The following is a 114,340-nucleotide window of genomic DNA, read 5'->3' on the forward strand; positions in this document are numbered from 1 at the left end:
AACACGGTTTTACGTCACTTAAAAAACTCAGGCCGCAGTCGGTAACCTCGCGCATACAACCGGGCAGTGATGTGATTGTCTGCGCTGAAATGGACGAACATTGGGGTTACGTCGGTGCTAAATCACGTCAGCGCTGGCTGTTTTACGCGTATGACAGGATACGGAGGACGGTTGTGGCGCACGTCTTCGGTGAACGCACTCTGGCCGCACTGGAGCGTCTTCTGAGCCTGCTGTCGGCCTTTGAGGTCGTGGTATGGATGACGGATGGCTGGCCGCTGTATGAATCACGCCTGAAGGGAAAGCTGCACGTTATCAGCAAGCGTTACACTCAGCGCATTGAGCGACATAATCTGAATCTGAGACAACATCTGGCAAGGCTGGTACGGAAGTCACTGTCGTTCTCAAAATCGGTGGAGCTGCATGACAAGGTCATCGGGCATTATCTGAACATAAAACACTATCAGTAAGTTGGAGTCATTACCGGATTGTTAGTCTTTGCATGAGCAAGCGGACTGACACATTTCTCTTTGTTCTCATTCAGAAAATCTCATCAGTCGGCGTTCAGACCGGTGTTGTGCTTTATGGATACGTTACGCTCCTGATGACGTCATTTGACGTTCAACAGCATCACGGGGCCGCACGACATTTCACGTCAGTTAGTGCTATAGCTCAGGAACAAATTTTCCCAAATTGGGATATGCTCGCAAATTGCTGGTGATGTGGGGAGAATCTGGTTGAGTTCGGTAGAATTGATTTGGAGGCAGAACGCTTAAATCGTGGCGTCCTGAAACGAAAAACGGACCTCCGTGGAGGTCCGTTGATATGAATTTGGTGCCCGGACTCGGAATCGAACCAAGGACACGGGGATTTTCAATCCCCTGCTCTACCGACTGAGCTATCCGGGCAACGGGGCGCATTAAACCGTAATCTGCACATCTCGTCAACCTAATTTCAGTAAAAGCGATTCAACTGCTTAAGATTGCGGCAAATCGCTTCTTTTCTGTGTTTCTGTCAGGTCAATGCACCACCCTGGCGGCAGCGGGCGAAGCGCAGGATATCTTCCGCCAGCCGATGTGCAGTGTCGACATCCGCCTGGCTACGATTCACCAGCATTCGGCTTAAACAGCCTTCCAGCACCAGTTCCATCTGCTTTGCTACCATCGCCGGATCGTCAACTTCCAGCGTGGTTAACAGTTCGTGGGTGAAATCGTAGGCAGCGCTTTTTTGCTGATCGGCCAGTTGATGAATAGGGTGGCCAGGATCGGGATAAAACGTACAGGCAGCGATAAATAGACAGCCCGGATAGCGGTTGTTTTTAACGCACTCCGATAACGCCTGATAACGTGCCAGCAGCTTTTGTTCGGCGGTTTGCGTTTCGTCCAGCATCAGCTGACGACGCCAGACATCTATCTGTTGGCTAAGATAACGCAGCGCATCGTAGAGGATTGCCTCTTTGTCTGGCCAGAAGCGGCGTAGCTCGTCCAGTGGATAATCCACACGTTCAGCAACCATCTCCAGCGTGGTGTTGGCAATCCCTTGTAATTCTAATAATTTCAGGGCTTCTCCCAGTACATCTTCACGTTGCACGCTATTTTCCTCCGTCTTTCCCACTGCAAGTGTCGTTCACGGTTGGCGATCGCGCAAATGTGCGCTGAAGGTTTCAGCATCCATAAAGCCCGTGACGCGTGCTTGTGGATGCTCCTGGCCTTGTCCGTCAAAAAAGAGAATTGTCGGTAGGCCAAGGACATTAAGATGCTTTAACAGCGCCACATCTTGTGCGTCGTTGGCCGTGACGTTGGCCTGAAGTAAGACCGTGTCTGCTAACGCTTTTTGCACCTGCGGGTCGCTGAAGGTGTATTTCTCAAACTCTTTACAGGCGACGCACCAGTCGGCATAAAGATCTAACATCACCGGTTTGCCTTTGGCTTCAACGAGCGCCTGATTTAACTCATCTACCGTTTTGATTTGTGTAAAGTTGAGATGCGTTTGAGTTTGCGCGGTATGCGTCGCACCAAATGCCCAATCCTGAAGTGGGCGCACGCTAACCAATGCCGCTGCCAGCAGGATTATTTGCACCACGCGCATCCAGCCGCGTTTAGCCTGTAGGCTGGTGATAAAGGCCCAGCCAAAGAATGCGACACCCAGCGCCGACCACAAGCGTAATCCCCATACATCACCAATCACTCGCTCCAGCAGGAAGACCGGCAGTGCGAGGATCACAAAACCAAACGCGGTTTTGACTTGTTCCATCCACGGGCCGCTTTTCGGCAGCAAGCGGTTACCAAAGACGGTAATTAGCATCAGCGGCAGGCCCATGCCCAACGCATAGAGATAAAGCGTGCCGCCGCCCAGCCACATGTTCCCGCTTTGGGCGATATACAGCAGAATCGCGCTAAGCGGTGCGGTGGTGCATGGTGAACAGATCAGTCCGGCAATCGCCCCCATAACAAACACACCGCCAGGTGAGCCGCCCTGTTGGCGATTGCTCATCAACGTGAGACGTGTTTGCAGCGAAGAGGGGAGTTGTAGAGTAAACAAGCCAAACATTGACATCGCCAGCAAGGTAAAGACGATGGCGAGGCCAATGAGCACGTATGGGTGCTGTAGCGCCGCCTGGAACTGTAACCCTGCGGCGGCAACTACCAGACCCAGCGCCGTGTAAGTCAGTGCCATCCCCTGCACATAAATAAAGGTCAGCAACAATGCTCTGGCAGTGGAGAGCCGCTGTTTACCACCCAGCACGATGCCAGAAATCAGTGGGTACATTGGCAGCACGCATGGCGTAAAGGCGATACCAATACCGATCAACAACGCCCAGAGCGCGGAAAAGGGCAATTGCGCGGTGTGCTGCTCTTGCTGCGAAACAGACACAGGCTGTGACGCTGCGTTGTTGGCGACCACTTCGCTTAACGGAACGGTTTTGGTTTCTGGCGGATAACAGAAACCGGCATCAGCACAGCCCTGGTAGGTGACAGTTAACGTCGCTCCCGCACTCGCCTGGTTGATGGTTACGGGAAGCGTCAGCCGATCGCGGTAAATCTCGCTTTTGCCGTAAAACTCATCTTCATGCCAGACGCCTTGCGGCAGCTGCTCGTCGGCAATTTTCGCGTGTTCCGGCGTAATGCGGATCTGTTTACGGTAGAGGTAGTAACCGTCTTTGATCTGCCAGGTCAGATTAAGGTCATGTTGGTTTTGCTGAAAATCAAAAGCAAAGGCTTGATCCGCGGGGACAAATTGTGAACGTCCCGGCGCGTCGAATAATCCGGCAAAAACGGAAGTGCTGCAAAGTAGCAGAATCAGCGTAAAGATGCGTTGAGCCATGAGAGGTAATCTGTGTCTCCGTGTGTAACAGGTAAAACCAGAAGTTCCGGGGTTTGATATGGATGATGAGACTTCAGGCATTCCAGCAGTGCCTGCTGGTGAGATACGGTAGTTTTTAAAATCATCTGCACTTCGTATTCTTGCTCCAGCTTACCTTCCCAGTAATAGAGAGAGGTAGCGCCGGGGATCAAGGTCGCGCAGGCCGCCAGTTTTTCCGCCAGCACTTTGGCGGCTAAATCCTGGGCTGTCGCTTCATCCGGTGCGGTACATAGCACCACGACAGACGTGGTATTCGAACTTTTTTCATCAAGCATAAACACCTCGCAAGAACAGATGGAACCGCAAGAGAGAGGTCACTATACAACGGACGGGGGAAGGATGTTAGTCGGCGGGAAAGAAAGCGGGGCGTGAACGCCCCGCGATTGATCATTACAGCATGAAGCTACCCAGCACGAAGCCGAAGCAAACGGCCAGGGCAACACCCAGAGTACCCGGGATGAAGAACGGATGGTTGAAGACGAATTTACCGATACGGGTAGTACCCGTGTCATCCATCTGTACCGCAGCAACCAGCGTCGGGTAGGTCGGCAGAATGAACAGACCAGACACCGCAGCGAAAGAAGCAACAGCGGTCAGCGGTGAAACGTTCAGTGCCAGAGCCATCGGCATCAGTGCTTTTGCGGTTGCAGCCTGAGAGTACAGCAGAGCAGAAGCAAAGAAGAAGATGACGGCCAGCAGCCACGGATGACCCTGAATCACTTCACCAGCGGTATCTTTGATCCAGTCGATGTTGTTGGAAACGAAAGTATCGCCCAGCCACGCAACACCCAGGATACAAATACAGGCGCTCATACCTGCTTTGAAGGTGCTGGAGTTGAGGATGTTGTCGGTATCGACTTTACAGATAACGGTGGTCAGAGTTGCAACGCTGAGCATGATGATCAGGATTGCGTTGGTGGTGTTCATCAGCGGTTTTTCAACCAGACCCATGCTTGGGCTGTTGATGATTGCATAGATAACCACGCCAACTACGCCCAGCAGGAACAGCCAGACGGACGTTTTTGCACCGGATTTGATTTCAATCTGCTTTTCACCGCGCAGTTCAACCAAGCCCTCTTCCAGACGCTTGCGATAAATCGGATCGTCAGAGAGTTTGGAGTTGAACAGCATAGTGACCAGGAAGGACATCACCAGAACCGCCAGCAGGGTGGACGGGATGACCACGGAGAGCAGATGGAGGTAGCTGATGCCATGACCTTCCATCACGGAAGACATGTAAACCACTGCCGCTGAGATTGGCGATGCGGTGATCGCAATCTGCGCGGATACCACTGCAGTAGAGAGCGGACGGCAAGGTTTAACGCCTTGTTCCTTCGCAACTTCAGCGATAACTGGCAGTGTCGCCAGAGAGATGTTGCCAGTACCAGCAAAGATAGTCAGGAAATAGGTCACGATCGGTGCGAGGATCGTGATGTATTTCGGGTTACGGCGCAGCAGCTTTTCTGTCTGATGAACCAGATAGTCCAGACCGCCAGCAACCTGCATGGCAGAAATAGCGGCGATAACCGCCATGATAATGGAAATGACATCGAACGGGATGTTACCGGGTTTAACGCCAATAGCGGCAAGAACCAGCACCCCCAATCCGCCTGCAAAACCAATACCTATTCCCCCCAATCTGGCGCCCAAGAAGATCGCCAGCAAAACTATGATGAGCTCTACAACTAGCATATTAGCCTTCCTTGTTTTTTAACAAGTTGATATTAGATTGTTATTTTTAAGTTACTGCTCACAAGAAAAAAGGCACGTCATCTGACGTGCCTTTTTTATTTGTACTACCCTGTACGATTACTGTTCGCTTTCATCAGTATAGCGTTTTGCTTTGTAAGCCGGGTGCATCAGATTCTGTACGGAGAAAATATCGTCAAGTTCCGCTTCAGTCAACAGACCGCGTTCCAGAACGACTTCACGTACACTCTTACCGGTTTCGGCACAGATTTTACCCACGATGTCACCGTTGTGGTGACCGATGAACGGGTTCAGGTAAGTAACGATACCGATAGAGTTGTAAACGTAACCTTCGCACACTTCTTTGTTAGCAGTGATGCCGTTAATGCATTTTTCCAGCAGGTTGTAGCAAGCGTTGGTCAGAATGTGAACGGATTCGAACATGGCCTGGCCAATGACCGGTTCCATAACGTTCAACTGCAGCTGACCTGCTTCTGCTGCCATGGTAACAGTGGTGTCGTTACCGATGACTTTGAAGCATACCTGGTTAACCACTTCCGGAACAACCGGGTTTACTTTAGCTGGCATGATGGAAGAGCCCGCCTGCAGTTCCGGCAGGTTGATCTCGTTCAGGCCGGCACGTGGACCAGAAGAGAGCAAGCGCAGGTCGTTACAGATTTTGGACATCTTCACAGCCAGGCGTTTCAGCGCGCCGTGAACCATAACATAAGCGCCGCAGTCAGAGGTCGCTTCGATCAGGTCTTCAGCCGGTACGCATGGGAAGCCAGTGACTTCAGCCAGTTTTTTCACTGCCAGCGGAGAGTACTCTTTCGGCGTGTTCAGACCAGTACCGATTGCTGTTGCGCCAAGGTTAACTTCCAGCAGCAGTTCAGCGGTACGTTGGATGTTTTTCACTTCTTCTTTCAGCAGGATGCTGAAAGCGCGGAATTCCTGACCGAGGGTCATCGGTACTGCGTCCTGCAGCTGGGTACGACCCATTTTCAGGATGTCCTGGAATTCGACAGCTTTACGTTCAAAGCCTTCACGCAGTTGGTTAATCGCATCTACCAGCTTAATCAGGGAAGAGTAAACTGCGATACGGAAACCGGTCGGGTAGGCGTCGTTAGTGGACTGACATTTGTTAACATGGTCGTTCGGGTTCAGGTACTGATATTCACCTTTCTGGTGACCCATCAGTTCCAGACCGATATTGGCCAGCACTTCGTTGGTGTTCATGTTTACGGAAGTACCTGCGCCGCCCTGGTAGACGTCTACCGGGAACTGATCCATGCATTTTCCGTTGTTCAGGACTTCATCACATGCGGCAATGATGGCATTCGCTACACTTTTAGGAATGGTTTGCAGCTCTTTGTTTGCCATAGCTGCGGCTTTTTTAACCATTACCATACCGCGAACAAATTCAGGAATATCACTGATTTTGTTGTTGCTGATATAGAAGTTTTCAATCGCTCTCAGAGTGTGAACACCATAGTAGGCATCAGCTGGAACTTCCCTGGTACCCAACAGATCTTCTTCGATACGAATGTTGTTTGACATGTGAACCTTCTTTTTCAAGCTGCCAATGATTTGCTTTAAACACACAGAATATATGTGGTTTCGAATGTTTTTCGACCGACGATTATCCCCTGCATCGACCGAATACCCGAGATCATATGCTGCTTGAGGATTTCTACCGTAATCTGGATCACTTTAAGTGTCGGTTTTTACCCCTTAATTATTAATTTGTGAAATAGATCACCGCTTTGGGATTACTACCAAAAATAGTTGCGCAAACATCTTGAAATTTTGCTAATGACCACAATATAAGCTGAAGGCGATTCGCAACCCATTCAGGTAGCCGGGTTTAACCGGCTGCTATTACAGGAGAAACCTTTGCGCTGGTTACCTTTTATTGCCATTTTCCTTTATGTCTATATTGAGATTTCAATCTTTATTCAGGTTGCCCATGTATTGGGGGTATTGCTGACCCTCGTGCTGGTTATATTCACGTCAGTTATCGGTATGTCACTGGTACGTAACCAGGGCTTTAAGAATTTCGTGCTGATGCAGCAAAAAATGGCGGCGGGTGAAAACCCTGCGGCGGAGATGATTAAAAGTGTTTCGCTGATCATTGCTGGTTTGCTGCTTTTATTACCGGGCTTTTTCACCGACTTCCTCGGTCTTCTGCTTTTATTGCCGCCGGTGCAAAAGCATCTGACAGTGAAGTTGATGCCACATTTGCGCTTTTCTCGCATGCCAGGCGGCGGTTTTAGCGCCGGGACCGGTGGCGGTAATACTTTTGATGGTGAGTATCAGCGAAAGGATGATGACCGCGACCGCCTTGATCATAAAGACGATCGCCAGGATTAATGTCGAAACGCCGGATTATGTGGTTATGCCATTTTCCGGCGTTTTTCGTTTTGGCAGAAACAGCCATAACCCCACCAGCATGATCAGCGCATAGAGACTTTTCCAGCCGACCATTGCCAGTAACAGAACGCATAACAGCCCGCCAACCACCGCCAGTAGTCGATAACGACCTTGCAATAATTTACAGCCTGCCAGCATGCATAACAGATAAATCATAATAAAGATGCCATTGGCATAAATAATAAGAGCGTCCAGATTGATCTCTAAGGCATGAATTACCAACGTGCTCACCACGCAGCAGCCAAGCACCGCATTGAGGGCATTATTCGGGATATGGCGAGAAGAGAGGCGTGCCAGGTAGTGGTCAGGATTATGTTGCGCCTGCGACCAGACCAGGCGGGCGAAGCTCTGTATATAAATGTTAAGACTGGCAAAGCAGGCCAGATAGCCAATTACGCAGGCAATCCATAACGCTCCTACACCGAACAACTGTACTACAATTTTTGGAAGCGATGCTGCCGCCGCCATTTGTTCACCATAGGCGTCGAAGTGTAAGACGACTACCGTACAGCCCCAGTAGACTAATCCTGCCAGCAGCAGACCAATCATCAAAGCACGAGGAAAATCACGCTCTGGATTTTTAAATTCCGAGGCAAGATGGGCAAATGCTTCCAGACCGACAAAACACCAGAACATCACTGATAACGCAGCAAATAACCCGGTAAGTTCGATATTTCCTGGCGCGGGGAAGGGGATACTCGCAGGTTTGATATCGCCCGCCCACCAGATAGCGACAATCAGTGCGACGATAAGTCCGGCAATAACGGTTTGTAGATTAGCACTGGAACTGGCACCGAGAGTACCGATATACCACACCAACGCCAGCGTACCGAGTTCTGCCAACAACAGTTGCCAGCTATGCCAGCCAAACATTGCTTGGCCGAATCCGGCGGCAATTTGTAGTGCGGCAGGCAAACCCACGGGAATGACCGATAAAAACAGCCAGCCGGTGACTCGCTCAAGCCGCGAACCAAACGCCATACCGACGAAGTGCGCGACGCCGCATGCGCTGGGATAGTGGCGACCCAGAATCGCAAACACAATCGCAATCGGGAACACTAAGATAATCAAAACGGGCCACGCCCACAGGCTGTTATTGCCTGCTACCAGTGCAGCTAACGCAGGAACGGCAAACACGCCAGTGCCTAATAATGACGTCGATAGCAGGCCAATGCCCTGGGCCAGCCCCAGTTCTTGTTTGAGTCCACTCATGGGTTGATATCCGATTGCGCCCAAATTTTGGGCAACTGCGTAGATTTTCGATGGTAGCACAATCAGATTCGCTTATGACGGCGATGAAGAAATTGCGATGAAATGTGAGGTGAATCAGGGTTTTCACCCGATTTTGTGCTGATCAGAATTTTTTTTCTTTTTCCCCCTTGAAGGGGCGAAGCCTCATCCCCATTTCTCTGGTCACCAGCCGGGAAACCACGTAAGCTCCGGCGTCACCCATAACAGATACGGACTTTCTCAAAGGAGAGTTATCAATGAATATTCGTCCATTGCATGATCGCGTGATCGTCAAGCGTAAAGAAGTTGAAACTAAATCTGCTGGCGGCATCGTTCTGACCGGCTCTGCAGCGGCTAAATCCACCCGCGGCGAAGTGCTGGCTGTCGGCAATGGCCGTATCCTTGAAAATGGCGAAGTGAAGCCGCTGGACGTGAAAGTTGGCGACATCGTTATTTTCAACGATGGCTACGGTGTGAAATCCGAGAAGATCGACAATGAAGAAGTGTTGATCATGTCCGAAAGCGACATTCTGGCAATTGTTGAAGCGTAATCCGCGCACGACACTGAACATACGAATTTAAGGAATAAAGATAATGGCAGCTAAAGACGTAAAATTCGGTAACGACGCTCGTGTGAAAATGCTGCGCGGCGTAAACGTACTGGCAGATGCAGTGAAAGTTACCCTCGGTCCAAAAGGCCGTAACGTAGTTCTGGATAAATCTTTCGGTGCACCGACCATCACCAAAGATGGTGTTTCCGTTGCTCGTGAAATCGAACTGGAAGACAAGTTCGAAAATATGGGTGCGCAGATGGTGAAAGAAGTTGCCTCCAAAGCGAACGACGCTGCAGGCGACGGTACCACCACTGCAACCGTACTGGCTCAGGCTATCATCACTGAAGGTCTGAAAGCTGTTGCTGCGGGCATGAACCCGATGGACCTGAAACGTGGTATCGACAAAGCGGTTACCGCTGCAGTTGAAGAACTGAAAGCGCTGTCCGTACCGTGCTCTGATTCTAAAGCGATTGCTCAGGTTGGTACCATCTCCGCTAACTCCGACGAAACCGTAGGTAAACTGATCGCTGAAGCGATGGACAAAGTCGGTAAAGAAGGCGTTATCACCGTTGAAGACGGTACCGGTCTGCAGGACGAACTGGACGTGGTTGAAGGTATGCAGTTCGACCGTGGCTACCTGTCTCCTTACTTCATCAACAAGCCGGAAACTGGCGCAGTAGAACTGGAAAGCCCGTTCATCCTGCTGGCTGACAAGAAAATCTCCAACATCCGCGAAATGCTGCCGGTTCTGGAAGCTGTTGCCAAAGCAGGCAAACCGCTGCTGATCATCGCTGAAGATGTTGAAGGCGAAGCGCTAGCAACTCTGGTTGTTAACACCATGCGTGGCATCGTGAAAGTTGCTGCGGTTAAAGCTCCGGGCTTCGGCGATCGTCGTAAAGCTATGCTGCAGGATATCGCAACCCTGACTGGCGGTACCGTAATCTCTGAAGAGATCGGTATGGAGCTGGAAAAAGCAACCCTGGAAGACCTGGGTCAGGCTAAACGTGTTGTGATCAACAAAGACACCACCACTATCATCGATGGCGTGGGTGAAGAAGCTGCAATCCAGGGCCGTGTTGCTCAGATCCGTCAGCAGATTGAAGAAGCAACTTCTGACTACGACCGTGAAAAACTGCAGGAGCGCGTAGCGAAACTGGCAGGCGGCGTTGCAGTTATCAAAGTAGGTGCTGCTACCGAAGTTGAAATGAAAGAGAAAAAAGCACGCGTTGAAGATGCCCTGCACGCGACCCGTGCTGCGGTAGAAGAAGGCGTGGTTGCTGGTGGTGGTGTTGCGCTGATCCGCGTAGCGTCTAAACTGGCTGACCTGCGTGGTCAGAACGAAGACCAGAACGTGGGTATCAAAGTTGCACTGCGTGCAATGGAAGCTCCGCTGCGTCAGATCGTCCTGAACTGCGGCGAAGAACCGTCTGTTGTTGCTAACACCGTTAAAGGCGGCGACGGCAACTACGGTTACAACGCAGCAACCGAAGAATACGGCAACATGATCGACATGGGTATCCTGGACCCAACCAAAGTAACCCGTTCTGCTCTGCAGTACGCAGCTTCTGTGGCTGGCCTGATGATCACCACCGAATGCATGGTTACCGACCTGCCGAAAAACGATGCAGCTGACTTAGGCGCTGCTGGCGGTATGGGCGGCATGGGTGGCATGGGCGGCATGATGTAATTGCCCTGCACTTCGCAGAAATAAACAAACCCCCGGGCAGAAATGTCTGGGGGTTTTTCTTTTGGTCATCTTTCTAGTATAAGATTCAGACACGGATGACGCGAGTGGCGTCCAGCTCATTGATTATGGGGAATAACATGCACGTAAAATACTTAGCAGGGATTGTCGGTGCCGCGCTACTGATGGCGGGTTGTAGCTCCAGCAACGAATTGAGTGCTGCCGGTCAGAGTGTACGCATTGTGGACGAGCAGCCAGGCGCAGAGTGCCAGCTGATTGGTACTGCGACAGGTAAGCAAAGCAACTGGCTTTCCGGGCAACACGGAGAAGAGGGCGGTTCTATGCGCGGCGCAGCAAACGATCTGCGCAACCAGGCGGCTGCAATGGGCGGTAACGTGATTTATGGCATCAGCAGCCCGTCGCAGGGAATGTTGTCCAGTTTTGTCCCGACGGATAGCCAGATTATCGGTCAGGTTTATAAGTGCCCGAACTGATGTGATCCAGAGGCTGGGTGACAAACGTATTATTGCCTGATGCGCTTCGCTTATCAGGCCTACAGCAGGCATTGCAACTGATTGAATGCTTGAGAATTTGTAGGCCGGATAAGGCGTTTACGCCGCATCCGGCATGACCAACGATCACGTTATCAGTCATTTCAGGCTGGATGGCTCCAGCCTCGCATTAGCAAAGATGAGATTATTTCGCCTGTGGTGCAGTTTTGCTGGTGGATTGTACACGTAAGTGATGCAGCGCGCGTAAGCATTGATCCTGGGTTAGCGGTTGGGCGTTATTCGCCGCTACGGTGCGAACATAGACCTGACATGGCACACCCGCGAGTTTTTTCAGTCGTGGGCTGAAATCAAGCATTCGGCGAGTGATCGCCTCTATTTCTTTACCCGGCGTTGCTTCACGCGTTTTCACCACTGCGCCGCTAAATTGTTCTTTGCCACTTTCATCTTTAAAGCGGTAAAGCACCGCCAGATAATGGTCGAACAAGTTATGTTTCCATTCCGGTTGGGAATAGGTGTCATATTCCAGATTGCCATTGTCCTGGCAGTCAACGTCGTATAACGGCAGGAAATCTAACAGTGAGGTAATACGTAATGCCAGTTCACGCATTTCCGCATTATTAATTGCATGAATGATTGCTCGCGCCAGCATTTCAATCTGCAACTCATTGACGACTAACTCACATTTGCTACCGTCATGTAGCGTTAATACGAAGGTAAGATTTTCGCCTTGATTATCGGTAAGTTCCAGCGTGTTAACCCGACGATTAATATCGGCATTTTTAAGCTCATCAACCAGAATTTCTGGGATGTTTTCTGCCATTTTCTTAATGACTTTATCGCGAGCTTGCTCATACTGAAGGCGTGCAGCAGCATCCAGTTTATGCTTTTGATGCAGACGACTTTCCAGCGCAATCAGCAGGTCGCGCAGTTCCATGACAGACATAAAGAACAACGATTCTTTATTGCGAGGTTCTTTAATTTTCAGCGCCAGTGCAATGAAATTATTACTCTTGCGAATAACACCGGTATTAACACCCTTGATGCTTATGGCCATGTAGGTTCTCCCTAACCATTTCTCAATTAAATAATTAATTTTAATTTATAAGCCAGATAAATGGGCTTGGTAGTAATAGTTGTTAAAATAACATAAATAGCCGTGCTCACTCTATATAAACAGAAAAGAAGGTAATGCTGCCAACTTACTGATTTAGTGTATGATGGTGATTTTAAGGTGCTTGCGTGGCTTCCATTTCCATCAGATGTCCTTCCTGCTCCGCTACTGAAGGCGTGGTGCGTAACGGCAAAAGCACTGCCGGACATCAGCGCTATCTCTGCTCTCATTGCCGTAAAACATGGCAACTACAGTTCACTTACACCGCCTCTCAGCCCGGTACGCACCAGAAAATCATTGATATGGCCATGAATGGCGTCGGATGTCGCGCCAGTGCACGCATTATGGGCGTTGGCCTCAACACGGTTTTACGTCACTTAAAAAACTCAGGCCGCAGTCGGTAACCTCGCGCATACAACCGGGCAGTGATGTGATTGTCTGCGCTGAAATGGACGAACATTGGGGCTACGTCGGTGCTAAATCACGTCAGCGCTGGCTGTTTTACGCGTATGACAGGATACGGAGGACGGTTGTGGCGCACGTCTTCGGTGAACGCACTCTGGCCACACTGGAGCGTCTTCTGAGCCTGCTGTCGGCCTTTGAGGTCGTGGTATGGATGACGGATGGCTGGCCGCTGTATGAATCACGCCTGAAGGGAAAGCTGCACGTTATCAGCAAGCGTTACACTCAGCGCATTGAGCGACATAATCTGAATCTGAGACAACATCTGGCAAGGCTGGGACGGAAGTCACTGTCGTTCTCAAAATCGGTGGAGCTGCATGACAAGGTCATCGGGCATTATCTGAACATAAAACACTATCAGTAAGTTGGAGTCATTACCCAAAAGAAAGGTTAATTATTGGTGTTAGCTATATAAAAAGTAACAACAGCAATGCATATGAATAATTAAAGGTTATGCAACGTGCAAAGATTAAATTTCTCAGTGGTTGCTGTACTTGCGTTTGTTGCTCTTGCCGGATGCGGCGTAAACGCCTTATCCGGCCTACAGTTCATTGCAAATCCATTCAATTTCAATGCACGATGTAGGCCTGATAAGCGTAGCGCATCAGGCAATTTTAATGTTTAACTTCCCTGTTTAATCAGTTACTGCTGGCGTAGCTGGAGATCCAGCGGCGTTTTGCTGGGTTCGCCGCCAATTTCTCGCGCCAGTTTCGGCACCAGATATCCCGACACCAATGTCAGCAACTCACGCATAATCTGCCGTGCTTCGTCATCACTCACCATAAAATGCGCCGCGCCCTGTACTTTATCTAGCACATGCAGGTAATACGGCATCACGCCGGCATCGAACAACGCATTACTCAGGTTTGCCAACGTTTGTGCGTTATCGTTCACACCACGTAACAGAACGCTCTGGTTAAGCAGGGTGACACCGACACGGCGCAATTTAGCCATCGCCTGACGGAACGTTTCATCTACCTCATTGGCATGATTGATGTGATTCACCAGCAAGATTTGCAGCGTAGAACGGGCAAAGCGTTCAACCAGCGCCTCGGTGATACGTGCCGGGATCACAATCGGCAGACGGCTGTGAATCCGCAGACGTTTGATATGCGGGATGGCTTCCAGTTGTGTGAGCAACCAGTCCAGCTCGTGCTCTTTCGCCATCAGCGGATCGCCGCCGGAGAAAATCATCTCGTCCAGTTCCGGATGCGCAGCAACATACTCAAGTGCAGTCTGCCAGTTACGCTTGTTGCCCTGATTTTCGGCATAGGGGAAGTGGCGACGGAAGCAATAGCGGCAATTTACCGCGCAGCCGCCTTTGACCAGCAAAAGCGCCCGGTTGTGGTATTTATGCAACAAACCAGGCACTACGCTGTGCTGTTCTTCCAGTGGGTCGGTGGAGAATCCGGACGCGACGACAAACTCATCTTGCGAGGTAAGTACCTGACGCAAAAGAGGATCGTCCGGATTGCCTTTCTCCATGCGATCGATAAATGAGCGGGGCACACGCAGGGCAAACAGCTTTTTGGCGCTGCGTCCGGCCAACAGTTTTTCGTCCGCGTCTATATTCAAAAGACGCAGAAGTTCATCAGGATCGGTCACAACATCGGCAAGTTGCGTTAACCAATCTTCTCTGTATGGGGTATTTAGGGTTACAATATGCGCCATTTTGTGGCTTAGCTACCAATTAACAAATTTCAGAGGGCCTTATGGCAACGTACTATAGCAACGATTTTCGTGCTGGTCTTAAAATCATGTTAGACGGCGAACCTTACGCGGTTGAAGCGAGTGAATTCGTAAAACCGGGTAAAGGCCAGGCATTTGCTCGCGTTAAACTGCGTCGTCTGCTGACCGGTACTCGCGTAGAAAAAACCTTCAAATCTACTGATTCCGCTGAAGGCGCTGATGTTGTCGATATGAACCTGACTTACCTGTACAACGACGGTGAGTTCTGGCACTTCATGAACAACGAAACTTTCGAGCAGCTGTCTGCTGATGCAAAAGCAATTGGCGACAATGCTAAATGGCTGCTGGATCAGGCAGAGTGTATCGTAACTCTGTGGAATGGTCAGCCGATCTCCGTTACTCCGCCGAACTTCGTTGAACTGGAAATCGTTGATACCGATCCGGGCCTGAAAGGTGATACCGCAGGTACTGGCGGCAAACCGGCTACCCTGTCTACTGGCGCTGTGGTTAAAGTTCCGCTGTTCGTACAAATCGGCGAAGTCATCAAAGTGGATACCCGCTCTGGTGAATACGTCTCTCGCGTGAAGTAATGCGGTTGTGGTGCGGCCTGCAGGCTGCACCATCACTTATTCAGGTCAGAGATGATGAAACGCCTTATCGTTCTTGTTTTGCTTGCCAGCACGCTGCTCACGGGCTGTAACACCGCTTGCGGTTTCGGCGAAGACATCAAACATCTCGGTAACTCCATCTCTCGCGCTGCCAGCTAATTTTTCTTCTCTTCCGAAAAATCATCAGATTTCCATCATTTTTGGCGATGTTGTCTATTATTAATTTGCTATAGGCAAACATAAATAACATTACCTAAAAGGAAGACGTTATGGTGAAGAAGACAATTGCAGCGATCTTTTCTGTTCTGGTGCTTTCAACAGTATTAACTGCCTGCAACACCACGCGTGGCGTTGGTGAAGACATTTCTGATGGCGGTAACGCGATTTCTGGCGCAGCAACGAAAGCGCAGCAATAAGCAATAACGGTACGACAGCAGTGTCGTGCCGTTTGTTTTTTCTGCGATCGTCATAAAGGTAATAGTTGAAATTCCCCTGCCACCTGGCAAAATATCCGTTCAACCATCAGCTTTGCAGGACGACCTGCAAACGCCTCTTTTCACCGGGGACGGCCCCAAATTTCCGGAGCCTGATATGTCCTGGATTATCTTAGTTATTGCTGGTCTGCTGGAAGTGGTATGGGCCGTTGGCCTGAAATATACCCACGGCTTTAGCCGTTTGACGCCGAGTGTTATTACCGTGACGGCGATGATAGTCAGTATGGCGCTACTTGCCTGGGCGATGAAATCGTTACCGGTAGGGACGGCTTATGCCGTGTGGACGGGTATTGGCGCAGTCGGCGCGGCCATCACCGGCATTGTGCTGCTCGGTGAGTCCGCTAACCCGATGCGTCTGGCGAGTCTGGCGTTAATCGTATTGGGGATTATTGGTCTGAAACTCAGCACTCACTAACTACCGGGCTGCTGTACCCAAATAAACTTACTGACATCAAACCCTTCCCGGGTCGCGACTGCCAGCATCTCCTGTTTCACTTCGTCAGAAATGGTTGGCGTGCGGGAGAGTATCCACAGGTAGTCGCGGTCCGGGCCGCAAACCAGCGCATGGCGGTATTCCCGATCGAGTGCAATAACGTTATAACCGCCATAGAAAGGACCAAAGAATGACACTTTCAGCGCAGCGCGAGTTGGTGCGCCGGTAAAGTACGCTTTCCCTTCACTCTGCTGCCACATTCCTCTGTCAGGGTTATAGCCTTTATTAATGACATTCAGGCCGCCGTCATCACGCAGGCTGTATGTTGCGGTGACTTTTTCCAGTCCACGTTCAAAACGGTGATCAAAACGGGCAATCTCATACCAGGTACCGAGATAACGTTTGGCGTCGAAATTATTCACTACGGTCACGCCACGCGGCGGCGTAGGAAAACTACAGGCAACGACCAGAAATGCAGCTGTCGCTGCGGCAACGAGAGGGAGCAGGCGCATAAATGTTTCCTTACTGGTTTTTTTCTAAGTGTAGATGACAGCAAGGAAAAGCGCAGAAAAGGTCCGAAAATTCGGACCCGATGAAATTTTACTGTAGAGCGTTGAGAATCTGACAGGCGGCGGCGACTCTCGCTGGATTGGGATAGTTTTTGTTAGCCAGCATCACGATACCCAGCTCTTTTTCTGGAATAAACGCGACATAGCTACCAAATCCGCCGGTCGCCCCCGTTTTATGTACCCATGATGCGCGTACTGCAGGAGTTGGGGGCTTAATCGCTTTTACCGGGCGTGCTGCCAGTGCAATTTTATTGTCACTGCCGTTAATGATGCTGTCAGGATTGACCGGCCAGTCCAGCATTTCCCAGCCCAGGCCCTGATACATATCGCCGGTTTGCCAGTAGCGAGATTGTGCCAGTTGTATCCCTTGTTGAAGCGTTTTCTCATTGATATCAAGGGGGGGTAAATTGCTTTGCACCCAGCGGGCCATATCTTCAATGGTCGACTTCACACCATAAGCTTCAGCATCTAACGCCCCTGGCGAAACATGCACTGCCTTACCTTCGCGATATCCCCAGGCGTAATTCTTTTCTTCTGGGGGAGGTACATTAATCCACGTATGGTTGAGTTTGAGTGGCTGGAAGACACGAGTTTGCATCGCCTGCTCAAAACTCAAACCAGACGGCTTCACAGCCAGTGCGCCGAACAAACCGATACTGGAGTTGGCATACAGACGTTGTGTTCCTGGAGCCCATGCAGGCTGCCAGTTTTGATAGAAGCGCAGCAAGTCGCTTGAGGATTTCACTTCATCCGGCACCTGCAATGGCAGGCCGCCAGCGGTGTAGGTCGCAAGATGTAATAGTGTGATCCCATTCCACTGTTTAGCGGTAAGTTCAGGCCAGTATTTTGTTGCGGGATCGCTTAACTTGATTTCCCCTCGAGCAATAGCGTCGCCACCAAGCACGCCCGTAAATGTTTTGCTGACCGAACCTAACTCAAACAACGTTTGCTGTGTGACGGGCTGCTTTTTGGCGATGTCCGCATAGCCCCAGGTAAAGTAATAAGGTTTACCCTGATAAATTACCGCCACCGCCATACCGGGGATCTTTTGTTGCTCTATAAGCGGGGTAATTGTGCGATGCACAATATCGTTGATTTGTTGAGGGGCAGCAAATGTGGAGTAAGAGGCGGTAATTAATAAGGCGCAGAGCGTCGTTTTGAACATAAGGTCTGGTTTCCATACAAAACGGCCCGCCATAGGCGGGCCGGATTTACATTGGCGATGCGTTAGATTGTAACGACACCAATCAGCGTGACAACTGTCAGGATAGCAGCCAGACCGTAGAAAACCCATTTGCCCGCAGGCACGTGGATTTTCAGATCGTGCATCGCGTGGTGCATACGGTGTAAACCACACCACAGCGGCAGAACGATCATCAGGAACAGGAATACGCGACCAATGAAGCTCTGCGCGAACGCCAGAACGCGCTCGTAGCTCAGCGCATCACCCGGAAACAGCCCCAGTGGCAGCAGAATACCCACCAGCAGGATCATCACCGGCGCAATAATTGCGCTCCACATACCACCGGCCCCGAAGAGGCCCCAGAATACCGGTTCGTCAGAACGCTTTGGATTTGGATTAATCATCTCAGGCTCCTTACCAGTACAGGGCAACAAACAGGATTACGATGGTGGCAACCACAGTTACCGCCCAGAGACTTTTGATAATTGGCTCTGGTCCCATTTTTTCGTCTTTTACAATGATATTGGCCGCTTTCGGTGCCAGTTCAAACCAGGTTTTGGTGTGCAGCAGAGCTGCCGTCAGAGTGATCAGGTTAATGATCACGATAACCGGGTTTTGTAAAAAGTCGACGAATCCCGCCCAGGCTTCCGGGCCATTTTTCAGGGCAAACAGCGCGAAAATCAGTTCAATGCTGAACCACACAGCCGGAACCGCCGTGCCTTCGCGCAGCATGTAAAAGCGATAAAACGGCAATTTTTTCCACCAGGTGGACGTCATTGGCCGTACATACGGTTTACGTTTAGTCGTCATGTTGCACTCCTTAGCGTGGTTTCAGGGTCGCGATAAGAAAGTCTTTCGAACTTTCTACTTTGCCCTGCTGAATGGCCGCAGCCGGATCGACGTGTTTCGGGCAGACTTCGGAGCAATAGCCCACGAAAGTACAGCTCCATACACCGTTCTGGCTGTTCAACTGCGCCATACGCTCCTTCTTACCGTGGTCGCGGCTATCTTCGTTATAACGATGCGCCAGCGTAATGGCAGCCGGACCGATGAACTCTGGGTTCAGGCCAAACTGCGGGCACGCGGCGTAGCACAGACCACAGTTGATGCAACCGGAGAACTGGTGATACTTTGCCATCTGCGCCGGGGTCTGGATGTTAGTACCCTGATCCGCGGTGCGGGAGTTGCCGATGATGTACGGTTTGATCGCTTCCAGACTTTCGATGAAGTGGGTCATATCGACCACCAGATCGCGTTCAATCGGGAAGTTAGCTAACGCTTCAACCTTCATACCGTCGGTGTAATCACGCAGGAAGGTTTTACATGCCAGTTTTGGCACGTTGTTAACCATCATGCCGCAGGAACCACAAATCGCCATACGGCAGGACCAGCGGTAACTCAGGTCCGGTGCCAGGTTGTCTTTGATGTAGCCCAGCGCATCCAGTAATGAGGTAGTTGCGTCATAAGGCACTTCATAGAATGCGCTATGCGGTGCGGTATCGACTTCCGGGTTATAGCGCACCACCTCAATTTTCAGGTTTTTCATCTCAGCCATTCGCCTTCTCCTTATTATTGGCTGCTTCCGCCTTATCGGCTGCATCCGCTTCGCCACCGTAAACGCGTTTAGCTGGCGGCAGCGTAGTAATCTTCACGTCGCTGTACTCCAGGCGAGTCGTGCCATCAGCATCGCGGAAGGCGAGGGTGTGTTTGAGAAAGTTGACGTCGTCACGCTCGGTGCAACCTTCGTCCAGACGCTGGTGTGCGCCGCGGGACTCTTTACGTGCCATTGCGGAGTGCGCCATACATTCAGCAACGTTCAGACCGTGGCTCAGTTCAATGGTGTAGAGCAGGTCGGTGTTGAACACGCTGGAGGTGTCGGTGATGCGCACGCGCTTGAAGCGTTCCTGCAGCTCTGCCAGCTTGTCGATGGTTTTCTGCATCAGTTCCGGCGTACGGTAGATACCGCAACCTTCTTCCATTGCCAGGCCCATTTCGTCGCGGATCTTCGCCCAGTTTTCGCCGCCATCCTGGTTAACTAGATCTTTCAGACGTTGTTCAACGCCAGCTGCCTGCGCTTCAATTGCCGCTTCGTTGCCATTACCGGCAGTTGCTGCACGCTCTGTCGCTTGTTCACCGGCCAGACGGCCGAAGACCACCAGTTCCGCCAGGGAGTTGGAGCCCAGACGGTTTGCACCGTGCAGACCAACAGAGGAACATTCACCCACGGCGAACAGACCTTTAATGCGGGTTTCACAGTTCTGATCGGTTTCGATACCGCCCATGGTGTAGTGTGCAGTCGGACGTACCGGAATCGGTTCTTTAACCGGATCGACGCCAACGTACGCTTTCGCCAGTTCGCAGATGAACGGCAGACGTTCATGCAGTTTTTTCTCGCCGAGGTGACGCAGGTCGAGATAAACCACATCACCACGCGGCGTGGAGATGGTGTTGCCTTTACGCCATTCGTGCCAGAAGGCCTGAGAAACTTTGTCGCGTGGACCCAGTTCCATATATTTGTTTTTCGGCTCGCCCAGCGGAGTTTCCGGGCCCATGCCGTAATCTTGCAGATAACGGTAGCCATTTTTGTTGACCAGAATACCGCCTTCACCACGGCAGCCTTCGGTCATCAGGATACCGGAACCTGGCAGACCGGTTGGGTGATACTGAACGAATTCCATGTCACGCAGCGGAACGCCGTGGCTTAGCGCCATACCCATACCGTCACCGGTAACGATGCCGCCGTTGGTGTTGTAACGATAAACGCGACCCGCACCGCCGGTAGCCATAACGACCGCGTTAGCACGGATCTGCACCAACGTGCCTTCCATCATGTTTATTGCTACCAGGCCGCGAACATGACCATCATCAACCAGAATATCCAGCACGAAATGTTCGTCAAAACGCTGGATCTGCGGGAATTGCAGAGAGGTCTGGAACAGCGTGTGCAGCATATGGAAGCCGGTCTTATCGGCGGCGAACCAGGTGCGCTCGATTTTCATGCCGCCGAAGCGACGTACGTTGACGCTACCATCCGGGCGACGGCTCCATGGGCATCCCCACAGTTCCAGTTGGGTCATTTCGGTTGGGCAGTGGTGGACGAAATAATCCACGACATCCTGCTCACACAACCAGTCGCCACCCGCTACTGTATCGTGAAAGTGATATTCGAAGCTGTCATGATCCTGCGCGACAGCGGCGGAGCCCCCTTCTGCAGCAACGGTATGGCTACGCATCGGGTATACTTTTGAGATTAGTGCGATTTTTGCATTTGGATTTGCCTGCGCGGCAGCAATTGCAGCACGTAATCCCGCGCCACCGGCGCCTACAATGGCAAGATCGGCTTGAAAGGTTTGCACGACATTCCTCCAGATTGTTTTTATCCCACAGCCCCGTACTTCAGGGTAAGTGCCTGAAAGTTACGGTCTGCGAACGCTATTCCACTGCTCCTTTATAGGTACAACAGTATAGTCTGATGGATAAGTCTGAAATTTGACGAGATCGATTTTTTTAGTGCGCAAGAGGGCTAAATTATCACTGAAGATGATTAATTTAATTACTAAACCATCAGATCGTGCTTTTTTTAGTCACTGCCCACCGCTGTTTGATTCCTGCGTAAAATTTGTCTCGCCGTCGCGTTGCGAGTAGACTTCGTGCCCTTGTCAAAAACTGGAGATTTAACTATGAGCGAAACGGCATCCTGGCAGCCGAGCGCATCCATTCCTAACTTATTAAAACGCGCGGCGATTATGGCGGAGATCCGTCGTTTCTTTGCCGATCGTGGAGTGCTGGAGGTGGAGACGCCTTGTATGAGCCAGGCGACGGTAACCGATATTCATTTGGTCCCGTTTGAGACACGTTTCGTTGGCCCCGGGCATTCGCAGGGGATGAATCTCTGGTTAATGACCAGCCCGGAATACCATATGAAACGCCTGCTGGTTGCTGGTTGTGGGCCGGTATTCCAGCTGTGCCGCAGCTTCCGTAATGAAGAGATGGGGCGTTATCACAACCCTGAGTTCACTATGCTGGAGTGGTATCGACCGCACTATGATATGTACCGGTTGATGAACGAGGTGGACGATCTCTTACAACAGGTGCTGGACTGCCCGGCAGCAGAAAGCCTTTCTTATCAACAAGCTTTCTTGCGTTATCTGGAAATTGACCCGCTCTCTGCCGACAAAACGCAACTGCGGGAAGTCGCAGCGAAACTGGATTTGAGCAATGTTGCTGATACCGAAGAAGACCGCGACACGTTGCTACAATTGCTGTTTACCTTTGGCGTAGAGCCAAATATTGGTAAAGAAAAACCGACCTTTGTGTACCACTTTCCAGCCAGCCAGGCATCACTGGCGCAAATCAGTACCGAAGATCATCGGGTCGCTGAACGCTTTGAGGTTTATTATAAAGGTATTGAGCTGGCGAATGGTTTCCATGAATTAACGGATGCCCGTGAGCAGCAACAACGCTTTGAACAAGATAACCGTAAGCGCGCGGCGCGCGGTTTGCCGCAGCACCCCATTGACCAGAATCTGATTGAAGCCTTGAAAGTCGGTATGCCTGACTGTTCCGGCGTGGCATTAGGTGTTGATCGTCTGGTGATGTTGGCGCTGGGCGCGGAGACACTGGCTGAAGTCATCGCCTTTAGCGTTGACCGGGCATAATTCTGAAAAATTACTGAATTAACAGCGAAGAATGGCGTGATAAGCGCCATTCTGCAGCATATGTTTTCATTTTTCCGTTAAAGGCCACAATTTAAGACTGGATATTTGATATCATCCAAGTATCAATTCTGTATTGGTTTTTACGCTGCCTGCTCAATGTTGCGCAGTGCAGTTCAGTGGGCACGTGTTATACACGCGCTGAAATGAAGGATGGTTTCATGCCTCACACGATAAAAAAGATGAGTCTGATAGGACTCATATTGATGATCTTTACTTCCGTATTTGGATTTGCCAATAGCCCATCGGCTTATTACTTAATGGGTTATAGTGCGATTCCCTTTTATATATTTTCTGCATTGTTATTCTTTATTCCATTCGCCTTAATGGTAATGACTCCAACTTACTGATAGTGTTTTATGTTCAGATAATGCCCGATGACCTTGTCATGCAGCTCCACCGATTTTGAGAACGACAGTGACTTCCGTACCAGCCTTGCCAGATGTTGTCTCAGATTCAGATTATGTCGCTCAATGCGCTGAGTGTAACGCTTGCTGATAACGTGCAGCTTTCCCTTCAGGCGTGATTCATACAGCGGCCAGCCATCCGTCATCCATACCACGACCTCAAAGGCCGACAGCAGGCTCAGAAGACGCTCCAGTGTGGCCAGAGTGCGTTCACCGAAGACGTGCGCCACAACCGTCCTCCGTATCCTGTCATACGCGTAAAACAGCCAGCGCTGACGTGATTTAGCACCGACGTAGCCCCAATGTTCGTCCATTTCAGCGCAGACAATCACATCACTGCCCGGTTGTATGCGCGAGGTTACCGACTGCGGCCTGAGTTTTTTAAGTGACGTAAAACCGTGTTGAGGCCAACGCCCATAATGCGTGCACTGGCGCGACATCCGACGCCATTCATGGCCATATCAATGATTTTCTGGTGCGTACCGGGCTGAGAGGCGGTGTAAGTGAACTGTAGTTGCCATGTTTTACGGCAATGAGAGCAGAGATAGCGCTGATGTCCGGCAGTGCTTTTGCCGTTACGCACCACGCCTTCAGTAGCGGAGCAGGAAGGACATCTGATGGAAATGGAAGCCACGCAAGCACCTTAAAATCACCATCATACACTAAATCAGTAAGTTGGCAGCATTACCCGCCTTAATGATGGCTGAAATGGGAGCTGCTTATCGCAAAGAAGAAGGTGGTATCTATTCCTGGATGAATAATAGTGTCGGACCACGTTTTGCCTTCATTGGTACGTTTATGTGGTTTTCCTCTTATATCATCTGGATGGTGAGTACCTCCGCGAAAGTTTGGGTACCGTTCTCAACATTCCTCTATGGTAGTGACATGACCCAGCACTGGCGTATTGCCGGACTGGAGCCTACGCAGGTGGTTGGTCTGCTGGCAGTAGCATGGATGATTCTGGTCACCGTCGTTGCTTCAAAGGGGATTAATAAAATTGCCCGCATTACTGCGGTGGGCGGTATTGCAGTAATGTGTCTGAATTTAGTATTGCTGTTAGTAAGCATTACTATTTTGTTATTAAATGGTGGGCATTTCGCGCAGGATATTAATTTCCTTGCATCACCGAACCCGGGTTATCAGTCCGGTCTGGCAATGCTATCGTTTGTGGTATTTGCTATTTTTGCCTATGGCGGAATTGAAGCGGTTGGTGGTCTGGTCGATAAAACGGAAAATCCAGAAAAGAACTTTGCCAAAGGTATTGTTTTTGCCGCTATTGTTATTTCAATCGGTTATTCGCTGGCAATATTTTTATGGGGCGTCAGCACAAACTGGCAGCAGGTATTAAGTAATGGTTCCGTTAACCTTGGCAATATTACCTATGTGCTGATGAAGAGCCTCGGGGTGATGCTGGGTAACGCACTGCATTTGTCACCTGAAGCGTCATTGTCGCTGGGCGTATGGTTTGCGCGTATTACCGGACTTTCGATGTTCCTCGCTTATACCGGTGCGTTTGCTATTCACCGCTGAAAGCCATCATCCAGGGGACGCCGAAAGCGTTGTGGCCGGAACCGATGACGCGCCTGAATGCGATGGGGATGCCGTCTATCGCCATGTGGATGCAGTGCGGGTTGGTTACTGTCTTCATTCTGCTGGTTTCGTTTGGTGGCGGTACCGCATCGGCGTTCTTTAACAAGCTGACGCTGATGGCGAACGTGTCTATGACGCTTCCTTACCTGTTCCTCGCGCTGGCTTTCCCGTTTTTTAAAGCACGTCAGGATCTCGACAGACCATTTGTGATTTTCAAAACGCGTATGTCGGCAATGATTGCGACGGTGGTTGTCGTTCTGGTGGTGACATTTGCGAACGTCTTCACCATTATTCAGCCTGTGGTTGAAGCCGGAGACTGGGACAGCACATTGTGGATGATTGGCGGCCCTGTCTTCTTCTCGCTGTTAGCGATGGCGATTTACCAGAACTATTGCAGTCGCATGGCGAATAAACCTGAGTTAGCTCTCGACTGATCATATGAAATCCTGCAACTCATCGTCTCTCCGGCGATGAGTTGTCAGGAAGTAATGCGTATGGATGATACTCTCCAGGGCCGGTGATAACTGAAGATGATGTTAAGCTGCTAAATGAGCCACGTTGACATCATTTGGCAGCTTCATGCATTACAAACTTCCCGCCTGACGACCTTTGCCCGCAGACGTCAGCGTTCTCCCCGTTTGTTTACCGTTGAGGCTTTCCAGACGCATCTGGAAGGGCGGGAATGGCATATCGATACCGTGGGCGTGGAAGCCTGCCAGAATCAGCTGGTGGATCTCATGGCGTAGCGGCATACGGTGACCCATCTCAGCGGCGTAAATACGCAGCTCGAAAATCTGAATCCCCTGTTGCAGATCCACCAGGAAGACTTCCGGTGCCGGGTTGTCGATCACCAGCGAGCAGCGACGCGCTGCGGTGAGCAGGATTTCCGTCACTTCTTCACTGTTGGCATCGGCAGGGGCCGGAATCGTCAACACTACGCGCGTGACCGAGTCAGAGAGCGACCAGTTGATAAACTGCTCGGTAATAAACGCCTTGTTCGGCACGATTATCTCTTTACGGTCCCAGTCGCTGATGGTGGTGGCGCGGGTGTTAATTTTTGTCACGCTACCAGTAAGATCGCGGATCGTTACCGTATCGCCAATGCGAATCGGTTTTTCGAACAGGATGATCAGGCCAGAGATAAAGTTGGCGAAAATTTCCTGCAAACCAAAACCGAGACCAACACCGAGCGCGGCAACCAGCCACTGCAATTTCGACCACTCAATACCAATCATTGAGAAGCCGACCAGCCCGCCAATCAGCATCAGCAGATATTTTGTGATGGTGGTGATGGCGTAACCCGTACCCGGCGTTAAATCCAGGTGCTGCAAAATCGCCAGTTCCAGCAGCGCGGGCAGGTTGCGCACCAGCTGCGTGGTGATGATAAATACCAGAATGGCAATCAGCACCGCACCGAGGGTAATTGGCTCCAGACTTTCTACGCCCTGTACCGTGGAGGTGACATCCCACAGCGAAATATTTTCGAGGAAGCCGAAAGCGGAATGGATTTCTGACCACAGCACAATGACCGAAAGCAGGGCGATCAACATCAAAATTGAGCGCACCAGCCGCAAGGATTGCGCACTGATGGCATCGAGATCGACTTCGCTTTCATCGACTTCAATTGCTCCTTCCGGGCTACTGTGATGATGCGCTTCCTCTTCGCCACGCGCACGTTGCGCTAACATCTCTGCCCGGCGATGCTTCGCCCGGTCAAACGCCAGCCTGCGACGCTGGATCAGCATCCAGCGGCGGATAACGTGATAAACCACCAGTAGCAGGAACCAGATGGCAACCGAGGTTTCAAGCCTCGCTAACAGTGCCTGCGCCGTTGCCAGATAACCCACCGCCGACGCCAGAATGGCAACCAGTGGTGCGCCAATCATCATGTTCCACAGCATATGGTTGGTAATGTTGTCGCCGCTGCCTTCTTTGTTGAGATACAACGGAATACCGGCTTTTTTCAGGCTTAGGGTGACCACCGCCAGCGCACCGCAAATGAGGATAAAGCAAAGCCGTCCCAGCGAACCGGAAAATTCGCGGTCGTCGAGGTTATCGAACATCATCAGCGCCATAATCAGCCCGATGCTCATCAGGTAGTAGCGCATCCCACGGGAAACACGTTCGCGCGGCCAGCCAAAATGAGCGATAAACAAGCCGTTCGGGCGGGCAAAGGTGGCGCAAATCATCACTACCCACAGCAGCGGCACGGTGGCCGTTACACCATCGCCAATCGCGACCGCCAGCGGATAAGGCCACGCCTCGCGCAAGCCGTAACCCAGCGTCATCCACAGCACCGGTAACGGTGACGCGACGAGAATCGACCAGAAAAGAGTGCGCAACGTCAGCCAGAAGTGATCCTGAGTCACTTTGCCGACTTTCGCCGCCGAACGTTCAAGAAAACGGGTGAAATAGCGGCGCGAGTAAATACTGCAACCGACCAGAATCAACGCGCCAAACAGCGGCAAAATTGTCTCTTTGCTGGTCAGCATCATCACACTGGCTTTGCCCAACTGACTGAAGGTGTCCAGCGAAATGAGACGACGCAGATCCTGGGCGATTTCCAGCGGCCAGGCGATGGTCATCGGGCGCACGTCAGAGGCCCAGAACAGATAGCGGTGCGTTGCTTCGTTCACCTCTTTCAGCGCATCCTCCAGTTGCCTGTTGGAGACTTTCAGCTTGGTCAGTTCCAATAGTAGCGTGTCGCCACCCTGCAACAATGAGTTCAGCAACTCACGCTGAGTGCGCAGTTGTGCTTCCAGAATACGGTTTTGCTCGGCGGTCAGCGGCTGACCGTCGGCCTGATGGATTTGCCGTAGCAGCGGCTGTTTATTAAGTAAATCCTCATAACGTAACCGTTGCACACGCAACTGCGCCATTTCGGTATCAAGCTGTTGTGGTTTTGGCATTTCTGGTAGCCGTGCCACCTGCGCCCGCAGCGCTTCGCCGAGCAGGTTGGACGATCCCAGCCATTGCGACTGTTCACGCAGCGTATTCAACGCCTGCCGGACCTGTAACGTCTGGCTGGCAGCCTGACGCTGTTGCGAGGCAACGAGCTCCATCCGCTGCGCCTGTTGATTCAGCGCTGCCGATAGTTCGCGGTTAATTTTGAATTGCGCGACGATATCTTTCGGCAAATCGGCACTGTTTTCTGCCAGTAATTCGGTACTTTCCAGCGCCCGCTCCGCCTCAAGCTGACGTTGGCTATTCAACTGATTACGTAAGGCCTGCAAATACGCATCCAGTTGCTGGCTCTCTTTTTCCGCCAGCTCTGAGCGTAAGCGCGCTAATTCCTGGCGGTTATTGGCAGACAGCTGCGCCAGCTCCAGTTCATCAACGAGCGCCTTAAGACGTGCAGAGTCAGACTGCAACGCGAAATTTTGTGCCTGATTGAGCGGAGTATTGCCGGTAAGCGTTCCCAGGCGGCGCTCGATCTCATTTAACTGACGGCGGGAGTCGGTTTGCTGTTGCGGCAGTTGATTCAGCGAATCGGCAATCTCGCGGGCGCGCTCCTGCTCTTGCTGGGCCTGACGGCTTTTATCCAGCAACTGGCTGCTGACCTGGAGAATTTCCTGATTCAGCGCGTCGGTAGACATTCCCGGCGACACGCTGCGCGGCTCGTCACGAATGTTGTTTAATTGTGCGCGCAGAGTAGCGGAGAGTTTCGGATAATTATCGATAACTTGCTGATATTGTTTGATGCGCTCAAGGGAACCTTTTCGTTCCTCAAGCGCATTTAAGGCAGACTGGAGCGCCTCTACGACTTCCGGCTGTGCGGGTTTCGCCGCTTTTGCCTGCTCCAGTTCCTGAGTGATTTGTTTGCTATCGGGGGCCGTCGCGGCGTACGCCCCCCAACTGAGGCACCAGGCCATCAGAAAAGTGATAATCAGGCGCACGTCAGCGTTTCCTTTGATGGATTAGACCTGGTCTTTTTTATCGTCAACCAATGGGCTGGCGTCGTGTTCTGCTTCGATCTCTTCAGCAGGAAGTGGGGCGGGTTCAGCGTCTGGCGTAACAAAGGTTTCGGTAGATACTGCCAGCGGCTGGCCAATTTTCGTGACAGACAGGCTTTCCAGTTGCTCAACCAGATTCACTTTACCCGGTGCAAACAGGTTGATAACGGTGGAACCGAGTTTAAAGCGACCCATTTCCTGGCCTTTCAGCAGTGCCACAGAACCGTCGTTTTCCCCGGCAGGCCAGGTCCAGCGCTTGATGATACCTTCGCGCGGCGGCGTAATGGTGCCCGCCCAGACCGTCTCAATGCTGCCAACAATCGTCGCTCCGACCAGAATCTGCGCCATTGGGCCAAATTCGGTATCGAAAAGGCAAATCACGCGTTCGTTACGGGCAAACAGATTTGGCACGTTCTGAGCGGTGAGATGGTTAACGGAAAAGAGATCGCCCGGCACGTAGATCATCTCACGCAGAATACCGTTGCACGGCATGTGTACGCGATGGTAGTCACGCGGGGAGAGGTAAGTGGTCACAAACGTACCGTTGCGGAACAGGTCCGCCATCAGATAGTTGCCTGCCAGCAGGGCTTCGAGGCTGTAGTTGTGGCCTTTGGCTTGCAGGATTTTATCTTCTTCGATTTTACCCAACTGGCTGATAACGCCATCGGCAGGCATGACCAGTACATTCGGATCGGTATCGATTGGGCGTACTTCGTCACGCAGCGGACGGACAAAGAATTCGTTAAAGGTGCGGTAGCTGGCGGTGTCCGGCTTTTGCGCCTCTTTCATGTCGACCTTGTAGTATTTAACGAACAGATCGATAACCAGTTTTGTCAGCCATCCTGCCCGCTTGCTTGCGCCCCAACCCGCCAGGCGAGTAAGCCATAGTTTCGGCAGAATGTACTGTAGCGAAAGTTTAAATGAATTTAACAAGGTAGCCTCCAGGCCATTGTTTTGTCGTTCCTGATCCGGCCAACATGCCGGATCCTGAAAAAAAGGGGACGATTCTAACGACGGTTAGCTTAATTGTCAGTCATCCGTATCAGAAAAGTTTTTACGCGTTTTTACCTGCGCCATGCTTTCCAGAATACGGTGATAGTTTTCGAAACGGGTTTCCGCGATTTTCCCTTCCTCAACCGCTTCCCGGATAGCGCAGCCCGGATCGGTATCGTGTTTGCAATCGCGATATTTACACAGACCTAAATAGTCATGGAATTCGACAAAGCCCTGAGTGATTTGTTCCGGCTCCAGGTGCCAGAGGCCGAACTCACGCACACCAGGGGAATCAATCACATCACCGCCGTGCGGGAAGTGATACAGCCGAGCGGCGGTCGTGGTGTGCTGACCGAGCCCCGAGTTGTCAGAGACATCGTTGGTCAGGATCTCTTTTTGCAGCCCCAGCAACGCGTTCAGCAGGCTGGATTTACCGACGCCAGACTGCCCGGCAAAAATGCTGATGCGCCCGGTCAACGCCTCTGCCAGCGGTTTCAGCCCATCCTGAGTATGGCTGGAAACCATCAATACGCGATAACCGATGTTGCGGTAGATATCCATCTGCTCGTTGACGAACGCCATGCCTTCGTCGTCCAGCAGGTCTATCTTGTTGAGCACGATAATCGGCTCAATCTGCAAGGTTTCGCAGGCCACCAGGTAACGGTCGATAATATTGAGCGACAGCTCCGGCAAAATGGCGGAGACAATGACAATCTGGTCGATGTTGGCGGCTATGGGTTTCACGCCGTCGTAGAAATCCGGACGCGTTAACACCGAGGTGCGCTCATGCACCGCTTCCACGATCCCTTTGACATTTACGCCTTCCGCCGCCGGTTTACCCGGACGCCAGACTACGCGGTCGCCGGTTACCAGCGAACGGATGGTACGGCGAATATTGCAGCGGTGAACGTCGCCATCGGCGGATTCCACATCAGCGTGCATACCAAAGCGGCTGATGACGATACCTTCATCAGGCTCGCCAAACAGATTGTCGTCGTAGTCGGGCTTCTCCTTAGACGTTTTAAGACGACGCTGGTGATTGGCGTTCACGCGGCGCTGCTGGCCTTTGGAGAGTTTATTTTTACTCAATCGTACTGACTCCTGGTCGCCCCTGATGGGCAAAACATCTATGATACACGCAATTGTGGATCAATATAGTCACTGTGAATGGGTGGAAAATAGCATGAGTGCCAATGAAAACAACCTGATTTGGATCGATCTTGAGATGACCGGTCTGGATCCCGAGCGCGATCGCATTATTGAGATTGCCACGCTGGTGACCGATGCCAATCTGAATATTCTGGCAGAAGGGCCGACCATTGCAGTACATCAGTCCGATGAACAGCTGGCGCTGATGGATGACTGGAACGTGCGCACCCATACCGCCAGCGGGCTGGTAGAGCGCGTGAAAGCGAGCACGATGGGCGATCGGGAAGCTGAACTGGCAACGCTCGAATTCTTAAAACAGTGGGTGCCTGCGGGAAAATCGCCGATTTGCGGTAACAGCATCGGACAGGACCGTCGTTTCCTGTTTAAATACATGCCGGAGCTGGAAGTCTACTTCCACTACCGTTATCTCGATGTCAGCACCCTGAAAGAGCTGGCGCGCCGCTGGAAGCCGGAAATTCTGGATGGTTTTACCAAGCAGGGGACGCATCAGGCGATGGATGATATCCGTGAATCGGTGGCGGAGCTGGCTTACTACCGCGAGCATTTTATCAAGCTGTAAAATTTTTCCTGGTCACGTAAGCGCCGGAATCCACTTGCGACGGCGTGATTTTGACGCTAAATCGAACGTCTTGCTGATAATTTCAGCACTTGAGATAAAAACGCAAAAAAAACTTTTTTGGGGGGTTGCAGAGGGAAAGATTTCTCGTATAATGCGCCTCCCGTAACGACGCAGAAATGCGAAAATTACGAAAGCAAAATTAAGTAGTACGCGGGAATAGCTCAGTTGGTAGAGCACGACCTTGCCAAGGTCGGGGTCGCGAGTTCGAGTCTCGTTTCCCGCTCCAAAATTTGAAAAGTGCTGCAAAGCACAGACCACCCAATCGCAGTATTTCGAATTGCGACAAGGCGGCAACTGAACGAATCCTTGGGAACTTACAAAAGTATGTGACTAAGGTGAGTGAAGGCAGCCAAGGCAGTAGCGGTTCGAAAGACGAAGATTAAGCGGGAATAGCTCAGTTGGTAGAGCACGACCTTGCCAAGGTCGGGGTCGCGAGTTCGAGTCTCGTTTCCCGCTCCAAAATTTAAAAGTGCTGTAAGGCATAGACCACCCAAGCGGGAATAGCTCAGTTGGTAGAGCACGACCTTGCCAAGGTCGGGGTCGCGAGTTCGAGTCTCGTTTCCCGCTCCAAAATTTGAAAGTGCTGTAAGGCACAGACCACCCAAGCGGGAATAGCTCAGTTGGTAGAGCACGACCTTGCCAAGGTCGGGGTCGCGAGTTCGAGTCTCGTTTCCCGCTCCAAATTCTTCTCTCAATAAAATATCTACAGCGACGCGATGCGTTATTGCTGGTTTTTGTTGTCTCTGACAAACTCTTGTAAACAGAGTTATCCACAGCCTCAGGCTGTAATCTTAATTTCAAAGAAACTTCGCACGGTGAATGGTATTTTTTTAACCTATTGATAAATAAGTTAAAAATCAAGATTCCGTTTTGTCGAGTCGATCACTTGACGATTTTATTCGTCTTGAATTGCAATGCGTTTTTATTTTTATTCACAAGCTGTGGATGAATCAGGCGTCACGCGGTAACCCTTTTTCAATCACCCGAACCAGACGCTGTTTTTTCGGCAATTGCACTTCGACTATGCACGCATTTCGTCTCTCTATTTGCTGCGCAATCGCCCACGCTATGTGCTCATCGAGAAGTGGGTGCTCACCTTTACGACTTTCCAGCGCTGTCAAAATCGTTTCATCCCAAGGGGCATTGCCTAATGCCACGGCGATATTACGCAGCCAGCGCAGGTGACCTATACGGCGAATCGCCGATCCTTCCGTGACTTTTAAAAACTTCTCTTCGCTCCAGGCAAATAACTCAATGAGTTCCGGTGCGTGTAGCGGCTTACGCGGGCTGAAATCGTCTTCTGTAGTGAGTTGCGAATAGCGATTCCACGGGCAGATAAGCTGGCAGTCATCGCAACCGTAAATACGGTTTCCCATTAACGGTCGCAACTCTTCCGGGAGCGCCCCTTCAAGTTCGATGGTGAGATAAGAGATACAGCGGCGAGCATCGACGGTATATGGCTCGACGATGGCACCGGTCGGGCAAATCGTCATACAGGCCACGCATTTGCCGCATCCTTCCTCGACTGGTTGATCCACGGGCAGCGGAATATCGACCAGCAATTCGCCTAAAAAGAAGAACGAACCGGCCTCGCGATTGAGGATAAGTGAGTGCTTACCTGTCCAGCCGAGCCCAGCTTTTTCAGCTAACGGGCGCTCGAGAATAGGCGCAGAATCGACAAACGGTCTAAAATTCAGCGAAACACAATGTTGCTGAATCATCTCGCCCAGCTTTTTGAGTCGGTTGCGCAGAAGTTTGTGATAGTCACGGCCCAGCGCATAACGGCTAACATAGCCGAGTTTGGGGTTTTTCAGCGTGCTGGCAAATGCGGCGTTAGCAGGAAGGTAATTCATCCGCACGCTGATTACACGCAGCGTACCGGGTAATAACTCATGGGGGCGAGCGCGCAGCATACCGTGACGTGCCATCCAGTCCATTTCGCCGTGGTATTGTTTGTCCAGCCATGCTTGCAGTTTGGGCTCGGACTCGCTGAGATCGGTATCGGTAATACCTACCTGCTGAAAGCCCAGTTCCAGCCCCCACTGTTTAATTTTTTGCGCTAACTGATTGAGATCGAGGGGCTCTGACATGACGGACCATACAATGAAGAAAAACCCCGTAAGTATACCACACACCGTCTGGTACGCCGACGATATCCGCCGCGGAGAACGCGAGGCGGCAGATGTGCTGGGGCTCACACTCTATGAGCTGATGCTTCGCGCTGGCGAGGCCGCATTCCAGGTGTGTCGTTCGGCGTATCCTGACGCCCGCCACTGGCTGGTGCTGTGCGGTCATGGTAATAACGGCGGCGATGGCTACGTGGTCGCGCGACTGGCCAAAGCGGTCGGCATTGAGGTCACGTTGTTGGCCCAGGAGAGCGACAAACCGTTGCCGGAAGAGGCCGCGCTGGCACGCGAAGCATGGTTAAACGCGGGTGGCGAGATCCATGCTTCGAATATTGTCTGGCCCGAATCGGTAGATCTGATTGTTGATGCGCTGCTCGGTACCGGCTTGCAGCAAGCGCCCCGCGAATCCATTAGCCAGTTAATCGACCACGCTAATTCCCATCCTGCGCCGATTGTGGCGGTTGATATCCCTTCCGGCCTGCTGGCTGAAACCGGCGCTACGCCAGGCGCAGTGATCAACGCCGATCACACCATCACTTTTATTGCGCTGAAACTAGGCTTGCTCACTGGAAAAGCGCGGGATGTTACAGGACAACTGCATTTTGACTCACTGGGGCTGGATAGCTGGCTGGCAGGTCAGGAGACGAAAATTCAGCGGTTTTCGGCAGAACAACTTTCTCACTGGCTGAAACCGCGTCGCCCGACTTCGCATAAAGGCGATCACGGGCGGCTGGTGATTATCGGTGGCGATCACGGCACGGCGGGGGCTATTCGTATGACGGGGGAAGCGGCGCTACGTGCTGGTGCTGGTTTAGTCCGAGTACTGACCCGCAGTGAGAACATTGCGCCGCTGCTGACTGCACGACCAGAATTGATGGTGCATGAACTGACTATGGACTCTCTTACCGAAAGCCTGGAATGGGCCGATGTGGTGGTGATTGGTCCCGGTCTGGGCCAGCAAGAGTGGGGGAAAAAAGCCCTGCAAAAAGTTGAGAATTTTCGCAAACCGATGTTGTGGGATGCCGATGCATTGAACCTGCTGGCAATCAATCCCGATAAGCGTCACAATCGCGTGATCACGCCGCATCCTAGCGAGGCCGCACGGTTGTTAGGCTGTTCCGTCGCTGAAATTGAAAGTGACCGCTTACATTGCGCCAAACGTCTGGTACAACGTTATGGCGGCGTAGCGGTGCTGAAAGGTGCCGGAACCGTGGTCGCCGCCCATCCTGACGCTTTAGGCATTATTGATGCCGGAAATGCAGGCATGGCGAGCGGCGGCATGGGCGATGTGCTCTCTGGTATTATTGGCGCATTGCTTGGGCAAAAACTGTCGCCGTATGATGCAGCCTGTGCAGGCTGTGTCGCGCACGGTGCGGCAGCTGACGTACTGGCGGCGCGTTTTGGAACGCGCGGGATGCTGGCAACCGATCTCTTTTCCACGCTACAGCGTATTGTTAACCCGGAAGTGACTGATAAAAACCATGATGAATCGAGTAATTCCGCTCCCTGATGAGCAGGCAACATTAGACCTGGGCGAGCGGGTAGCGAAAGCCTGCGATGGCGCAACCGTAATCTATCTGTATGGCGATTTAGGCGCAGGTAAAACCACCTTTAGCCGGGGCTTTTTACAGGCTCTGGGTCATCAGGGTAATGTCAAAAGCCCCACTTATACGCTGGTCGAACCCTATACGCTCGACAACTTAATGGTCTATCACTTTGATTTGTACCGCCTTGCCGATCCCGAGGAGCTGGAGTTTATGGGGATCCGCGATTATTTTGCCAACGATGCCATCTGCCTGGTGGAGTGGCCACAACAAGGTACAGGTGTTCTTCCTGACCCGGATGTCGAAATACACATTGATTATCAGGCACAAGGCCGTGAGGCGCGCGTGAGTGCGGTTTCCTCTGCGGGTGAATTGTTGCTGGCGCGTTTAGCCGGTTAACCTTTGAAAGGTGGCGGGATGATGTATCGCATCAGAAATTGGTTGGTAGCGACGCTGCTGCTGCTGTGCACGCCGGTGGGTGCCGCGACGCTCTCTGATATTCAGGTTTCTAACGGTAATCAACAGGCGCGGATAACGTTGAGTTTTATTGGCGATCCTGATTATGCGTTTAGCCATCAAAGCAAACGCACCGTGGCGCTCGATATCAAACAAACGGGCATGATTCAGGGACTGCCGTTGTTGTTCAGCGGCAATAATCTGGTGAAGGCGATTCGCTCTGGAACGCCTAAAGATGCACAAACGCTACGGCTGGTGGTCGATCTTACCGAAAACGGTAAAACCGAAGCGGTGAAGCGGCAGAATGGCAGCAATTACACTGTCGTCTTTACGATTAACGCCGATGTGCCGCCACCGCCTCCTCCGCCGCCCGTGGTTGCGAAACGCGTTGAAACGCCTGCGGTTGTCGCACCGCGCGTCAGCGAACCGGCGCGCAATCCGTTTAAAACGGAAAGTAACCGCACTACGGGTGTTATCAGCAGTAATACGGTAACGCGTCCGGCAGCGCGCGCGACGGCTAACACTGGCGATAAAATTATCATCGCTATTGATGCCGGACACGGCGGTCAGGACCCTGGCGCTATCGGCCCCGGTGGTACGCGGGAGAAAAATGTCACCATCGCCATCGCGCGTAAATTGCGTACTTTGCTCAATGACGATCCGATGTTTAAAGGCGTTTTAACCCGTGACGGGGATTACTTTATCTCGGTGATGGGGCGCAGTGATGTGGCACATAAGCAAAACGCCAATTTCCTCGTGTCGATTCACGCTGATGCCGCACCGAACCGTAGTGCGACTGGCGCTTCCGTATGGGTGCTCTCTAACCGTCGCGCCAACAGTGAAATGGCCAGCTGGCTGGAGCAGCACGAGAAACTGTCGGAGCTGCTGGGTGGGGCGGGTGATGTGCTGGCGAACAGTCAGTCTGACCCCTATTTAAGCCAGGCGGTGCTGGATTTACAGTTCGGTCATTCCCAGCGGGTAGGGTATGATGTAGCGACCAGTATGATCAGTCAGTTGCAACGCATTGGCGAAATACATAAACGTCGACCAGAACACGCCAGCCTTGGCGTTCTGCGCTCGCCGGATATCCCATCAGTACTGGTCGAAACCGGTTTTATCAGCAACAACAGCGAAGAACGTTTGCTGGCGAGCGACGATTACCAACAACAGCTGGCAGAAGCCATTTACAAAGGCCTGCGCAATTACTTCCTTGCGCATCCGATGCAATCTGCGCCGCAGGGTGCAACGGCACAAACTGCCAGTACGGTGACGACGCCAGATCGCACGCTGCCAAACTAAGGACGATTGATGCCAATTCAGGTCTTACCGCCACAACTGGCGAACCAGATTGCCGCAGGTGAGGTGGTCGAGCGACCTGCGTCGGTAGTCAAAGAACTAGTGGAAAACAGCCTCGATGCAGGTGCGACGCGTATCGATATTGATATCGAACGCGGTGGGGCGAAACTTATCCGCATTCGTGATAACGGCTGCGGTATCAAAAAAGATGAGCTGGCGCTGGCGCTGGCTCGTCATGCCACCAGTAAAATCGCCTCTCTGGACGATCTCGAAGCCATTATCAGCCTGGGCTTTCGCGGTGAGGCGCTGGCGAGTATCAGTTCGGTTTCCCGCCTGACGCTCACTTCACGCACCGCAGAACAGCAGGAAGCCTGGCAGGCCTATGCCGAAGGACGCGACATGGACGTGACGGTTAAACCGGCAGCGCATCCGGTGGGAACGACGCTGGAGGTGCTGGATCTGTTCTACAACACCCCGGCGCGGCGCAAATTCCTGCGCACCGAGAAAACCGAATTTAGCCATATTGATGAAATCATCCGCCGCATTGCGCTGGCGCGTTTCGACGTCACGATCAACCTGTCGCATAACGGTAAAATTGTGCGTCAGTACCGCGCAGTGCCGGAAGGCGGGCAAAAAGAACGGCGCTTAGGCGCGATTTGCGGCACCGCTTTTCTCGAACAAGCGCTGGCGATTGAATGGCAACACGGCGATCTCACCCTGCGCGGCTGGGTGGCCGATCCAAATCACACTACGCCCGCACTGGCGGAAATTCAGTATTGCTACGTGAATGGTCGCATGATGCGCGATCGCCTGATCAATCATGCGATCCGCCAGGCCTGCGAAGACAAACTGGGGGCCGATCAGCAACCGGCATTTGTGTTGTATCTGGAGATCGACCCGCATCAGGTGGACGTCAACGTACACCCCGCCAAACACGAAGTGCGTTTCCATCAGTCGCGTCTGGTGCATGATTTTATCTATCAGGGCGTGCTGAGCGTGCTACAACAGCAACTGGAAACGCCGCTACCGCTGGACGATGAACCACAACCCGCACCGCGTGCCATCCCGGAAAACCGCGTGGCGGCGGGGCGCAATCACTTTGCAGAACCGGCAGCTCGTGAGCCGGTAGCTCCGCGCTACTCTCCTGCGCCCGCCTCAGGCAGTCGTCCGGCTGCCCCCTGGCCGAATGCGCAGCCAGGCTACCAGAAACAGCAAGGTGAAGTGTATCGCCAGCTTTTGCAAACGCCCGCGCCGATGCAAAAACCAAAAGCGCCGGAACCGCAGGAACCTGCACTTGCGGCGAACAGTCAGAGTTTTGGTCGGGTACTGACTATCGTCCATTCCGACTGTGCGTTGCTGGAGCGCGATGGCAACATTTCACTTTTATCCTTGCCAGTGGCAGAACGTTGGCTGCGTCAGGCACAATTGACGCCGGGTGAAGCGCCCGTTTGCGCCCAGCCGCTGCTGATTCCGTTGCGGCTAAAAGTTTCTGGCGAAGAAAAATCGGCATTAGAAAAAGCGCAGTCTGCCCTAGCGGAATTGGGTATTGATTTCCAGTCAGATGCACAGCATGTGACCATCAGGGCCGTGCCTTTACCCTTACGCCAACAAAATTTACAAATCTTGATTCCTGAACTGATAGGCTACCTGGCGAAGCAGTCCGTATTCGAACCTGGCAATATTGCGCAGTGGATTGCACGAAATCTGATGAGCGAACATGCGCAGTGGTCAATGGCACAGGCCATAACCCTGCTGGCGGACGTGGAACGGTTATGTCCGCAACTTGTGAAAACGCCGCCGGGTGGTCTGTTACAATCTGTTGATTTACATCCGGCGATAAAAGCCCTGAAAGATGAGTGATATCAGTAAGGCGAGCCTGCCTAAGGCGATTTTTTTGATGGGGCCGACGGCCTCCGGTAAAACGGCGTTAGCCATTGAGCTGCGTAAAATTTTACCAGTAGAGTTGATAAGCGTTGATTCTGTCCTTATTTACAAAGGGATGGATATCGGGACGGCGAAGCCGAACGCTGAAGAGTTACTCGCCGCGCCGCACCGATTGCTGGATATTCGCGATCCGTCGCAGGCTTACTCGGCTGCTGATTTTCGCCGCGATGCGCTGGCGGAAATGGCCGATATCACCGCGGCGGGGCGGATCCCACTGTTAGTGGGCGGTACGATGTTGTATTTCAAGGCATTGCTGGAAGGGTTGTCGCCGCTACCGTCGGCAGACCCGGAAGTGCGGGCCAGAATTGAGCAACAGGCGGCAGAGCAAGGTTGGGAGTCATTGCATCGTCAACTTCAGGAGGTAGATCCGGTTGCGGCAGCAAGGATTCATCCAAATGATCCACAAAGGCTTTCCCGGGCACTGGAAGTTTTTTTCATTTCGGGTAAAACTTTAACGGAACTGACGCAAACGTCAGGAGACGCTCTACCGTATCAGGTGCATCAGTTCGCCATCGCCCCGGCGAGCCGTGAACTGCTCCATCAACGCATTGAGCAGCGTTTTCATCAGATGTTGGCTTCAGGTTTTGAAGCAGAAGTCCGGGCGCTTTTTGCCCGAGGAGATTTGCATACGGACTTGCCTTCCATTCGTTGCGTGGGTTATCGCCAGATGTGGTCTTACCTTGAAGGCGAAATCTCATACGATGAAATGGTTTATCGAGGTGTTTGCGCCACGAGACAGTTGGCGAAGCGGCAGATAACCTGGCTGCGTGGTTGGGAAGGGGTTCACTGGCTTGACAGTGAAAAACCAGAACAGGCGCGTGACGAAGTATTACAGGTTGTTGGTGCTATCGCAGGCTGAATGTGTACAATTGAGACGTATCGTGCGCAATTTTTTCAGAATCGAAAGGTTCAAAGTACAAATAAGCATATAAGGAAAAGAGAGAATGGCTAAGGGGCAATCTTTACAAGATCCGTTCCTGAACGCACTGCGTCGGGAACGTGTTCCAGTTTCTATTTATTTGGTGAATGGTATTAAGCTGCAAGGGCAAATCGAGTCTTTTGATCAGTTCGTGATCCTGTTGAAAAACACGGTCAGCCAGATGGTTTACAAGCACGCGATTTCTACTGTTGTCCCATCTCGCCCGGTTTCTCATCACAGTAACAACGCCGGTGGCGGTACCAGCAGTAACTACCATCATGGTAGCAGCGCGCAGAATACTTCCGCGCAACAGGACAGCGAAGAAACCGAATAAGGTTTCGGGCTGTTTTTTTACACGGGGAGCCAGCGATCCTGCGTTCCCCGCTGATCTATTTAGAGGGTTATACGCTTGTTTGACCGTTATGATGCTGGTGAGCAGGCGGTACTGGTACACATCTATTTTACGCAAGACAAAGATATGGAAGACCTCCAGGAGTTTGAATCTCTGGTCTCTTCCGCCGGTGTCGAAGCATTGCAGGTGATTACCGGTAGCCGTAAAGCGCCGCACCCAAAGTATTTTGTAGGTGAAGGTAAAGCAGTTGAAATTGCGGAAGCTGTCAAAGCGATGGGTGCTTCGGTCGTTCTTTTTGACCATGCCCTGAGCCCGGCGCAAGAGCGTAACCTGGAGCGTTTGTGCGAGTGTCGTGTTATCGACCGCACCGGCCTTATTTTAGATATTTTCGCCCAACGTGCGCGTACCCATGAGGGTAAGTTGCAGGTTGAGCTGGCGCAGCTGCGCCATCTGGCTACGCGCCTGGTGCGTGGCTGGACCCACCTTGAAAGACAGAAAGGCGGGATAGGTTTGCGTGGTCCGGGTGAAACCCAGCTCGAAACCGACCGTCGTTTGTTGCGTAATCGCATCGTGCAGATACAGTCGCGCCTGGAAAGAGTTGAAAAGCAGCGTGAGCAGGGGCGGCAATCGCGTATCAAAGCCGACGTTCCTACTGTTTCGCTGGTGGGATATACCAACGCCGGTAAATCTACCCTTTTCAATCGCATCACCGAAGCGCGGGTCTACGCGGCAGACCAGTTGTTTGCCACCCTCGACCCGACGTTGCGGCGTATTGACGTTGCAGATGTCGGTGAAACCGTACTTGCAGATACCGTAGGGTTTATTCGCCACCTGCCGCACGATCTGGTGGCGGCATTTAAAGCCACGTTACAAGAGACGCGGCAAGCCACATTACTGCTGCACGTCATTGATGCGGCGGATGTGCGTGTACAAGAAAACATCGAAGCGGTGAATACGGTTCTTGAAGAGATCGACGCTCACGAGATCCCAACCCTGCTGGTGATGAACAAGATCGATATGCTGGAAGATTTCGAACCGCGTATTGATCGGGACGAAGAGAACAAACCGATCCGTGTCTGGCTTTCCGCACAGACCGGAGCGGGGATACCACAGCTTTTTCAGGCTTTGACGGAGCGGCTTTCCGGCGAGGTGGCGCAGCATACATTGCGTCTGCCACCGCAGGAAGGGCGTCTGAGGAGTCGTTTTTATCAGCTTCAGGCAATAGAAAAAGAGTGGATGGAGGAGGACGGCAGCGTAAGTCTGCAAGTTCGTATGCCGATCGTTGACTGGCGTCGCCTCTGTAAACAAGAACCGGCGTTGATCGATTACCTGATCTAACGGCGTAGCGTCTGAAGCGTGGAGTCATATCCTCTGGCGTCGAAAGACAACAGGGATCACCGCATAACAAATATGGAGCACAAACATGGCGTGGAATCAGCCCGGTAATAACGGACAAGACCGCGACCCGTGGGGAAGCAGCAAACCTGGCGGCAACTCTGAGGGAAATGGAAACAAAGGCGGTCGCGATCAAGGGCCACCTGATTTAGATGATATCTTCCGCAAACTGAGCAAAAAGCTCGGTGGTCTGGGCGGCGGTAAAGGCACCGGATCTGGCGGTGGCAGTTCATCGCAAGGCCCGCGCCCGCAGCTTGGCGGTCGTGTCGTTACCATCGCAGCGGCAGCGATTGTCATTATCTGGGCGGCCAGTGGTTTCTATACCATTAAAGAAGCCGAACGCGGCGTGGTAACACGCTTTGGTAAATTCAGCCATCTGGTTGAGCCGGGTCTGAACTGGAAACCGACGTTTATCGACGAAGTCAAACCGGTGAACGTGGAAGCCGTGCGTGAACTGGCCGCTTCTGGTGTGATGCTGACGTCGGACGAGAACGTAGTGCGCGTTGAGATGAACGTGCAGTACCGCGTCACCAATCCGGAAAAATATCTGTATAGCGTGACCAGCCCGGATGACAGCCTGCGTCAGGCTACCGACAGCGCCCTGCGTGGAGTTATCGGTAAATACACCATGGACCGCATTCTGACGGAAGGTCGTACCGTGATTCGTAGCGATACTCAGCGCGAACTGGAAGAGACGATTCGTCCGTATGACATGGGTATCACGCTGCTGGACGTCAACTTCCAGGCTGCTCGTCCGCCGGAAGAAGTAAAAGCGGCGTTTGACGATGCGATTGCCGCGCGTGAAAACGAACAGCAATACATTCGTGAAGCAGAAGCGTATTCCAACGAAGTTCAGCCGCGTGCGAACGGTCAGGCGCAACGTATCCTCGAAGAGGCGCGTGCGTACAAGGCCCAGACCATCCTGGAAGCTCAGGGTGAAGTGGCGCGCTTTGCTAAACTTCTGCCGGAATATAAAGCCGCGCCGGAAATTACTCGCGAGCGTCTGTATATCGAGACGATGGAAAAAGTGTTGGGTAACACCCGCAAAGTGCTGGTTAACGATAAAGGTGGCAACCTGATGGTTCTGCCGTTAGACCAGATGCTGAAAGGTGGTAACGCCCCTGCGGCGAAGAGCGATAACGGTGCCAGCAATCTGCTGCGTCTGCCGCCAGCCTCTTCCTCCACAACCAGTGGAGCAAGCAACACGTCGTCCACCAGTCAGGGCGATATTATGGACCAACGCCGCGCCAACGCGCAGCGTAACGACTACCAGCGTCAGGGGGAATAACGATGCGTAAGTCAGTTATCGCGATTATCATCATCGTGCTGGTAGTGCTTTACATGTCTGTCTTTGTCGTCAAAGAAGGTGAGCGCGGTATTACGCTGCGTTTTGGTAAGGTACTGCGTGACGATGACAACAAACCTTTGGTTTATGAGCCTGGTCTGCATTTCAAGATACCGTTCATTGAAACGGTGAAAATGCTCGACGCACGTATTCAGACCATGGACAACCAGGCCGACCGCTTTGTGACCAAAGAGAAGAAAGACCTGATCGTCGACTCTTACATCAAATGGCGCATCAGCGATTTCAGCCGTTACTACCTGGCAACGGGTGGTGGCGACATTTCGCAAGCGGAAGTGCTGTTGAAACGTAAGTTCTCTGACCGTCTGCGTTCTGAAATTGGTCGCCTGGACGTGAAAGATATCGTCACCGATTCCCGTGGTCGTCTGACCCTCGAAGTACGTGACGCGCTGAACTCCGGTTCTGCGGGTACAGAAGATGAAGTTACTACCCCGGCAGCAGATAACGCCATTGCCGAAGCGGCAGAGCGCGTAACGGCTGAGACGAAGGGCAAAGTTCCGGTCATCAACCCGAACAGTATGGCGGCGCTGGGTATTGAAGTTGTCGATGTGCGTATCAAGCAGATCAACCTGCCGACCGAAGTGTCTGAAGCGATCTACAACCGTATGCGCGCCGAGCGTGAAGCGGTAGCGCGTCGTCACCGTTCACAAGGTCAGGAAGAAGCGGAAAAACTGCGCGCGACTGCCGACTATGAAGTGACCAGAACGCTGGCAGAAGCTGAGCGTCAGGGCCGCATTATGCGTGGTGAAGGCGATGCCGAAGCAGCCAAACTGTTTGCTGATGCATTCAGTAAAGATCCGGACTTCTACGCATTCATCCGTAGCCTGCGTGCTTATGAGAACAGCTTCTCTGGCAATCAGGACGTGATGGTCATGAGCCCGGATAGCGATTTCTTCCGCTACATGAAGACGCCGACTTCCGCAACGCGTTAATATAACGACTGCGGTACAGGTCAATAAAGCCACCGCATCCTCAGGGATGTCGGTGGTTTTCTTTTTCTATAAGGATAATGAATGAATTCGACAATCTGGCTGGCGCTTGCCCTGGTTTTGGTACTGGAAGGTTTAGGGCCGATGCTTTACCCGAAGGCATGGAAGAAGATGATCTCTGCGATGACCAATTTGCCCGATAATATTTTACGTCGTTTTGGCGGTGGACTTGTGGTTGCGGGCGTTGTGGTCTACTACATGTTGAGGAAAACGATTGGCTGAACAAAAAACAGACTGATCGAGGTCATTTTTGAGTGCAAAAAGTGCTGTAACTCTGAAAAAGCGATGGTAGAATCCATTTTTAAGCAAACGGTGATTTTGAAAAATGGGTAACAACGTCGTCGTACTGGGCACCCAATGGGGTGACGAAGGTAAAGGTAAGATCGTCGATCTTCTGACTGAACGGGCTAAATATGTTGTACGCTACCAGGGCGGTCACAACGCAGGCCATACTCTCGTAATCAACGGTGAAAAAACCGTTCTCCATCTTATTCCATCAGGTATTCTCCGCGAGAATGTAACCAGCATCATCGGTAACGGTGTTGTGCTGTCTCCGGCCGCGCTGATGAAAGAGATGAAAGAACTGGAAGACCGTGGCATCCCCGTTCGTGAGCGTCTGCTGCTGTCTGAAGCATGTCCGCTGATCCTTGATTATCACGTTGCTCTGGATAACGCGCGTGAGAAAGCGCGTGGCGCGAAAGCGATCGGCACCACCGGTCGTGGTATCGGGCCTGCTTATGAAGATAAAGTGGCACGTCGCGGTCTGCGTGTTGGCGACCTTTTCGACAAAGAAACCTTCGCTGAAAAACTGAAAGAAGTGATGGAATATCACAACTTCCAGTTGGTTAACTACTACAAAGCTGAAGCGGTTGATTACCAGAAAGTTCTGGATGATACGATGGCTGTTGCCGACATCCTGACTTCTATGGTGGTTGACGTTTCTGACCTGCTCGACCAGGCGCGTCAGCGTGGCGATTTCGTCATGTTCGAAGGTGCGCAGGGTACGCTGCTGGATATCGACCACGGTACTTATCCGTACGTAACTTCTTCCAACACCACTGCTGGTGGCGTGGCGACCGGTTCCGGCCTGGGCCCGCGTTATGTTGATTACGTTCTGGGTATCCTCAAAGCTTACTCAACTCGTGTAGGTGCAGGTCCTTTCCCGGCCGAACTGTTTGATGAAACTGGCGAGTTCCTCTGCAAGCAGGGTAACGAATTCGGTGCAACTACGGGTCGTCGTCGTCGTACCGGCTGGCTGGACACCGTTGCCGTTCGTCGTGCGGTACAGCTGAACTCCCTGTCTGGCTTCTGCCTGACTAAACTGGACGTTCTGGATGGCCTGAAAGAGGTTAAACTCTGCGTGGCTTACCGTATGCCGGATGGTCGCGAAGTGACTACCACTCCGCTGGCAGCTGACGACTGGAAAGGTGTAGAGCCGATTTACGAAACCATGCCGGGCTGGTCTGAATCCACTTTCGGCGTGAAAGATCGTAGCGGCCTGCCGCAGGCGGCGCTGAACTACATCAAGCGTATTGAAGAGCTGACCGGTGTGCCGATCGATATCATCTCTACCGGTCCGGATCGTACTGAAACCATGATTCTGCGCGACCCGTTCGACGCGTAATTCTGGTACGCCTGGCAGATATTTTGCCTGCCGGGCTAACAGTGTGATACATTGCTGTGTCGGTTAAGCCATTACGCTATCCGACACAGTGTTAAATCCTCGCTTTTTTCCTTCCCCGAACTGAAATAAATTAGCGACACAGCTTGTGGCTGGTTTATCATCAATATAAATGTATTTTTTCCCGATTTCCCTTTTGAGGTTGATGTGCAGTTAACGAGTTTCACTGATTACGGATTACGTGCGCTGATCTACATGGCGTCATTGCCAGAAGGGCGGATGACCAGTATTTCTGAAGTGACTGACGTCTACGGCGTCTCCCGTAATCATATGGTCAAAATAATCAATCAACTTAGTCGTGCCGGCTACGTGACTGCTGTTCGTGGAAAAAATGGCGGCATTCGCCTGGGTAAACCGGCGAGTGCGATACGTATTGGTGATGTGGTGCGCGAGCTGGAGCCCTTATCGCTGGTGAATTGCAGCAGTGAGTTTTGCCACATTACACCTGCCTGTCGGTTGAAACAGGCGCTTTCTAAGGCCGTGCAAAGTTTTCTTACGGAACTGGATAACTACACGCTTGCCGATTTGGTTGAAGAGAATCAACCGCTTTATAAATTATTGCTGGTGGAGTGACGAAAATCTTCATCAGAGATGACAACGGAGGAACCGAGATGTCACAAGATCCTTTCCAGGAACGCGAAGCTGAAAAATACGCGAATCCCATCCCTAGTCGGGAATTTATCCTCGAACATTTAACCAAACGTGAAAAACCGGCCAGCCGTGATGAGCTGGCGGTAGAACTGCACATTGAAGGCGAAGAGCAGCTTGAAGGCCTGCGTCGCCGCCTGCGCGCGATGGAGCGCGATGGTCAACTGGTCTTCACTCGTCGTCAGTGCTATGCGCTGCCGGAACGCCTCGACCTGGTGAAAGGTACCGTTATTGGTCACCGTGATGGCTACGGCTTTCTGCGGGTTGAAGGGCGTAAAGATGATTTGTATCTCTCCAGCGAGCAGATGAAAACCTGCATTCATGGCGATCAGGTGCTGGCGCAGCCGCTGGGTGCTGACCGTAAAGGTCGTCGTGAAGCGCGTATTGTCCGCGTACTGGTGCCAAAAACCAGCCAGATTGTTGGTCGCTACTTTACCGAAGCGGGCGTCGGCTTTGTGGTTCCTGACGATAGCCGTCTGAGCTTCGATATCTTAATCCCGCCCGATCAGATCATGGGCGCGCGGATGGGCTTTGTGGTCGTAGTCGAACTGACTCAGCGTCCGACTCGCCGCACCAAAGCGGTGGGTAAAATCGTCGAAGTGCTGGGCGACAATATGGGCACCGGCATGGCGGTTGATATCGCTCTGCGTACCCATGAAATTCCGTATATCTGGCCGCAGGCTGTTGAGCAACAGGTTGCGGGGCTGAAAGAAGAAGTGCCGGAAGAAGCAAAAGCGGGCCGTGTCGATTTGCGCGATTTACCGCTGGTCACCATTGATGGCGAAGACGCCCGTGACTTTGACGATGCAGTTTACTGCGAGAAAAAACGCGGCGGCGGCTGGCGTTTATGGGTCGCGATTGCCGACGTCAGCTACTATGTGCGTCCGCCAACGCCGCTGGACAGAGAAGCGCGTAACCGTGGCACGTCGGTGTACTTCCCTTCGCAGGTTATCCCGATGCTGCCGGAAGTGCTCTCTAACGGCCTGTGTTCGCTCAACCCGCAGGTAGACCGCCTGTGTATGGTGTGCGAGATGACGGTTTCGTCGAAAGGCCGCCTGACGGGCTACAAATTCTACGAAGCGGTGATGAGCTCTCACGCGCGTCTGACCTACACCAAAGTCTGGCATATTCTGCAGGGCGATCAGGATCTGCGCGAGCAGTACGCCCCGCTGGTTAAGCATCTCGAAGAGTTGCATAACCTCTATAAAGTGCTGGATAAAGCCCGTGAAGAACGCGGTGGGATCTCATTTGAGAGCGAAGAAGCGAAGTTCATTTTCAACGCTGAACGCCGTATTGAACGTATCGAACAGACCCAGCGTAACGACGCGCACAAATTAATTGAAGAGTGCATGATTCTGGCGAATATCTCGGCGGCGCGTTTCGTTGAGAAAGCGAAAGAACCGGCACTGTTCCGTATTCACGACAAGCCGAGCACCGAAGCGATTACCTCTTTCCGTTCAGTGCTGGCGGAGCTGGGGCTGGAGCTGCCGGGTGGTAACAAGCCGGAACCGCGTGACTACGCGGAACTGCTGGAGTCGGTTGCCGACCGTCCTGATGCAGAAATGCTGCAAACCATGCTGCTACGCTCGATGAAACAGGCGATTTACGATCCAGAAAACCGTGGTCACTTCGGTCTGGCATTGCAGTCCTATGCGCACTTTACTTCGCCGATTCGTCGTTATCCTGACCTGACGCTGCACCGCGCCATTAAATATCTGCTGGCGAAAGAGCAGGGGCATCAGGGCAACACCACTGAAACCGGCGGCTACCATTATTCGATGGAAGAGATGTTGCAACTGGGTCAGCACTGTTCGATGGCGGAACGTCGTGCCGACGAAGCAACGCGCGATGTCGCTGACTGGCTGAAGTGTGACTTCATGCTCGACCAGGTAGGTAACGTCTTTAAAGGCGTAATTTCCAGCGTCACTGGCTTTGGCTTCTTCGTCCGTCTGGACGACTTGTTCATTGATGGTCTGGTCCATGTCTCTTCGCTGGACAATGACTACTATCGCTTTGACCAGGTAGGGCAACGCCTGATGGGGGAATCCAGCGGCCAGACTTATCGCCTGGGCGATCGCGTGGAAGTTCGCGTCGAAGCGGTTAATATGGACGAGCGCAAAATCGACTTTAGTCTGATCTCCAGTGAACGCGCACCGCGCAACGTCGGTAAAACGGCGCGCGAGAAAGCGAAAAAAGGCGATGCAGGCAAAAAAGGCGGCAAGCGTTGTCAGGTCGGTAAAAAGGTAAACTTTGAGCCAGACAGCGCCTTCCGCGGTGAGAAAAAAACGAAGCCGAAAGCGGCGAAGAAAGACGCGAGAAAAGCGAAAAAGCCATCGGCGAAAACGCAGAAAATAGCCGCAGCGACCAAAGCGAAGCGTGCGGCGAAGAAAAAAGTGGCAGAGTGATCAATACCCTCTTTAAAAGAAGAGGGTTAGATTGCTGACAAAATGCGCTTTGTTCATGCCGGATGCGGCGTGAACGCCTTATCCGGCCTACATAATCACGCAAATTCAATATATTGCAGAGATCATGTAGGCCGGATAAACGTAGTGCATCAGGCAAAACGTAAACAACGAGTACATTAATGAGCGAAATGATTTACGGCATCCACGCAGTGCAGGCCCTGCTGGAGCGCGCCCCTGAACGTTTTCAGGAAGTCTTTATTTTAAAAGGCCGTGAAGATAAACGTCTGTTACCGCTGATTCACGCCCTTGAGTCTCAGGGCGTGGTTATCCAGTTGGCAAACCGCCAATATCTCGACGAGAAAAGCGACGGTGCCGTGCATCAGGGCATTATCGCCCGCGTGAAGCCAGGACGTCAGTATCAGGAAAACGATCTGCCGGATCTGATCGCTTCGCTCGATCAACCGTTCCTGCTGATCCTCGACGGCGTAACCGATCCGCACAACCTCGGCGCGTGCCTGCGTAGTGCGGACGCCGCAGGCGTTCATGCGGTGATTGTGCCGAAAGATCGCTCCGCACAGCTCAACGCTACGGCGAAAAAAGTAGCCTGCGGCGCGGCAGAAAGCGTTCCGCTGATTCGGGTGACTAACCTTGCGCGCACCATGCGTATGTTGCAGGAAGAGAATATCTGGATCGTCGGTACGGCAGGCGAGGCGGATCATACACTCTATCAGAGCAAAATGACCGGACGCCTGGCGCTGGTGATGGGCGCGGAAGGTGAAGGTATGCGTCGCCTGACCCGTGAACATTGCGATGAGTTGATCAGCATCCCAATGGCAGGAAGTGTTTCTTCCCTGAACGTTTCGGTTGCAACCGGAATTTGCTTATTTGAAGCGGTTCGTCAGCGCAGCTAGTTCCTCTGAATTATGAAAAGCCATCCAGATTTGGATGGTTTTTTTGGTAATGCTGCCAACTTACTGATTTAGTGTATGATGGTGATTTTAAGGTGCTTGCGTGGCTTCCATTTCCATCAGATGTCCTTCCTGCTCCGCTACTGAAGGCGTGGTGCGTAACGGCAAAAGCACTGCCGGACATCAGCGCTATCTCTGCTCTCATTGCCGTAAAACATGGCAACTACAGTTCACTTACATCGCCTCTCAGCCCGGTACGCACCAGAAAATCATTGATATGGCCATGAATGGCGTCGGATGTCGCGCCAGTGCACGCATTATGGGCGTTGGCCTCAACACGGTTTTACGTCACTTAAAAAACTCAGGCCGCAGTCGGTAACCTCGCGCATACAACCGGGCAGTGATGTGATTGTCTGCGCTGAAATGGACGAACATTGGGGCTACGTCGGTGCTAAATCACGTCAGCGCTGGCTGTTTTACGCGTATGACAGGATACGGAGGACGGTTGTGGCGCACGTCTTCGGTGAACGCACTCTGGCCACACTGGAGCGTCTTCTGAGCCTGCTGTCGGCCTTTGAGGTCGTGGTATGGATGACGGATGGCTGGCCGCTGTATGAATCACGCCTGAAGGGAAAGCTGCACGTTATCAGCAAGCGTTACACTCAGCGCATTGAGCGACATAATCTGAATCTGAGACAACATCTGGCAAGGCTGGTACGGAAGTCACTGTCGTTCTCAAAATCGGTGGAGCTGCATGACAAGGTCATCGGGCATTATCTGAACATAAAACACTATCAGTAAGTTGGAGTCATTACCTACATTGTTAGGTTACGTTATCCCATTATCCAGTGCGGCAATCAATGCGGTGAGTATTCCAGACTATTTCGCCTGGGGCGGGATTGCACTGGTGATTCAGTTACTCGTTTTTGCTGGTGTCAGACTTTATATGCCCGCATTAAGCGAAAAAATTATTAATCACAATACCGCAGCAGGAATGTTTATGGGAACCGCCGCGCTGGCTGGCGGTATTTTTAACGCAGCTTGTATGACATGGTAATGGACGATCATGGCCAGAAAACGCAAATCAAGAAATAACAGTAAAATTGGTCACGGAGCGATCAGTCGCATTGGTAGACCGAATAATCCTTTTGAACCGCGTCGCAATCGCTACGCACAAAAATACTTAACGTTGGCGCTAATGGGCGGTGCCGCTTTTTTCGTATTGAAAGGTTGTAGCGATAGTAGCGATGTCGATAACGACGGCGACGGAACATTTTACGCGACAGTGCAGGATTGTATTGATGACGGTAATAATGCCGACATTTGCGCGCGTGGCTGGAACAACGCCAAAGCGGCATTTTATGCCGATGTTCCAAAGAATATGACTCAGCAGAACTGTCAGTCTAAGTACGAAAATTGCTACTACGACAATGTTGAACAGAGTTGGATCCCGGTCGTTTCTGGATTTTTGTTAAGCCGGGTTATTCGTAAAGATCGCGATGAGCCGTTCGTCTATAACAGCGGCGGATCCTCATTTGCTTCCCGCCCCGTCTGGCGCAACACTTCCGGTGATTACTCCTGGCGCTTCGGTTCTGGCAAAAAAGAGTCTTACTCTTCAGGCGGCTTTACCACCAGAAAAGCGTCGACCGTTTCGCGCGGCGGCTATGGTCGTTCTTCCAGCGCCCGTGGGCATTGGGGAGGCTAATCATGCTGAGACACAACGTTCCTGTGCGGCGGGATCTGGACCAGATCGCCGCTAACAACGGTTTCGACTTTCATATCATCGACAATGAAATCTATTGGGACGAGAGTCGGGCTTACCGTTTTACTCTGCGCCAGATTGAAGAGCAGATCGAAAAACCGACTGCGGAACTGCATCAGATGTGCCTTGAGGTGGTGGATCGCGCGGTTAAAGACGAAGAGATCCTGACGCAACTGGCGATCCCGCCGTTGTACTGGGATGTGATCGCCGAAAGCTGGCGCGCACGCGATCCTTCGCTGTATGGCCGGATGGATTTTGCCTGGTGTGGCAATGCGCCGGTGAAGCTGCTGGAGTACAACGCCGATACGCCGACCTCGTTGTATGAGTCGGCTTATTTCCAGTGGTTGTGGCTGGAGGATGCCCGGCGCAGCGGCATTATTCCGCGTGATGCCGATCAGTACAACGCCATTCAGGAACGCCTGATTTCGCGCTTTAGTGAGCTTTACAGTCGGGAACTGTTTTATTTTTGCTGCTGTCAGGACACCGATGAAGACAGGAGTACCGTGCTGTACTTGCAGGACTGCGCCCAGCAGGCAGGGCAGGAGTCGCGGTTTATCTACATTGAAGATCTCGGTTTGGGCGTCGGCGGCGTACTGACCGATCTTGATGATAATGTCATCCAGCGTGCATTTAAGCTGTATCCGCTGGAGTGGATGATGCGTGACGATAACGGTCCGCTGCTGCGCAAGCGTCGCGAGCAATGGGTGGAGCCGTTATGGAAAAGTATCTTGAGTAATAAAGGGCTAATGCCGCTGCTTTGGCGCTTCTTCCCTGGTCATCCTAACCTTCTTGCATCCTGGTTTGAGGGTGAAAAATCGCAGATTGCCGCTGGCGAAAGCTATGTGCGTAAACCGATCTACTCGCGCGAAGGCGGAAACGTCACCATTTTCGACGGTCAGAATAACGTCGTTGACCACGCTGATGGTGATTACGCCGATGAACCGATGATCTACCAGGCGTTTCAACCTCTGCCGCGATTTGGCGATAGCTACACACTCATCGGTAGCTGGATTGTCGATGATGAAGCGTGCGGAATGGGGATCCGTGAAGATAACACACTGATCACCAAAGACACCTCACGTTTCGTTCCGCATTACATTGCTGGATAAGAATGTTTTAGCAATCTCTTTCTGTCATGAATCCATGGCAGTGACCATACTAATGGTGACTGCCATTGATGGAGGGAGACACAGTGCACTGGCAAACTCACACCATTTTTAATCAACCTATACCATTAAATAACAGCAACTTATACCTGTCTGATGGCGCGCTTTGCGAAGCGGTAACGCGTGAAGGTGCTGGCTGGGATAGCGATTTTCTAGCCAGTATTGGTCAGCAGTTAGGAACGGCTGAATCCCTTGAACTGGGGCGGCTGGCGAATGTAAACCCGCCTGAACTGTTGCGCTACGATGCCCAGGGGCGGCGTCTGGACGATGTTCGTTTCCATCCCGCATGGCACCTGCTGATGCAGGCGTTATGTACCAATCGGGTGCACAATCTTGCCTGGGAAGAAGACGCTCGCTCCGGCGCATTTGTGGCGCGCGCGGCGCGTTTTATGTTACATGCGCAGGTTGAGGCTGGGTCGTTATGTCCAGTAACGATGACCTTTGCCGCCACGCCATTGTTGTTACAGATGTTACCCACGCCGTTTCAGGACTGGACCACGCCGCTGCTGAGCGATCGCTACGATTCTCACTTATTGCCAGGTGGGCAAAAACGCGGTTTGTTGATTGGCATGGGAATGACGGAAAAGCAGGGCGGTTCCGATGTCATGAGCAACACCACCCGTGCAGAGCGTTTGGAAGATGGCTCTTATCGGCTGGTGGGGCATAAATGGTTTTTCTCGGTGCCGCAAAGCGATGCGCATCTGGTGCTGGCGCAGACCGCGGGCGGTCTGTCCTGCTTTTTTGTGCCGCGCTTTTTGCCTGACGGGCAACGCAACGCGATTCGCCTCGAGCGGCTGAAAGATAAGCTGGGTAATCGCTCTAACGCCAGTTGCGAAGTGGAGTTTCAGGATGCCATTGGCTGGTTATTGGGGCAGGAAGGGGAAGGAATTCGTCTGATCCTGAAAATGGGGGGGATGACGCGTTTTGATTGCGCCCTGGGTAGCCATGCCATGATGCGCCGTGCATTTTCGCTGGCGATTTATCATGCACATCAACGCCATGTTTTTGGTAATCCATTGATCCAACAGCCCCTTATGCGTCATGTCTTAAGTCGCATGGCACTTCAGCTTGAAGGGCAAACGGCGTTGCTGTTTCGTCTTGCGCGAGCGTGGGACCGGCGTGCCGATGCCAAAGAAGCCCTGTGGGCGCGTTTATTTACGCCTGCGGCAAAATTTGTGATCTGCAAACGAGGTATGCCGTTTGTGGCCGAAGCGATGGAGGTGCTGGGCGGCATTGGTTATTGCGAGGAGAGCGAGCTGCCGCGGCTTTACCGGGAGATGCCGGTAAACAGTATTTGGGAAGGTTCCGGCGGTAATGACTCCAACTTACTGATAGTGTTTTATGTTCAGATAATGCCCGATGACCTTGTCATGCAGCTCCACCGATTTTGAGAACGACAGTGACTTCCGTCCCAGCCTTGCCAGATGTTGTCTCAGATTCAGATTATGTCGCTCAATGCGCTGAGTGTAACGCTTGCTGATAACGTGCAGCTTTCCCTTCAGGCGTGATTCATACAGCGGCCAGCCATCCGTCATCCATACCACGACCTCAAAGGCCGACAGCAGGCTCAGAAGACGCTCCAGTGTGGCCAGAGTGCGTTCACCGAAGACGTGCGGCACAACCGTCCTCCGTATCCTGTCATACGCGTAAAACAGCCAGCGCTGACGTGATTTAGCACCGACGTAGCCCCAATGTTCGTCCATTTCAGCGCAGACAATCACATCACTGCCCGGTTGTATGCGCGAGGTTACCGACTGCGGCCTGAGTTTTTTAAGTGACGTAAAACCGTGTTGAGGCCAACGCCCATAATGCGTGCACTGGCGCGACATCCGACGCCATTCATGGCCATATCAATGATTTTCTGGTGCGTACCGGGCTGAGAGGCGGTGTAAGTGAACTGTAGTTGCCATGTTTTACGGCAATGAGAGCAGAGATAGCGCTGATGTCCGGCAGTGCTTTTGCCGTTACGCACCACGCCTTCAGTAGCGGAGCAGGAAGGACATCTGATGGAAATGGAAGCCACGCAAGCACCTTAAAATCACCATCATACACTAAATCAGTAAGTTGGCAGCATTACCGGTTCCGGCAATATTATGTGCCTGGATGTGTTGCGCGTTCTCAATAAGCAAGCGGGCGTATACGACTTATTGTCGGAAGCATTTGTGGAAGTGAAAGGGCAGGATCGCTATTTTGATCGCGCGGTTCGTCGTTTACAGCAGCAGCTGCGTAAGCCAGCTGAAGAACTGGGGCGAGAGATTACTCATCAGCTATTCCTGCTGGGCTGCGGTGCGCAAATGTTGAAATATGCTTCTCCGCCAATGGCGCAGGCGTGGTGTCAGGTGATGTTAGATACGCGCGGCGGCGTACGGTTGTCAGAGCAGATCCAGAATGATTTATTGCTGCGGGCGACGGGGGGAGTGTGTGTGTAAGCGTATACGACTGATGCGACGCTGGTTTCGATTAACTAAATGAAATATGTGAAAATTGTAGGCCGGACAAGGCGCTCGCGCCGCATCCGGCATTGTTCATTTGCTGTAGATGACACTCATGCATACAGTATCGCCTGTACGCGCCAGTTATCAGGCTGCTGGTCTTCGTACATGGTAATAATGCGGTACCATGACGCACCTTGTTCATCGGCCTTTAACGCCACGATACGTTCCACGTCCTGCGGATCCCCTGAAATATTGCTAACTGAGATCTGACCTATTTCATTCAGGCCCGTCACGCAGTCAGCACTGGCGAATTCTGCAGACTGTGCCGTGGCGCTCGCAGGATAAGTCACTAATTGCAGCGAGGGTGAGGCAAGTAATTGTTTCATCGTCAGCTCCATTTTTCGTTTCCCCACATGTTGCAGGGCATTCCATCGCGGTAATAAACGCCCAAGCTTCCAGCCGGTAATTTATTGTGCACAGGTAAACGCATAGGGACGCAAAGCAATGTAAAGCTGACTATGTAAGTTGTCTGATTTATTTACGGTACAAAATGGCTTGTGAATACCACTGTCCTGTCACGATGGTTTCGTCCACCATGACGACAACGTAATAATCAGCTTTTGCAGCGACAGCTTTTGCTCTGATTTCTGCTAATGCGTCATCCGGAGAACCCCGAACCATCGTGCTTACGCTACCTATTCGCTGTAACCCTTGCGTCTGGTCGCGGCGAATCTCTTGCGGATGGTCCGTTACTGGCGGTGCTGGCTGTGGCGTACCTTGCAGTGCGCTACAGGCACTTAACATCAACACCAATAATAAACTGGCAAACCGGTAAATAACGCTATTACGTTTCCTGCTAACCATAGTGTAGTGCCTTATTAATTTAACTTTGGGGGAATGTTCCCGAATTGTTACCTGGTACGCGATTTTCGAATGAAAACGTGACGAAAGCGTAACCCACATCTCAACATTATGAACTAATACCGCCAGCAGAAACTTGTGCTAAGGATTTCTTCATGTCATACCAGACAAAAAGGAGAGACAGATGATTGAAATAGAATCACGCGAGCTGGCAGATATTCCCGTTCTTCATGCTTATCCTGTCGGGCAAAAAGATACCCCGTTACCGTGCGTAATTTTTTATCACGGCTTTACTTCATCCAGCCTGGTGTATAGCTATTTTGCCGTTGCGCTGGCGCAGGCTGGTTTGCGGGTGATCATGCCGGATGCGCCCGATCACGGTAGCCGTTTTAGTGGCGACGAAGCGCGGCGGTTAAATCAATTCTGGCAAATCTTGCTACAAAGTATGCAGGAATTCACTACTTTACGTGCGGCAATAGCCGAAGAAAACTGGCTGCTTGATGACCGTCTGGCAGTCGGTGGCGCGTCGATGGGCGCGATGACGGCACTGGGAATTACCGCTCGCCACCCCACGGTGAAATGTACCGCCAGCATGATGGGATCGGGCTATTTTACATCGCTCGCCCGTTCACTGTTTCCACCGCTGATACCTGAAACGGCAGCACAGCAGAATGAATTCAATAAAATTGTCGCGCCGCTGGCAGAGTGGGAAGCGACAAACCACCTGGAACAACTTGGGGACAGACCTCTACTGCTGTGGCATGGCCTCGACGATGACGTTGTGCCTGCCGACGAATCACTACGTTTGCAGCAGGCCTTAAGCGAGACGGGACGGGATAAACTGCTAACCTGTTCATGGCAGCCAGGCGTGCGTCACCGCATTACGCCTGAGGCGTTAGATGCTGCCGTGACATTTTTCCGCCAGCATCTTTAAACACGCAGAATGCTGACCCCTTGCGCTTCCAGTTGTTGCAGGATTTCCGGGTTAGCATTTTTGCCGGTGATCAGCATATCGATTTGATCGGCACGGCTAAAAAGCATTCCCGCGCGTTCGCCAATCTTACTGCTATCAACCAGTACCACCAGTTTCCCTACCACGCTCAGCATCTTCTGCTCTGCCATTGCTGTCAGCATATCGGTTTTATACAACCCTTCTGCGGTCAGCCCTTTTCCGCTGGTAAACATCCAGTGCCCGGCATAGAGACTGTTTTCGCTGCCCTGCGGGCTTAAAGTGATGGACTGACTTTTGTTGTACTGTCCACCCATAATGATCACGCTGTCATGTTCTTGATCGATCAGGTAATTTGCCAGCGGTAGATAATTAGTGATGATTTGCACTGGCTTGCCACACATTTCCCGCCCAAGCAGAAACGCGGTGGAGCCGCAGTTGATGACTACGCTTTCGCCCGGATTAACCAGCTGCGAGGCCGCTTTAGCAATACGTACTTTTTCATCGTGATTCTGCGCCTGATGCAGATTCATCGGCGTCCAGCGCGGGCGCTGTTGGGTAATAGCTTCTGCGCCATTGCGCACCTTTTTCAGTTTGCCGCTTTCGCCAAGTTTATTGATATCGCGTCGCGCAGTGGCAGGCGAAATTCCCAGACGCTCAACGACTTTCTCAACGGTCACAAAGCCCAATTGTGCGAGCATTTCCAGGAGGATTTGATGTCTTTGTGCTTCAGTCATGAGCTATTCCGATAAAATTTGATTTTTTTAGATGATATTTGAAATAGCCAGGAAATACTACGCCGGATAGCGCGAACTTCTCCACGCTATCCGGTATAAACGACAGATTACAGGAATGACTTGAACGGCAGATCCGGTTCAATAGTGAAGCAATCATCGAAACCGCGCGGATAGTGGTACTCGAAGTTGTCTTTATCCAGCGGCCAGGTAAATTTGCCGCCAACCTGCCAGATAAACGGCTTGAAGCCATACTTCAGACGATCTTTTTTGATCTCCCACAGCACGCGGATCTCTTGCGGATCGGCCTGGAAGTTTGACCAGATGTCGTGGTGGAACGGGATAACCACTTTCGCATTCAGGGCTTCACCCATACGCAGCATATCGGCGCTGGTCATTTTGTCGGTAATACCGCGCGGGTTCTCACCATACGATCCTAACGCCACATCGATCTGATGTTCGTTACCGTGCTTCGCATAATAGTTAGAGTAGTGGGAATCGCCACTGTGATATAGGGAACCGCCAGGGGTTTTGAACAGGTAGTTTACTGCGCGATCGTCCATGCCATCTGGCAGTACGCCAGCCGCTTTTTGATCGGCAGGCAGGGTGATCAGTGCAGTACGGTCGAAAGCGTCAAGCGCATGAATTTCAATGTCTTTCACTTTTACAACATCGCCCGGTTTGACCACGATGCAACGCTCTTTCGGTACGCCCCAGCCAATCCACAAATCAACGCAGGTTTTCGGTCCAATGAATGGTACGTCATCAGCACAGTTCTGCATCACGGCAGCAGCGACGTTAACGTCGATATGATCGTTGTGATCGTGAGTCGCCAGTACCGCGTCGATCTGGCGAATCGCAAACGGATCAAGAACAAACGGGGTGGTGCGTAGGTTTGGCTGCAGTTTTTTCACGCCAGCCATGCGCTGCATCTGGTGACCCTGTTTCATTAACGGGTTACCGTGACTTTGTTTGCCAGTGCCGCACCAGAAATCAACGCAAACGTTGGTGCCACCTTCTGATTTCAACCAGATCCCGGTGCAGCCTAGCCACCACATCGCAAATGTGCCAGGGGCGACCTGCTCTTGTTCAATTTCTTCATTCAGCCAGCTACCCCACTCCGGGAAAGTGCTCAGGATCCAGGATTCTCGGGTGATACTTTTCACTTTACTCATCGCCATTTACCTTCATGATAGTTCAATTCGAATCAACATGTGATTGGTTTTGATTAATCCTGACACTATTCCTTCAGGAAGGTAATGACCATTTTTTGACTTTTTGCCAGGGAAGTTGTTGTTGATTTTGAGTGGGGAAAGATTTAATGGAATGTGTAGTTAAATTAACTAAATGAATTTAAATAAATAATTGTTTCGTTGTGTGAATCCCACTCTATCCGTGTGGAATTATTTGCGGGTCGCGTCACATTTAATCATAAATAATCTTGTTGTGATTACTTTTGAAAATTAGAGTGAGTGCACAACATTCCGGGTGTGCGGAATACCCGGTTACCTCTTCTTCAGGAGATCGTTATGGAGATCCTCTACAACATCTTTACCGTGTTTTTTAACCAGGTCATGACCAATGCCCCGTTGTTGCTGGGTATTGTGACCTGTCTGGGCTACATCCTACTGCGCAAAAGTGTCAGCGTTATTATTAAAGGCACGATTAAAACCATAATTGGTTTCATGTTGTTGCAGGCAGGGTCCGGCATCCTCACCAGCACCTTCAAACCGGTGGTGGCGAAAATGTCCGAAGTCTACGGCATTAACGGCGCAATTTCCGATACTTACGCGTCGATGATGGCAACCATCGACCGCATGGGCGATGCCTATAGCTGGGTAGGTTACGCGGTGTTGTTAGCGCTGGCGCTGAACATCTGTTACGTGCTGCTGCGTCGCATTACCGGTATTCGTACCATCATGCTGACTGGTCATATCATGTTCCAGCAGGCGGGGCTGATTGCCGTTACGTTGTTTATTTTCGGCTACTCCATGTGGACAACCATTATCTGCACGGCGATTCTGGTTTCGCTCTACTGGGGCATTACCTCCAACATGATGTACAAGCCGACTCAGGAAGTGACGGACGGCTGCGGTTTCTCCATCGGTCACCAGCAACAGTTTGCATCATTAATTGCCTATAAAGTTGCGCCGTTCCTCGGCAAAAAAGAGGAAAGCGTTGAAGACCTCAAACTGCCAGGCTGGCTGAATATTTTCCACGACAACATCGTCTCCACGGCGATTGTCATGACCATCTTCTTTGGTGCCATTCTGCTCTCCTTCGGTATCGACACCGTGCAGGCGATGGCAGGCAAAGTGCACTGGACGGTCTATATCCTGCAAACCGGTTTTTCCTTCGCGGTGGCGATCTTCATCATCACTCAGGGTGTGCGCATGTTTGTGGCGGAACTCTCTGAAGCGTTTAACGGTATCTCCCAGCGCCTGATCCCTGGTGCGGTTCTGGCGATTGACTGTGCGGCTATTTATAGCTTCGCTCCGAACGCCGTGGTCTGGGGCTTTATGTGGGGCACCATCGGTCAGCTGATTGCGGTTGGCATCCTGGTCGCCTGCGGTTCCTCGATCCTGATTATCCCAGGCTTTATCCCGATGTTCTTCTCCAACGCCACCATCGGCGTGTTCGCTAACCACTTCGGCGGCTGGCGTGCGGCGCTGAAGATTTGTCTGGTGATGGGGATGATCGAAATCTTTGGTTGCGTCTGGGTGGTGAAACTTACCGGTATGAGTGCCTGGATGGGGATGGCGGACTGGTCGATTCTGGCACCGCCGATGATGCAGGGCTTCTTCTCCATCGGTATCGCCTTTATGGCCGTCATCATTGTAATTGCACTGGCTTATATGTTCTTCGCTGGCCGCGCACTGCGCGCAGAAGAAGATGCAGAAAAACAATTGGCAGAACAGTCTGCTTAATAAGGAGTTTTGATTATGACCGTACGTATTCTGGCTGTGTGTGGCAACGGACAAGGCAGTTCCATGATCATGAAGATGAAAGTGGACCAGTTTTTAACCCAATCAAACATTGACCACACGGTAAATAGCTGCGCGGTTGGCGAATACAAAAGCGAGTTGAGCGGCGCGGATATCATCATCGCTTCTACGCACATTGCGGGCGAAATCACCGTGACCGGCAACAAATACGTGGTTGGCGTGCGCAACATGCTCTCTCCTGCCGACTTTGGCCCGAAACTGCTGGAAGTGATCAAAGCGCATTTCCCGCAGGATGTGAAGTAAGGACGCGCCATGAAATTACATGATTCGCTGGCGGAGAATAAATCCATCCGCCTGCAGGCTGAAGCTGAGACATGGCAGGACGCAGTAAAAATCGGCGTTGACCTGCTGGTGGCGGCGGATGTTGTCGAGCCGCGTTACTACCAGGCGATTCTGGATGCGGTTGAACAGCACGGTCCGTACTTTGTGCTCGCACCAGGCCTGGCAATGCCGCACGGTCGCCCGGAAGAGGGCGTTAAGAAAACCGGTTTTGCGCTGGTGACGCTGAAAAAGCCGCTGGAGTTCAACCACGAAGATAACGACCCGGTGGATATCCTCATCACCATGGCGGCGGTCGATGCCAACACGCACCAGGAAGTGGGCATCATGCAGATCGTCAACCTGTTTGAAGATGAAGAAAATTTCGACCGTTTACGTGCCTGCCGTACCGAGCAGGAAGTACTGGATCTCATTGACCGCACCAACGCGGCAGCTTAAGAAGGAATTGAAGATGTCATTACCGATGTTGCAAGTCGCGCTGGACAACCAGACTATGGATAGCGCCTACGAAACCACTCGCCTGATTGCCGAAGAAGTCGACATTATCGAAGTGGGTACCATTCTGTGCGTGGGCGAAGGCGTGCGTGCGGTTCGCGATCTGAAAGCGCTCTACCCGCACAAAATCGTGCTGGCAGACGCCAAAATTGCCGATGCGGGCAAAATTCTTTCTCGTATGTGCTTCGAAGCCAACGCTGACTGGGTGACCGTGATTTGTTGTGCGGATATCAACACCGCCAAAGGTGCGCTGGACGTAGCAAAAGAGTTTAACGGCGACGTGCAGATCGAACTGACCGGTTACTGGACCTGGGAACAGGCGCAACAGTGGCGCGACGCAGGTATTCAGCAGGTGGTTTATCACCGCAGCCGTGACGCGCAGGCCGCTGGCGTGGCGTGGGGTGAAGCCGATATCACTGCGATCAAACGTCTTTCCGATATGGGCTTCAAAGTCACCGTCACCGGTGGCCTGGCGCTGGAAGATCTGCCGCTGTTCAAAGGCATTCCAATTCATGTGTTTATCGCCGGTCGCAGCATCCGTGATGCCGCTTCTCCGGTTGAAGCCGCGCGTCAGTTCAAACGTTCCATCGCCGAACTGTGGGGCTAAGGAGCGGATATGTTGTCCAAACAAATCCCGCTTGGCATCTATGAAAAAGCGCTCCCCGCCGGGGAGTGCTGGCTGGAACGCCTGCGACTGGCAAAAACGTTGGGCTTCGATTTTGTCGAGATGTCGGTAGATGAAACTAACGAGCGCCTGTCGCGCCTCGACTGGAGCCGCGAACAGCGTCTGGCGCTGGTGAATGCTATTGTTGAAACCGGCGTGCGTGTGCCGTCCATGTGCCTTTCTGCCCATCGTCGTTTCCCGTTGGGCAGCGAAGATGACGCGGTGCGGGCGCAGGGGCTGGAGATTATGCGTAAAGCCATCCAGTTCGCCCAGGACGTTGGCATTCGCGTGATCCAGCTGGCGGGCTATGACGTTTACTATCAGGAAGCCAATAACGAAACGCGTCGTCGTTTCCGTGACGGCCTGAAAGAGAGCGTTGAGATGGCGAGCCGCGCGCAGGTGACGCTGGCGATGGAGATCATGGATTATCCGTTGATGAACTCCATCAGCAAGGCGCTGGGTTACGCGCACTATCTCAACAACCCGTGGTTCCAGCTCTACCCGGATATCGGCAACCTGTCGGCGTGGGACAACGATGTGCAGATGGAGTTGCAGGCCGGAATCGGGCATATCGTCGCGGTGCATGTGAAAGACACCAAACCGGGCGTCTTCAAAAACGTGCCATTTGGCGAAGGTGTGGTGGATTTCGAACGTTGCTTCGAAACGCTCAAACAGAGTGGCTATTGCGGGCCGTACCTGATTGAGATGTGGAGCGAAACGGCGGAAGACCCGGCGGCAGAAGTGGTGAAAGCGTGTGATTGGGTGAAAGCGCGCATGGCCAAAGCAGGCATGGTGGAGGCGGCATAATGCAAAAGCTAAAACAGCAGGTGTTTGAAGCCAACATGGATCTGCCGCGCTATGGGCTGGTGACCTTTACTTGGGGCAACGTCAGCGCTATCGACCGCGAACGCGGGCTGGTGGTGATCAAGCCCAGCGGCGTTGCCTACGAAACCATGAAAGCAGACGATATGGTGGTGGTCGATATGAGCGGCAAGGTGGTGGAAGGGGAGTATCGCCCATCTTCCGACACTGCGACGCATCTCGAACTCTACCGTCGTTACCCGTCGCTTGGCGGCATTGTCCATACCCACTCCACTCATGCCACCGCATGGGCGCAGGCGGGGCTGGCGATCCCGGCATTAGGCACCACGCACGCTGACTACTTCTTTGGTGATATCCCGTGTACGCGTGGATTAAGCGAAGAAGAGGTGCAGGGTGAGTATGAACTGAACACTGGCAAAGTGATTATCGAAACGCTGGGCAACGCCGAGCCGCTGCATACGCCGGGAATTGTGGTGTATCAGCACGGACCGTTCGCCTGGGGGAAAGATGCCCACGACGCGGTGCATAACGCGGTAGTGATGGAAGAAGTGGCGAAAATGGCGTGGATTGCGCGCAGTATTAATCCACAACTCAATCATATCGACAGCTACCTGATGAATAAACACTTCATGCGTAAGCACGGTCCTAACGCTTATTACGGGCAGAAGTAAAACACGCGCTGCGGAAATTTCCTTCCTCGGGAGATAACTGGTCTAATTCCGCAGCCGTTTTTCAAAAAAAGCCCCCTGCGAAGGGGGCAAAGCAAACTATGGCAATGTTTCGTTGGTTATACCTGGTGCTAGCGATAAATATCCGCGCTGGCGTGCATATTGCCGTTACTCCCCGGTTCCCGCATCAGAATTACGTGGTAGTACGTTGCGCCTTGCGCATCTGTTTCTTCATTTAATGCCTGACGTGCTTCGCTTTCAGTGGCGAAATTATGATTGATATAAATCACGCCTAAGCTTTGCACATCGTCCATATTTCTGGCCTGGTGGTTATTAATTTCAATGGCTGCCCATGTATTTGCACTTAGCAAAAGCACAGCCAGAAGGGCTAAAACTCGACTGAACATAGATACCTCCTCGACGGCTGACTTTGTGTGCTCTCCTCTGTGATGATCTTCTGATTTAATTTTAATCAATGATAAAGAAGTTGATGGTGACCATTTCTGATGCAGTTGTTCAAAAAAACACTGTGACGGAATGTGATGAACTTCAAATCAGCGGTTTAGAGGTTATTTGCGAAAGGGGAGATTTATTTCTGCTCCGCCCTTGAGTTTAGCGGGGTATGCCAGTACTATAACGCGTCATTTTTCAGCCGACCTTTAACACGTTCCTTGCCTCCCCGGGATTCGGCTGACCCAGACAGGAGGCTGAATAATCCGTAAGGAGCAATTCGATGCGTCATTACGAAATCGTTTTTATGGTCCATCCTGACCAGAGCGAACAGGTTCCGGGCATGATCGAGCGCTACACTGCTGCCATCACTGGTGCAGAAGGCAAGATCCACCGTCTGGAAGACTGGGGCCGCCGTCAGCTGGCTTACCCGATCAACAAACTGCACAAAGCACACTACGTTCTGATGAACGTTGAAGCTCCGCAGGAAGTGATCGATGAGCTGGAAACTACCTTCCGCTTCAACGATGCCGTTATCCGCAGCATGGTTATGCGTACCAAGCACGCTGTTACCGAAGCATCTCCGATGGTTAAAGCGAAAGACGAGCGCCGTGAGCGTCGCGATGATTTCGCAAACGAAACCGCTGATGATGCTGAAGCTGGGGATTCTGAAGAGTAATTTCTGATGACCAACCGTCTGGTGTTGTCCGGCACCGTGTGCAGGACTCCCCTTCGAAAGGTCAGTCCATCAGGAATTCCTCACTGCCAGTTCGTGCTTGAGCATCGTTCTGTGCAGGAGGAAGCCGGCTTTCACCGGCAGGCATGGTGTCAAATGCCCGTTATTGTTAGCGGACACGAAAACCAGGCCATTACTCACAGTATAACGGTCGGCAGTCGCATAACCGTTCAGGGGTTCATTTCATGCCACAAGGCAAAGAACGGACTGAGCAAAATGGTTTTGCATGCCGAGCAGATTGAATTGATAGATTCTGGAGACTAGCCATATGGCACGTTATTTCCGTCGTCGCAAGTTCTGCCGTTTCACCGCGGAAGGCGTTCAAGAGATCGACTATAAAGATATCGCTACGCTGAAAAACTACATCACCGAAAGCGGTAAGATTGTCCCAAGCCGTATCACCGGTACCCGTGCAAAATACCAGCGTCAGCTGGCTCGCGCTATCAAACGCGCTCGCTACCTGTCCCTGCTGCCGTACACTGATCGCCATCAGTAATCGGTCACGGTCCATTAATACGACTTTGAGAGGATAAGGTAATGCAAGTTATTCTGCTTGATAAAGTAGCAAACCTGGGTAGCCTGGGTGATCAGGTAAACGTTAAAGCGGGCTATGCTCGTAACTTCCTGGTACCGCAGGGTAAAGCTGTTCCAGCTACCAAGAAAAACATTGAATTCTTCGAAGCACGTCGCGCTGAACTGGAAGCTAAACTGGCTGAAGTTCTGGCAGCTGCTAATGCTCGCGCTGAGAAAATCAATGCACTGGAAACTGTTACCATCGCGTCTAAAGCTGGCGACGAAGGTAAACTGTTCGGTTCCATCGGTACTCGCGACATCGCTGACGCTGTAACTGCAGCTGGCGTTGAAGTGGCTAAGAGCGAAGTTCGTCTGCCGAACGGCGTTCTGCGTACCACTGGCGAACACGAAGTGAGCTTCCAGGTTCACAGCGAAGTATTCGCGAAAGTGATCGTAAACGTAGTAGCTGAATAATTCGTTATTCAACGAGACGTAAAAACGCCGACCATTGGTCGGCGTTTTGCTTTCTATTTTTCGTCAGGCATTAATTTCGCAAGTAGATCCATTCACCATTCTCTTGTGTCCATAAGTCAGGATGGTTTGCTGGCGTTAGATGCATACGATCACTCCTTATGTCTCGGTCCTGCGGCACTCGCTCGAAACCTAAACCCGAGTAGATTGCGGCTGAATTTGATAAGGAACGTAGACCAATTTTCAAATCATGGGGTAAATCAGAATACGCGTTTAGCAATGCAGCAATGATGAATCCGAGGGCATTAGAAACGCCTGTAACAGTGTGAAGTTGGTCGATATAAAGATCGATTGTTGGTAGTTCAGATGAGCAGCAATTAGGCATTTGGGCAGGAAGGGTTACAACGTATCCTATCGTTTGGCCGGTATAGTCTGGAGTACTATAACCAGGTCCCAAAACAACCTCGTGTATTGTGTATTTACTGTTGGGTTCGAAGGATTCGACATCTTGCAATAAATATTTCAGTTCTGCGGTTAACCTCGCACCCGCGTAAGCTTTATTGTATTTCTGGGCGTGAATATTATCTAATGTAGCTTCATGGTTCCATCCAAAAGAATTATCACCATTCATTGTTACTGAATCGCCACGGGTTTAACAGACACCTCAGAGTCATTTAAGATGGTTTAAAGAGAGGTGCCCATGAGCGGTAAGCGTTATCCCGAAGAGTTTAAAACTGAAGCAGTCAAACAGGTTGTTGATCGCGGTTATTCTGTTGCCAGCGTTGCAACACGTCTCGATATCACCACCCACAGCCTTTATGCCTGGATAAAGAAGTACGGTCCGGATTCTTCCACTAATAAAGAACAGTCAGATGCTCAGGCCGAGATCCGCCGTCTCCAGAAAGAGCTGAAACGGGTTACCGACGAACGGGACATATTAAAAAAAGCCGCGGCGTACTTCGCAAAGCTGTCCGACTGAGGTACGCCTTTATCCGTGACAACTCCTGTTGCTGGCCTGTTCGCCTGCTCTGTCGGGTGCTGGATGTTCATCCCAGTGGTTTTTACGCCTGGCTTCAGCAGCCGCATTCACAACGCCATCAGGCAGACCTGAGACTGACAGGACAGATTAAACAGTTCTGGCTGGAATCGGGATGCGTCTATGGTTATCGCAAAATCCATCTGGATCTGCGTGACAGCGGACAACAGTGCGGAGTAAACAGAGTCTGGAGACTGATGAAACGTGTCGGAATAAAGGCTCAGGTCGGATACCGAAGCCCGCGGGCACGTAAAGGCGAGGCCAGTATCGTGTCACCCAACAGGCTCCAGCGACAGTTCAATCCGGATGCTCCTGATGAGCGTTGGGTAACGGACATAACCTACATCAGGACCCACGAAGGCTGGCTGTATCTTGCCGTTGTTGTTGATCTGTTCTCACGCAAAATTATCGGCTGGTCCATGCAATCCCGGATGACAAAGGACATTGTCCTGAACGCACTGCTGATGGCTGTATGGCGGCGTAATCCCGAAAAACAGGTGCTGGTTCATTCGGATCAGGGCAGTCAGTACACAAGCCATGAGTGGCAGTCGTTCCTGAAATCACACGGCCTGGAGGGTTGAGGTGTACTGGCAATAGCGGACACTACCATTTGTTCTTTTTTTAAGCAGCCATCTGATGATATTTTTCCCTGAAGGCTGCCGGGGAGATATTCCCCAGACGAGAGTGACGACGCTGACGATTGTAGAAAATCTCAATGTATTCCCGTATTACTGAGATGGCTTCATCCCGGTTATTAAAACGATAGTGGCTCAGGCTCTCATTTTTCAGCGTTCCCCAGAAGCTTTCCATCGGAGCGTTGTCGTAACAGTTACCTTTACGCGACATTGATGTTTTCAGACCAGTCTGCTCCTGTATGACCCGGTAATCGTATGCGCAGTACTGTGAGCCTCGATCAGAGTGGTGGATTAGCCCGGCAGGTGGGAGCTGGCTCCTGAGCGCCATAAACAGGGCTTTACCTGTCAGCTCTTTTGTCATGCGCTCTCCCATGGCGTAGCCGACAATTTCGCACGTATAAACATGTTTGATGCCAGCGAGGTACAACCATCCCTCCTGTGTGGCAACATACGTCAGGTCCTCCACCCAGACCTGATTTGGTGCTGTAGGAGCGAACGTCTGGTTCAGCAGATTTGGCGCACCTGGCAGATTGTGGTTCGGGTTCGTAGTCGCTCTGAACTTGCGTTTCTGCTTACAGCGTAGCCTCAGCTCCTTACGAAGACGTGCCAGTCGGTCACGACCAACGATGATGCCATTCTCTGCCAGCTCCGTCTGGAGCCGCCGGGTTCCATATGTTTCGCGAGTGCGGATATGTGCCACCTTAATCTCCAGTTTTAGCCGCTCATCACTTTGTTTTCTGTCTGAGGGTTCATGCTGTACCCAGTTGTAATAACCGCTCCTGGATACACCAAATACCTGACACATCGCTTCAATGGGAAATTGTTGTCGCCATTGTTCGATTAACGCGTATTTTTCAGCGACTCCTGTGCAAAATACGCTGTTGCTTTTTTTAATATATCTCGCTCAAGGCGAGCTTCATTTAACGCCTTACGCAGTTGCAGAATTTCAGATTCCAGTTCAGCCACCGTGCGGGAACCAGGAGTACCGAGCCCTTTTCTGGCGGCGGTAACCCATTGTCCTAAAGTGCCTTCAGGAAGGGATAATCGGGAAGCGCCTTCACTGATTGAAAGTTGATTTTCAAGAACCGTTCTGACAGCTTCGGCTTTGAACTCTTTAGAGTAACGTTGGGTTTTTCTGCTCATTATTAGCTCCTTCTGATGCCATTCTATTTCAGGAAGGAGTGTCCGTTAAACTCAGGCTACCTCAGTGTTATTCGATCATCTTCGCGATGAAGTTATGCGCCTGGACGCAGGGATCACGCAGGAAGTATTGAAGCTATATATTGCGTTTAAAGCGGAAACGAATTTTGTTGATGTTGTGCCGCAAAAAAGCCGACTGCGATTGTCGCTTAATATGCAGTTTCATGAACTGGTCGATCCGAAAGGTATTGCCAAAGATGTGACAAATGTTGGGCGCTGGGGTAATGGCGATGTAGAAATTGGTTTCAGCGACCTCGCACAACTTCCTTACATTATGGGATTAATTCGTCAGGCATTTGAAAAACAGATGGAGAGCGCGTTGGTATAACGCGGCGAATAATACCCGGTAGCACTGGCGCTACCGGGTCAATGTATCAGGCGACTTTCTGTTTACCTGTAATTACCCCAATAAATTCCTGTACCTGCCTTTGTTTACGCGCCGACAGCTTACACACCTTGCGTAGTGACTGCATCAGTTCGCTCTCTTCGGCGGCGGCGGGTTGGGCGGTGAGGACAATACAGCCTTCCATCACTTTGACATCTACCGCCGTGCCGGTGGCAAAACCGGCGGCTTCCAGCCACTGACCTTTCAGGGTGATGGCGGGAATACGGCTGTAATCCGGGTAACGACTCGCATAACTCACGGTTAATTGACGATTATTTGCCGGGGAGACTTCTGCTTCTAACGGTTGTGCAATAGAATGCGTGTCAGTCATGATTACTATTCTCTATAAATAGTGATTGTGATTAGCGGTGCGAGTGTGTTGGCGCACATCCGCACCGTGCTAAATACCTGGATACATCATCAGTAAATACAGGGAAAGTCCAGCTAAAAATTAATGAAAATAAGATGAAAATTAGCGTGAAATATAAATTTTGGTGATGTGAATAAAGCGGCTATTTAGCCGCTTTATTGGTTTTGTGAGGGCGAGGGAATTAGTTTATCGCTGCGTCAGTGAGTGCGTCTGCAAGATGCAGTTGGGTTTTATGATAAATCCCAATATAAGAAATAAGACCATTGCATACTGCTTCAATAGAATTTATCTTATCAAATATTGCTTGTTGTTCATTATAGGGGGGAATCGCAACAATAATATTGTAAAAACTGTCAGAATTAAGTTTTGGCATTTTTATTCTGTTCTCTGCTTTTTTGACTTGCATAAGAAATGGAATGGAAAGGATATATTTCAATAAGTAATTTGGATTAATGTAACAGTCTAATGGATACATATCAGCACTGCAAAGACCATTATACTCTGCTAAAAAAACTTTGGATAATGACGGGCGGATTTTAGAATAAACAATTTGTCCTTTATAAAAGCGACTATTTGGCCCTTTGACTCCTGATTCTTTCACTGTTCTCTTTGATATCACTCTCCCAGTGCCCTTTTCAATAATATCAGGTGCTACTTGATATAAATTTAAATAATCTTTTGGTGATACTAATTCAGATTTAATATTAACTATATTACCAATACGACACCATTCCCACCCTTCCGGAAGTTCAAACGGTTTTTCCTCATCGCTAATTGGCGGCAGTGGTTTTTGTTTTTTTATTTTCCCTTCTTTCACCAATTGAGCTTTTTCCTGCGCAATACGTTTGAGCAGTTCAGAGGCGGGTTCGTCATTCGGATCCTGCGGCACAAGTTTGCCCATTACGGCCAGTTGCAGAATGGTCTGTTTTAACGCATCCACGCTGGCTTCGGTGGTAAATAGGGTGTCGAAATGCTCGCTAATACGCGCCCAGTTTTCAGCCAGTTCCGCGGTGTTTTGGCTGTCTGTAAGCGTTCCCAACAGGGTTTCAACCAGTTGCTGATGTGCGTCCAGACTGGTCAGGGATTGCTGTTCTAGTTGGTCGCAGAGGGACATCAAAGAGCTAACTTTTTCAACTATTCGCTCTTGTTCTGCAATGGGGGGTAATGCAAATAAGCAGCTATTTAATACTTTAAAATGTCTCGCGTATCCTCTTACATCTAATTTAAATGATCGTAACTGCCAAAAAAAGAAACGCTCACAAATTAATATAGGTGATAAAATCTTCACACCGTCAGCGCCGACAACAAAATCAAAATCAATAAATTTAATATTCCTTGTGTGATCACCAAAAACTATAACTGGATTATTTAACTTTATTAACAGACATTCATTGTTGCAATAACCAGAAATAAATTCTTGGCTTTGCTCGATAACAGGATATTTTCCCTCAGGTAGTATTTCGGAGGATTTTATTTTTCTAGATGACTCAGAAATTGAGCAATAAATATCAGGGAGGTGCACCCACTCCCATCCCTCCGGCAATTCAAACGGCTTCTCTTCCTCACTAATTTCTGGCAGTGGTTTTTGCTTTTTAATTTTGCCTTGCTTCACCAGCTCTGCTTTTTCCGCCGCAATACGCTTCAGCAGGTCCGACGCCGGTTCATCATTCGGATCCTGCGGCACCAGTTTACCGCGCACCGCCAGTTCCAGAATCAGCTCACGCAATTTCTTAATACCATACAAATCAATCTTACCGGAGCTGCCGCGCCCGGCGGTGGAACGGGTTTGCAACGCCGAGGTCCAGGTTTCCATATGATCAACGATCAGCTTTTCCACACTCATTAGTTAACCTCCTTGCCAGACAGCGCAGCGCCAAGAATATCGCGCAGTTGATTACGCAGCGTCTGGATCTCCGCCTGCTGTTTTGCATACTGCGCTAACAGTTCGTCCGGATCATGGCTGACGGTTTCCGCCTGATGTGGGTTTTTAATATCCAGATTGAAGTTGCGCGCAATCACGTCATCAATGCTGACTTTCCACGCTTGCTCATTCTCGACGCGGCTGGCAAAACCATCGGCCTCGTTACCCCACCAGTCGATCTCCGCCTGAAACTCTTCAAACTTCATCGGCTTGGTTTTGCTGTAGTTTTTCACGCCCGCCGGATACTGATGTTCATAGAACCAAATCTCTTTGGTTGGCTGACCTTTGGTAAAGAACAACAGGTTGGTTTTAATGCCGGTATAGGGATTAAACACACCATTCGGTAAACGCACGATGGTATGCAGGTTGCACTCTTCGGTAAGTAGCTTTTTGATTTTGGTTTTAACACCTTCGCCAAATAGTGTGCCATCCGGCAATACCACCGCCGCACGACCGTTTTTCGCCAGTACTTCCACAATCAGTTGCAGAAACAGATCCGCCGTTTCGCGGGTTTGCATCTCTGCCGGAAAGTTCTTCTCAATACCGTCTTCTTCCGTGCCACCAAACGGCGGGTTGGTAACAATGACATCCAGTTGCTCATCCCAGGAGGAAAGCGGTTTATTCAGGGTGTTGTCGTGACGAATTTGTACCGGTACTTCAATGCCGTGCAGCAGCATATTGGTGGTCGCCAGCAGGTGCGGAAGCTGTTTTTTCTCAACACCGTGGATCTGTTGTTGCAGTGTCTGATGATCGGCGACGCTCTTCACGTATTTGTTCTTTACATGATCGAACGCGCAGGCAAGAAAACCGCCCGTACCGCAGGCCGGGTCCATAATGGATTCGCCGAGTTTCGGATCAACGCGATCCACCATAAAGCGAGTGACGGCGCGTGGAGTATAGAATTCGCCCGCATTGCCCGCAGATTGCAGATCTTTAAGGATCTGTTCGTAAATATCACCAAACAGATGGCGTTCGCTGGCGCTGGTAAAGTCAATTTCGTTCAGCTTGTTGATCACCTGGCGCAGTAGCGTACCGTTTTTCATATAGTTATAGGCATCGCTGAACGCCTGCTTCACCACGTAGCCGCGTGGGTTTTTATCGATAGGCGCAGTGAGGTTTTTCAACGCCGGAAACAGATCATCATTAACGAATTCCAGCAGGGAATCACCGGTAATGCCCTGCGCGTTGGCGGCCCAACTGCGCCACAAATAACGCTGTGGGATCGGATATTGATAGTTATCCTGCTCCAGTTCCAGCGCCTCTTCCTGGGCATCGAAGATTTTCAAAAACAGCAGCCAGGAGAGCTGACCGAGACGCTGCGCATCGCCGTCCACACCGGCATCTTTGCGCATAATATCTTGTAATGATTTGATTACTGAGCTGATAGACATGTTGTATTCCATGAAAAACAAGGCCTTCTGCAACATGATGGTTGCAGAAGGCGCAAAAGAGAGTTGTTAAGCAGAGCGGGGCGGTAATTGGTAGATTTCGTTTTCCAGCTCGCTGAGCGCCTGATTATACCCGTTACGGTCGCCAAATCCGGTTTTAATAATCTCCGGTAAGGTGCCCATGCTGTCGAATGGTTTAAGTTTCAGCACCTGAATACTTTCGATCTCCTGTACGCCCGCATCGGCGTATTTATCCAGCAGATTATCGAGCACGGCTTGCGCTGCTTCAGAGTATTTTGTGAAGTAGTTCCGCTTGTGCACGTTCTCGGCGCGCTCTTTGCGGGTTAACGGCGGCTGACCATACACTACGTGGCAAAGCATGTCGAACGGGTCGAGATCTTTACCGACTTCTTCTGCCAGTACTTCCCAGATGATCCCCTGTTGCTCCAGCTCGTGAATGATCGCTTCTTTGCGATCGGCGTCCTGCCACTTGCGGGTAAAGTCATCCAGCGAGGCATATTCTTTGAGCAGTGTTTTGCGGGTGTAATCTTTAAAGGATTCGGTAACCAGTTTACCGTCGGCGTCGTAATACTGAACGCGCTGTGCAATAACGCCCACCGCTACACCGTTGACGTGAAACTTGCGGATTTTCTTCTCGTCTTCTTCCGGAAATGGGCCGACATCATCGGTATCGGTAACCTGGTATGGTGGCGCAGGCGGTTCATCAACGCCTGTTACCTGTTCGTCGTCATGTTCGCTGATTTCTTCGAGTTTCTCTTCAAAATCAGATTCTGGATCGGCGATATCCTCTGGTGTGGTATCCATGACTTTTTCGGGAATGCCATCGAAACGCTCATCGGCAAACAGTTCGGTGGCTTTTTTAAAGTCGAGGATGGTAAACCAGAGTTTGCCGTAACGTTCGTCGATGCGTGTACCACGACCGATAATTTGCTTGAATTTGGTCATCGACTGGATGTTCTGGTCTAGTACTACCAGTTTGCAGGTTTTAGCATCCACACCAGTGGTCATCAGCTCTGAAGTGGTCGCGATAACCGGGTACGGTTTTTTCGGGTTGATGAAGTTATCCAACTGAGCTTTGCCAATTTCATCATCGCCGGTGATTTTCATGACGTATTTGTCGTTCTTTTTCACCTGCTGCGGGTTGAGATTAACCAGGGCGCGGCGCATACGTTCTGCATGATCGATGTCGTTACAGAAGACGATGGTTTTATCCATCGGATTGGTGCGCTTGAGGTAGTCGGTAATGGTTCTGGCAACCAGTTCTGTGCGTTCGTCGATCACCATCGTGCGATCGAAATCTTTCTGGTTATAGATACGATCGTCAATCACTTCGCCGTTTAAGTCAGTTTGCCCTTTGGTTGGGCGCCAGCCTTGCAGGTCGACATCAATATCAACACGGACAACTTTATAAGGAGCGAGGAAGCCGTCTTCGATCCCTTCTTTTAGTGAGTAGACGTAAACCGGATCGCCGAAGTAATCCGTGCTGGAGACTTCATGCGTCTCTTTTGGCGTGGCGGTTAAGCCAATTTGGGTGGCGGAACTGAAATAATCAAGGATCTCTCGCCAGGCGCTGTCTTCGGATGCGCTGCCGCGATGGCATTCGTCGATCACGATCAGATCGAAGAAATCTGGTGCGACTTGTTTAAACGCTTTTTGGTCTTCCTCCGGGCCAGTTATAGCCTGATAGAGCGCGAGGTGAATTTCATAAGCGGGATCAATGGTGCGTCCGCTGACTTTGGTCATTGCCGTACCAAATGGCTGGAAATCATTATTTTTGGTTTGGTCGACCAGAATGTTGCGATCGGCAAGGAACAAAATGCGTTTTTTATTTTTTGATTTCCACAGGCGCCAGATGATCTGGAATGCGGTATAGGTTTTCCCTGTTCCGGTCGCCATGACCAGCAGAACGCGGTTTTGCCCGTTGGAGACGGCTTCAATGGTTTTGTTGATTGCCTGAAGTTGATAATAACGAGGCGATTTGCCGCTGCCATCGTCGTAATAGTCCTGAGTAATCACCGGAAGCTGAGCTTGTGTGTATCCTTTCCAGAGGCAGAATTTTTGCCAGAGTTCAGCGGGGGAGGGGAAGTCATCCAGCGTTATTTGCTTTTCAAGGCATTCACCTTCGGCTGCGGTGGCATCGCGGAAGATAAAGCCATCACCGTTGGTGGCAAAAACAAAAGGAACGTCCAGCAGGCGCGCATATTCAATGCCCTGTTGCATCCCTTTGCCAATTTCATGTTTGTTGGCTTTTGCTTCAATCACGGCTAAGGGAATGCCTGGCTTGTGGTACAGCACGATGTCAGCAGATTTTACCGTTCTGCGTGCCGCAACTTTACCACGTACGATGACTTTACCGTCCCGGAGTTTGACCTCCTGTCTGATTTGCGTTGTGTTGTCCCAGCCTGCATTGAGAATGGCTGGCATAACGCATTTGGTAATGATGTCTGCTTCCGTCAGGTTACTTAGGTTCAGTTCCGCCATGGGGGGTTCTCGCTTTTATCAGGACGATTCTGATTGTACATAAAATCAATAGCCTGGCTATGATTTAGGGCGGTGTTTCAACGTAAAGTACGTAGCAGAGATCACATTGATATCTCTGTTATATCTTGCTTGAATTAATCTGGGCATATCAGAGACAGATAAACAGAAGTTACAGGAACCATATCAACTCTAACAAAATATATAAAAATCTTATAGTTGCGTTTCTTTCGAACAAGAAAGAGGTAATGCTGCCAACTTACTGATTTAGTGTATGATGGTGATTTTAAGGTGCTTGCGTGGCTTCCATTTCCATCAGATGTCCTTCCTGCTCCGCTACTGAAGGCGTGGTGCGTAACGGCAAAAGCACTGCCGGACATCAGCGCTATCTCTGCTCTCATTGCCGTAAAACATGGCAACTACAGTTCACTTACACCGCCTCTCAGCCCGGTACGCACCAGAAAATCATTGATATGGCCATGAATGGCGTCGGATGTCGCGCCAGTGCACGCATTATGGGCGTTGGCCTCAACACGGTTTTACGTCACTTAAAAAACTCAGGCCGCAGTCGGTAACCTCGCGCATACAACCGGGCAGTGATGTGATTGTCTGCGCTGAAATGGACGAACATTGGGGCTACGTCGGTGCTAAATCACGTCAGCGCTGGCTGTTTTACGCGTATGACAGGATACGGAGGACGGTTGTGGCGCACGTCTTCGGTGAACGCACTCTGGCCACACTGGAGCGTCTTCTGAGCCTGCTGTCGGCCTTTGAGGTCGTGGTATGGATGACGGATGGCTGGCCGCTGTATGAATCACGCCTGAAGGGAAAGCTGCACGTTATCAGCAAGCGTTACACTCAGCGCATTGAGCGACATAATCTGAATCTGAGACAACATCTGGCAAGGCTGGGACGGAAGTCACTGTCGTTCTCAAAATCGGTGGAGCTGCATGACAAGGCCATCGGGCATTATCTGAACATAAAACACTATCAGTAAGTTGGAGTCATTACCGGCATAGGCTGTAGCCTCGCTGACCACTGGTGGCATACGGGCAACCAGTTTATTGAGGTACGGCACCGGAATGTTGATCACCCACTCATACAGCGCACCACCCGATGCGAACAGGGCTTTAAACGGCGGGATGCTCCACAGTGTTACGGTAGCGGTCAGGAACAGGAACGGTGTCCAGGCACGTAACACCTGACCCGCGGTGTAACCGGTGTGGGCCAGCGTCATATCAACCTGTGACGCCCCCAAGTCACCGAAGCGGAATACGCGAACTGGTTGCCAGCGTTTGAGGAACAGCGTCAGGCAGAGCAGTGATACCAGCGAAGAGATAATGTCCGGCAGCTCCGGCCCAATGAAGTTAGAGCTAAGGTACTGAGCGATGGCAAACGAGCCGCCTGCAACCACGACCGCAGGCCACGTCTCTTTGATACCGCGCCAGCCGTCCATAATCGCCATGATCCAGAACAGCACGATAATGGTCATAAACGGTAGCTGACGCCCCACCATCTGGCCAATCTCAAAGCTGTCGATGCCTGTTACTTGTCCGGCAACCAGGATTGGAATGCCCATCGCGCCAAATGCCACTGGCGCGGTGTTAACAATCAGGCACAGTCCGGCGGCGTACAGCGGTTTAAAACCCAGGCCGACCAGCAATGCGGCGGTAATTGCTACCGGTGCGCCAAAGCCTGCGGCTCCTTCAAGGAAAGCGCCGAAACAGAAACCGACGATCAGCATTTGCAGACGCTGGTCAGGGGTTATCGAAAGAATAGACGAGCGAATGATGTCAAACTGCCCGGTTTTCACCGAGATCTTATAGACGAACACTGCTGCACTTACTTCCTCAATCCCGCAAACGCCGCCCGAATCTCTTCCTCCGGCAACTGAATCCCGATAAACACCATTGTGCTATGCGGTTTTTCATCGCCCCACGGCCTGTCCCAGTCGGCGCTGTAGAGGCGCTGGACGCCCTGGAACAGCAGGCGGTTAGGTTCGCCGTCAATCCACAGCATCCCTTTGTAACGCAGCAGTTTATCCGCCGATTCCAGCAGCAGGTTTTCCATCACGCGGGAAACTTCGCTGATATCTACCGGGTAATCCAGTTCCACCACAATTGACGAAATATCGTTTTGTTTATCCGCGATAAAGTGGAAACGCGGTTTGGTGCTGACGACGTTCTCTTCCAGCATAAAACCGTTGGTGTTGAACAGCAGGCCCAGGTCGATGTCGCCGTGGGTGACGGTGTAGACCGGTGCGCGGGCGTTGATGCGCGCCAGGCGTTCACGCAGTTTCTCTGCTTCGCCTGCGACGTCGGTTTTAGTCAGCAGAATACGGTCGGCGTAGCCCACCTGGGACTGGGCGATGGTGAACTGGTTCATCTGCTCATCGGCATGTACCGCATCCACCAGCGCAATCACGCCGTCCAGCAGGTAGAGCTGGCATAAAATCTCATGGGAGAAAAAGGTCTGAATAATCGGGCCGGGATCGGCCATGCCGGTGCATTCAATCACCAGACGATCGAACTGAATATTGCCCTTGTCGAGATTATCCAGCAGGTCGAGTAGTGCGTCCTCCAGCTCGTTGGAGCGCGAACAGCAGATGCAGCCGTTGGTCAGCGTTTTGATCTGCGTGGCGCGGTCGCCAATCAGTTGGTCATCAACGGAGACTTCGCCGAATTCGTTTTCAATCACGGCAATCTTGTAGCCGTGTTGTTCGTTAAGAATATGGCGCAGCAGGGTAGTTTTGCCCGCGCCTAAAAAACCGGTGAGTAGGGTAACTGCAATCGGGTTCATGCTCTCTCCATTAACAACAGCGCATACCGCCTTTACCATCGCCGCCGTAGCGCGCGTTCTGGCGTTCGCGGAAGAATTCTTCATAGCTCATGTACGGCTTGTCGGGATGGTTGGTCTTCATATGCTCGACGTAGTTGTCGTAGTCTGGAATACCAATCAACATCTTCGCCGCCTGGCCGAGATATTTTTTTGCCTGTCCTAAGTTACCAAACATAGTTCACTCTGATAAGAACAAAGCCCCGCCGAAGCGGGGCTAAACACGGTTAGTGGTGCGAAGAGATCTTCACGCCGCCTTCCGGGATTGGAACGTACGGTGTTTCTTTGTCAGTACGTTTGTCGCTGTTACGCACCGCAAGCCAGGTTTTGAAACCGTAGAAGATGATGCTGTACACCACAATCAGGAACAGAATACTCAGGCCTGCGTTGGTGTAGTTGTTCACAACGATGTGGTTCATGTTGGCAATCTGCTGCGCCGTCAGGTCAGTACCGTTAGCAATCTTCTCTTTGTACTGGCTTGCCATGTAGAAGAAGCCTTCCATCTGCGGGTTGGTGCTGAACAGTTTCAGACCCAGCGCCCAGGTGGTGCAGATAAGCAGCCATACAGCCGGAACAACAGTTACCCAGATGTATTGGGTGCGCTTCATCTTAATCAGCACAACGGTGCCCAGTACCAGCGCTACGGCTGCCAGCATCTGGTTGGAGATACCGAACAGCGGCCACAGGCTCTTAACGCCGCCCAGCGGATCGACCACGCCCTGATACAGCAGGTAGCCCCACAGACCCACACAGCCCGCAGTACCGATGATACCGGCAACCAGAGAGTCGGTTTTTTTCAGGAACGGGATGAAGTTACCCAGCAGGTCTTGCAGCATAAAGCGGCCAGAACGGGTACCCGCATCCAGCGCGGTCAGGATGAACAGGGCTTCGAACAGAATACCGAAGTGATACCAGAAGCCCATGTCAGCCATCGGCAGCACTTTGTGGAACACGTGAGCGATACCTACCGCCAGCGTCGGCGCACCACCTGCACGGTTCAGGACAGAAGGCTCACCAATGTCTTTCGCGGTTTGCAGGATCTGCTCTGGCGAAATCACGAAGCCCCAGGAGCTGACGGTCGCTGCCGCGTGTGCGGTAACGTCTTTCAGCTGCGCCATGATGATCGGCGCGTTCTCGCCACCCATTTCATGCAGGTTAGGCATGGTGATGCCAAGGCCAGCAGGCGGGGTGTTCATCGCGAAGTAAAGACCCGGTTCGATGATGGACGCTGCAACCAGCGCCATAATCGCCACGAAGGACTCCATCAGCATTGCGCCGTAGCCAATGAAACGCGCGTCGGTTTCGTTAGCCAGCAGTTTCGGCGTCGTACCGGAAGAGATCAGCGCGTGGAAGCCAGATACCGCACCACAGGCGATGGTGATGAACAGGAACGGGAACAGAGCGCCTTTCCACAGCGGGCCAGTACCGTCAATGTACTGGGTCATCGCAGGCATTTTCAGTTCCGGGTTCAGCACCACGATACCCAGCGCCAGGCCGACGATAACGCCGATTTTCAGGAAGGTTGCCAGATAGTCGCGCGGTGCGAGGATCAGCCACACCGGCAGCAGTGCGGAAACAAACGCATAGCCAATCAGCGCGAAGGTAATGGTGGTGTCTTTAAAGGTCAGTGCCGGACCCCAGTACGGATCGTGAGCAATCACGCCACCGAAGTAGATAGAGGCAACCAGCAGCACGATACCAATAACAGAGACTTCACCCACACGCCCCGGACGGATAAAGCGCATGTAGATACCCATAAACAGCGCAATCGGTACGGTTGAGCAAACGGTGAAGACACCCCACGGACTTTCGGCCAGGGCTTTAACCACAATCAGCGCCAGAACGGCGAGGATGATGATCATGATTAAGAAACAGCCAAACAGCGCGATAGTCCCCGGTACTGGCCCCATCTCTTCTTTGATCATCTCACCGAGAGATGCGCCGTTACGGCGAGAGGAGATAAACAGCACCATAAAGTCCTGTACCGCACCGGCCAGCACTACCCCCGCCAGCAGCCACAGCGTGCCAGGCAGGTAGCCCATCTGCGCGGCGAGAACCGGTCCCACCAGCGGACCAGCACCGGCGATAGCGGCGAAGTGGTGACCAAACAACACGTAACGGTTGGTCGGAACGTAGTTCAGACCGTCGTTGTTAATAACCGCAGGCGTCGCGCGCGTGGGGTCGAGTTTCATCACCTTCTGGGCGATGTACAGACTGTAGTAGCGATACGCCACCAGATACACCGACACAGAGGCGACCACGATCCACAGGGCGCTGACGTGCTCCCCCCGACGTAATGCAACTACCGCGAGGCAGAATGCACCGATGATTCCGAGAATCACCCAGGGTATGTGCTTGAATAGTTTTTTCGTATCCATAGTAAAACCTGGCATTTTACTCGTCGTCTTTTGGCTTACAGGTGCGGCAGCTGCGTTCGTTCACCTCTGACACTTACTTTTGTAAGCTCCCGGGGATTCACTCACTTGCTGCCTTCCTGCAAACCAAAATCCATAGAGTAATTTGTTAATCATAGGCCGAAGCCGTTCTAGGTTTGCGTTGCGTTTGAGGAGGTAAATTGACCGCTATCCTGCAGTGATGTTGCCAGAGATACGTGCGCGTAAAGTAAGGTAAATAACTGAGTGGTTATTTTAGGGATGTAAGCGGTCAGGAATGGCGGTGAGCGGTTGGGCAAGAATTATTCATCGGGTAGATATGTGATTGAGATCACAATAAAAATGCCCCTTCGACGAATGCGTGAAGGGGCTGGAGCTTAAATCGCAGCTTCCATTTCCAGCATCACCGGATGGAAACGGCGTTTAAAGTAAATAAGTCCGTGACCTTCTGCACTGAGGATGATGTTTTTAATCTCCACCAGATACACCAGATGTGTGCCAATCGCCTGCACATCGCGGATCTCTCCTTCAAGACTGGCCAGCGAACCTTTTAGCACCGGCTGCGCCAGCGGACCTTTTTGCCAGCATGAGAGGCTAAAACGCTCTTCCATCGCCATGCCTGTCATGCCCGCGAAGTGGCGCGCCATCAGTTCCTGCTCATGGTTGAGGACGTTGACGCACAACTTGCCGTTGCCCTGAAAAACCGGGTTCATCGCACTGTTGGCGTTAATGCACACCATCAGCGACGGTGGTGTATCCGTGACCGAGCAGACAGCCGTTGCCGTAATCCCGCATTGTCCGGCGTCGCCCTCGGTGGTGATAATATTTACCGCTGCCGACAGGCTGGCCATCGCGTCATGAAAGCGCAGGCGTTGTTCATCTAATTGCATCTTAACCTCCTGCTGCGTTATTTCAGCAGCTTATCCAGCATGTTGATATCGTCGTTGTTGTGCAGGTGCGGCACAGTCCAGCCGTTCTGGTCGTATTCCGACAGGCAGCGATCAACCATCGCCATCATCTTGTCCATATTGCCGGAGCTTTGTGCCTGGCGCAGACATTGCAGGCGAATCTCATCCTGGCTACCGGAGTAGTTGATTTCATACAGCTCGTGACGACCACCAAATTCGCTGCCAATGGCGTCCCACATCAGTTTGAGGATCTTGATGCGCTGGACGTGATCCATACCGTTCGAACCGCGCACATACTTCGCCAGATACTGGTCGATCTGCGGATTGTTCAGGTCACGGGCACTGGAAGGGAGGTAGATCAGGCCACTGGTAACGTTGCGTTCTATAATGTTTTTGATCTTCGCGTAGGCCATTGGTGCCAGTACGCGATAGGTTTGCAGTGCGGCATGATCCGGTAAATAAGCCCCGTTGACCCACGGCGTCGCTTCTGAACACATCGAGTCACTCAATGCCCAGAAGGTGTTGCGCCACGCCACCACTTCACCGAGATCGGCCTGCACACCACGGAACTCCAGGGTGCCGGTACATTCGAGTGATTTTTTCAGCAGTGCCGTAATGAAGTCGAGTTTCACTGCCAGGCGCACACAGGCTTGCAGCGGATACATACGGGCGAAACCGCCTTCCATCGTCCAGCGACGGCAGCGATCAAAATCGCGGTAGATCAGCACGTTTTCCCATGGGATCAGTACGTTATCCATCACCAGAATCGCATCGTTCTCATCGAAGCGGCTGGAGAGCGGGTAGTCGTATGGCGAGCCGGTAGCACCCGCGACCATCTCATAAGAGGCGCGGGAGATTAATTTCACGCCATCGGCATCCATTGGCGCAACGAACATCAGTGCGAAGTCCGGGTTTTCGCCCATCACTTGTGCCGAGCCGAAGCCAATCATGTTGTAGTGAGTCAGCGCCGAGTTGGTGGCAACCACTTTCGCACCGCTGACGATAATCCCGGCGTCAGTCTCTTTTTCCAGCTTGATGTAAACGTCTTTCACTTTATCGGTCGGCAAATGACGATCGGTGGGTTAACAATCGCGTGGTTAAAGTAGAGGCCAGTTTCCTGAATACGGGTATACCAGTTACGGGCGTTCTGCTCGAACTGACCGTAAAAGCCCGGATTCGCGCCCAGTGCGCAACCGAAAGCGGCTTTGTAGTCTGGGGTACGGCCCATCCAGCCATAGCTCAGGCGTGACCATTCAGCGATGGCGTCGCGTTGCTGGCGCAGGTCGTCGGCACTTTTCGCCACGCGGAAGAATTTATGGGTATAGCCGCCGCTGCCGGTGTCGGTGTTCCAACACAGAGAGTCCTGCATCTCCGGTTTGTGCAGCGCGTCGTACAGTTGGGCAACAGACGCTGCCGCATTACGAAATGCCGGATGAGTGGTGACGTCTTTCACTCGCTCGCCATAGATATAGATCTCGCGACCATCCTGCAGGCTTTTCAGATACTCTTCCCCGGTGAAAGGACGTTGGGTACTGGCGCGGAAATCTTCTGGTTTCATGTCGACCTCTACAGTATTAATCGGAATACGATTGTTAATTTTGTGTGTTGTTTTTGTTATTTAATTGAAGCGTTGAACGCGGTTGTCGGGAAGAGACGTTTCAGGCGAACGTTGGTACTTTTCGACAGCAAGGTGGAGTTAAATAGTAAACTGCGATCGTGATCAACTTACAGTAAGGCAAATCATAATATTCCCCGCTAACAAGGGCTAACGGGGACGGAATTTTTTATGGGGCGAATGGAATGGTAATCGTCATATTTTCATGACCAACGACGATAGGACCTGAATAGTTTTCTGTGCTTCTTGCTTCCATGTTTCATCCGGAACGGTGATTGGTACCAGGTGGCTAAGGATGAGTTTTTTCACTTTTGCTTCATTGGCAATTTTGCCTACATCCTCAATAGTCGTATGGTGAGAAGCAATGGCTTTTGCCAGTGTTTTACCATTGCCAATACTGTCTGCCAGCTTAGCGACGGAGGGCTCATGTACGGCCTCATGCACAAGTATATCAGCGCCTTCTGAGAAAGTTGCCAGTGGGGGAAAGTACGAGGTATCTCCTGAGAAGACAATTCGCTTGCCTTGTGTGTCGAAGCGATAAGCAAAAGCCTCACCGTCAGGGAAAGGAGAATGAGGGACCTTTAATGCAGTCACGGTCACGGTATCATCTTTATAAACTACGCCTTCACCAACATCTTGAGCTGTAACGAGTTTGCGAGGATCGGGTTTTCCTTCTTCTTCCATACGCAGTGTGATGTCCCGATCGAAGACCTGCCAACTGGCAGCGGTCATGGCTCGGGTGCCTGGCGGACCGAATACATGAATAGTTTTGTCCTGCAGACCGCTAGCCCATGCATTCATTAAGACTGATGGATAGTCCAGAATATGATCACTGTGTAAATGGGTGAGTAAAATATTATCAATCTGGCGCAGTGGAATATTATTTTTTACCAGTTGTAAGCTGGCCCCGTAACCAGCATCAATTAACCAGGTTTTATTGCCAATAATAAGTGCCGTTGCCATCGGTAAACGGTCAGCTTTTAATAAAGAAGGGCCACCTTTCGTTCCAAGTAGTACAATTTTCATTTATTGCGGTTCGGAGGCGTAGGTGAATGCCACTGGCGCAATCAGGCACGCCACAAATAGTGAGCGTAAAGATATTTTCATGTCGAGTCTCTCAGGTTGATAAATGGTCAGCGACCACGGAATTGTGTTGGTGAGCAACCCATCATTCGGTTGAAAAAACGGGCGAAATAGGCGGGATCTTTGTAGCCAAGATCAAGGGCTATCTGGTTGATGCTTTGCTCGCTATAGAGCAGAAGCCGTCTGGCTTCCCGGCTCACTCGTTCGAAAATCAATCTCTTCGGCGATTGATTGGCAAAACGTCGGCACAGCTCGGTAAGCCGTGATTCACTCATACCGAGCATTGTTGCATATTCAGGGACCATTAAATGTTGGCGATAATTTTCGTCAATCAGCCGATTAAACTTCTGGAATAAACACATCTCGCCGCGCACGCTGCATGTTGAAATATCATTTGGTGGTGCTTCACGCAGTAGGATTGTAAAAATACTTTGCGCCAGTGATTGCAATAGAATTTCCCGTCCTTGCTTATTTTGTTGAAACTCCAGGGATATTATCGGCCAATAATGATTTAATGCCGCCAGTGTATGTTCCATTCCCTCCAGTGACAGACAGATACCTTGTAGCATTGCGGCATCTCCACTACCAGGCCAGAGCTTTTCTACCAGGGGCCAAATTAACTCCTGACGTACGGTCAGAACATGCCCATCGCTATCAGGATCAGTAAAGAAAGTATGTGGCACCGATGGTGGTGTTAGTACAAAAAGCGGTGCGCGCACAGAATAGAAGTGCTCATCCAGTTGTAAAGTAATGCGTCCAGTGACCAGATAATGGAGTTGAAAATATCTATCGTGCCAGTGAGGGCGCATATCGCGTCCAAAGAAATTCGCTAACCGGGCAAATGTTTCATAATGCACATCTTCACCAGCGTAGCGGGCATCATATTCCCGGACCAAATCAATATTTTCATAACCATGTTCAAAGATAGCTTCACTGGACATCATGACTCCTTATTGCGGTTTTGGTGCGATAAGTTCAGATGAAAGAGAGTGTTCCCGACTCCCCATAGGGATTCGGGTCATGACTAACGCGCCCAGTACCAGCAATCCTGCTACAAACCACAAACCTGAGCTAAAACTGCCGGTTGCATCTTTCAAAATACCGATAAGTAATGGACTGACTGCTGAACCTACATTGCCGACAGCATTGATGACAGCCATCGCAACGGCACGCGATTGCAAGCTTATAACTTGATCCGGTGTTGTCCAAAAGATAGTCATCGCGGTAAATGATCCCATTGAGGCCATAATGATGCTGCTCAGTTGAATGAGGCTGTGATCTGTCGCAGAAGCGAGTAACCATCCGGCAGCGGCAAACAGGTAGGGAAGAATCGTATGCTTTTTGCGTTCTTTAAGACGGTCGGAACGACGACTCCACCAGATCATGCCAAAAATTGTGCAGAATTGGGGGATGGCCGCCAGCAAACCAATCATGATGTTGCTACTGCCAGTATTGAAACTCTGTAGGATTTGCGGCGTCCAGATATTAATCGCACTCAGAGTATTAGTCAGGCAAAAATAAGCAAGTGTATATAGCATGATGGCTGGGGTCAGGACTTCACGTAAGGTTGAGCGTGGAACAGATGCATGGGCAAATGCACTCTCTTGTTCACGGAGAATCATCGTTTTTAAAGCCTGTTTTTCGTTTTCATCAAGCCAGGTCGCCTGGTCTGGTGTGTCGTTGAGATAAAACCAGGTGACGACACCAAGAATGACCGATGGCAGACCTTCCAGCAAAAAGAGCCATTGCCAGCCTTTTAGATTCCACAGTCCATCCAAGGCCAGAATGTAGCCTGAAAGGATCAATCCCAGCATCATAGTGACTGGCATCGCTATCATAAATAAGGCATTGGCTCTGGCCCGATGATATGCCGGGAACCACCAGGTCAGATAAACCAAAATACCAGGTAAAAAACCCGCCTCAGCAATACCAACCAGCATACGCAGTAGATAGAGTGTTTCGGGGCTTGTTGCAAACATTGTGCAGGTGGAAGCAATTCCCCAGACCACCATGATCCCAGCGATCCATCGACGAGCGCCAATTTTCGCTAACATCATATTACTGGGGATCCCGCACATGGCGTACGTGACATAAAAGAGTGTTGCGGCGAGGCCAAACATTGTGGACGTCAGGCCAAGATCCTTGCCCATTGTCAGTCCGGCAAATCCTATATTGATGCGATCAAGAAACGAAAAAACAAACAGAATAAAAAGAAAAATGATTAGGCGACGAAATAATTTATTAATGACACGATGTTCAATTTCAACAGTTTTATTATCTTTATATTGCAGGGTAGAGGTCGTCATGATGCGCTCCACATCGTACGTTTAGTAGACAGAGTTGTTGTTTTGCTTCGCCATCGAAATAGAAGAACTATTACCAAACCGTGCTGCCAGCGCTTCGGCGGCGCGGGCGAGCAGGGTGGTGTCAACGCCGACGGCGACAAACAGCGCGCCCAGTTCCAGATAGCGTTTTGCCAGTTGCTCATTGGCGATCAGGATCCCCGGCGCTTTGCCCGCTTCGCGGATCTGCACGATCGCCTGCTCAATGGCGGCCTGTACTTCCGGGTGCTGCGGATTACCGGCATAACCCATATCGGCGCTCAGATCCGCCGGGCCGATAAACACGCCGTCGACCCCTTCCACGTCCAGAATCTGCGGTAAGTTCTTCATTGCCTCACGCGTTTCGATCTGCACCAGCACGCACATTTGATCGTTGGCTTTTTGCAGGTAATCAGGAATGCGATTCCAGCGCGAGGCGCGAGCCAGCGCACTGCCCACACCGCGAATACCGGCGGGGGGATAACGGGTGGCGCGTACCGCTTTACGGGCTTCGTCGGCGTTTTGTACCATCGGCACCAGTAAGGTTTGTGTGCCTACGTCCAGCAGTTGTTTGATTTGCACCGGATCGTTCCACGATGGGCGTACCACTGGCTGGCTGGGGTAGGGCGCAATCGCCTGTAGTTGGGTGAGCACGGTTTGCACGTTATTCGGCGCGTGCTCACCGTCGATCAATAACCAGTCGAATCCTGGTCCGGCCAGTAACTCCGCGCTGTAGCTGCTGCTCAGCCCCAGCCATAATCCAATCTGCGGACGGCCTGCTTTCAGCGCCGCTTTAAAACTGTTTTCCATCGTTCTCTCCTTAAACAAAGCGGCAGCTAATGGAGCCCATGTTGCCGTAATCGACGTGGAAGGTGTCGCCCTTACGCGCCGGAACCGGGAGGGTGAACGAACCACCGAGAATGATTTGCCCGGTTTCCAGTTGTACGTCATACGGTGCGAGTTTGTTCGCCAGCCAGGCCACGCCGTTTGCCGGATGATTCAGCACACCAGCGGCGACGCCGGTTTCTTCAATCACGCCATTGCGATACATCAGGGCGGAGATCCAACGCAGATCCAGTTCGTCTGGTTTGATCGGACGACCTCCGAGGATCACTCCGGCGTTGGCGGCGTTATCGGAAATGGTGTCGAATACTTTGCGCGGGCGCTGGGTTTCCGGATCGATGTTGTGGCAGCGAGCGTCGATCAGCTCCAGCGCCGGGATCACATAGTCCGTGGCGTTGTAAACGTCGAACAGCGTGCAGTTTGGCCCACGCAGCGGTTTTGCCAGCACAAAAGCCAGCTCCACTTCAATGCGCGGCACGATAAAGCGATCGGTCGGGATATCGCTGCCATCGTGGAAGAACATGTCGTCCAGCAGTGCACCGTAATCCGGTTCGCTGATCTGCGAGCTTGCCTGCATCGCTTTCGAGGTCAGACCGATTTTGTGGCCTTTCAGCGTGCGACTTTCGGCGATTTTCAGGCGAACCCATTCGCGCTGCACGGCGTAGGCGTCTTCGATGGTGATCTCCGGGTAATCCAGCGAGATCGCGCGGATCTGTTCGCGCTGTTTTTCTGCCTGATCCAGACGCTGGGCGATCAGGGTGTGGGTGTGTTTATCGAACATAGCGATATCCTGTGGCATTGCCGGATGCGGCAGCGCCTTATCATCCGGCCTGGAAGCTGGTGCAAATTTATTTAAACAACGCGTGTACGTTGTTCTGTTTGAAATTCAACGTCGGGTGCAGCTCTGCAATCTCAAATGAAAGCGCTAGGTAACGGCTCTCCATCAGTGAGGCGAAGTGCGTTTTAATCAGATCAAACAGCATTTCGCCCACTTCCTGACGGCTTTCCAGACTGCGTCCGCTGCCGATTTTTAGCGTCATATGCACAAAGGCGTAATCGTGCTTGCCATCAGCCATTTGCCAGGTATCGATCCAGTGCGCCCGGCTACGTATTCCCCCAAGCGGAAAAATCCCCGTTGCCGCCAGTGCAGTGTTAACACTGGCAAACAGCTCAGGTAAGCGGGCTTCTTCACGAATATTTTCAGTACATTCCACGATAAAGTGCGGCATAAAACGTCCTTACGCGGGCAGCGGGAAAACAGCGTTAACCTGACCGGTGCCAGAGCTTGGGAACAGCTCGGTAATAAACTCCACCTTGCCGTCGTATTTATCCCAGCCGAGCATCCCCAGCAGCATCACCGTGTCGTGCATATTGCCTTCGCCGTAGCAGTAGTCGGCGTACTCCGGCAGCATATTGCAAAACTCTTTGAACTGGCCTTCGCGCCACAGCTTCACCACACGCTCGTCCATCTGGCGGTCGAACTCGCGGGTGTAGCTGTTCATCCCTTCTTCCGCACGCTGATCGTCAATAAAGCGGTGCGATAACGAACCGCTGGCAAGGACCGCCACGGTGCCGTCGTACTGTTCGATCGCTTTCAGAATCGCTTCGCCCAGCTTGCGGCTGTCGGCAAAATCGTGAACCGTGCAGAAAGCCGAAATGGAGACCACTTTGAAGTGCTTGTCTTCATTCATGTAGCGCATCGGTACCAGCGTGCCGTATTCCAGTTTCAGGCTGGGAATATTGTGCGCTTTTGCCCGCACGCCGAGCTTTAAGGCTTCCTCGGCAATTAGCTGCCCCAACTCCGGGTTGCCCTCGTAGTTGTAGGTCATGTCGCGAATAAAATGCGGCAGCTCGTTGCTGGTGTAGACGCCTTCAAAATGGTCTGCACAGTTGATGTGATAAGCACTGTTGACCAGCCAGTGAGTATCGAAAACGATAATGGTATCGACGCCCATTTCCCGGCAACGCTTGCTGATCTCTTTATGCCCGTCGATCGCACCCTGGCGACAACCGTGGTTTTTTCCTGGTAGTTCAGAGAGATACATCGACGGTACGTGCGTGATCTTGGCGGCTAACGCTAACTTACCCATATCAGACTCCCCATTTCGGAATTGGATGGTCGCCCATGGAAATGCAGACGTTCTTCATTTCCGCGAACACTTCGAAGCTGTACTCACCGCCTTCACGCCCGGTGCCGGAGGCTTTTACGCCGCCAAATGGCTGGCGCAGGTCGCGCACGTTCTGGGTGTTGACGAACACCATGCCTGCTTCAATGCCACGCGCCAGGCGTAACACTTTGCTGACATCCTGTGTCCAGATGTACGACGCGAGGCCGTACTCCACGTCGTTTGCCAGGCGTAAGCCTTCGGCTTCGTCTTTAAACGGCAGCAGGCAGGCGACCGGCCCGAAAATCTCTTCCTGGGCAACGCGCATACGGTTATCTACGTCCGCCAGCACCGTTGGGCGCAGGAAGTTGCCGCCTTTCAGGTGCGCAGGCAGGTCGGACGGTTTATCCGGGCCGCCCGCCAACAGGGTTGCGCCTTCTTCAATGCCGAGACGGATATAGCCGGAGACTTTTTCCCAGTGTTGCTGACTGATAAGCGCCCTAACCTGGGTATTCGGATCGTTCGGATCGCCCACGCGCAGACGGTTGGCGCGTTCGGCAAAGCGTTTAACGAATTCTGGATAGATGCTCTGCTGAATAAAGATGCGCGAACCGGCGGTGCAGCGTTCGCCGTTGATTGAGAAGATGGTGAACAGGGCGGCGTCCAGCGCACGCTCAATATCGGCATCTTCAAAAATCAGCACCGGTGATTTACCGCCCAGCTCCATGGAGTATTTTTTCAGCCCGGCGTTTTTCATGATGTTGCGCCCGGTGGCGGTACCGCCGGTGAACGACACGGCACGCACGTCATGATGACGGACCAGCGCATCGCCTGCGGTTGCGCCGTAGCCCTGTACCACGTTTAGCACGCCCGCCGGAATACCAGCTTCCAGCGCCAGCTCACCCAGGCGGTCGGCGGTCAGCGGGGAGAGTTCCGACATCTTCAGCACCGCGGTATTGCCCAGCGCCAGACACGGCGCGACCTTCCAGGTGGCGGTCATAAACGGCACGTTCCACGGCGACGCCAGCGCACAAACGCCTACCGGTTGCACCAGCGTGTAGTTGAGCATCTTGTCGTCAACCGGATAGGTCTTGCCGTTCATCTGCTGGCAGACTTCCGCGAAAAATTCAAAGTTGTGAGAAGCGCGTGGGATCAACACATTTTTGGTCTGATGGATCGGCAGGCCCGTGTCCGCGGTTTCCATCGCGGCGATCTCAGGCACGTTCTGGTCGATCAGATCGCCCAGACGGCGCATCAGGCGCGCACGCTCTTTCATCGGCAGATCAGCCCATTTCGGGAACGCCTCTTTCGCTGCCGCTACCGCCTGATTGATCTCCGCTTCACCGCCAGAGGCCACATCCGCCAGCACTTCACCCGTTGCCGGATTGGTAGTCTGGAAGTAGTCGTTACCTGCAACATTTTTGCCGTTGATCCAATGATTTACTTTTTTCATTTCGCTGTTTCCTCACTCACAATTCGGTTCACCAGGCGGCCCACGCCTTCTACTTCCACCACTACTTCATCGCCAGGCACCACGTCAGATAAGCCTTTTGGTGTGCCGGTGGCGATCATGTCGCCCGGATTCAGGGTCATAAATTCGCTTAAGTAGGCGATCAGGAAGGGCACGCTGAAGATCAGATCGGCGGTGGTGCCTTGCTGGCGTAACTCGCCGTTGACGAAGGTGCGAAGGGTCAGATTATGCGGGTCCGGGATCGCCTCTTTCGGCACGATGGTTGAAAGCATCGGCGTCAGTCCGTCGCGGCTTTTGACCCGCAGGTTAGGGCGGTAGTAGTTTTCCAGATAGTCGCGAATGGCGTAGTCGTTACACACGGTGTAGCCCGCGACATAATCCATGGCATCGGCTTCGCTGACGTTACGCGCCTGCTTGCCAATAACTACCACCAGCTCCGCTTCGTAGTGCATGTATTCAATATTGTTCGGGCGCACGGAGGTCTGGTTGTCGCCAGTGAGGGTATTCGGCGCTTTCAGGAACACCAGCGGCTCTTCCGGTGGCTTAAATTCCAGTTCGCTGGCGTGGTCGGCGTAGTTCAGGCCGAGGGCAAACAGCGTACCGTGCGGGTGTGGCAGCGTTGGGAAGCTCTTGCGCGTGGTCACTTCACGTTCGTCCACTACCGGATTTTCCAGCGGCGGGAAACCTTCTGCGAGAACACGCACGCGATCGCTTGGCTGTATTTCCACGCGCGCCTGTGGCGTGCCGAGCAGAATAGCATCGCCTGGATTCAGCGTGGCAAATTCGCTCAGGGCGCTCAGCAGCTGTGCGGCGTTACGTTGTAAATCGGCGGTATTCCAGTGATCGGCAGGACGCCCGTTGATCTCGGTATAGATAGTCAGATTATCGACATTGCTGAGAGCCACGGTTTCGCCAATGGGGCAGAATCCATCACGACATTTTGCTTTGATTGCCGGACGGTAAAAGCTCTCTTCCGGCAGGCTGACGTCGTTATCCAGCGCATATCCGGCGATGTACTCTGCCGCATCTTCTTCACGTACTTTCGTCGCCGTTTTCCCCACAATCAGCGCAACAGTCGCACCGCTCAGTACTTTTTCACCCTGTGGAAAGGGAATCGGTTCACCGCAACCAATCACCGTATTGCGCGGTTTAATAAACCAGACCGCAGTTTTAGGCGGGGCTTTGTAGGGAGATTGCTGGAACGCTTCCTGCCAGGCATCAAGTTGGCTGCGATGGTTCAACGCTACGGCGAAGATAGTGCCTTTCATTACCACTCCTCGGATTCGATCATCTTAATCATTAATATGTTAATGATTACTTTTATTCCCGATTGCGTAGTTTGGCAAAAGTAAGTGATATAAATGTGATCTAATTAACAAACTATTTACATTTAAAGATAATAAAATATTAAATATCAGTAAGTTAATAAAATATCATCAATTTTGATAAAATGAAGAATTGCGGGGGCAGCTCAGTCCCGGTAACGTGATGATTAATTGTTTCTATATTAATGATTTTGAATTTTTCAGGGGAAAGATAATGCACGACTCACTAACCATTGCGTTGCTCCAGGCGCGAGAAGCGGCGATGAGTTATTTTCGCCCAATCGTTAAACGGCATAATTTGACTGAGCAACAGTGGCGCATCGTGCGTATTCTGGCGGAAAGCCCATCAATGGATTTTCACGATCTGGCGTATCGCGCCTGCATTTTGCGCCCAAGCCTGACCGGGATCCTCACGCGGATGGAACGCGACGGTTTAGTGTTGCGATTAAAGCCGATCAATGATCAGCGGAAGCTCTATATCTCGCTGACCAAAGAGGGGCAGGCGCTGTATAACCGCGCTCAGACACAGATTGAAGAAGCCTATCGGCAGATTGAAGCTCAGTTTACTGCCGAGAAAATGCAACAGTTAACCCATCTGTTAGAGGAATTTATTGCTCTGGGCAATTCCCGACAAGAAGACATCCCGGGCGATAATGAATAACTTTTTAGTATCTGATAACCAGCGCCTGGTTTTTCCATGGATGGCGGGTTACACCTTTTCATAAAGTTTTTGCTTTCCAGGCCGAAAATCTTGCATCGGTCCACAGGAAAGAGAAACCATGTTAAAACGTATCAAGATCGTGACCAGCTTACTGCTGGTTTTGGCCGTTTTTGGCCTTTTACAACTGACATCAGGCGGTCTGTTTTTTAATGCCTTAAAGAATGACAAAGAAAATTTCACTGTTTTACAAACCATTCGCCAGCAGCAACCCACGCTGAATGGCAGCTGGGTCGCGTTGTTGCAGACGCGTAACACCCTCAACCGCGCGGGTATCCGCTACATGATGGATCAGAATAATATTGGTAGCGGTTCAACCGTTGCTGAGCTGATGCAGAGTGCCAGTATTTCGCTGAAACAGGCGGAAAAAAACTGGGCGGATTACGAAGCGTTGCCGCGTGACCCGCGTCAGAGCACCGCCGCAGCGGCAGAGATCAAACGTAATTACGATATTTATCACAATGCGCTGGCGGAGCTGATCCAACTGTTAGGTGCAGGCAAAATCAACGAGTTCTTTGATCAGCCGACCCAGGGATATCAGGACGGTTTCGAGAAGCAGTATGTGGCTTACATGGAGCAAAACGATCGGCTCTATGATATCGCCGTCAGCGATAACAATGCCTCCTACAGCCAGGCGATGTGGATTCTGGTGGGCGTGATGATCGTCGTACTGGCGGTCATCTTCGCCGTCTGGTTCGGTATTAAAGCCTCGCTGGTAGCGCCAATGAATCGCCTGATTGACAGCATTCGTCATATTGCAGGCGGCGATCTGGTGAAACCGATTGAGGTGGATGGCTCTAATGAGATGGGGCAACTGGCAGAGAGTTTGCGCCATATGCAGGGAGAGCTGATGCGTACCGTCGGTGATGTGCGCAACGGGGCCAATGCCATCTATAGCGGTGCCAGCGAAATCGCTACCGGCAATAATGATCTCTCTTCGCGCACCGAGCAACAGGCCGCTTCGCTGGAAGAGACGGCAGCCAGCATGGAGCAACTGACCGCAACGGTGAAACAGAACGCCGAGAATGCGCGCCAGGCCAGCCATCTGGCATTAAGTGCTTCTGAAACGGCGCAACGCGGCGGCAAAGTGGTAGATAACGTGGTGCAGACTATGCGCGATATCTCCACCAGTTCGCAGAAAATCGCCGATATTATCAGCGTAATTGACGGCATTACCTTCCAGACCAATATTCTGGCTTTGAACGCGGCGGTTGAAGCAGCGCGTGCGGGTGAGCAAGGACGTGGTTTTGCGGTGGTTGCGGGAGAAGTGCGTAATCTGGCCCAGCGTAGCGCCCAGGCGGTTCGTGAAATTAAAAGCCTGATTGAAGACTCGGTGGGGAAAGTGGATGTTGGCTCTACGCTGGTCGAAAGCGCCGGGGAAACAATGGCGGAGATTGTCAGTGCTGTGACCCGCGTGACGGACATTATGGGCGAAATAGCTTCTGCTTCTGATGAGCAGAGCCGTGGTATCGATCAGGTTGGCTTAGCGGTTGCTGAGATGGACCGGGTAACTCAACAGAACGCCGCGCTGGTGGAAGAATCTGCCGCTGCCGCCGCCGCGCTGGAAGAGCAGGCCAGTCGCCTGACCGAAGCTGTGGCAGTGTTCCGGATTCAGCAACAGCAGCAACAGCAGCGTGAAACATCGGCTGTGGTAAAAACCGTGACGCCAGCTACGCCGCGTAAAATGGCAGTGGCAGATAGCGGGGAGAACTGGGAAACGTTTTAATCGCCATAAAAATGCCCGATAAGCAAAATGTTATCGGGCATAGGGAGTTTAATCTTTACGCGGGTCGTTGATCGGCTGGCGAACCAGGAAGATGTACGCCAGTGCTCCCGCTGCGGTGACGCAACCGCAAATGATTAGTGCCAGACGGAATGAGTGGGTTGTATCAACAATAAAACCAGTAATGATCGGCGCGAAAGAGGCGCAGATGAAGCTGGCAAAGTTCTGGATACTGCCCACCGACGCAGTCATGCGAGAAGCAACTGCGACGTGGATCAAGCCCCAGCAGGATGTTCCGGCAAAGTGAATACAGAACAGTGCCATGCCAATCAGCAGAACCGCCATCATGGATGTTGTCGCTTGTGGTACTATCAGCGTAAAGGCGGCAGAACAGAACATCCCGGTAATAATGCAGATCTTACGGCTTTTAATCGGAGCCATTCCCCCTTTGACCAGCCAGTCAGTAACGTAACCGTTGACCAGCATCCCGGCAGCCCCAAACAGGAAAGGGATAGCCGCCATCAACCCTGTGCTTTTTAAATCCAGGTTATAGGCTGTTTGCAGGTAACCAGGAAGCCAGGCCAGATACAGCCACGCAGTGTAGTTGATGCCACTGAATCCGAGCATCATTCCCCACATTGTGCGGTTACGGAACAGGCTGCGCCATTCGGCAAAATTGAGCGGATCTCGGCGGGCATTGACGCTACCTGCATTGAGATAAGCTTGTTCAACGGCAGTCAGTTCTACGTGCTCGCGGTTGCGATAGAGCATATACCAGCCGATGGCGAGAAAAATCCCCAGTACACCAATGGTAATAAACATCCCGCGCCAGCCCATCACCAGCATCATTGCCGCCAGAATCGGTGGGCTTACAGCAACGCCAATGGTAGAAGCTGCGTTGAAGAAGCCCATCGGGCGTCCGCGCTCTTTGATGTTGAACCAGTCGTTAATGACTTTTACACCGCATGGGTTCATCGGCGCTTCACCAATCCCCATACCGATACGCACCAACACGAACTGCGTAAAGCTGTGCACCATGCCAGACATGGCCTGGAACAGTGACCAGAAGAACATCCCCAGTCCCAGCATCAGGCGTGGGCCTTTACGATCCAATAGTGGGCCGCAAGGAAGTTGCGCAATGCCGTAAGCGAGTGAAAACACGGAGAGCAAAGCGCCGATTTCGGTGGCACTTAATCCCAATTCTTCACGAATCGTTAAATTTGCTACCGACAGCGAACTGCGGTCGAGATAATTGATTACCGCCGCAAAAAATAATAACAACATGGCGGTGGTTTGAATGCGTTTAATTCGGGTACTGCGTTGAACTAATCCATCTGGTGGCACGGGAATATCTGCCGACGAAGATGGAGTAAATGAAGAACGCGGATCGAGGGTGATATTTTCTTTTTCCACGCCGGACTCCTGTATTTATAATTTTAATTGTTTACGTAATTGTGCATTACGCAAGGTTGACATTAACGGCAGGTTAAAGTTTTAGGACTTTACTACCGCTCACAAAAACATTTTTAGTCGACTGATTGTGAGCATAGGTAAGCGGGAATTTCCCGGTATTTATCTTTTGATAAAACCGTGCACCCGCTAATAGTTTGCTGTTTTTAATCCGTACTTAATGAGCATAACGCGTGTTCTCATTAATGGATCGAATCATTGATTGTTTAGCTGAATTCAAATGGTTACGGAGCGCAAGGGTGGCATCAAGGTCACTGCGGCAAATCAGAGCGCTGAGAATGGTCATATGTTCATCGACGGCAATGATATTGCGCTGTTTAAGATCGCTTTCGTCCCATTGATAGTGAAAATGAAAGATGACTGAGATGATCTCAAGCGATTGATCAAAAAAGATATTGTCGGCAGCTGAAAGCAGTAAGGAGTGAAAATCTCTGTCAAGTTGCGAGAACATGCGAAAGCTATTGCCGATGTTGTCACGCAGTAGCCGATGACGTTCTAGCATGGTTTTCGCCTGCAGCCAGCGGGGATCATGATCAGGCAGGTTGAGAAAGTGCTGAAGTGAATGTGTTTCGAGCATTTCGCGTAGCTCAAACAGCTGCTCGGCGTAGGATTGATCGAATTGCTTCATGCTCCACTGGCCGCGCTTTTCGCTTTGAATAAGATTATAACGGCCGAATTTTAAAAGATATTCTCTTACAACCACCGGGCTGACACCCGCGGCCCGAGCCAGTTGCAGTTCAGAAAAAGTTTCCCTAGGGCGTAACTGACGCTGGTTTATCATCGTGAAAAAAGCCTGCTCAAACACTTTGTTTTGTTCACTCATTGAAGCGGTAGTACAGGCGAAACCGTCATCATGGTCAGGTTTACGCGCAATAACATAGTCGTTTCCAACCTGCGTTAAGACGCCGCATTCGCGTAATTGGCTGAGAATATGACGCACTGTAGTGCGGCTGATGTTGTACATTTCCGCCAGCGCACTTTGCGATGGAAGTGGGGAAGGGATATGACCCCGCGCCATATCATCAATGACCTGGTTAATCACATTGTGGCGTAAATTTTGTGAACGACTCATATTTTCCTCCTTGTGAGTCCATTAAAACCCGATTTAAAACATTTTTATGCGTGTGTTTTCACAAAACAGATTTTCCGTTCCGCTGCCATTTTTCATTTTCATTGATATCTAAGGCAACAAAAAATGGATAGCCGAATCATGTCTACGATGAATGTTTTAATTTGCCAGCAGCCGAAAGAATTAGTCTGGAAACAACGCGAGATACCTATTCCGGGTGACAATGAAGCATTAATAAAAATTAAGTCTGTCGGGATTTGCGGTACCGATATTCATGCCTAGGGTGGAAATCAACCATTTTTTAGTTATCCACGGGTTTTAGGCCATGAAATATGTGGGGAGATTGTTGGGCTGGGTAAAAATATTGCTGATCTTAAAAATGGTCAGCAAGTTGCTGTGATCCCTTATGTTGCCTGTCAGCAATGCCCGGCGTGTAAAAGCGGGCGTACCAACTGCTGTGAAAAAATTTCAGTCATTGGCGTGCATCAGGATGGCGGTTTTAGTGAGTATTTGAGCGTGCCGGTGGCGAACATTTTGCCCGCAGACGGTATTGACCCGCAGGCGGCCGCATTGATTGAACCTTTCGCTATTAGCGCTCATGCGGTGCGTCGCGCAGCCATTGCTCCCGGCGAGCAGGTGCTGGTGGTCGGGGCGGGGCCAATCGGTCTGGGCGCGGCGGCAATCGCTAAAGCCGATGGCGCACAGGTGGTGGTGGCGGATACCAGTCCGGCGCGCCGTGAACATGTGGCAACGCGTCTGGAGTTGCCCGTGCTGGACCCGTCAGCCGAAGATTTTGACGCGCAGCTGCGGGCGCAGTTTGGTGGTTCGCTGGCGCAGAAAGTGATCGACGCGACAGGTAATCAACATGCGATGAATAATACCGTGAATCTGATTCGTCACGGCGGCACGGTGGTATTTGTCGGTCTGTTTAAAGGTGAGTTGCAGTTCTCCGATCCGGAATTCCATAAAAAAGAAACGACGATGATGGGCAGCCGCAACGCCACGCCGGAAGATTTCGCTAAAGTCGGTCGACTGATGGCGGAAGGGAAAATCACTGCCGACATGATGTTAACCCATCGCTATCCGTTCGCCACGCTGGCAGAAACCTACGAGCGCGATGTGATTAACAATCGTGAGTTGATTAAGGGTGTAATTACTTTCTGATAAGGCGAGATTATTAAAGTTGCCATGCAGCGTCCGGGGAAGTGTTGGGCGCTGTTTTTTTTGTTTCTTAATAATGTGTTGTAAGCCGGAGAAGGCGTGTAGGTCGCACCCTATGCGACCTACACATCAGTCAGGAATTACCCTTCACGTTCTACCACTTTAATTTCCACCATGCCGATCCCGAGCTTACGCGGCGAGTGTCCGAGGATATTCCCTTCGTTGGTTGAGACAGGTTCCGGCGGCACAATTACCAGTGTGTCGGCATCGGTTGGGTTATCGAAATGCAGTGTGGTGGTGGTCACTTCATTGCCCAGCACAAGAGTTTGTTCTTCATTGCCTACGCGTACCGGAATAGGACGGCTGGCGTTATTGCCGTATGCTTTGGCGGTAATCACCAGGTCAAATTTCTTCGGCAGCGGATGCTTGTACTCGATTTTTACTTCATCGCCCAGCTGCGCGTTGGACCAGCGGCCCCACGACTCCGGACGGGAAATCCCGCTAAACTGTTTCACCTCTTCTGGCGCACCGGCGACGTTAAAGATGAAACTGTCGGCTTTGTAGCGAATATCGTTATCAACAATCTTCAGCGTATCGACATTGCCTTTGTAACGCGCCATGTCGATGACCGTATCTTTAAATGCCGTCTTGCTCTTCCATGTTGTTTTGTCAACATGCTGAACAATTTGCTGACCGCCAAGCTGCCCCTGCGAGACACACCAGTCGGTGGAAAGTGCCAGTTCCGGAGCCCAGAGTTGTGCCATCTTGTAGCAACTGTCAACCCAGACGAAATTGTCGCGTGGAGCGAAATCGGCCAGCTGGAAACGCAGCGGTGCTGAGTATTCGCTTTCCGGCAGCGGTTCCACGCGTTTGTCTGAAACCCGCAACAGCAGCGGCAAACGGAAATGGCTACCCGAGAAGGCAATCATGTTTTTCTGCTGGTCGATGGTGAACTCTTTCATCTCTTTAGGGAATTTCCACAGGCGGATGATATCTGGCTTCCACGCCAATGTTTTCTCTTTGATATTGAGGAAGATTTCCGACATCGACTGCCCGGATAAACTGCTACGACCAAGTCCGAGATAGTTATCGCCACCGAGAATGTCCAGCACCGTCGCGCCGTTATCCATCGTGTTACGCTTCACTGCCAGCGTCTTTTGCTGCGGCTTGTCGCCACGAATGACAAAAAACAGGTTATTGCGATCCTGCTTATTGAGGTATTTCCACGCCGTGTTGTTCATCGCTAAATGGTCAGAAGAGACGACGATGACAGTATCTTTAAACCACGGTGACGCTTTGATTTTGTTGATAAACGTCGCGATATTCTCCTGGCTGCAACTTACCGCGCTGAATGACTGATTCGGCTTACCGTCAAAATCATATTTTTTGCGGTTACAGGTGCGCGAGATAAAACCATCCGGGTGATGGGTATCGACTGTCAGGGTAAACAGTGAGAATCGCTGACCTGAGCGGGAAAGCTCTTCAAACTTTTTCCACGCTTCATCGAGAACGGTATCGTCGTAGAATCCCCAGTCGTTGCGATAGTGCGGGTCGGCTACCACGCTTTTCAGCTCTTCTGAGCCGTATAAGTGGTCGAAGCCGTGCGATTTCAGGAACACATCTTTACCGGCAAAACGCAGATTTGCGCCCTGCACGAAATAGTTCTGATAACCCGAGTTTTTCAGGATATCGCCCAGACAGATGTTCTGCGGGAAGAAGCTGGAGACAGAGGCGGAGGCGTTGCCTTCAAAGGGGGCGAACAGCGGTATGCCGCACTGAGAAGCCACCATGCCCGCAATCGTGTAATCCGTTCCTGGCAGCTGCTGCGTGTGGCTGAAATCCAGGCCTTCATTTTTCAACGCGCCCAGTTCAGGCGTGAGATCCGGGAAAGCTTCGTTATCAAAATAGGTCCGCTCGAGACTTTCGCCGTAGATATAAACCAGGTTGAGTTTCGGGTCAGGGATAGTTTTCGACGGCTCTTTATAATAAGCCGCAAAGTCCGGGTCGCCATCGCGTGACTGGGATTTCACCAGTTCCGTTATCTGACGAAATGCCGGGCTGGCGTCCACCGAACCCAGCGCCAGTAAGAGCGCCAGCAGGCTGTAACCAAAATGGTGCGGATGATGACGACGACGGCGCAGGATCCAGCCCAGCGCACCGAACACCGCCGTCAGCCCCAGCACAATGCCGATACCCGGCAGGATGTATTTGCTGACGCCAGCACCGGTCAGGCTGTTGGTTAAGGTATAGAGAACCGCGTCGTTAATACCATCGCCAGTAAAATAGTCGCTGGCAAACAGGGTGATATTTAAAACGACAAATAGCCCCAGCACCGTTAACGTGGCTGCAAACCACCAGGTGTTACGTCCCGCTTTCCATGCGTAAATCAGCACAGAGGCGAGAAAAAGGGCGAAAGAGAGTAGTTCTGACAATGGGCGATCCTCACTAAACCGGGCCGTTTAGCCAACGTTTAAGCTTTTTGAGAAGCACAATGTAATGGCGTCGCCATATTGCTGCAATTCTAGTGTCAAAAAAATGCGATGTTGTTAGGAATTAGTTTATAAACAGACTTTTTTGATCGCGGTCGCTTCCCGTGTAACAGGGGGAAAACCGTCCAGGAGCAGGGAAAAGGGCAGGAGAGAGCCGCGTCAGCCGGGTAACAGCTAAAACGCGGCGTTTCGCGGTTCAGGAAATGAAGTTCAGCCCCTGCTTTAACACCAGATCGCAGGCTTTGGTTTTCACCTTTTCTGCCAGCGGAGTCGTTCCGATGTTATCCAGATTGAGTTGCTGACCATCTTTTGTTTTCAGCAAACCCTGAATACCGTCCAGATAGTTGGTGTCTTCTTTTTGCTCTTCACTGTTCAGGCCCAGCTTTTCCAGCACCTGGTTCTTGATGTTTTCGGCATCGGTTACCGAAGCCAGCTTTTGCTTCGCGCAGTATTGCAGAATGCCTGCGGCATTGTTCATGTTATCTGCGCTTAAGGCTTGGTTTCCGCTGCTAAGCAAGTTAGTTAATGACGCGAGCGACCAACCGCCTTCCTGTGTCGTGCTGTTTTGGTTGCCAAGTTCGCTGGCGGCGCTGGAGAGCGCATCTTTCCAGGACGCAGCATGCACCCCGGTGGAAATTAATGCGCTGGCGGCAATGGCACAGCACAGAAGATGTTTAATAGTTTTCATCATCATTACTCAAGGTGGAATTGTGTCGCAGTATACCGCCAGAAACGGGGATTAATACTCTTTACCCGTTACCCGGCTACGGTAGCTATCCCAGTTGAAGATCACCCATAAACTGTTACCCAGGCGCATACGGTCCATCACGCGTTCGCCCAGCAACTTGGTCATCTCTTCCATATTACTGTTGGTCAGCATCCCGGTTGGGCGTTTGGAAGAAGAGCGGCGATCGACGATCTGGTTGATGATCACTTTTTCGTATTTCGATTCGGTCTGCACGCCGATCTCATCGATCACCAGCAGATCAACGTTGCTCAGATCGTTAAGCAGTTGTTCTTCGCTGGTACCGCTATTCCTGAAGGTATCTTTCATCGCCGACATAATATCGGCCACGGTGATGATCAATACGGATTTACCGCGTAGCAGCAGCTCGTTGCAGATTGCCGCCGCCAGATGGTTTTTGCCGGTTCCTGGCTTACCAGAAAAGATGAAGCTGGCGATGTTGCCGTCAAACTCTTCGACATACTGGCGCGCTTTGCTTAACGCATTCATCTGCCCTTCACACTCAACGCGATAGTTCTCAAAGGAGCAGTTCTGATGCAGTGGACGAATACCGGAGCGGTTAAAGGTGCGCTGCATTTTCATCGCCCGATTTTCACGTTCGAGAGCGGCGGAGCGGATCGCCCCTTGTTCTTTCTGCCAGGCCAGTAGCTCTTCACCCGTTTTGAATGCAGGTTTGATATGGGCAGGCATCATTTTTTGCAGGCGTTGCATCAGGTCGCCAACGTTTTTCATCGTTACCCTCTGAATCCTGGTGGAATTTGGCTGTCAGGTTCACTGACCGTATTCACATCTCGTTTCGGCAGTCCGCCGTTGCTGGCACGACCGATTTGCAGGCTGCGCGCCAGTTTTTGTTGCCACTGCACATGGTGAAAGACTTTACCTTCCGCCTGCCAGTAGGCAATGAATGAGGCCAGTTCTTCGGTGGTCACCGGCTCTCTTAGCGCCACGCCCCATAGCGCCGCCAGGCGGATAAAATCGGCATCGGGTTGCCAGTCCGGATACATGGCGAATTTCCCCATGGGTACAGCAACGGGAGCGGCTTGCGGTTCCTGATAGAGTTGATCGTCCAGAGCGACATCGCTTCCCGGACGCGCTAGCTTTTCTTCCAGCGCCAGCAGTTCAGCCAGGCGTGCAGGCGTGACGGCATAAAACGCCGGGGCATTGTTAGCAAATACGGCAACCACACCGCCTTCAGCTTTTGCCAGAACGGTTTGGTGATCGTGTACCAGGGCGTCAATACCAACGACGTCCGGGGTCAAAACTCTGGAAGACATACTGTTTCTCAAATATGGAACGATGAACGAGAAGGGAGATAACTTTTATAGTAACACACGGAGGAGAGGAGGCTGTCTCTCATCCGTGTGCTTAAGCGAGGCAATTTTATACGCGAGGGCGCTTGCGGTACAACCATAATCTAGGAATGGAAAGACCGATGGATAACGCACCAACAATCGATGAAGCTGTAAGAAAGTTGGTTAACAGGGTAATCATCAACGGTTCGCTGTAACCTAACTGGCTGATTTTTACCGACGAAATCATTGCGGTATAAGCCGATATGCCCGGGAACATAGGGATAACGGCCGCCACGGTAAACACTTTCGGATGCGCCAGATACCAGCGCGACCATTGAATACCAATGGTACCGACCAGCATAGAAGCCATAAAGGTTGACCACTCAATATTCAACCCGCTGGTCATCAAGATCATTCGGGAACCATGACCTATCGAGCCAAGCAGCGCACACCAGCGTAACGCCCGCACGGGAACGTTGAACACCATCGCAAAGCCGACCGCAGGAATGGCGGCGAGGATCATATCCTGCGCCAACGCTAACAGAAATTCGATCACACCCATCCGCGTAGCCCCCAAATCGTCAGTGCCATCACTACGCCGACGCAGGTAGCCAGTGTCAGCAGACTGGCGATCGCCCAGCGTGCCAGTCCGGTATTGATGTGGCCTTTAAACATATCGGCGACGGCATTAATCAACGGAAAGCCCGGCACTAGCAGCAGAACGCTGGCGGCCATCGCAATGGTGGGGGTATTGCTGAAAGTGGGGAGTTGCAAAAGCAATCCGGAAATGGTGGTGGCGGCGAAAGCGGTAAGGCAAAAGTTGATCTGTGGATGAAGATGACGTTGTGCCAGCAGCTGGCGGATATACATCGCGGTCGTACTGGCAAAGAAGGTGATGACGGCACCATCCCAGCCACCGTTATTGAGTTTACAGAAACAGGCGCAAGAAAGGCCAACCATTAAGGCTACCAGCCATCTTGGGTAACGTAATGGTTGAATTTGGCTAAATCGTTTCTCTACGCCTTTGTAATCCAGCAGATGATGCTCCGCAAGAATCACAATGTGCTGGACTTCAGTCACCACATGCATATTAATGCCGCGATCGTGATTTTTACGTGTCGATGTCAGGCATTGCCCATCTTTAATAGTTGTCAGCACTATGGCGTTCGAAGAGATAGAACTTTCGACGCTGTCCATTCCCAGCGCCCGACCCAGTCGTGAGGAAAGCTCATCAACCAACGCGCTTTCCGCACCATGTTGCAAAAGAAATAATCCACACTGGATACAAAGCCGCGTTACGGCTCGCTGTTGCTCAGTTTGCATAACTCGCCCTTTGTCATAGACGTGCTGCGTATTGTTCAGATAATGAGAATCCATTTGTATCATGAAGCACGGTTGTTTTGCGGTAGGTTAAGATCAAAATTGCGCTGATTAATCCTGGTTATTGGGACAAGCTCGGTGATAAAAAGCGAATTATCTCTCGCCGCAAACAAACTATCACATGAATATTATCACTATAATGAATTTATTGTTTAGCCTTTACGGGTCAGGATAATAGATAGCTGGGCGCGTTTTTTAGTGTTAACAAGTTAAAATCATCAGATTTTATTGAATAAATATTGATTGTGTGATTCCCGCATTCTGCGGGAAGAGATATCATTTAATTATAAATTAAATGAATGAGATTTCTGTTTTTCATTAAGTATTTCTAACAACTTAATGTAGATATTTTAAATGTCTCCAGGCTATTTCACCAGGTTATCATTTGATGCTAACCTTCTGACACATGCAGTGGAGTTGTTGTGCAGCAGGAGTATGCTGATATGAAAGTGAATGCTAAGGATAATTTATTCGCTTAATCTATTAATTTGCTGGAAACATTTAAGGAATGGGTAATGCTGCCAACTTACTGATTTAGTGTATGATGGTGATTTTAAGGTGCTTGCGTGGCTTCCATTTCCATCAGATGTCCTTCCTGCTCCGCTACTGAAGGCGTGGTGCGTAACGGCAAAAGCACTGCCGGACATCAGCGCTATCTCTGCTCTCATTGCCGTAAAACATGGCAACTACAGTTCACTTACACCGCCTCTCAGCCCGGTAAGCACCAGAAAATCATTGATATGGCCATGAATGGCGTCGGATGTCGCGCCAGTGCACGCATTATGGGCGTTGGCCTCAACACGGTTTTACGTCACTTAAAAAACTCAGGCCGCAGTCGGTAACCTCGCGCATACAACCGGGCAGTGATGTGATTGTCTGCGCTGAAATGGACGAACATTGGGGCTACGTCGGTGCTAAATCACGTCAGCGCTGGCTGTTTTACGCGTATGACAGGATACGGAGGACGGTTGTGGCGCACGTCTTCGGTGAACGCACTCTGGCCACACTGGAGCGTCTTCTGAGCCTGCTGTCGGCCTTTGAGGTCGTGGTATGGATGACGGATGGCTGGCCGCTGTATGAATCACGCCTGAAGGGAAAGCTGCACGTTATCAGCAAGCGTTACACTCAGCGCATTGAGCGACATAATCTGAATCTGAGACAACATCTGGCAAGGCTGGTACGGAAGTCACTGTCGTTCTCAAAATCGGTGGAGCTGCATGACAAGGTCATCGGGCATTATCTGAACATAAAACACTATCAGTAAGTTGGAGTCATTACCCGGATTAGTCATTGCTGATTTAGCCGGTGAAAGTGAAGATCCACGTTCTGTTTGTGAACATTATTATTCTTTAATCTCACAATATCGGGAAATTCACTGGGTTTTCATGGTGTCACGCTCCTGGTATTCCCAGGCTGTAGAACTGCTCATGTGCCCTACGGCGACGTTATTGTCTGATGTTGAACCCATTGAGAATCTGGTCAAGACCGTACGTTCCGGCAATACGCACGCAGAGCGTATCAGCGCCATGCTGACCTCTCCGGCAATGACTGAAACTCATGATTTTAGCTATCGCTCCGTCATTCTCACTCTTTCAGAGCGCAAGGTACTGCGGCTATTAGGTAAAGGATGGGGCATCAACCAGATAGCTTCATTGCTTAAGAAAAGTAATAAAACTATCAGCGCCCAAAAAAACAGTGCGATGCGTCGACTGGCAATTCACAGCAACGCTGAAATGTATGCATGGATAAATAGCGCGCAGGGTGCAAGAGAACTTAACTTGCCTTCTGTTTATGGAGATGCCGCAGAATGGAACACAGCCGAATTAAGAAGAGAAATGTCGCACTCATAGAAAAATGCGTCATGAGTAGTATCGGTATTGAGAGTTTATTCAGAAAGTTTGCGGGCAACCCTTATAAGCTCCATACCTATACCAGTCAGGAGTCATTTCAGGATGCCATGTCGCGGATCTCGTTTGCGGCGGTCATTTTTTCTTTTTCTGCCATGAGAAGTGAGCGCAGAGAGGGATTATCTTGCCTGACTGAGCTGGCGATTAAGTTTCCGCGTACCCGGCGTTTAGTTATTGTGGATGATGATATTGAAGCTCGGCTGATTGGTTCATTGTCGCCATCACCGCTGGACGGTGTATTAAGTAAAGCGTCAACGCTGGAGATTTTTCATCAGGAACTCTTTTTGTCATTAAATGGTGTACGTCAGGCGACCGACCGACTGAACAATCAGTGGTACATTAACCAAAGCCGGACGTTAAGCCCGACGGAGAGAGAAATATTGCGCTTTATGTCGCGTGGCTACTCAATGACACAAATTGCCGAGCAGCTTAAACGTAATATCAAAACGATCCGAGCGCATAAATTTAATGTGATGTCGAAACTGGGCGTCAGTTCTGATGCAGGGTTGTTGGAGGCCGCAGATATTCTGTTATGTATGCGGCATTGCGAAGCAAGTAATGTGTTGCATCCCTATTAATCCGCATGATGCCGGGTTTACTTCCCCGGCAGTGCTTTCATTTCAGCGTACAATAGCCACATTGCTGCACATCCGGTAAGCGATAACGCTGGCAGCAAGTGCGGCGCACCAGCAGGCCGTCGCGCAGTACCACGGTACGCCAGAGTGGATTATCTTCACCGTTCGTGAGCGTTTTCTCAAAAAAGAGGGCATGGCGCAGCGATTCAACAGTAGCCTCGCCGAGCAGTTGCTTCATCTCAGTGAGATACCAGTTGATCAAATAACCGGTATTACTCCAGATAAGTTTGCCGTTGATCTCTCCGGTCGCTTCTAGTGCTTGCACAACCGGAACCAGCGCCTGGCTGATTAACGTTTCCATTCGCTGCTGCGGCGAATGTGGTGTTGCGTTTTTATCTTCACACACATCGACCCAGAAACAGGCGACGCGTCCGGTTTCGTGAAACTCAGCATGGAAATGTTCCGGCGACACATCTAATGCTTTTTCCTGCGTCAGTAGCGCCAGCATTAATGGTGGCACCATCAGGCCGATATACCATTGTGCCCATAGTGAGATCAGCGGTTTGTTCTCGCGGATCATCGTTGGTTGGTTGCGATAGATATGATCGGAATAGACCGCCAGTAGAGAACTTAGCGCATTCGGTGATGACCATTGCGCCAGCGTCATGGCGTTAAGCGGAGCGGGTTCATCCAGGCGGATAAACTCCAGCAAATGTTCACGATGTTTGGCGATCATCGCCCGTACGGCTTGTGCAAGCCCAGCATCCTGCGGCTGGAGATGCGTTCGCCAGATGACATCTTCATAGAGCGGTGCGGAACGATAGGCCATAATCGTGATAGTAATCTAAATGATAATGATTGCTAATCCTAGCGATAGGTTTACTCGATAGCAAGGGATTTCTCTGGCTTGCAAATGATAAAAATTATCATATGATATTGGTTTTCATTATCAATGAAAGAGATGAAACCATGTTGCAACGTACGCTGGGCAGTGGCTGGGGAGTGTTGCTGCCGGGATTGCTGATTGCAGGGCTGATGTATGCGGATTTATCGCCGGATCAGTGGCGGATTGTCATTCTGATGGGATTAGTATTGACGCCGGTGATGCTGTATCACAAACAGTTGCGGCATTACATTTTGCTACCATCGTGCCTGGCGCTTATTGCTGGCATCATGCTGATGATAATGAATTTGAATCAGGGATGACAAAACAGGGAAGAAACAAGAAAGGAAGTAAAGATAATTGGTGCGAGGGGGGGGACTTGAACCCCCACGTCCGTAAGGACACTAACACCTGAAGCTAGCGCGTCTACCAATTCCGCCACCTTCGCACAGTCATCTTACTTTTTTTGATATCGCCATAATTTGGTGCTTAGTGGGGGGGACTGGATCCCCCACCTCTTTATGAACACTAACACCTGAGGCTAGCGCGTCTACCAATTCCGCCACCTTCGCCCAGTGCGAGCAATATCAACGTGATTTTTGGTGCGAGGGGGGGGACTTGAACCCCCACGTCCGTAAGGACACTAACACCTGAAGCTAGCGCGTCTACCAATTCCGCCACCTTCGCATACCATCAATTCTTAAAAAGAATTGCTACCACGGAGGCGCATTCTAGTGGTTTTCAGCTTTTCGTCAATAGTTAATTATCGCCTGATGTGTAATTGCTGGAAAAATGTCCATCAGGAAACTAGCGTGCAGGTTTGGTAGGCATGCGGGGGCAGATGCCAGATGCGACGCTGGCGCGTCTTATCTGGCCTACGAAGGGCTAACGTGCAGGTTTTGTAGGTCGGATAAGGCGTTCACGCCGCATCCGACACGGTATGCGGCGACAGATATCAGATACTCAACCTTTCTTCGCCTGGCGGGTCATAATGGCGCGATATACCTTGAAGCGCCCGGTTTGCGCGATAACTTCATGGAAGCCAAATGTCTCATCCAGCACGTCCGGGTAAGGCAGGAAGGCGTTCGCTACAATTCGCAGCTCGCCGCCGCTATTAAGATGACGCACCGCGCCACGAATCAGCGTTTGCGCCGCATCCAGGCTGGTTTGCATCCCATCGTGGAACGGCGGGTTGGAGATGATCATATCAAAACAACCTTTCACCTCGGAAAAGACGTTGCTGGCAAAGACTTCACCTTCAACACCGTTGGCTGCAAGTGTTGCGCGGCTGGCTTCTACCGCCGGGGCAGAGACATCGCACAAGGTGAGACGAATTTTCGGCGAATGGCGCGCAAAGGCAACTGAAAGTACACCCGCGCCACAGCCGACATCCAGCACTTTACCTTTCGTGTGCGGAGTTAACGTCGAGAGCAGCAACTGGCTACCGACATCCAGACCGTCGCGGCTAAACACGCCAGGCAGCGTTTTGACCGTCAGGCCATCGACGCTGTATTCGCCCCAGAATTTATCCGCATCAAATACTGGCTGTTTTTCCAGACGACCAAAATAGAGGCCACAGCGACGAGCGCTGTCGACTTTATTCAACGGCGCATAATCTGCCAGCATCTGCTCAGCGCTGCGCACGCCGCTGCGGTTCTCGCCAACGACAAAAATATCTGTCCCCACTGGCAGCAGAGAAAGTAAATTCATCAACTGGAACTGGGCTTCCGGTTTGTTCTTCGGCCAGTAGTAAATCAGCGTATCGCAATCTGCGACATCATTCGCCGTGGCGACCAGACTAAAACGGGCGTTATCCCCCATCTGGCAGCTTAACACCTGCCAATGGTGGAATTGCTGGGTATGAGCACGGCTGGCCGCGGTATCTAAACGCGCGGGCAGGTCATCCTGTAAGTCTCCGGCAAACAGAATACGGCTTTGTTCGAAATCATCACTGTGACGCAGCAAGACTTCACTTGCCGGGGTAAATGCAGACATGGAATGCTCCTCAATTGATACTGGCGGCGATTATAGCCATATGTTGGCGCGGTATCGACGAATTTGCTATATTTGCGCCCCTGACAACAGGAGCGATTCGCTATGACATCCCGACGAGACTGGCAGTTACAGCAACTGGGCATTACCCAGTGGTCGCTGCGTCGCCCTGGCGCGTTGCAGGGGGAGATTGCCATTGCGAGCCCGGCACACGTCCGTCTGGTGATGGTGGCAAACGATCTTCCCGCCCTGACTGATCCTTTAGTGAGCGATGTTCTGCGCGCATTAACCGTCAGCCCCGATCAAGTGCTGCAACTGACGCCAGAAAAAATCGCGATGCTGCCGCAAGGCAGTCGCTGCAACAGCTGGCGGTTGGGTACTGACGAACCGCTATCATTGGAAGGCGCTCAGGTGGCATCACCGGCGCTCACCGAATTACGGGCAAACCCAACGGCACGCGCCGCGTTATGGCAACAAATTTGCACATATGAACACGATTTCTTCCCTCGAAACGACTGATTTACCAGCGGCTTACCACATTGAACAACGCGCCCACGCCTTTCCGTGGAGTGAAAAAACCTTTGCCAGCAACCAGGGCGAGCGTTATCTCAACTTTCAGTTAACGCAAAACGGCAAAATGGCGGCGTTTGCGATTACGCAAGTGGTGCTGGATGAAGCTACATTGTTCAATATTGCGGTCGATCCCGACTATCAGCGTCAGGGGCTGGGTAGGGCGCTGCTGGAACATCTGATCGACGAACTGGAAAAACGCGGCGTGGCGACACTATGGCTGGAAGTCCGTGCCTCAAATGCTGCCGCCATTGCCCTGTACGAAAGTTTAGGCTTTAACGAGGCGACGATTCGCCGCAATTACTACCCCACCACGGACGGTCGCGAAGACGCCATCATCATGGCGTTGCCAATCAGTATGTAAGACAAGGTGGAATAATGAAGTGGGACTGGATTTTCTTTGATGCCGATGAAACGCTGTTTACCTTTGACTCATTCACCGGCCTGCAGCGGATGTTTCTTGATTACAGCGTCACCTTTACCGCTGAAGATTTTCAGGACTATCAGGCCGTTAACAAGCCACTGTGGGTGGATTATCAAAACGGCGCGATCACTTCATTACAGCTTCAGCACGGGCGTTTCGAGAGCTGGGCCGAACGGCTGAAAGTTGAAGCAGGCTTGCTTAACGATGCCTTTATTAATGCGATGGCGGAAATCTGTACGCCGTTGCCGGGCGCGGTTTCTCTGCTTAACGCCATTCGTAGCAACGCTAAAATCGGCATCATCACCAACGGTTTTAGCGCCTTGCAGCAAGTGCGTCTGGAACGGACGGGCCTGCGTGATTACTTCGATTTGCTGGTGATTTCCGAAGAAGTTGGCGTTGCCAAACCGAATAAGAAAATTTTCGATTATGCGCTGGAACAGGCGGGCAATCCTGACCGTTCACGCGTGCTGATGGTTGGCGACACTGCCGAGTCCGATATTCTCGGTGGCATCAACGCCGGGCTTGCGACCTGCTGGCTGAATGCGCACAATCGCGAGCAACCAGAAGGCATCGCGCCCACCTGGACCGTTTCTTCGTTGCACGAACTGGAGCAGCTCCTGTGTAAACACTGATTGCCTCCCCCCCGTTGATGGGTAAAATAGCCGCAATTTTTCGTTTTCAACAAGCGCGGCGCGATGCCGCTTACTCAAGAAGAAAGAATTATGACGTTGTCTCCTTATTTGAAAGAGGTGGCGAAGCGCCGCACTTTTGCCATTATTTCTCACCCGGACGCCGGTAAAACTACCATCACCGAGAAGGTGCTGCTGTTCGGACAGGCCATTCAGACCGCCGGTACAGTAAAAGGCCGTGGTTCCAACCAGCACGCTAAGTCGGACTGGATGGAGATGGAAAAGCAGCGTGGGATCTCCATTACTACGTCTGTGATGCAGTTTCCGTATCACGATTGCCTGGTTAACCTGCTCGACACCCCGGGGCACGAAGACTTCTCGGAAGATACCTATCGTACCCTGACGGCGGTGGACTGCTGCCTGATGGTTATCGACGCCGCAAAAGGTGTTGAAGATCGTACCCGTAAGCTGATGGAAGTTACCCGTCTGCGCGACACGCCGATCCTCACCTTTATGAACAAACTTGACCGTGATATCCGCGACCCGATGGAACTGCTCGATGAAGTTGAGAACGAGCTGAAAATTGGCTGCGCACCGATCACTTGGCCAATTGGCTGCGGCAAGCTGTTTAAAGGCGTTTACCACCTTTATAAAGATGAAACCTATCTCTATCAGAGCGGTAAAGGGCACACCATTCAGGAAGTCCGCATTGTTAAAGGGCTGAATAACCCGGATCTCGATGCTGCGGTTGGTGAAGATCTGGCACAGCAGCTGCGTGACGAACTGGAACTGGTTAAAGGCGCGTCTAACGAGTTCGACAAAGAGCTGTTCCTTGCGGGCGAAATCACTCCGGTATTCTTCGGTACTGCGCTGGGTAACTTCGGCGTTGATCATATGCTGAATGGCCTGGTGGAGTGGGCGCCTGCGCCGATGCCGCGTCAGACCGATACCCGTACCGTAGAAGCGAGCGAAGATAAATTTACCGGCTTCGTATTTAAAATTCAGGCCAACATGGATCCGAAACACCGCGACCGCGTGGCGTTTATGCGTGTGGTGTCCGGTAAATATGAAAAAGGCATGAAACTGCGCCAGGTGCGCACTGCGAAAGATGTGGTGATCTCCGACGCGCTGACCTTTATGGCGGGTGACCGTTCGCACGTTGAAGAAGCGTATCCGGGCGATATCCTCGGCCTGCACAACCACGGCACCATTCAGATCGGCGACACCTTTACCCAGGGTGAGATGATGAAGTTCACCGGTATTCCGAACTTCGCACCAGAACTGTTCCGTCGTATCCGCCTGAAAGATCCGCTGAAGCAAAAACAGCTGCTCAAAGGGCTGGTACAGCTTTCCGAAGAGGGCGCGGTGCAGGTGTTCCGTCCAATCTCCAACAACGATCTGATCGTTGGTGCGGTTGGTGTGCTGCAGTTTGATGTGGTGGTAGCGCGCCTGAAGAGCGAATACAACGTTGAAGCAGTGTATGAGTCAGTCAACGTTGCCACTGCCCGCTGGGTAGAATGTGCAGACGCGAAGAAATTCGAAGAGTTCAAGCGTAAGAACGAAAGCCAACTGGCGCTTGATGGCGGCGATAACCTCGCTTACATCGCTACCAGCATGGTCAACCTGCGCCTGGCACAGGAACGTTATCCGGACGTTCAGTTCCACCAGACCCGCGAGCATTAATTCTTGCCTCCAGGGCGCGGTAGCCGCTGCGCCCTGTCAATTTCCCTTCCTTATTAGCCGCTTACGGAATGTTCTTAAAACATTCACTTTTGCTTATGTTTTCGCTGATATCCCGAGCGGTTTCAAAATTGTGATCTATATTTAACAAAGTGATGACATTTCTGATGGCGTTAAATACCGTTCAATGCGTAGATATTAGTATCTAAAGCCGTCGATTGTCATTCTACCGATATTAATAACTGATTCAGAGGCTGTAATGGTCGTTATTCATCACCCATCGCTTTTGTGATGGCGACCATTGACTTCTGTAGAGGGTGAAGTCTCTCCCTATTCAGCAATGCAACCTCGTGTTGCTAGGCTCAAATTACGAGCAAACATACAGGAATAAATCGATGACTATGACAAGACTGAAGATTTCGAAAACTCTGCTGGCTGTAATGTTGACCTCTGCCGTCGCGACCGGCTCTGCCTACGCGGAAAACAACGCGCAGACTACCAATGAAAGCGCAGGGCAAAAAGTCGATAGCTCTATGAATAAAGTCGGTAATTTCATGGATGACAGCGCCATCACCGCGAAAGTGAAGGCGGCGCTGGTGGATCATGACAACATCAAGAGCACCGATATCTCTGTCAAAACCGATCAAAAAGTCGTGACCCTGAGCGGTTTCGTTGAAAGTCAGGCCCAGGCCGAAGAGGCAGTGAAAGTGGCGAAAGGCGTTGAAGGCGTGACCTCTGTCAGCGACAAACTGCACGTTCGCGACGCTAAAGAAGGCTCGGTGAAGGGCTACGCGGGTGACACCGCCACCACCAGTGAAATCAAAGCCAAACTGCTGGCGGACGATATCGTCCCTTCACGTAAAGTGAAAGTTGAAACCACCGATGGCGTGGTTCAGCTCTCCGGTACCGTAGATTCTCAGGCACAAAGTGACCGTGCTGAAAGTATCGCCAAAGCGGTAGATGGTGTGAAAAGCGTTAAAAATGATCTGAAAACTAAGTAATTCGTCCTCCCGAACTTTGTCGGGAGGCGCGATGTGCACCACACTAAAAATATCGCATTGAGTGATTTTCACGCTCATATCAAGCGGTGACATTAACTATGGTAAAGGAGACGCTTATGTTTCGTTGGGGCATCATATTTCTGGTTATCGCGTTAATCGCCGCCGCACTTGGGTTTGGTGGTCTGGCCGGTACCGCTGCAGGCGCAGCTAAAATTGTCTTTGTCGTCGGGATTATTCTGTTCCTAGTGAGTTTGTTCATGGGCCGAAAACGACCCTAGATTTCAGACCATTAAGAAAATTTTATCCAAAGCCAGTCCAGCGGACTGGCTTTTGCGGTTTTAGCGAATAATAAATTGCGTTACTTTGTCTTTCTTTCACAACAAAAACAGGAAGGCAGAAGTGGGGCAGCGAATACCTGTAACGCTTGGTAATATTGCGCCGTTGTCGCTAAGGCCGTTCCAGCCTGGACGAATAGCTCTGGTGTGCGAAGGCGGCGGACAGCGTGGAATTTTCACGGCTGGCGTGCTGGATGAGTTTATGCGCGCGCAGTTTAATCCTTTCGATCTTTATCTCGGCACATCTGCCGGGGCGCAGAACCTCTCGGCGTTTATCTGCAATCAGCCCGGTTACGCGCGCAAAGTCATCATGCGCTATACCACAAAACGCGAATTTTTCGATCCATTGCGCTTTGTCCGTGGAGGAAATCTTATCGATCTCGACTGGCTGGTGGAGGCCACCGCAAGCCAGATGCCGTTGCAAATGGATACCGCCGCGCGGTTGTTTGACAGCGGCAAATCGTTTTATATGT

General features: G+C 51.5%; 120 protein-coding genes, 8 tRNA genes, 4 pseudogenes and 11 other annotated features (3 of these 143 cut by a window edge). Of the genes and pseudogenes, 69 read left to right on the forward strand and 63 right to left on the reverse strand.

Annotated features, from left to right (window positions below; genetic code table 11):
* Positions 1–482 (forward strand) — a mobile genetic element; it begins 286 nt to the left of the window's first position.
* Both insA (SF4287) and insB (SF4288) read left to right on the forward strand, forming a co-directional pair.
* Positions 1–45 carry the 3' end of an insertion element IS1 protein InsA gene (gene insA / locus SF4287; RefSeq protein ID NP_709998.1) on the forward strand. 231 nt of this gene lie to the left of the window's left edge, so 45 of the gene's 276 nt are visible here — the last part of the coding sequence; its start codon lies off the left edge, out of view; its stop codon occupies positions 43–45. It overlaps the preceding feature by 276 nt.
* Positions 72–467 carry an insertion element IS1 protein InsB gene (gene insB / locus SF4288; RefSeq protein ID NP_709999.1) on the forward strand — a complete coding sequence of 132 codons (396 nt, stop codon included), beginning with the start codon at positions 72–74 and terminating at the stop codon, positions 465–467. Its footprint lies within the feature at positions 1–482.
* A 347-nt stretch (positions 483–829) precedes the next feature.
* Here insB (SF4288) and SF4546 read toward each other — a convergent pair.
* The 6 genes from SF4546 to aspA form a co-directional block, all read right to left on the reverse strand.
* A tRNA-Phe gene (locus SF4546) sits at positions 830–905 on the reverse strand.
* Positions 906–1,011: 106 nt separating this feature from the next.
* Complete coding sequence (gene yjdC, locus SF4289; protein ID NP_710000.1) at positions 1,012–1,587, reverse strand: transcriptional regulator; 576 nt, start codon at positions 1,585–1,587, stop codon at positions 1,012–1,014.
* 36 nt (positions 1,588–1,623) lie between these two features.
* Positions 1,624–3,321: a thiol:disulfide interchange protein gene (gene dipZ / locus SF4290; protein ID NP_710001.1), complete on the reverse strand. Its 1,698-nt coding sequence runs from the start codon at positions 3,319–3,321 to the stop codon at positions 1,624–1,626.
* Positions 3,297–3,635: a divalent-cation tolerance protein CutA gene (cutA, locus tag SF4291; protein ID NP_710002.2), complete on the reverse strand. Its 339-nt coding sequence runs from the start codon at positions 3,633–3,635 to the stop codon at positions 3,297–3,299. The genes dipZ and cutA overlap by 25 nt, the downstream gene beginning before the upstream one ends.
* Positions 3,636–3,750: 115 nt before the next feature.
* On the reverse strand, positions 3,751–5,052 hold the full coding sequence (gene dcuA, locus SF4292) for an anaerobic C4-dicarboxylate transporter (RefSeq protein NP_710003.1): 1,302 nt from the start codon (positions 5,050–5,052) through the stop codon (positions 3,751–3,753).
* 117 nt (positions 5,053–5,169) lie between these two features.
* A complete protein-coding gene (aspA, locus tag SF4293; RefSeq protein ID NP_710004.2) occupies positions 5,170–6,651 on the reverse strand; it encodes an aspartate ammonia-lyase in 1,482 nt (493 codons plus the stop codon).
* A 291-nt stretch (positions 6,652–6,942) separates the two neighbouring features.
* Here aspA and SF4294 point away from each other — a divergent pair, with 291 nt between their 5' ends.
* A complete protein-coding gene (locus SF4294) occupies positions 6,943–7,419 on the forward strand; it encodes a hypothetical protein (RefSeq protein ID NP_710005.5) in 477 nt (158 codons plus the stop codon).
* Between the two features lie 15 nt (positions 7,420–7,434).
* Here the strand turns inward: SF4294 and yjeH are convergent, their stop codons facing one another.
* Positions 7,435–8,691, reverse strand: coding sequence for a transporter (gene yjeH, locus SF4295; RefSeq protein ID NP_710006.2), 1,257 nt, complete (start codon positions 8,689–8,691; stop codon positions 7,435–7,437).
* A gap of 275 nt (positions 8,692–8,966) precedes the next feature.
* Between yjeH and groES the strand changes: the two genes are divergently transcribed.
* From groES to yjeI, 3 genes are all read left to right on the forward strand, one after another.
* Positions 8,967–9,260 (forward strand): co-chaperonin GroES, encoded by a 294-nt coding sequence (gene groES, locus SF4296; protein NP_710007.1) that lies wholly within the window; start codon positions 8,967–8,969, stop codon positions 9,258–9,260.
* Between the two features lie 43 nt (positions 9,261–9,303).
* Positions 9,304–10,950 (forward strand): molecular chaperone GroEL, encoded by a 1,647-nt coding sequence (gene groEL / locus SF4297; RefSeq protein NP_710008.1) that lies wholly within the window; start codon positions 9,304–9,306, stop codon positions 10,948–10,950.
* Positions 10,951–11,054: 104 nt separating this feature from the next.
* On the forward strand, positions 11,055–11,441 hold the full coding sequence (gene yjeI / locus SF4298) for a hypothetical protein (protein ID NP_710009.2): 387 nt from the start codon (positions 11,055–11,057) through the stop codon (positions 11,439–11,441).
* Between the two features lie 202 nt (positions 11,442–11,643).
* Here the strand turns inward: yjeI and yjeJ are convergent, their stop codons facing one another.
* Positions 11,644–12,513 (reverse strand): hypothetical protein, encoded by an 870-nt coding sequence (gene yjeJ, locus SF4299; RefSeq protein ID NP_710010.2) that lies wholly within the window; start codon positions 12,511–12,513, stop codon positions 11,644–11,646.
* Positions 12,514–12,643: 130 nt separating this feature from the next.
* Positions 12,644–13,411 (forward strand) — a mobile genetic element.
* Between yjeJ and insA (SF4300) the strand changes: the two genes are divergently transcribed.
* Entirely contained in the window at positions 12,699–12,974 is a 276-nt protein-coding gene (gene insA / locus SF4300) for an insertion element IS1 protein InsA (protein NP_710011.1), read from the forward strand. Its footprint overlaps the feature before it by 276 nt.
* Positions 13,001–13,396: an insertion element IS1 protein InsB gene (gene insB, locus SF4301; RefSeq protein NP_710012.1), complete on the forward strand. Its 396-nt coding sequence runs from the start codon at positions 13,001–13,003 to the stop codon at positions 13,394–13,396. (Lies within the feature at positions 12,644–13,411.)
* Before the next feature lie 263 nt (positions 13,412–13,674).
* Here insB (SF4301) and yjeK read toward each other — a convergent pair.
* The gene (gene yjeK / locus SF4302) at positions 13,675–14,703 is read right to left on the reverse strand and encodes a hypothetical protein (protein ID NP_710013.1); all 1,029 of its coding nucleotides are present in this window, start codon (positions 14,701–14,703) and stop codon (positions 13,675–13,677) included.
* A 41-nt stretch (positions 14,704–14,744) separates the two neighbouring features.
* On the opposite strand from yjeK, the gene efp reads away from it, so the two are divergent.
* From efp to sugE, 4 genes are all read left to right on the forward strand, one after another.
* Positions 14,745–15,311, forward strand: a complete 567-nt coding sequence (efp, locus tag SF4303) for an elongation factor P (RefSeq protein ID NP_710014.1) — start codon at positions 14,745–14,747, stop codon at positions 15,309–15,311.
* A 51-nt stretch (positions 15,312–15,362) separates the two neighbouring features.
* A complete protein-coding gene (gene ecnA / locus SF4304; RefSeq protein ID NP_710015.1) occupies positions 15,363–15,488 on the forward strand; it encodes an entericidin A in 126 nt (41 codons plus the stop codon).
* A 110-nt stretch (positions 15,489–15,598) separates the two neighbouring features.
* Positions 15,599–15,745, forward strand: a complete 147-nt coding sequence (gene ecnB / locus SF4305; protein ID NP_710016.1) for an entericidin B — start codon at positions 15,599–15,601, stop codon at positions 15,743–15,745.
* A 25-nt stretch (positions 15,746–15,770) separates the two neighbouring features.
* A complete protein-coding gene (sugE, locus tag SF4306) occupies positions 15,771–16,238 on the forward strand; it encodes a groEL suppressor (RefSeq protein ID NP_710017.2) in 468 nt (155 codons plus the stop codon).
* Here the strand turns inward: sugE and blc are convergent.
* The 6 genes from blc to frdA form a co-directional block, all read right to left on the reverse strand.
* Positions 16,235–16,768 carry an outer membrane lipoprotein Blc gene (gene blc, locus SF4307; RefSeq protein NP_710018.1) on the reverse strand — a complete coding sequence of 178 codons (534 nt, stop codon included), beginning with the start codon at positions 16,766–16,768 and terminating at the stop codon, positions 16,235–16,237. The genes sugE and blc overlap by 4 nt on opposite strands.
* An 88-nt stretch (positions 16,769–16,856) precedes the next feature.
* Positions 16,857–17,990 (reverse strand): beta-lactamase/D-alanine carboxypeptidase, encoded by a 1,134-nt coding sequence (gene ampC, locus SF4308; protein NP_710019.2) that lies wholly within the window; start codon positions 17,988–17,990, stop codon positions 16,857–16,859.
* A 62-nt stretch (positions 17,991–18,052) separates the two neighbouring features.
* Complete coding sequence (frdD, locus tag SF4309; protein ID NP_710020.2) at positions 18,053–18,412, reverse strand: fumarate reductase subunit D; 360 nt, start codon at positions 18,410–18,412, stop codon at positions 18,053–18,055.
* A 10-nt stretch (positions 18,413–18,422) separates the two neighbouring features.
* A complete protein-coding gene (gene frdC / locus SF4310) occupies positions 18,423–18,818 on the reverse strand; it encodes a fumarate reductase subunit C (protein ID NP_710021.1) in 396 nt (131 codons plus the stop codon).
* 10 nt (positions 18,819–18,828) lie between these two features.
* Complete coding sequence (gene frdB / locus SF4311; protein NP_710022.2) at positions 18,829–19,563, reverse strand: fumarate reductase iron-sulfur subunit; 735 nt, start codon at positions 19,561–19,563, stop codon at positions 18,829–18,831.
* Positions 19,556–21,364 (reverse strand): fumarate reductase flavoprotein subunit, encoded by a 1,809-nt coding sequence (gene frdA / locus SF4312; protein ID NP_710023.1) that lies wholly within the window; start codon positions 21,362–21,364, stop codon positions 19,556–19,558. The genes frdB and frdA overlap by 8 nt, the downstream gene beginning before the upstream one ends.
* A gap of 324 nt (positions 21,365–21,688) precedes the next feature.
* On the opposite strand from frdA, the gene yjeA reads away from it, so the two are divergent.
* On the forward strand, positions 21,689–22,666 hold the full coding sequence (gene yjeA / locus SF4313) for a poxB regulator PoxA (RefSeq protein ID NP_710024.1): 978 nt from the start codon (positions 21,689–21,691) through the stop codon (positions 22,664–22,666).
* A 176-nt stretch (positions 22,667–22,842) separates the two neighbouring features.
* Positions 22,843–25,117 (forward strand) — a sequence feature (Similar to Escherichia coli K12 transport gi: 1790600 (515 aa). BLAST with identity of 97% in 758 aa. This CDS has been disrupted by insertion. The sequence has been checked and is believed to be correct.).
* Positions 23,052–23,819: a mobile genetic element, on the reverse strand. Its footprint overlaps the feature before it by 768 nt.
* On the opposite strand, the gene insB (SF4315) is transcribed toward yjeA, so the two are convergent.
* Entirely contained in the window at positions 23,067–23,462 is a 396-nt protein-coding gene (gene insB / locus SF4315) for an insertion element IS1 protein InsB (RefSeq protein NP_710025.1), read from the reverse strand. It overlaps the preceding feature by 396 nt.
* Entirely contained in the window at positions 23,489–23,764 is a 276-nt protein-coding gene (gene insA, locus SF4316) for an insertion element IS1 protein InsA (RefSeq protein NP_710026.1), read from the reverse strand.
* Here insA (SF4316) and SF4316a point away from each other — a divergent pair.
* Positions 23,827–25,154, forward strand: a pseudogene (locus SF4316a).
* A 150-nt stretch (positions 25,155–25,304) precedes the next feature.
* Here the strand turns inward: SF4316a and yjeP are convergent.
* The 3 genes from yjeP to yjeQ form a co-directional block, all read right to left on the reverse strand.
* The gene (gene yjeP, locus SF4317; RefSeq protein ID NP_710027.1) at positions 25,305–28,616 is read right to left on the reverse strand and encodes a mechanosensitive ion channel MscS; all 3,312 of its coding nucleotides are present in this window, start codon (positions 28,614–28,616) and stop codon (positions 25,305–25,307) included.
* Positions 28,617–28,637: 21 nt separating this feature from the next.
* Complete coding sequence (psd, locus tag SF4318; protein ID NP_710028.1) at positions 28,638–29,606, reverse strand: phosphatidylserine decarboxylase; 969 nt, start codon at positions 29,604–29,606, stop codon at positions 28,638–28,640.
* A gap of 96 nt (positions 29,607–29,702) precedes the next feature.
* The gene (gene yjeQ / locus SF4320) at positions 29,703–30,788 is read right to left on the reverse strand and encodes a hypothetical protein (protein ID NP_710029.3); all 1,086 of its coding nucleotides are present in this window, start codon (positions 30,786–30,788) and stop codon (positions 29,703–29,705) included.
* Between yjeQ and yjeR the strand changes: the two genes are divergently transcribed.
* The 5 genes from yjeR (at position 30,781) to SF4550 (ending at position 32,136) form a co-directional block, all read left to right on the forward strand.
* A complete protein-coding gene (yjeR, locus tag SF4319; RefSeq protein NP_710030.4) occupies positions 30,781–31,395 on the forward strand; it encodes a hypothetical protein in 615 nt (204 codons plus the stop codon). The genes yjeQ and yjeR overlap by 8 nt on opposite strands.
* Positions 31,396–31,605: 210 nt before the next feature.
* Positions 31,606–31,681: transfer RNA gene (locus SF4547), tRNA-Gly, on the forward strand.
* Between the two features lie 157 nt (positions 31,682–31,838).
* Positions 31,839–31,914: transfer RNA gene (locus SF4548), tRNA-Gly, on the forward strand.
* Between the two features lie 35 nt (positions 31,915–31,949).
* Positions 31,950–32,025 (forward strand) — tRNA-Gly (locus tag SF4549).
* Between the two features lie 35 nt (positions 32,026–32,060).
* Positions 32,061–32,136, forward strand: a tRNA-Gly gene (locus SF4550).
* A gap of 269 nt (positions 32,137–32,405) precedes the next feature.
* Here the strand turns inward: SF4550 and yjeS are convergent.
* Entirely contained in the window at positions 32,406–33,545 is a 1,140-nt protein-coding gene (gene yjeS / locus SF4322; protein ID NP_710031.2) for a hypothetical protein, read from the reverse strand.
* On the opposite strand from yjeS, the gene yjeF reads away from it, so the two are divergent.
* The 19 genes from yjeF (at position 33,544) to SF4340 (ending at position 53,800) form a co-directional block, all read left to right on the forward strand.
* Positions 33,544–35,091 (forward strand): carbohydrate kinase, encoded by a 1,548-nt coding sequence (yjeF, locus tag SF4321; protein ID NP_710032.2) that lies wholly within the window; start codon positions 33,544–33,546, stop codon positions 35,089–35,091. The two genes, yjeS and yjeF, sit on opposite strands and share 2 nt — an antisense overlap.
* Positions 35,063–35,524, forward strand: coding sequence for an ADP-binding protein (yjeE, locus tag SF4323; protein ID NP_710033.1), 462 nt, complete (start codon positions 35,063–35,065; stop codon positions 35,522–35,524). Before yjeF ends, yjeE begins: the two co-directional genes overlap by 29 nt.
* An 18-nt stretch (positions 35,525–35,542) precedes the next feature.
* Positions 35,543–36,880 (forward strand): N-acetylmuramoyl-L-alanine amidase, encoded by a 1,338-nt coding sequence (gene amiB, locus SF4324; protein ID NP_710034.2) that lies wholly within the window; start codon positions 35,543–35,545, stop codon positions 36,878–36,880.
* 9 nt (positions 36,881–36,889) lie between these two features.
* Entirely contained in the window at positions 36,890–38,737 is a 1,848-nt protein-coding gene (gene mutL, locus SF4325) for a DNA mismatch repair protein (protein NP_710035.2), read from the forward strand.
* The gene (gene miaA, locus SF4326; RefSeq protein NP_710036.1) at positions 38,730–39,680 is read left to right on the forward strand and encodes a tRNA delta(2)-isopentenylpyrophosphate transferase; all 951 of its coding nucleotides are present in this window, start codon (positions 38,730–38,732) and stop codon (positions 39,678–39,680) included. Before mutL ends, miaA begins: the two co-directional genes overlap by 8 nt.
* Before the next feature lie 85 nt (positions 39,681–39,765).
* Positions 39,766–40,074, forward strand: coding sequence for an RNA-binding protein Hfq (gene hfq, locus SF4327; protein NP_710037.1), 309 nt, complete (start codon positions 39,766–39,768; stop codon positions 40,072–40,074).
* Between the two features lie 75 nt (positions 40,075–40,149).
* The gene (hflX, locus tag SF4328) at positions 40,150–41,430 is read left to right on the forward strand and encodes a GTPase HflX (RefSeq protein ID NP_710038.1); all 1,281 of its coding nucleotides are present in this window, start codon (positions 40,150–40,152) and stop codon (positions 41,428–41,430) included.
* Between the two features lie 85 nt (positions 41,431–41,515).
* On the forward strand, positions 41,516–42,775 hold the full coding sequence (hflK, locus tag SF4329) for an FtsH protease regulator HflK (protein NP_710039.1): 1,260 nt from the start codon (positions 41,516–41,518) through the stop codon (positions 42,773–42,775).
* A 2-nt stretch (positions 42,776–42,777) separates the two neighbouring features.
* Positions 42,778–43,782, forward strand: a complete 1,005-nt coding sequence (gene hflC, locus SF4330) for an FtsH protease regulator HflC (protein ID NP_710040.1) — start codon at positions 42,778–42,780, stop codon at positions 43,780–43,782.
* A gap of 81 nt (positions 43,783–43,863) precedes the next feature.
* Positions 43,864–44,061 (forward strand): hypothetical protein, encoded by a 198-nt coding sequence (gene yjeT / locus SF4331; protein NP_710041.1) that lies wholly within the window; start codon positions 43,864–43,866, stop codon positions 44,059–44,061.
* 103 nt (positions 44,062–44,164) lie between these two features.
* Entirely contained in the window at positions 44,165–45,463 is a 1,299-nt protein-coding gene (gene purA / locus SF4332; RefSeq protein ID NP_710042.1) for an adenylosuccinate synthetase, read from the forward strand.
* A 204-nt stretch (positions 45,464–45,667) separates the two neighbouring features.
* Positions 45,668–46,093 (forward strand): transcriptional repressor NsrR, encoded by a 426-nt coding sequence (gene yjeB / locus SF4333; RefSeq protein NP_710043.1) that lies wholly within the window; start codon positions 45,668–45,670, stop codon positions 46,091–46,093.
* A complete protein-coding gene (vacB, locus tag SF4334; protein NP_710044.3) occupies positions 46,090–48,573 on the forward strand; it encodes a hypothetical protein in 2,484 nt (827 codons plus the stop codon). The genes yjeB and vacB overlap by 4 nt, the downstream gene beginning before the upstream one ends.
* 179 nt (positions 48,574–48,752) lie before the next feature.
* Positions 48,753–49,484 (forward strand): 23S rRNA (guanosine(2251)-2'-O)-methyltransferase RlmB, encoded by a 732-nt coding sequence (yjfH, locus tag SF4335; protein ID NP_710045.1) that lies wholly within the window; start codon positions 48,753–48,755, stop codon positions 49,482–49,484.
* Between the two features lie 45 nt (positions 49,485–49,529).
* Positions 49,530–50,297, forward strand: a mobile genetic element.
* A complete protein-coding gene (gene insA / locus SF4336; RefSeq protein NP_710046.1) occupies positions 49,585–49,860 on the forward strand; it encodes an insertion element IS1 protein InsA in 276 nt (91 codons plus the stop codon). Its footprint overlaps the feature before it by 276 nt.
* Complete coding sequence (gene insB / locus SF4337; RefSeq protein NP_710047.1) at positions 49,887–50,282, forward strand: insertion element IS1 protein InsB; 396 nt, start codon at positions 49,887–49,889, stop codon at positions 50,280–50,282. It lies within the feature at positions 49,530–50,297.
* A gap of 250 nt (positions 50,298–50,547) precedes the next feature.
* Positions 50,548–51,186, forward strand: a complete 639-nt coding sequence (gene yjfM, locus SF4338; protein ID NP_710048.1) for a hypothetical protein — start codon at positions 50,548–50,550, stop codon at positions 51,184–51,186.
* Positions 51,187–51,188: 2 nt separating this feature from the next.
* Entirely contained in the window at positions 51,189–52,352 is a 1,164-nt protein-coding gene (gene yjfC / locus SF4339) for a synthetase/amidase (protein NP_710049.2), read from the forward strand.
* A 65-nt stretch (positions 52,353–52,417) separates the two neighbouring features.
* The gene (locus tag SF4340) at positions 52,418–53,800 is read left to right on the forward strand and encodes a carnitine operon oxidoreductase (RefSeq protein ID NP_710050.1); all 1,383 of its coding nucleotides are present in this window, start codon (positions 52,418–52,420) and stop codon (positions 53,798–53,800) included.
* Positions 53,720–54,487: a mobile genetic element, on the reverse strand. (Overlaps the previous gene by 81 nt.)
* Here SF4340 and insB (SF4341) read toward each other — a convergent pair.
* From insB (SF4341) to yjfO, 4 genes are all read right to left on the reverse strand, one after another.
* Positions 53,735–54,130, reverse strand: coding sequence for an insertion element IS1 protein InsB (insB, locus tag SF4341; RefSeq protein ID NP_710051.1), 396 nt, complete (start codon positions 54,128–54,130; stop codon positions 53,735–53,737). It overlaps the preceding feature by 396 nt. The two genes, SF4340 and insB (SF4341), sit on opposite strands and share 66 nt — an antisense overlap.
* Positions 54,157–54,432 (reverse strand): insertion element IS1 protein InsA, encoded by a 276-nt coding sequence (gene insA, locus SF4342; RefSeq protein NP_710052.1) that lies wholly within the window; start codon positions 54,430–54,432, stop codon positions 54,157–54,159. (Lies within the feature at positions 53,720–54,487.)
* 467 nt (positions 54,488–54,954) lie before the next feature.
* Positions 54,955–55,257, reverse strand: a complete 303-nt coding sequence (yjfN, locus tag SF4343) for a hypothetical protein (protein NP_710053.2) — start codon at positions 55,255–55,257, stop codon at positions 54,955–54,957.
* 121 nt (positions 55,258–55,378) lie between these two features.
* Positions 55,379–55,807 carry a hypothetical protein gene (gene yjfO, locus SF4344; RefSeq protein ID NP_710054.3) on the reverse strand — a complete coding sequence of 143 codons (429 nt, stop codon included), beginning with the start codon at positions 55,805–55,807 and terminating at the stop codon, positions 55,379–55,381.
* 82 nt (positions 55,808–55,889) lie between these two features.
* Here yjfO and yjfP point away from each other — a divergent pair, with 82 nt between their 5' ends.
* Positions 55,890–56,639 carry an esterase gene (yjfP, locus tag SF4345; RefSeq protein NP_710055.1) on the forward strand — a complete coding sequence of 250 codons (750 nt, stop codon included), beginning with the start codon at positions 55,890–55,892 and terminating at the stop codon, positions 56,637–56,639.
* Here the strand turns inward: yjfP and yjfQ are convergent.
* On the reverse strand, positions 56,636–57,391 hold the full coding sequence (gene yjfQ, locus SF4346; protein NP_710056.2) for a transcriptional repressor UlaR: 756 nt from the start codon (positions 57,389–57,391) through the stop codon (positions 56,636–56,638). The two genes, yjfP and yjfQ, sit on opposite strands and share 4 nt — an antisense overlap.
* Before the next feature lie 107 nt (positions 57,392–57,498).
* Positions 57,499–58,569 carry an L-ascorbate 6-phosphate lactonase gene (gene yjfR / locus SF4347; protein ID NP_710057.1) on the reverse strand — a complete coding sequence of 357 codons (1,071 nt, stop codon included), beginning with the start codon at positions 58,567–58,569 and terminating at the stop codon, positions 57,499–57,501.
* A 291-nt stretch (positions 58,570–58,860) separates the two neighbouring features.
* Here yjfR and sgaT point away from each other — a divergent pair, with 291 nt between their 5' ends.
* The 6 genes from sgaT to sgaE are packed head-to-tail and all read left to right on the forward strand — an operon-like array spanning position 58,861 to position 63,324.
* Positions 58,861–60,315, forward strand: a complete 1,455-nt coding sequence (sgaT, locus tag SF4348) for a PTS system ascorbate-specific transporter subunit IIC (protein ID NP_710058.3) — start codon at positions 58,861–58,863, stop codon at positions 60,313–60,315.
* Between the two features lie 15 nt (positions 60,316–60,330).
* Entirely contained in the window at positions 60,331–60,636 is a 306-nt protein-coding gene (gene sgaB, locus SF4349) for a PTS system L-ascorbate-specific transporter subunit IIB (protein ID NP_710059.2), read from the forward strand.
* A gap of 9 nt (positions 60,637–60,645) precedes the next feature.
* Positions 60,646–61,110 carry a PTS system L-ascorbate-specific transporter subunit IIA gene (gene ptxA / locus SF4350; protein ID NP_710060.1) on the forward strand — a complete coding sequence of 155 codons (465 nt, stop codon included), beginning with the start codon at positions 60,646–60,648 and terminating at the stop codon, positions 61,108–61,110.
* Between the two features lie 13 nt (positions 61,111–61,123).
* Positions 61,124–61,774: a 3-keto-L-gulonate-6-phosphate decarboxylase UlaD gene (gene ulaD, locus SF4351; RefSeq protein ID NP_710061.2), complete on the forward strand. Its 651-nt coding sequence runs from the start codon at positions 61,124–61,126 to the stop codon at positions 61,772–61,774.
* 9 nt (positions 61,775–61,783) lie between these two features.
* Positions 61,784–62,638, forward strand: coding sequence for an L-xylulose 5-phosphate 3-epimerase (gene sgaU / locus SF4352; protein NP_710062.1), 855 nt, complete (start codon positions 61,784–61,786; stop codon positions 62,636–62,638).
* Positions 62,638–63,324, forward strand: a complete 687-nt coding sequence (gene sgaE, locus SF4353; RefSeq protein NP_710063.2) for an L-ribulose-5-phosphate 4-epimerase — start codon at positions 62,638–62,640, stop codon at positions 63,322–63,324. The genes sgaU and sgaE overlap by 1 nt, the downstream gene beginning before the upstream one ends.
* Positions 63,325–63,452: 128 nt before the next feature.
* Here the strand turns inward: sgaE and SF4353a are convergent, their stop codons facing one another.
* A complete protein-coding gene (locus tag SF4353a; protein YP_008439297.1) occupies positions 63,453–63,797 on the reverse strand; it encodes a membrane protein in 345 nt (114 codons plus the stop codon).
* Positions 63,798–64,054: 257 nt separating this feature from the next.
* On the opposite strand from SF4353a, the gene rpsF reads away from it, so the two are divergent.
* Genes rpsF through rplI form a run of 4 tightly spaced genes read left to right on the forward strand, consistent with a single transcriptional unit; the run spans position 64,055 to position 65,494 of the window.
* On the forward strand, positions 64,055–64,450 hold the full coding sequence (gene rpsF, locus SF4354) for a 30S ribosomal protein S6 (RefSeq protein ID NP_710064.1): 396 nt from the start codon (positions 64,055–64,057) through the stop codon (positions 64,448–64,450).
* A 6-nt stretch (positions 64,451–64,456) separates the two neighbouring features.
* Complete coding sequence (locus SF4353b) at positions 64,457–64,771, forward strand: primosomal replication protein N (RefSeq protein ID YP_008439298.1); 315 nt, start codon at positions 64,457–64,459, stop codon at positions 64,769–64,771.
* A 4-nt stretch (positions 64,772–64,775) separates the two neighbouring features.
* Positions 64,776–65,003, forward strand: a complete 228-nt coding sequence (gene rpsR / locus SF4355) for a 30S ribosomal protein S18 (protein NP_710065.1) — start codon at positions 64,776–64,778, stop codon at positions 65,001–65,003.
* Between the two features lie 41 nt (positions 65,004–65,044).
* On the forward strand, positions 65,045–65,494 hold the full coding sequence (gene rplI, locus SF4356) for a 50S ribosomal protein L9 (RefSeq protein ID NP_710066.1): 450 nt from the start codon (positions 65,045–65,047) through the stop codon (positions 65,492–65,494).
* Between the two features lie 74 nt (positions 65,495–65,568).
* Positions 65,569–66,125, reverse strand: a sequence feature (Similar to Escherichia coli K12 conserved hypothetical protein gi: 1790648 (265 aa). BLAST with identity of 97% in 185 aa. This CDS has been truncated. The sequence has been checked and is believed to be correct.).
* Here rplI and yjfZ read toward each other — a convergent pair.
* Positions 65,569–66,125, reverse strand: a pseudogene (gene yjfZ, locus SF4357). (Overlaps the previous feature by 557 nt.)
* Positions 66,126–66,191: 66 nt before the next feature.
* Here yjfZ and SF4358 point away from each other — a divergent pair.
* Both SF4358 and SF4359 read left to right on the forward strand, forming a co-directional pair.
* On the forward strand, positions 66,192–66,470 hold the full coding sequence (locus SF4358; RefSeq protein ID NP_710067.2) for a hypothetical protein: 279 nt from the start codon (positions 66,192–66,194) through the stop codon (positions 66,468–66,470).
* 56 nt (positions 66,471–66,526) lie between these two features.
* Entirely contained in the window at positions 66,527–67,108 is a 582-nt protein-coding gene (locus tag SF4359; protein ID NP_710068.1) for a hypothetical protein, read from the forward strand.
* Positions 67,106–68,369 (reverse strand) — a mobile genetic element. (Overlaps the previous gene by 3 nt.)
* Here the strand turns inward: SF4359 and SF4360 are convergent.
* Both SF4360 and SF4361 read right to left on the reverse strand, forming a co-directional pair.
* Positions 67,149–67,967: an insertion sequence element IS600 protein gene (locus tag SF4360; protein NP_710069.1), complete on the reverse strand. Its 819-nt coding sequence runs from the start codon at positions 67,965–67,967 to the stop codon at positions 67,149–67,151. Its footprint overlaps the feature before it by 819 nt.
* Positions 68,003–68,305 carry an insertion sequence element IS600 transposase gene (locus tag SF4361; RefSeq protein NP_710070.1) on the reverse strand — a complete coding sequence of 101 codons (303 nt, stop codon included), beginning with the start codon at positions 68,303–68,305 and terminating at the stop codon, positions 68,003–68,005. (Lies within the feature at positions 67,106–68,369.)
* Between SF4361 and SF4362 the strand changes: the two genes are divergently transcribed.
* Positions 68,370–68,690 (forward strand): hypothetical protein, encoded by a 321-nt coding sequence (locus SF4362; RefSeq protein ID NP_710071.1) that lies wholly within the window; start codon positions 68,370–68,372, stop codon positions 68,688–68,690.
* A gap of 46 nt (positions 68,691–68,736) precedes the next feature.
* Here SF4362 and SF4363 read toward each other — a convergent pair whose 3' ends face one another.
* The 4 genes from SF4363 to SF4366 form a co-directional block, all read right to left on the reverse strand.
* Positions 68,737–69,078 carry an endoribonuclease SymE gene (locus SF4363; protein ID NP_710072.1) on the reverse strand — a complete coding sequence of 114 codons (342 nt, stop codon included), beginning with the start codon at positions 69,076–69,078 and terminating at the stop codon, positions 68,737–68,739.
* 220 nt (positions 69,079–69,298) lie between these two features.
* A complete protein-coding gene (locus SF4364) occupies positions 69,299–70,960 on the reverse strand; it encodes a hypothetical protein (RefSeq protein NP_710073.1) in 1,662 nt (553 codons plus the stop codon).
* Positions 70,960–72,465 (reverse strand): restriction modification enzyme M subunit, encoded by a 1,506-nt coding sequence (locus SF4365; RefSeq protein ID NP_710074.1) that lies wholly within the window; start codon positions 72,463–72,465, stop codon positions 70,960–70,962. Before SF4365 ends, SF4364 begins: the two co-directional genes overlap by 1 nt.
* A gap of 30 nt (positions 72,466–72,495) precedes the next feature.
* A complete protein-coding gene (locus SF4366) occupies positions 72,496–74,928 on the reverse strand; it encodes a Type I restriction enzyme EcoAI R protein (protein ID NP_710075.1) in 2,433 nt (810 codons plus the stop codon).
* Between the two features lie 241 nt (positions 74,929–75,169).
* Positions 75,170–75,937 (forward strand) — a mobile genetic element.
* Here SF4366 and insA (SF4367) point away from each other — a divergent pair.
* Both insA (SF4367) and insB (SF4368) read left to right on the forward strand, forming a co-directional pair.
* Positions 75,225–75,500 (forward strand): insertion element IS1 protein InsA, encoded by a 276-nt coding sequence (insA, locus tag SF4367; protein NP_710076.1) that lies wholly within the window; start codon positions 75,225–75,227, stop codon positions 75,498–75,500. (Overlaps the previous feature by 276 nt.)
* Entirely contained in the window at positions 75,527–75,922 is a 396-nt protein-coding gene (gene insB / locus SF4368; RefSeq protein ID NP_710077.1) for an insertion element IS1 protein InsB, read from the forward strand. (Lies within the feature at positions 75,170–75,937.)
* On the opposite strand, the gene SF4369 is transcribed toward insB (SF4368), so the two are convergent.
* The 15 genes and pseudogenes from SF4369 to hpaG form a co-directional block, all read right to left on the reverse strand.
* Complete coding sequence (locus SF4369) at positions 75,857–76,759, reverse strand: L-lactate permease (protein NP_710078.1); 903 nt, start codon at positions 76,757–76,759, stop codon at positions 75,857–75,859. The two genes, insB (SF4368) and SF4369, sit on opposite strands and share 66 nt — an antisense overlap.
* 8 nt (positions 76,760–76,767) lie before the next feature.
* The gene (yjiA, locus tag SF4370; RefSeq protein NP_710079.2) at positions 76,768–77,622 is read right to left on the reverse strand and encodes a GTP-binding protein YjiA; all 855 of its coding nucleotides are present in this window, start codon (positions 77,620–77,622) and stop codon (positions 76,768–76,770) included.
* 112 nt (positions 77,623–77,734) lie between these two features.
* The gene (yjiX, locus tag SF4371) at positions 77,735–77,938 is read right to left on the reverse strand and encodes a hypothetical protein (RefSeq protein NP_710080.1); all 204 of its coding nucleotides are present in this window, start codon (positions 77,936–77,938) and stop codon (positions 77,735–77,737) included.
* 49 nt (positions 77,939–77,987) lie between these two features.
* Positions 77,988–80,153, reverse strand: a complete 2,166-nt coding sequence (gene yjiY / locus SF4372; RefSeq protein NP_710081.1) for a carbon starvation protein — start codon at positions 80,151–80,153, stop codon at positions 77,988–77,990.
* Positions 80,154–80,530: 377 nt separating this feature from the next.
* Entirely contained in the window at positions 80,531–81,043 is a 513-nt protein-coding gene (hpaC, locus tag SF4373; protein ID NP_710082.1) for a 4-hydroxyphenylacetate 3-monooxygenase reductase subunit, read from the reverse strand.
* A gap of 17 nt (positions 81,044–81,060) precedes the next feature.
* Positions 81,061–82,619 (reverse strand): annotated as a pseudogene (locus SF4374).
* 252 nt (positions 82,620–82,871) lie between these two features.
* On the reverse strand, positions 82,872–83,639 hold the full coding sequence (locus SF4376; protein NP_710085.2) for a hypothetical protein: 768 nt from the start codon (positions 83,637–83,639) through the stop codon (positions 82,872–82,874).
* Positions 83,640–83,809: 170 nt separating this feature from the next.
* The gene (gene hpaA / locus SF4377) at positions 83,810–84,700 is read right to left on the reverse strand and encodes a 4-hydroxyphenylacetate catabolism regulatory protein HpaA (RefSeq protein ID NP_710086.2); all 891 of its coding nucleotides are present in this window, start codon (positions 84,698–84,700) and stop codon (positions 83,810–83,812) included.
* 9 nt (positions 84,701–84,709) lie between these two features.
* A complete protein-coding gene (hpaX, locus tag SF4378) occupies positions 84,710–86,065 on the reverse strand; it encodes a 4-hydroxyphenylacetate permease (protein NP_710087.2) in 1,356 nt (451 codons plus the stop codon).
* A gap of 21 nt (positions 86,066–86,086) precedes the next feature.
* On the reverse strand, positions 86,087–86,890 hold the full coding sequence (hpaI, locus tag SF4379; protein NP_710088.1) for a 4-hydroxy-2-oxo-heptane-1,7-dioate aldolase: 804 nt from the start codon (positions 86,888–86,890) through the stop codon (positions 86,087–86,089).
* 10 nt (positions 86,891–86,900) lie between these two features.
* Complete coding sequence (gene hpaH, locus SF4380; protein NP_710089.2) at positions 86,901–87,704, reverse strand: 2-oxo-hepta-3-ene-1,7-dioic acid hydratase; 804 nt, start codon at positions 87,702–87,704, stop codon at positions 86,901–86,903.
* Between the two features lie 67 nt (positions 87,705–87,771).
* Positions 87,772–88,152, reverse strand: coding sequence for a 5-carboxymethyl-2-hydroxymuconate delta-isomerase (gene hpaF / locus SF4381; RefSeq protein NP_710090.1), 381 nt, complete (start codon positions 88,150–88,152; stop codon positions 87,772–87,774).
* A gap of 9 nt (positions 88,153–88,161) precedes the next feature.
* Positions 88,162–89,013, reverse strand: coding sequence for a 3,4-dihydroxyphenylacetate 2,3-dioxygenase (hpaD, locus tag SF4382; protein ID NP_710091.1), 852 nt, complete (start codon positions 89,011–89,013; stop codon positions 88,162–88,164).
* A 1-nt stretch (position 89,014) separates the two neighbouring features.
* Positions 89,015–90,481, reverse strand: a complete 1,467-nt coding sequence (gene hpaE / locus SF4383; RefSeq protein NP_710092.1) for a 5-carboxymethyl-2-hydroxymuconate semialdehyde dehydrogenase — start codon at positions 90,479–90,481, stop codon at positions 89,015–89,017.
* A complete protein-coding gene (gene hpaG / locus SF4384) occupies positions 90,478–91,767 on the reverse strand; it encodes a 4-hydroxyphenylacetate degradation bifunctional isomerase/decarboxylase (protein NP_710093.2) in 1,290 nt (429 codons plus the stop codon). The genes hpaE and hpaG overlap by 4 nt, the downstream gene beginning before the upstream one ends.
* Positions 91,768–92,038: 271 nt before the next feature.
* Here hpaG and hpcR point away from each other — a divergent pair, with 271 nt between their 5' ends.
* On the forward strand, positions 92,039–92,485 hold the full coding sequence (hpcR, locus tag SF4385) for a 4HPA-hydroxylase operon regulator (protein NP_710094.1): 447 nt from the start codon (positions 92,039–92,041) through the stop codon (positions 92,483–92,485).
* A 118-nt stretch (positions 92,486–92,603) separates the two neighbouring features.
* Positions 92,604–94,268 (forward strand): methyl-accepting chemotaxis protein I, encoded by a 1,665-nt coding sequence (gene tsr, locus SF4386; protein NP_710095.1) that lies wholly within the window; start codon positions 92,604–92,606, stop codon positions 94,266–94,268.
* A 48-nt stretch (positions 94,269–94,316) separates the two neighbouring features.
* Here the strand turns inward: tsr and yjiZ are convergent, their stop codons facing one another.
* Together yjiZ and yjjM are read right to left on the reverse strand one after the other, a co-directional pair.
* The gene (yjiZ, locus tag SF4387; protein NP_710096.1) at positions 94,317–95,678 is read right to left on the reverse strand and encodes a transporter; all 1,362 of its coding nucleotides are present in this window, start codon (positions 95,676–95,678) and stop codon (positions 94,317–94,319) included.
* Positions 95,679–95,892: 214 nt separating this feature from the next.
* Positions 95,893–96,699 (reverse strand): hypothetical protein, encoded by an 807-nt coding sequence (gene yjjM / locus SF4388; RefSeq protein ID NP_710097.2) that lies wholly within the window; start codon positions 96,697–96,699, stop codon positions 95,893–95,895.
* A gap of 232 nt (positions 96,700–96,931) precedes the next feature.
* Positions 96,932–97,968 (forward strand) — a sequence feature (Similar to Escherichia coli K12 oxidoreductase gi: 1790819 (346 aa). BLAST with identity of 98% in 346 aa. This CDS ontains frameshift. The sequence has been checked and is believed to be correct.).
* Here yjjM and yjjN point away from each other — a divergent pair.
* Positions 96,932–97,968: pseudogene (gene yjjN, locus SF4389) on the forward strand. It overlaps the preceding feature by 1,037 nt.
* Positions 97,969–98,105: 137 nt before the next feature.
* Here the strand turns inward: yjjN and mdoB are convergent.
* The 6 genes from mdoB to yjjP form a co-directional block, all read right to left on the reverse strand.
* Positions 98,106–100,358, reverse strand: coding sequence for a phosphoglycerol transferase I (mdoB, locus tag SF4390; protein NP_710098.4), 2,253 nt, complete (start codon positions 100,356–100,358; stop codon positions 98,106–98,108).
* A gap of 292 nt (positions 100,359–100,650) precedes the next feature.
* Complete coding sequence (yjjA, locus tag SF4391; protein ID NP_710099.1) at positions 100,651–101,148, reverse strand: hypothetical protein; 498 nt, start codon at positions 101,146–101,148, stop codon at positions 100,651–100,653.
* A 45-nt stretch (positions 101,149–101,193) separates the two neighbouring features.
* A complete protein-coding gene (gene dnaC, locus SF4392) occupies positions 101,194–101,931 on the reverse strand; it encodes a DNA replication protein DnaC (protein NP_710100.1) in 738 nt (245 codons plus the stop codon).
* A gap of 2 nt (positions 101,932–101,933) precedes the next feature.
* Positions 101,934–102,473 carry a primosomal protein DnaI gene (gene dnaT, locus SF4393; RefSeq protein NP_710101.2) on the reverse strand — a complete coding sequence of 180 codons (540 nt, stop codon included), beginning with the start codon at positions 102,471–102,473 and terminating at the stop codon, positions 101,934–101,936.
* Between the two features lie 106 nt (positions 102,474–102,579).
* Positions 102,580–103,068 carry a hypothetical protein gene (gene yjjB, locus SF4394; protein ID NP_710102.5) on the reverse strand — a complete coding sequence of 163 codons (489 nt, stop codon included), beginning with the start codon at positions 103,066–103,068 and terminating at the stop codon, positions 102,580–102,582.
* Positions 103,044–103,877: a structural protein gene (yjjP, locus tag SF4395; RefSeq protein NP_710103.1), complete on the reverse strand. Its 834-nt coding sequence runs from the start codon at positions 103,875–103,877 to the stop codon at positions 103,044–103,046. Before yjjP ends, yjjB begins: the two co-directional genes overlap by 25 nt.
* A 505-nt stretch (positions 103,878–104,382) precedes the next feature.
* Positions 104,383–105,150: a mobile genetic element, on the forward strand.
* On the opposite strand from yjjP, the gene insA (SF4396) reads away from it, so the two are divergent.
* The 4 genes from insA (SF4396) to bglJ all read left to right on the forward strand — a co-directional run bounded on the left by insA (SF4396) (position 104,438) and on the right by bglJ (position 106,356).
* Positions 104,438–104,713, forward strand: coding sequence for an insertion element IS1 protein InsA (gene insA, locus SF4396; RefSeq protein NP_710104.1), 276 nt, complete (start codon positions 104,438–104,440; stop codon positions 104,711–104,713). (Overlaps the previous feature by 276 nt.)
* Entirely contained in the window at positions 104,740–105,135 is a 396-nt protein-coding gene (gene insB / locus SF4397; RefSeq protein ID NP_710105.1) for an insertion element IS1 protein InsB, read from the forward strand. Its footprint lies within the feature at positions 104,383–105,150.
* Positions 105,137–105,721: a regulator gene (yjjQ, locus tag SF4398; RefSeq protein ID NP_710106.1), complete on the forward strand. Its 585-nt coding sequence runs from the start codon at positions 105,137–105,139 to the stop codon at positions 105,719–105,721.
* A complete protein-coding gene (bglJ, locus tag SF4399) occupies positions 105,679–106,356 on the forward strand; it encodes a 2-component transcriptional regulator (protein ID NP_710107.5) in 678 nt (225 codons plus the stop codon). Before yjjQ ends, bglJ begins: the two co-directional genes overlap by 43 nt.
* 37 nt (positions 106,357–106,393) lie before the next feature.
* Here the strand turns inward: bglJ and fhuF are convergent, their stop codons facing one another.
* Positions 106,394–107,182: a ferric hydroximate transport ferric iron reductase gene (fhuF, locus tag SF4400; RefSeq protein ID NP_710108.1), complete on the reverse strand. Its 789-nt coding sequence runs from the start codon at positions 107,180–107,182 to the stop codon at positions 106,394–106,396.
* Positions 107,183–107,211: 29 nt separating this feature from the next.
* Between fhuF and SF4401 the strand changes: the two genes are divergently transcribed.
* Positions 107,212–107,559 (forward strand): hypothetical protein, encoded by a 348-nt coding sequence (locus SF4401; protein NP_710109.1) that lies wholly within the window; start codon positions 107,212–107,214, stop codon positions 107,557–107,559.
* A gap of 38 nt (positions 107,560–107,597) precedes the next feature.
* On the opposite strand, the gene SF4551 is transcribed toward SF4401, so the two are convergent.
* The 4 genes from SF4551 to rsmC form a co-directional block, all read right to left on the reverse strand.
* Positions 107,598–107,684 (reverse strand) — tRNA-Leu (locus SF4551).
* 35 nt (positions 107,685–107,719) lie between these two features.
* A tRNA-Leu gene (locus SF4552) sits at positions 107,720–107,808 on the reverse strand.
* Between the two features lie 28 nt (positions 107,809–107,836).
* A tRNA-Leu gene (locus tag SF4553) sits at positions 107,837–107,923 on the reverse strand.
* 276 nt (positions 107,924–108,199) lie between these two features.
* Complete coding sequence (rsmC, locus tag SF4402; RefSeq protein NP_710110.1) at positions 108,200–109,231, reverse strand: 16S rRNA methyltransferase; 1,032 nt, start codon at positions 109,229–109,231, stop codon at positions 108,200–108,202.
* A gap of 102 nt (positions 109,232–109,333) precedes the next feature.
* Here rsmC and holD point away from each other — a divergent pair, with 102 nt between their 5' ends.
* The 7 genes from holD to yjjU all read left to right on the forward strand — a co-directional run.
* Positions 109,334–109,747, forward strand: coding sequence for a DNA polymerase III subunit psi (gene holD / locus SF4403; protein ID NP_710111.2), 414 nt, complete (start codon positions 109,334–109,336; stop codon positions 109,745–109,747).
* Positions 109,716–110,162, forward strand: a complete 447-nt coding sequence (rimI, locus tag SF4404) for a ribosomal-protein-alanine N-acetyltransferase (RefSeq protein ID NP_710112.1) — start codon at positions 109,716–109,718, stop codon at positions 110,160–110,162. Before holD ends, rimI begins: the two co-directional genes overlap by 32 nt.
* 14 nt (positions 110,163–110,176) lie before the next feature.
* A complete protein-coding gene (yjjG, locus tag SF4405; RefSeq protein ID NP_710113.1) occupies positions 110,177–110,854 on the forward strand; it encodes a dUMP phosphatase in 678 nt (225 codons plus the stop codon).
* A 90-nt stretch (positions 110,855–110,944) separates the two neighbouring features.
* Positions 110,945–112,534 carry a peptide chain release factor 3 gene (prfC, locus tag SF4406; protein ID NP_710114.2) on the forward strand — a complete coding sequence of 530 codons (1,590 nt, stop codon included), beginning with the start codon at positions 110,945–110,947 and terminating at the stop codon, positions 112,532–112,534.
* 392 nt (positions 112,535–112,926) lie between these two features.
* Entirely contained in the window at positions 112,927–113,532 is a 606-nt protein-coding gene (gene osmY / locus SF4407; RefSeq protein NP_710115.2) for a periplasmic protein, read from the forward strand.
* An 86-nt stretch (positions 113,533–113,618) separates the two neighbouring features.
* Complete coding sequence (locus SF4408; RefSeq protein NP_710116.1) at positions 113,619–113,810, forward strand: hypothetical protein; 192 nt, start codon at positions 113,619–113,621, stop codon at positions 113,808–113,810.
* Positions 113,811–113,931: 121 nt separating this feature from the next.
* A protein-coding gene (yjjU, locus tag SF4409) for a hypothetical protein (protein ID NP_710117.2) crosses the window boundary here: on the forward strand, positions 113,932–114,340 show its 5' portion. 665 nt of this gene lie beyond the right edge of the window; 409 of the gene's 1,074 nt are visible here — the first part of the coding sequence; it begins with the start codon at positions 113,932–113,934; its stop codon lies off the right edge, out of view.

Origin of the sequence: Shigella flexneri 2a str. 301 (genome assembly GCF_000006925.2) — a bacterium.
Taxonomy (GTDB): domain Bacteria; phylum Pseudomonadota; class Gammaproteobacteria; order Enterobacterales; family Enterobacteriaceae; genus ECMA0423.

What these genes read in the sequence shown, in the direction of transcription:
- SF4363 (NP_710072.1), bottom strand. Translation starts at nt 69,078, where the DNA reads ATGACTGACACGCATTCTATTGCACAACCGTTAGAAGCAGAAGTCTCC.
- yjeT (NP_710041.1), top strand. Translation starts at nt 43,864, where the DNA reads ATGAATTCGACAATCTGGCTGGCGCTTGCCCTGGTTTTGGTACTGGAA.
- yjiY (NP_710081.1), bottom strand. Translation starts at nt 80,153, where the DNA reads ATGCCAGGTTTTACTATGGATACGAAAAAACTATTCAAGCACATACCC.
- yjjP (NP_710103.1), bottom strand. Translation starts at nt 103,877, where the DNA reads ATGATACAAATGGATTCTCATTATCTGAACAATACGCAGCACGTCTAT.
- dnaC (NP_710100.1), bottom strand. Translation starts at nt 101,931, where the DNA reads ATGAAAAACGTTGGCGACCTGATGCAACGCCTGCAAAAAATGATGCCT.
- osmY (NP_710115.2), top strand. Translation starts at nt 112,927, where the DNA reads ATGACTATGACAAGACTGAAGATTTCGAAAACTCTGCTGGCTGTAATG.
- yjiX (NP_710080.1), bottom strand. Translation starts at nt 77,938, where the DNA reads ATGTTTGGTAACTTAGGACAGGCAAAAAAATATCTCGGCCAGGCGGCG.
- yjfC (NP_710049.2), top strand. Translation starts at nt 51,189, where the DNA reads ATGCTGAGACACAACGTTCCTGTGCGGCGGGATCTGGACCAGATCGCC.
- rpsF (NP_710064.1), top strand. Translation starts at nt 64,055, where the DNA reads ATGCGTCATTACGAAATCGTTTTTATGGTCCATCCTGACCAGAGCGAA.
- hpcR (NP_710094.1), top strand. Translation starts at nt 92,039, where the DNA reads ATGCACGACTCACTAACCATTGCGTTGCTCCAGGCGCGAGAAGCGGCG.
- frdC (NP_710021.1), bottom strand. Translation starts at nt 18,818, where the DNA reads ATGACGACTAAACGTAAACCGTATGTACGGCCAATGACGTCCACCTGG.
- sgaB (NP_710059.2), top strand. Translation starts at nt 60,331, where the DNA reads ATGACCGTACGTATTCTGGCTGTGTGTGGCAACGGACAAGGCAGTTCC.
- SF4376 (NP_710085.2), bottom strand. Translation starts at nt 83,639, where the DNA reads ATGGCAACGGCACTTATTATTGGCAATAAAACCTGGTTAATTGATGCT.
- frdD (NP_710020.2), bottom strand. Translation starts at nt 18,412, where the DNA reads ATGATTAATCCAAATCCAAAGCGTTCTGACGAACCGGTATTCTGGGGC.
- hpaI (NP_710088.1), bottom strand. Translation starts at nt 86,890, where the DNA reads ATGGAAAACAGTTTTAAAGCGGCGCTGAAAGCAGGCCGTCCGCAGATT.
- bglJ (NP_710107.5), top strand. Translation starts at nt 105,679, where the DNA reads ATGGAACACAGCCGAATTAAGAAGAGAAATGTCGCACTCATAGAAAAA.
- yjfR (NP_710057.1), bottom strand. Translation starts at nt 58,569, where the DNA reads ATGGCGATGAGTAAAGTGAAAAGTATCACCCGAGAATCCTGGATCCTG.
- purA (NP_710042.1), top strand. Translation starts at nt 44,165, where the DNA reads ATGGGTAACAACGTCGTCGTACTGGGCACCCAATGGGGTGACGAAGGT.
- ecnA (NP_710015.1), top strand. Translation starts at nt 15,363, where the DNA reads ATGATGAAACGCCTTATCGTTCTTGTTTTGCTTGCCAGCACGCTGCTC.
- yjeS (NP_710031.2), bottom strand. Translation starts at nt 33,545, where the DNA reads ATGTCAGAGCCCCTCGATCTCAATCAGTTAGCGCAAAAAATTAAACAG.
- ptxA (NP_710060.1), top strand. Translation starts at nt 60,646, where the DNA reads ATGAAATTACATGATTCGCTGGCGGAGAATAAATCCATCCGCCTGCAG.
- SF4364 (NP_710073.1), bottom strand. Translation starts at nt 70,960, where the DNA reads ATGAGTGTGGAAAAGCTGATCGTTGATCATATGGAAACCTGGACCTCG.
- mutL (NP_710035.2), top strand. Translation starts at nt 36,890, where the DNA reads ATGCCAATTCAGGTCTTACCGCCACAACTGGCGAACCAGATTGCCGCA.
- dnaT (NP_710101.2), bottom strand. Translation starts at nt 102,473, where the DNA reads ATGTCTTCCAGAGTTTTGACCCCGGACGTCGTTGGTATTGACGCCCTG.
- hflK (NP_710039.1), top strand. Translation starts at nt 41,516, where the DNA reads ATGGCGTGGAATCAGCCCGGTAATAACGGACAAGACCGCGACCCGTGG.
- hpaF (NP_710090.1), bottom strand. Translation starts at nt 88,152, where the DNA reads ATGCCGCACTTTATCGTGGAATGTACTGAAAATATTCGTGAAGAAGCC.
- yjeA (NP_710024.1), top strand. Translation starts at nt 21,689, where the DNA reads ATGAGCGAAACGGCATCCTGGCAGCCGAGCGCATCCATTCCTAACTTA.
- rsmC (NP_710110.1), bottom strand. Translation starts at nt 109,231, where the DNA reads ATGTCTGCATTTACCCCGGCAAGTGAAGTCTTGCTGCGTCACAGTGAT.
- hpaE (NP_710092.1), bottom strand. Translation starts at nt 90,481, where the DNA reads ATGAAAAAAGTAAATCATTGGATCAACGGCAAAAATGTTGCAGGTAAC.
- SF4353b (YP_008439298.1), top strand. Translation starts at nt 64,457, where the DNA reads ATGACCAACCGTCTGGTGTTGTCCGGCACCGTGTGCAGGACTCCCCTT.
- efp (NP_710014.1), top strand. Translation starts at nt 14,745, where the DNA reads ATGGCAACGTACTATAGCAACGATTTTCGTGCTGGTCTTAAAATCATG.
- ulaD (NP_710061.2), top strand. Translation starts at nt 61,124, where the DNA reads ATGTCATTACCGATGTTGCAAGTCGCGCTGGACAACCAGACTATGGAT.
- SF4365 (NP_710074.1), bottom strand. Translation starts at nt 72,465, where the DNA reads ATGTTGCAGAAGGCCTTGTTTTTCATGGAATACAACATGTCTATCAGC.
- hpaX (NP_710087.2), bottom strand. Translation starts at nt 86,065, where the DNA reads ATGACGACCTCTACCCTGCAATATAAAGATAATAAAACTGTTGAAATT.
- yjjM (NP_710097.2), bottom strand. Translation starts at nt 96,699, where the DNA reads ATGTACAACATCAGCCGCACTACAGTGCGTCATATTCTCAGCCAATTA.
- groEL (NP_710008.1), top strand. Translation starts at nt 9,304, where the DNA reads ATGGCAGCTAAAGACGTAAAATTCGGTAACGACGCTCGTGTGAAAATG.
- dipZ (NP_710001.1), bottom strand. Translation starts at nt 3,321, where the DNA reads ATGGCTCAACGCATCTTTACGCTGATTCTGCTACTTTGCAGCACTTCC.
- hpaG (NP_710093.2), bottom strand. Translation starts at nt 91,767, where the DNA reads ATGAAAGGCACTATCTTCGCCGTAGCGTTGAACCATCGCAGCCAACTT.
- miaA (NP_710036.1), top strand. Translation starts at nt 38,730, where the DNA reads ATGAGTGATATCAGTAAGGCGAGCCTGCCTAAGGCGATTTTTTTGATG.
- groES (NP_710007.1), top strand. Translation starts at nt 8,967, where the DNA reads ATGAATATTCGTCCATTGCATGATCGCGTGATCGTCAAGCGTAAAGAA.
- yjeH (NP_710006.2), bottom strand. Translation starts at nt 8,691, where the DNA reads ATGAGTGGACTCAAACAAGAACTGGGGCTGGCCCAGGGCATTGGCCTG.
- sgaE (NP_710063.2), top strand. Translation starts at nt 62,638, where the DNA reads ATGCAAAAGCTAAAACAGCAGGTGTTTGAAGCCAACATGGATCTGCCG.
- yjfH (NP_710045.1), top strand. Translation starts at nt 48,753, where the DNA reads ATGAGCGAAATGATTTACGGCATCCACGCAGTGCAGGCCCTGCTGGAG.
- sgaU (NP_710062.1), top strand. Translation starts at nt 61,784, where the DNA reads ATGTTGTCCAAACAAATCCCGCTTGGCATCTATGAAAAAGCGCTCCCC.
- rpsR (NP_710065.1), top strand. Translation starts at nt 64,776, where the DNA reads ATGGCACGTTATTTCCGTCGTCGCAAGTTCTGCCGTTTCACCGCGGAA.
- yjeE (NP_710033.1), top strand. Translation starts at nt 35,063, where the DNA reads ATGATGAATCGAGTAATTCCGCTCCCTGATGAGCAGGCAACATTAGAC.
- yjfM (NP_710048.1), top strand. Translation starts at nt 50,548, where the DNA reads ATGGCCAGAAAACGCAAATCAAGAAATAACAGTAAAATTGGTCACGGA.
- cutA (NP_710002.2), bottom strand. Translation starts at nt 3,635, where the DNA reads ATGCTTGATGAAAAAAGTTCGAATACCACGTCTGTCGTGGTGCTATGT.
- tsr (NP_710095.1), top strand. Translation starts at nt 92,604, where the DNA reads ATGTTAAAACGTATCAAGATCGTGACCAGCTTACTGCTGGTTTTGGCC.
- rplI (NP_710066.1), top strand. Translation starts at nt 65,045, where the DNA reads ATGCAAGTTATTCTGCTTGATAAAGTAGCAAACCTGGGTAGCCTGGGT.
- SF4366 (NP_710075.1), bottom strand. Translation starts at nt 74,928, where the DNA reads ATGGCGGAACTGAACCTAAGTAACCTGACGGAAGCAGACATCATTACC.
- rimI (NP_710112.1), top strand. Translation starts at nt 109,716, where the DNA reads ATGAACACGATTTCTTCCCTCGAAACGACTGATTTACCAGCGGCTTAC.
- yjeF (NP_710032.2), top strand. Translation starts at nt 33,544, where the DNA reads ATGACGGACCATACAATGAAGAAAAACCCCGTAAGTATACCACACACC.
- holD (NP_710111.2), top strand. Translation starts at nt 109,334, where the DNA reads ATGACATCCCGACGAGACTGGCAGTTACAGCAACTGGGCATTACCCAG.
- ampC (NP_710019.2), bottom strand. Translation starts at nt 17,990, where the DNA reads ATGTTCAAAACGACGCTCTGCGCCTTATTAATTACCGCCTCTTACTCC.
- hpaD (NP_710091.1), bottom strand. Translation starts at nt 89,013, where the DNA reads ATGGGTAAGTTAGCGTTAGCCGCCAAGATCACGCACGTACCGTCGATG.
- SF4360 (NP_710069.1), bottom strand. Translation starts at nt 67,967, where the DNA reads ATGTGTCAGGTATTTGGTGTATCCAGGAGCGGTTATTACAACTGGGTA.
- yjeR (NP_710030.4), top strand. Translation starts at nt 30,781, where the DNA reads ATGGGCAAAACATCTATGATACACGCAATTGTGGATCAATATAGTCAC.
- blc (NP_710018.1), bottom strand. Translation starts at nt 16,768, where the DNA reads ATGCGCCTGCTCCCTCTCGTTGCCGCAGCGACAGCTGCATTTCTGGTC.
- yjeJ (NP_710010.2), bottom strand. Translation starts at nt 12,513, where the DNA reads ATGGCCATAAGCATCAAGGGTGTTAATACCGGTGTTATTCGCAAGAGT.
- yjjG (NP_710113.1), top strand. Translation starts at nt 110,177, where the DNA reads ATGAAGTGGGACTGGATTTTCTTTGATGCCGATGAAACGCTGTTTACC.
- ecnB (NP_710016.1), top strand. Translation starts at nt 15,599, where the DNA reads ATGGTGAAGAAGACAATTGCAGCGATCTTTTCTGTTCTGGTGCTTTCA.
- yjfP (NP_710055.1), top strand. Translation starts at nt 55,890, where the DNA reads ATGATTGAAATAGAATCACGCGAGCTGGCAGATATTCCCGTTCTTCAT.
- hflC (NP_710040.1), top strand. Translation starts at nt 42,778, where the DNA reads ATGCGTAAGTCAGTTATCGCGATTATCATCATCGTGCTGGTAGTGCTT.
- SF4361 (NP_710070.1), bottom strand. Translation starts at nt 68,305, where the DNA reads ATGAGCAGAAAAACCCAACGTTACTCTAAAGAGTTCAAAGCCGAAGCT.
- prfC (NP_710114.2), top strand. Translation starts at nt 110,945, where the DNA reads ATGACGTTGTCTCCTTATTTGAAAGAGGTGGCGAAGCGCCGCACTTTT.
- yjeK (NP_710013.1), bottom strand. Translation starts at nt 14,703, where the DNA reads ATGGCGCATATTGTAACCCTAAATACCCCATACAGAGAAGATTGGTTA.
- hfq (NP_710037.1), top strand. Translation starts at nt 39,766, where the DNA reads ATGGCTAAGGGGCAATCTTTACAAGATCCGTTCCTGAACGCACTGCGT.
- yjfO (NP_710054.3), bottom strand. Translation starts at nt 55,807, where the DNA reads ATGTGGGTTACGCTTTCGTCACGTTTTCATTCGAAAATCGCGTACCAG.
- hpaC (NP_710082.1), bottom strand. Translation starts at nt 81,043, where the DNA reads ATGCAATTAGATGAACAACGCCTGCGCTTTCATGACGCGATGGCCAGC.
- dcuA (NP_710003.1), bottom strand. Translation starts at nt 5,052, where the DNA reads ATGCTAGTTGTAGAGCTCATCATAGTTTTGCTGGCGATCTTCTTGGGC.
- hpaA (NP_710086.2), bottom strand. Translation starts at nt 84,700, where the DNA reads ATGTCCAGTGAAGCTATCTTTGAACATGGTTATGAAAATATTGATTTG.
- yjfQ (NP_710056.2), bottom strand. Translation starts at nt 57,391, where the DNA reads ATGACTGAAGCACAAAGACATCAAATCCTCCTGGAAATGCTCGCACAA.
- yjjA (NP_710099.1), bottom strand. Translation starts at nt 101,148, where the DNA reads ATGATGATGAAAACTATTAAACATCTTCTGTGCTGTGCCATTGCCGCC.
- SF4358 (NP_710067.2), top strand. Translation starts at nt 66,192, where the DNA reads ATGAGCGGTAAGCGTTATCCCGAAGAGTTTAAAACTGAAGCAGTCAAA.
- amiB (NP_710034.2), top strand. Translation starts at nt 35,543, where the DNA reads ATGATGTATCGCATCAGAAATTGGTTGGTAGCGACGCTGCTGCTGCTG.
- frdB (NP_710022.2), bottom strand. Translation starts at nt 19,563, where the DNA reads ATGGCTGAGATGAAAAACCTGAAAATTGAGGTGGTGCGCTATAACCCG.
- hpaH (NP_710089.2), bottom strand. Translation starts at nt 87,704, where the DNA reads ATGTTCGATAAACACACCCACACCCTGATCGCCCAGCGTCTGGATCAG.
- fhuF (NP_710108.1), bottom strand. Translation starts at nt 107,182, where the DNA reads ATGGCCTATCGTTCCGCACCGCTCTATGAAGATGTCATCTGGCGAACG.